General features: G+C 47.7%; 95 protein-coding genes, 1 tRNA gene and 1 pseudogene (1 of these 97 running past the window's edge). 36 read left to right on the forward strand and 61 right to left on the reverse strand.

Annotated elements, in window-relative coordinates; genetic code table 11:
• Positions 1–122: 122 nt before the first annotated feature.
• Both C9J03_RS05470 and C9J03_RS05475 read right to left on the reverse strand, forming a co-directional pair.
• On the reverse strand, positions 123–668 hold the full coding sequence (locus C9J03_RS05470; protein ID WP_044623433.1) for a DUF1254 domain-containing protein: 546 nt from the start codon (positions 666–668) through the stop codon (positions 123–125).
• Positions 669–744: 76 nt separating this feature from the next.
• Positions 745–2,238, reverse strand: a complete 1,494-nt coding sequence (locus C9J03_RS05475; protein ID WP_044623434.1) for a DUF1254 domain-containing protein — start codon at positions 2,236–2,238, stop codon at positions 745–747.
• 127 nt (positions 2,239–2,365) lie between these two features.
• Between C9J03_RS05475 and C9J03_RS05480 the strand changes: the two genes are divergently transcribed.
• Positions 2,366–3,295 carry a LysR family transcriptional regulator gene (locus C9J03_RS05480; RefSeq protein WP_044623435.1) on the forward strand — a complete coding sequence of 310 codons (930 nt, stop codon included), beginning with the start codon at positions 2,366–2,368 and terminating at the stop codon, positions 3,293–3,295.
• Between the two features lie 1,067 nt (positions 3,296–4,362).
• Positions 4,363–5,850, forward strand: coding sequence for an alanine/glycine:cation symporter family protein (locus tag C9J03_RS05485; protein ID WP_044623436.1), 1,488 nt, complete (start codon positions 4,363–4,365; stop codon positions 5,848–5,850).
• Positions 5,851–5,945: 95 nt separating this feature from the next.
• Here C9J03_RS05485 and pepT read toward each other — a convergent pair.
• The 3 genes and pseudogenes from pepT to C9J03_RS05500 form a co-directional block, all read right to left on the reverse strand.
• Positions 5,946–7,176 (reverse strand): annotated as a pseudogene (gene pepT, locus C9J03_RS05490) (peptidase T).
• Positions 7,177–7,253: 77 nt separating this feature from the next.
• A complete protein-coding gene (gene dcuC / locus C9J03_RS05495) occupies positions 7,254–8,615 on the reverse strand; it encodes a C4-dicarboxylate transporter DcuC (RefSeq protein WP_039464047.1) in 1,362 nt (453 codons plus the stop codon).
• A 183-nt stretch (positions 8,616–8,798) separates the two neighbouring features.
• Positions 8,799–9,659 (reverse strand): MurR/RpiR family transcriptional regulator, encoded by an 861-nt coding sequence (locus C9J03_RS05500; protein WP_044623437.1) that lies wholly within the window; start codon positions 9,657–9,659, stop codon positions 8,799–8,801.
• Positions 9,660–10,324: 665 nt separating this feature from the next.
• Here C9J03_RS05500 and C9J03_RS05505 point away from each other — a divergent pair.
• The 3 genes from C9J03_RS05505 to C9J03_RS05515 all read left to right on the forward strand — a co-directional run bounded on the left by C9J03_RS05505 (position 10,325) and on the right by C9J03_RS05515 (position 13,526).
• Positions 10,325–12,310: a bifunctional metallophosphatase/5'-nucleotidase gene (locus tag C9J03_RS05505; RefSeq protein WP_044623438.1), complete on the forward strand. Its 1,986-nt coding sequence runs from the start codon at positions 10,325–10,327 to the stop codon at positions 12,308–12,310.
• A gap of 245 nt (positions 12,311–12,555) precedes the next feature.
• The gene (locus C9J03_RS05510; RefSeq protein WP_044623439.1) at positions 12,556–13,095 is read left to right on the forward strand and encodes a DUF3332 family protein; all 540 of its coding nucleotides are present in this window, start codon (positions 12,556–12,558) and stop codon (positions 13,093–13,095) included.
• Positions 13,096–13,250: 155 nt separating this feature from the next.
• On the forward strand, positions 13,251–13,526 hold the full coding sequence (locus tag C9J03_RS05515) for a hypothetical protein (protein WP_044623440.1): 276 nt from the start codon (positions 13,251–13,253) through the stop codon (positions 13,524–13,526).
• Between the two features lie 7 nt (positions 13,527–13,533).
• Here C9J03_RS05515 and C9J03_RS05520 read toward each other — a convergent pair whose 3' ends face one another.
• The 3 genes from C9J03_RS05520 to C9J03_RS05530 form a co-directional block, all read right to left on the reverse strand.
• Positions 13,534–14,394 (reverse strand): DMT family transporter, encoded by an 861-nt coding sequence (locus C9J03_RS05520; RefSeq protein ID WP_338064688.1) that lies wholly within the window; start codon positions 14,392–14,394, stop codon positions 13,534–13,536.
• Between the two features lie 122 nt (positions 14,395–14,516).
• Positions 14,517–17,078: an ExeM/NucH family extracellular endonuclease gene (locus C9J03_RS05525; RefSeq protein WP_052829784.1), complete on the reverse strand. Its 2,562-nt coding sequence runs from the start codon at positions 17,076–17,078 to the stop codon at positions 14,517–14,519.
• Positions 17,079–17,511: 433 nt separating this feature from the next.
• Positions 17,512–18,072, reverse strand: coding sequence for a glutathione peroxidase (locus C9J03_RS05530; protein ID WP_249031106.1), 561 nt, complete (start codon positions 18,070–18,072; stop codon positions 17,512–17,514).
• A 220-nt stretch (positions 18,073–18,292) separates the two neighbouring features.
• On the opposite strand from C9J03_RS05530, the gene C9J03_RS05535 reads away from it, so the two are divergent.
• Positions 18,293–18,661 carry a hypothetical protein gene (locus C9J03_RS05535; RefSeq protein ID WP_039464035.1) on the forward strand — a complete coding sequence of 123 codons (369 nt, stop codon included), beginning with the start codon at positions 18,293–18,295 and terminating at the stop codon, positions 18,659–18,661.
• Positions 18,662–18,734: 73 nt separating this feature from the next.
• Here C9J03_RS05535 and C9J03_RS05540 read toward each other — a convergent pair whose 3' ends face one another.
• The 3 genes from C9J03_RS05540 to C9J03_RS05550 all read right to left on the reverse strand — a co-directional run bounded on the left by C9J03_RS05540 (position 18,735) and on the right by C9J03_RS05550 (position 21,686).
• Entirely contained in the window at positions 18,735–19,604 is an 870-nt protein-coding gene (locus C9J03_RS05540) for a lipase secretion chaperone (protein ID WP_052829785.1), read from the reverse strand.
• 3 nt (positions 19,605–19,607) lie between these two features.
• Complete coding sequence (locus C9J03_RS05545) at positions 19,608–20,546, reverse strand: esterase/lipase family protein (RefSeq protein WP_044623442.1); 939 nt, start codon at positions 20,544–20,546, stop codon at positions 19,608–19,610.
• Positions 20,547–20,783: 237 nt separating this feature from the next.
• Complete coding sequence (locus C9J03_RS05550; RefSeq protein ID WP_044624512.1) at positions 20,784–21,686, reverse strand: S1/P1 nuclease; 903 nt, start codon at positions 21,684–21,686, stop codon at positions 20,784–20,786.
• A 201-nt stretch (positions 21,687–21,887) separates the two neighbouring features.
• On the opposite strand from C9J03_RS05550, the gene C9J03_RS05555 reads away from it, so the two are divergent.
• Positions 21,888–22,100, forward strand: coding sequence for a helix-turn-helix domain-containing protein (locus C9J03_RS05555; protein WP_052829786.1), 213 nt, complete (start codon positions 21,888–21,890; stop codon positions 22,098–22,100).
• Positions 22,101–22,112: 12 nt separating this feature from the next.
• Positions 22,113–22,811, forward strand: a complete 699-nt coding sequence (locus C9J03_RS05560) for a LysR family transcriptional regulator substrate-binding protein (RefSeq protein WP_052829787.1) — start codon at positions 22,113–22,115, stop codon at positions 22,809–22,811.
• Positions 22,812–22,872: 61 nt separating this feature from the next.
• Here the strand turns inward: C9J03_RS05560 and C9J03_RS05565 are convergent, their stop codons facing one another.
• The 3 genes from C9J03_RS05565 to C9J03_RS05575 form a co-directional block, all read right to left on the reverse strand.
• Positions 22,873–24,042, reverse strand: coding sequence for a DUF3179 domain-containing (seleno)protein (locus tag C9J03_RS05565; protein ID WP_044623443.1), 1,170 nt, complete (start codon positions 24,040–24,042; stop codon positions 22,873–22,875).
• Positions 24,043–24,217: 175 nt separating this feature from the next.
• On the reverse strand, positions 24,218–25,024 hold the full coding sequence (locus C9J03_RS05570; protein ID WP_044623444.1) for a bifunctional 5,10-methylenetetrahydrofolate dehydrogenase/5,10-methenyltetrahydrofolate cyclohydrolase: 807 nt from the start codon (positions 25,022–25,024) through the stop codon (positions 24,218–24,220).
• Positions 25,025–25,138: 114 nt separating this feature from the next.
• A complete protein-coding gene (locus tag C9J03_RS05575; RefSeq protein ID WP_044623445.1) occupies positions 25,139–26,422 on the reverse strand; it encodes an L-lactate MFS transporter in 1,284 nt (427 codons plus the stop codon).
• Between the two features lie 486 nt (positions 26,423–26,908).
• Here C9J03_RS05575 and C9J03_RS05580 point away from each other — a divergent pair, with 486 nt between their 5' ends.
• Positions 26,909–27,106, forward strand: a complete 198-nt coding sequence (locus C9J03_RS05580; protein ID WP_044623446.1) for a hypothetical protein — start codon at positions 26,909–26,911, stop codon at positions 27,104–27,106.
• A 110-nt stretch (positions 27,107–27,216) separates the two neighbouring features.
• Positions 27,217–27,948, forward strand: a complete 732-nt coding sequence (gene pepE, locus C9J03_RS05585; protein WP_044624513.1) for a dipeptidase PepE — start codon at positions 27,217–27,219, stop codon at positions 27,946–27,948.
• Between the two features lie 90 nt (positions 27,949–28,038).
• Here the strand turns inward: pepE and C9J03_RS05590 are convergent, their stop codons facing one another.
• Positions 28,039–28,578: a putative ATP-dependent zinc protease gene (locus C9J03_RS05590; protein WP_052829788.1), complete on the reverse strand. Its 540-nt coding sequence runs from the start codon at positions 28,576–28,578 to the stop codon at positions 28,039–28,041.
• Positions 28,579–28,741: 163 nt separating this feature from the next.
• Complete coding sequence (locus tag C9J03_RS05595; RefSeq protein ID WP_420812998.1) at positions 28,742–30,127, reverse strand: PTS transporter subunit EIIC; 1,386 nt, start codon at positions 30,125–30,127, stop codon at positions 28,742–28,744.
• Between the two features lie 546 nt (positions 30,128–30,673).
• Here C9J03_RS05595 and C9J03_RS05600 point away from each other — a divergent pair.
• Positions 30,674–31,873 (forward strand): enolase C-terminal domain-like protein, encoded by a 1,200-nt coding sequence (locus C9J03_RS05600; RefSeq protein ID WP_044624515.1) that lies wholly within the window; start codon positions 30,674–30,676, stop codon positions 31,871–31,873.
• Between the two features lie 107 nt (positions 31,874–31,980).
• On the opposite strand, the gene C9J03_RS05605 is transcribed toward C9J03_RS05600, so the two are convergent.
• The 4 genes from C9J03_RS05605 to C9J03_RS05620 all read right to left on the reverse strand — a co-directional run bounded on the left by C9J03_RS05605 (position 31,981) and on the right by C9J03_RS05620 (position 37,247).
• The gene (locus C9J03_RS05605; RefSeq protein WP_044623448.1) at positions 31,981–32,691 is read right to left on the reverse strand and encodes a GntR family transcriptional regulator; all 711 of its coding nucleotides are present in this window, start codon (positions 32,689–32,691) and stop codon (positions 31,981–31,983) included.
• A 118-nt stretch (positions 32,692–32,809) separates the two neighbouring features.
• The gene (locus C9J03_RS05610; protein WP_044623449.1) at positions 32,810–34,387 is read right to left on the reverse strand and encodes a BCCT family transporter; all 1,578 of its coding nucleotides are present in this window, start codon (positions 34,385–34,387) and stop codon (positions 32,810–32,812) included.
• A gap of 503 nt (positions 34,388–34,890) precedes the next feature.
• Entirely contained in the window at positions 34,891–36,615 is a 1,725-nt protein-coding gene (locus tag C9J03_RS05615; RefSeq protein ID WP_044623450.1) for a class I SAM-dependent methyltransferase, read from the reverse strand.
• Between the two features lie 134 nt (positions 36,616–36,749).
• The gene (locus C9J03_RS05620; RefSeq protein ID WP_044623451.1) at positions 36,750–37,247 is read right to left on the reverse strand and encodes a hypothetical protein; all 498 of its coding nucleotides are present in this window, start codon (positions 37,245–37,247) and stop codon (positions 36,750–36,752) included.
• Positions 37,248–37,706: 459 nt separating this feature from the next.
• On the opposite strand from C9J03_RS05620, the gene C9J03_RS05625 reads away from it, so the two are divergent.
• The gene (locus tag C9J03_RS05625) at positions 37,707–38,633 is read left to right on the forward strand and encodes a WYL domain-containing protein (protein WP_052829789.1); all 927 of its coding nucleotides are present in this window, start codon (positions 37,707–37,709) and stop codon (positions 38,631–38,633) included.
• Between the two features lie 192 nt (positions 38,634–38,825).
• Positions 38,826–39,665, forward strand: a complete 840-nt coding sequence (locus tag C9J03_RS05630) for a pirin family protein (RefSeq protein WP_044623453.1) — start codon at positions 38,826–38,828, stop codon at positions 39,663–39,665.
• An 85-nt stretch (positions 39,666–39,750) separates the two neighbouring features.
• Here the strand turns inward: C9J03_RS05630 and C9J03_RS05635 are convergent, their stop codons facing one another.
• The 7 genes from C9J03_RS05635 to C9J03_RS05665 all read right to left on the reverse strand — a co-directional run bounded on the left by C9J03_RS05635 (position 39,751) and on the right by C9J03_RS05665 (position 47,595).
• On the reverse strand, positions 39,751–41,136 hold the full coding sequence (locus C9J03_RS05635) for an alanine/glycine:cation symporter family protein (RefSeq protein ID WP_044623454.1): 1,386 nt from the start codon (positions 41,134–41,136) through the stop codon (positions 39,751–39,753).
• Positions 41,137–41,330: 194 nt separating this feature from the next.
• On the reverse strand, positions 41,331–42,260 hold the full coding sequence (gene lpxL, locus C9J03_RS05640; RefSeq protein WP_044623455.1) for an LpxL/LpxP family Kdo(2)-lipid IV(A) lauroyl/palmitoleoyl acyltransferase: 930 nt from the start codon (positions 42,258–42,260) through the stop codon (positions 41,331–41,333).
• A gap of 307 nt (positions 42,261–42,567) precedes the next feature.
• Positions 42,568–43,530 carry an LpxL/LpxP family Kdo(2)-lipid IV(A) lauroyl/palmitoleoyl acyltransferase gene (lpxL, locus tag C9J03_RS05645; RefSeq protein ID WP_044623456.1) on the reverse strand — a complete coding sequence of 321 codons (963 nt, stop codon included), beginning with the start codon at positions 43,528–43,530 and terminating at the stop codon, positions 42,568–42,570.
• A gap of 305 nt (positions 43,531–43,835) precedes the next feature.
• Positions 43,836–44,417, reverse strand: a complete 582-nt coding sequence (locus tag C9J03_RS05650; RefSeq protein ID WP_039459606.1) for a NapC/NirT family cytochrome c — start codon at positions 44,415–44,417, stop codon at positions 43,836–43,838.
• Positions 44,418–44,429: 12 nt separating this feature from the next.
• Positions 44,430–44,888: a nitrate reductase cytochrome c-type subunit gene (locus C9J03_RS05655; RefSeq protein WP_044623457.1), complete on the reverse strand. Its 459-nt coding sequence runs from the start codon at positions 44,886–44,888 to the stop codon at positions 44,430–44,432.
• 10 nt (positions 44,889–44,898) lie between these two features.
• The gene (gene napA, locus C9J03_RS05660; protein WP_044623458.1) at positions 44,899–47,391 is read right to left on the reverse strand and encodes a nitrate reductase catalytic subunit NapA; all 2,493 of its coding nucleotides are present in this window, start codon (positions 47,389–47,391) and stop codon (positions 44,899–44,901) included.
• A 66-nt stretch (positions 47,392–47,457) separates the two neighbouring features.
• On the reverse strand, positions 47,458–47,595 hold the full coding sequence (locus C9J03_RS05665; RefSeq protein WP_082060627.1) for a periplasmic nitrate reductase, NapE protein: 138 nt from the start codon (positions 47,593–47,595) through the stop codon (positions 47,458–47,460).
• A 184-nt stretch (positions 47,596–47,779) separates the two neighbouring features.
• Here C9J03_RS05665 and C9J03_RS05670 point away from each other — a divergent pair, with 184 nt between their 5' ends.
• Entirely contained in the window at positions 47,780–48,073 is a 294-nt protein-coding gene (locus tag C9J03_RS05670) for a winged helix-turn-helix domain-containing protein (RefSeq protein ID WP_044623459.1), read from the forward strand.
• A gap of 21 nt (positions 48,074–48,094) precedes the next feature.
• On the opposite strand, the gene C9J03_RS05675 is transcribed toward C9J03_RS05670, so the two are convergent.
• On the reverse strand, positions 48,095–48,448 hold the full coding sequence (locus C9J03_RS05675; protein ID WP_044623460.1) for a YajD family HNH nuclease: 354 nt from the start codon (positions 48,446–48,448) through the stop codon (positions 48,095–48,097).
• Between the two features lie 346 nt (positions 48,449–48,794).
• Between C9J03_RS05675 and C9J03_RS05680 the strand changes: the two genes are divergently transcribed.
• The 4 genes from C9J03_RS05680 to C9J03_RS05695 all read left to right on the forward strand — a co-directional run bounded on the left by C9J03_RS05680 (position 48,795) and on the right by C9J03_RS05695 (position 54,614).
• The gene (locus tag C9J03_RS05680; protein WP_044623461.1) at positions 48,795–49,454 is read left to right on the forward strand and encodes a DUF2760 domain-containing protein; all 660 of its coding nucleotides are present in this window, start codon (positions 48,795–48,797) and stop codon (positions 49,452–49,454) included.
• Positions 49,454–51,289 carry an Hsp70 family protein gene (locus C9J03_RS05685; RefSeq protein ID WP_044623462.1) on the forward strand — a complete coding sequence of 612 codons (1,836 nt, stop codon included), beginning with the start codon at positions 49,454–49,456 and terminating at the stop codon, positions 51,287–51,289. Before C9J03_RS05680 ends, C9J03_RS05685 begins: the two co-directional genes overlap by 1 nt.
• Before the next feature lie 177 nt (positions 51,290–51,466).
• Positions 51,467–54,301 carry an Hsp70 family protein gene (locus tag C9J03_RS05690; protein WP_044623463.1) on the forward strand — a complete coding sequence of 945 codons (2,835 nt, stop codon included), beginning with the start codon at positions 51,467–51,469 and terminating at the stop codon, positions 54,299–54,301.
• Positions 54,302–54,410: 109 nt separating this feature from the next.
• Entirely contained in the window at positions 54,411–54,614 is a 204-nt protein-coding gene (locus tag C9J03_RS05695) for a helix-turn-helix domain-containing protein (RefSeq protein ID WP_039459624.1), read from the forward strand.
• Between the two features lie 87 nt (positions 54,615–54,701).
• On the opposite strand, the gene C9J03_RS05700 is transcribed toward C9J03_RS05695, so the two are convergent.
• The 3 genes from C9J03_RS05700 to C9J03_RS05710 all read right to left on the reverse strand — a co-directional run bounded on the left by C9J03_RS05700 (position 54,702) and on the right by C9J03_RS05710 (position 57,042).
• Positions 54,702–55,547: a hypothetical protein gene (locus C9J03_RS05700; protein ID WP_044623464.1), complete on the reverse strand. Its 846-nt coding sequence runs from the start codon at positions 55,545–55,547 to the stop codon at positions 54,702–54,704.
• Entirely contained in the window at positions 55,544–56,398 is an 855-nt protein-coding gene (locus tag C9J03_RS05705; RefSeq protein ID WP_044623465.1) for an ABC transporter ATP-binding protein, read from the reverse strand. Before C9J03_RS05705 ends, C9J03_RS05700 begins: the two co-directional genes overlap by 4 nt.
• Positions 56,399–56,715: 317 nt before the next feature.
• A complete protein-coding gene (locus C9J03_RS05710) occupies positions 56,716–57,042 on the reverse strand; it encodes a hypothetical protein (RefSeq protein ID WP_039459633.1) in 327 nt (108 codons plus the stop codon).
• A 465-nt stretch (positions 57,043–57,507) separates the two neighbouring features.
• Between C9J03_RS05710 and C9J03_RS05715 the strand changes: the two genes are divergently transcribed.
• The 4 genes from C9J03_RS05715 to C9J03_RS05730 all read left to right on the forward strand — a co-directional run bounded on the left by C9J03_RS05715 (position 57,508) and on the right by C9J03_RS05730 (position 61,680).
• Positions 57,508–58,476, forward strand: a complete 969-nt coding sequence (locus C9J03_RS05715; RefSeq protein ID WP_044623466.1) for a ribonuclease T2 family protein — start codon at positions 57,508–57,510, stop codon at positions 58,474–58,476.
• A gap of 145 nt (positions 58,477–58,621) precedes the next feature.
• A tRNA-Pro gene (locus tag C9J03_RS05720) sits at positions 58,622–58,698 on the forward strand.
• A 331-nt stretch (positions 58,699–59,029) separates the two neighbouring features.
• The gene (locus C9J03_RS05725; RefSeq protein WP_044623467.1) at positions 59,030–59,707 is read left to right on the forward strand and encodes a SanA/YdcF family protein; all 678 of its coding nucleotides are present in this window, start codon (positions 59,030–59,032) and stop codon (positions 59,705–59,707) included.
• A 602-nt stretch (positions 59,708–60,309) separates the two neighbouring features.
• Positions 60,310–61,680, forward strand: a complete 1,371-nt coding sequence (locus C9J03_RS05730; protein ID WP_044623468.1) for an SLC13 family permease — start codon at positions 60,310–60,312, stop codon at positions 61,678–61,680.
• Between the two features lie 63 nt (positions 61,681–61,743).
• Here the strand turns inward: C9J03_RS05730 and C9J03_RS05735 are convergent, their stop codons facing one another.
• Entirely contained in the window at positions 61,744–62,724 is a 981-nt protein-coding gene (locus tag C9J03_RS05735; RefSeq protein ID WP_044623469.1) for a Gfo/Idh/MocA family protein, read from the reverse strand.
• 155 nt (positions 62,725–62,879) lie between these two features.
• Here C9J03_RS05735 and C9J03_RS05740 point away from each other — a divergent pair, with 155 nt between their 5' ends.
• Positions 62,880–63,950, forward strand: a complete 1,071-nt coding sequence (locus C9J03_RS05740; protein ID WP_044623470.1) for a ketoacyl-ACP synthase III — start codon at positions 62,880–62,882, stop codon at positions 63,948–63,950.
• 75 nt (positions 63,951–64,025) lie between these two features.
• On the opposite strand, the gene C9J03_RS05745 is transcribed toward C9J03_RS05740, so the two are convergent.
• The 8 genes from C9J03_RS05745 to C9J03_RS05780 all read right to left on the reverse strand — a co-directional run bounded on the left by C9J03_RS05745 (position 64,026) and on the right by C9J03_RS05780 (position 73,709).
• Positions 64,026–65,324 (reverse strand): GGDEF domain-containing protein, encoded by a 1,299-nt coding sequence (locus tag C9J03_RS05745; protein WP_044623471.1) that lies wholly within the window; start codon positions 65,322–65,324, stop codon positions 64,026–64,028.
• A gap of 256 nt (positions 65,325–65,580) precedes the next feature.
• On the reverse strand, positions 65,581–66,831 hold the full coding sequence (locus C9J03_RS05750) for a DEAD/DEAH box helicase (protein ID WP_044623472.1): 1,251 nt from the start codon (positions 66,829–66,831) through the stop codon (positions 65,581–65,583).
• A gap of 159 nt (positions 66,832–66,990) precedes the next feature.
• Complete coding sequence (nagK, locus tag C9J03_RS05755) at positions 66,991–67,899, reverse strand: N-acetylglucosamine kinase (RefSeq protein WP_044623473.1); 909 nt, start codon at positions 67,897–67,899, stop codon at positions 66,991–66,993.
• A 189-nt stretch (positions 67,900–68,088) separates the two neighbouring features.
• Positions 68,089–68,811, reverse strand: a complete 723-nt coding sequence (locus tag C9J03_RS05760) for a tRNA-uridine aminocarboxypropyltransferase (RefSeq protein WP_044623474.1) — start codon at positions 68,809–68,811, stop codon at positions 68,089–68,091.
• 81 nt (positions 68,812–68,892) lie between these two features.
• The gene (locus C9J03_RS05765) at positions 68,893–70,932 is read right to left on the reverse strand and encodes a methyl-accepting chemotaxis protein (protein ID WP_044624516.1); all 2,040 of its coding nucleotides are present in this window, start codon (positions 70,930–70,932) and stop codon (positions 68,893–68,895) included.
• A 276-nt stretch (positions 70,933–71,208) separates the two neighbouring features.
• Positions 71,209–71,556, reverse strand: coding sequence for a DUF3802 family protein (locus tag C9J03_RS05770; protein ID WP_044623475.1), 348 nt, complete (start codon positions 71,554–71,556; stop codon positions 71,209–71,211).
• Between the two features lie 162 nt (positions 71,557–71,718).
• On the reverse strand, positions 71,719–72,711 hold the full coding sequence (locus tag C9J03_RS05775) for a sensor domain-containing diguanylate cyclase (RefSeq protein ID WP_044623476.1): 993 nt from the start codon (positions 72,709–72,711) through the stop codon (positions 71,719–71,721).
• On the reverse strand, positions 72,708–73,709 hold the full coding sequence (locus C9J03_RS05780) for a response regulator (RefSeq protein ID WP_082060628.1): 1,002 nt from the start codon (positions 73,707–73,709) through the stop codon (positions 72,708–72,710). Before C9J03_RS05780 ends, C9J03_RS05775 begins: the two co-directional genes overlap by 4 nt.
• Positions 73,710–73,963: 254 nt before the next feature.
• On the opposite strand from C9J03_RS05780, the gene C9J03_RS05785 reads away from it, so the two are divergent.
• From C9J03_RS05785 to C9J03_RS05795, 3 genes are all read left to right on the forward strand, one after another.
• Complete coding sequence (locus tag C9J03_RS05785) at positions 73,964–74,323, forward strand: glutathione S-transferase N-terminal domain-containing protein (RefSeq protein WP_044623478.1); 360 nt, start codon at positions 73,964–73,966, stop codon at positions 74,321–74,323.
• A gap of 146 nt (positions 74,324–74,469) precedes the next feature.
• Complete coding sequence (locus tag C9J03_RS05790) at positions 74,470–75,150, forward strand: DUF3334 family protein (protein ID WP_044623479.1); 681 nt, start codon at positions 74,470–74,472, stop codon at positions 75,148–75,150.
• Positions 75,151–75,280: 130 nt separating this feature from the next.
• Complete coding sequence (locus C9J03_RS05795) at positions 75,281–76,378, forward strand: ParB/Srx family N-terminal domain-containing protein (protein WP_044623480.1); 1,098 nt, start codon at positions 75,281–75,283, stop codon at positions 76,376–76,378.
• A 34-nt stretch (positions 76,379–76,412) separates the two neighbouring features.
• Here the strand turns inward: C9J03_RS05795 and C9J03_RS05800 are convergent, their stop codons facing one another.
• Both C9J03_RS05800 and C9J03_RS05805 read right to left on the reverse strand, forming a co-directional pair.
• On the reverse strand, positions 76,413–76,865 hold the full coding sequence (locus tag C9J03_RS05800; protein WP_044623481.1) for a YaiI/YqxD family protein: 453 nt from the start codon (positions 76,863–76,865) through the stop codon (positions 76,413–76,415).
• A 107-nt stretch (positions 76,866–76,972) separates the two neighbouring features.
• Positions 76,973–78,568, reverse strand: a complete 1,596-nt coding sequence (locus C9J03_RS05805; protein ID WP_044623482.1) for an ABC-F family ATPase — start codon at positions 78,566–78,568, stop codon at positions 76,973–76,975.
• 755 nt (positions 78,569–79,323) lie between these two features.
• On the opposite strand from C9J03_RS05805, the gene dcuC (C9J03_RS05810) reads away from it, so the two are divergent.
• The 3 genes from dcuC (C9J03_RS05810) (at position 79,324) to C9J03_RS05815 (ending at position 81,518) form a co-directional block, all read left to right on the forward strand.
• A complete protein-coding gene (gene dcuC / locus C9J03_RS05810; protein WP_044624517.1) occupies positions 79,324–80,685 on the forward strand; it encodes a C4-dicarboxylate transporter DcuC in 1,362 nt (453 codons plus the stop codon).
• Between the two features lie 190 nt (positions 80,686–80,875).
• Positions 80,876–81,028, forward strand: coding sequence for a hypothetical protein (locus tag C9J03_RS26645; protein WP_156149942.1), 153 nt, complete (start codon positions 80,876–80,878; stop codon positions 81,026–81,028).
• A 265-nt stretch (positions 81,029–81,293) separates the two neighbouring features.
• Entirely contained in the window at positions 81,294–81,518 is a 225-nt protein-coding gene (locus C9J03_RS05815) for a universal stress protein (RefSeq protein WP_276329425.1), read from the forward strand.
• A gap of 104 nt (positions 81,519–81,622) precedes the next feature.
• Here C9J03_RS05815 and tdh read toward each other — a convergent pair whose 3' ends face one another.
• On the reverse strand, positions 81,623–82,654 hold the full coding sequence (gene tdh / locus C9J03_RS05820; RefSeq protein WP_039463038.1) for an L-threonine 3-dehydrogenase: 1,032 nt from the start codon (positions 82,652–82,654) through the stop codon (positions 81,623–81,625).
• A gap of 81 nt (positions 82,655–82,735) precedes the next feature.
• The gene (locus tag C9J03_RS05825; protein ID WP_044623483.1) at positions 82,736–83,929 is read right to left on the reverse strand and encodes a glycine C-acetyltransferase; all 1,194 of its coding nucleotides are present in this window, start codon (positions 83,927–83,929) and stop codon (positions 82,736–82,738) included.
• 213 nt (positions 83,930–84,142) lie between these two features.
• Between C9J03_RS05825 and C9J03_RS05830 the strand changes: the two genes are divergently transcribed.
• From C9J03_RS05830 to malZ, 3 genes are all read left to right on the forward strand, one after another.
• Positions 84,143–85,066, forward strand: coding sequence for a LysR family transcriptional regulator (locus tag C9J03_RS05830; RefSeq protein WP_044623484.1), 924 nt, complete (start codon positions 84,143–84,145; stop codon positions 85,064–85,066).
• A gap of 241 nt (positions 85,067–85,307) precedes the next feature.
• Entirely contained in the window at positions 85,308–85,772 is a 465-nt protein-coding gene (locus C9J03_RS05835; protein ID WP_231580670.1) for a DUF4174 domain-containing protein, read from the forward strand.
• Between the two features lie 156 nt (positions 85,773–85,928).
• Positions 85,929–87,782, forward strand: a complete 1,854-nt coding sequence (gene malZ / locus C9J03_RS05840) for a maltodextrin glucosidase (protein ID WP_044624520.1) — start codon at positions 85,929–85,931, stop codon at positions 87,780–87,782.
• 48 nt (positions 87,783–87,830) lie between these two features.
• On the opposite strand, the gene C9J03_RS05845 is transcribed toward malZ, so the two are convergent.
• Both C9J03_RS05845 and C9J03_RS05850 read right to left on the reverse strand, forming a co-directional pair.
• A complete protein-coding gene (locus tag C9J03_RS05845) occupies positions 87,831–89,738 on the reverse strand; it encodes an ATP-binding protein (protein WP_044623485.1) in 1,908 nt (635 codons plus the stop codon).
• A 1-nt stretch (position 89,739) separates the two neighbouring features.
• Positions 89,740–90,591, reverse strand: a complete 852-nt coding sequence (locus tag C9J03_RS05850) for a sulfurtransferase (protein ID WP_044623486.1) — start codon at positions 90,589–90,591, stop codon at positions 89,740–89,742.
• Between the two features lie 394 nt (positions 90,592–90,985).
• Here C9J03_RS05850 and C9J03_RS05855 point away from each other — a divergent pair, with 394 nt between their 5' ends.
• The gene (locus C9J03_RS05855) at positions 90,986–92,425 is read left to right on the forward strand and encodes a glyceraldehyde-3-phosphate dehydrogenase (protein ID WP_044623487.1); all 1,440 of its coding nucleotides are present in this window, start codon (positions 90,986–90,988) and stop codon (positions 92,423–92,425) included.
• 233 nt (positions 92,426–92,658) lie between these two features.
• Here C9J03_RS05855 and C9J03_RS05860 read toward each other — a convergent pair whose 3' ends face one another.
• Positions 92,659–93,270 carry a CIA30 family protein gene (locus tag C9J03_RS05860; protein ID WP_044623488.1) on the reverse strand — a complete coding sequence of 204 codons (612 nt, stop codon included), beginning with the start codon at positions 93,268–93,270 and terminating at the stop codon, positions 92,659–92,661.
• Positions 93,271–93,664: 394 nt separating this feature from the next.
• The gene (ppsA, locus tag C9J03_RS05865) at positions 93,665–96,031 is read right to left on the reverse strand and encodes a phosphoenolpyruvate synthase (RefSeq protein ID WP_044624521.1); all 2,367 of its coding nucleotides are present in this window, start codon (positions 96,029–96,031) and stop codon (positions 93,665–93,667) included.
• Between the two features lie 756 nt (positions 96,032–96,787).
• Between ppsA and ppsR the strand changes: the two genes are divergently transcribed.
• On the forward strand, positions 96,788–97,621 hold the full coding sequence (gene ppsR, locus C9J03_RS05870; protein WP_044623489.1) for a posphoenolpyruvate synthetase regulatory kinase/phosphorylase PpsR: 834 nt from the start codon (positions 96,788–96,790) through the stop codon (positions 97,619–97,621).
• A gap of 241 nt (positions 97,622–97,862) precedes the next feature.
• Entirely contained in the window at positions 97,863–98,546 is a 684-nt protein-coding gene (locus tag C9J03_RS05875; RefSeq protein ID WP_146149066.1) for a hypothetical protein, read from the forward strand.
• A 255-nt stretch (positions 98,547–98,801) separates the two neighbouring features.
• On the opposite strand, the gene fruA is transcribed toward C9J03_RS05875, so the two are convergent.
• Genes fruA through fruB form a run of 3 tightly spaced genes read right to left on the reverse strand, consistent with a single transcriptional unit; the run spans position 98,802 to position 102,652 of the window.
• The gene (gene fruA / locus C9J03_RS05880; protein WP_044623491.1) at positions 98,802–100,544 is read right to left on the reverse strand and encodes a PTS fructose transporter subunit IIBC; all 1,743 of its coding nucleotides are present in this window, start codon (positions 100,542–100,544) and stop codon (positions 98,802–98,804) included.
• A gap of 21 nt (positions 100,545–100,565) precedes the next feature.
• Positions 100,566–101,531, reverse strand: a complete 966-nt coding sequence (pfkB, locus tag C9J03_RS05885) for a 1-phosphofructokinase (protein WP_044623492.1) — start codon at positions 101,529–101,531, stop codon at positions 100,566–100,568.
• A gap of 2 nt (positions 101,532–101,533) precedes the next feature.
• The gene (gene fruB / locus C9J03_RS05890) at positions 101,534–102,652 is read right to left on the reverse strand and encodes a fused PTS fructose transporter subunit IIA/HPr protein (protein ID WP_044623493.1); all 1,119 of its coding nucleotides are present in this window, start codon (positions 102,650–102,652) and stop codon (positions 101,534–101,536) included.
• 376 nt (positions 102,653–103,028) lie between these two features.
• Between fruB and cra the strand changes: the two genes are divergently transcribed.
• The gene (cra, locus tag C9J03_RS05895) at positions 103,029–104,027 is read left to right on the forward strand and encodes a catabolite repressor/activator (RefSeq protein WP_044623494.1); all 999 of its coding nucleotides are present in this window, start codon (positions 103,029–103,031) and stop codon (positions 104,025–104,027) included.
• 64 nt (positions 104,028–104,091) lie between these two features.
• Here cra and C9J03_RS05900 read toward each other — a convergent pair whose 3' ends face one another.
• From C9J03_RS05900 to C9J03_RS05945, 10 genes are all read right to left on the reverse strand, one after another.
• On the reverse strand, positions 104,092–105,627 hold the full coding sequence (locus C9J03_RS05900) for a GTPase family protein (RefSeq protein WP_044623495.1): 1,536 nt from the start codon (positions 105,625–105,627) through the stop codon (positions 104,092–104,094).
• On the reverse strand, positions 105,608–106,786 hold the full coding sequence (locus C9J03_RS05905; protein ID WP_044623496.1) for a YcjF family protein: 1,179 nt from the start codon (positions 106,784–106,786) through the stop codon (positions 105,608–105,610). The genes C9J03_RS05900 and C9J03_RS05905 overlap by 20 nt, the downstream gene beginning before the upstream one ends.
• 59 nt (positions 106,787–106,845) lie before the next feature.
• A complete protein-coding gene (locus C9J03_RS05910) occupies positions 106,846–107,640 on the reverse strand; it encodes a hypothetical protein (RefSeq protein WP_044623497.1) in 795 nt (264 codons plus the stop codon).
• Between the two features lie 23 nt (positions 107,641–107,663).
• On the reverse strand, positions 107,664–108,785 hold the full coding sequence (locus C9J03_RS05915; RefSeq protein ID WP_044623498.1) for an AI-2E family transporter: 1,122 nt from the start codon (positions 108,783–108,785) through the stop codon (positions 107,664–107,666).
• Positions 108,778–109,449, reverse strand: a complete 672-nt coding sequence (locus C9J03_RS05920; protein WP_044623499.1) for a potassium channel family protein — start codon at positions 109,447–109,449, stop codon at positions 108,778–108,780. Before C9J03_RS05920 ends, C9J03_RS05915 begins: the two co-directional genes overlap by 8 nt.
• Before the next feature lie 17 nt (positions 109,450–109,466).
• Positions 109,467–110,366 (reverse strand): HlyD family secretion protein, encoded by a 900-nt coding sequence (locus tag C9J03_RS05925; protein WP_044624522.1) that lies wholly within the window; start codon positions 110,364–110,366, stop codon positions 109,467–109,469.
• Between the two features lie 17 nt (positions 110,367–110,383).
• On the reverse strand, positions 110,384–110,587 hold the full coding sequence (locus C9J03_RS05930; protein WP_082008569.1) for a DUF1656 domain-containing protein: 204 nt from the start codon (positions 110,585–110,587) through the stop codon (positions 110,384–110,386).
• 6 nt (positions 110,588–110,593) lie between these two features.
• A complete protein-coding gene (locus C9J03_RS05935) occupies positions 110,594–112,243 on the reverse strand; it encodes a TolC family protein (RefSeq protein ID WP_044623500.1) in 1,650 nt (549 codons plus the stop codon).
• A 10-nt stretch (positions 112,244–112,253) separates the two neighbouring features.
• Positions 112,254–114,455 carry an FUSC family protein gene (locus C9J03_RS05940; protein ID WP_107291677.1) on the reverse strand — a complete coding sequence of 734 codons (2,202 nt, stop codon included), beginning with the start codon at positions 114,453–114,455 and terminating at the stop codon, positions 112,254–112,256.
• A 328-nt stretch (positions 114,456–114,783) separates the two neighbouring features.
• Positions 114,784–115,343, reverse strand: the final stretch of a protein-coding gene (locus tag C9J03_RS05945) for an amidohydrolase (RefSeq protein WP_044623502.1). It continues 778 nt past the right edge of the window; the window shows 560 of its 1,338 coding nt (coding positions 779–1,338); the start codon falls outside the window, past its right edge; it ends in the stop codon at positions 114,784–114,786.

A 115,343-nucleotide genomic window follows, 5' to 3' on the forward strand; every position in this document is an offset into this window, starting at 1 on the left:
GCGCGGCTTCAAGTTTAAACTCGGGGCTAAATGTTCTTCTACTGCGTTTTGTCATTGCGTCACCTGTTAACTTCTGAGGCGATGATATCACCTCTTATCAGGTGGCCAAATTAACTATGCCACTACACTTCGGCCTCCAAATCCGCTTTTGAAGGCGTACCTTCATAGTTTGGTGGCAAGAAGACATATTTTCCGCCTTTACCTTGGTCTGCGCCAGCAGGGCCAACATCCACAATAGGTTGCTCCCATTGGTTGACCACGGAGCCAAAGTAACTCACTTTGTCTGAAGCTGCCGGCACTTCAATAACGATAGGGCCATTGCGTGATGTAATGGTTCCCCAAGCATACGCGGTTACGTCATTGGCCGTTAAAAAGCCTTTGTTTGAAGCAAATGGCTTATTGATGTAAACCACGTCGTTATAGTCACCACCAAGATCGCGGCGCGTCGCTTTGAGAAAATCAACTTGAGTAACTGCTGGCATCGCCCAGATTGCGGTCTGAGTTGCTCTTTGCACCATGATCTTATATTCAAGATCCTCAATTTGAGATGCTCGAGCCAGTATATTGTCCGTATTGTCAAAAGATTGGTTTGTTGCAGATGCGTGCACGTGACCCGTCATAAGGGTCGTCGCGGCCAATAGGCTTAGAGCCAAAGATTTCAATTTCATAGTATGTACCTTTGAGAATGAGAAAACTGGCGATCACCTCGTCCTTGAGGTGATGCTGAACTGGATTTCGATGTCGTTACTCAGAACGAGTTACCTTCTGAAAATCTGATGGCTTCCAAGTGCCATCAAACCAAGCTTCTGTCGGTCCATACATGCGGAACAGTACGTTGAAGCCTTTACCTGGTATGGTTTGAACCCAATTTTGCTCATAACCTTTTGGCGCAACCGGTGCGAAGTGAATCGTAATCGAACCATCTTCATTTTTGCGAAGCCCCTTACTGAGCCCATCTATGCCTGCGCTTGCTTGATCGGTCTCGAGCATGGAGCGAGTTTGATTGTCGTAGACCATAAATGACCAAAACTTAGTGGCTGGCGCATTGGGTGGTAGCGTCACAGTGTAGTGCTCGGAACCATCCAGTAATTGATTGTCACTATCTCGATTGCCGACTCGGTAATCAGAACCCCGGCCGACTGTTTTGGTTACCATATCTGGCGTGATCCCCGTTGCCATGAAGTGGAACATCGCTCGATCATCGGCATTGATGACACCGTTTTCATCATGGAACTCATGGCCATTAATCAAAGGAGTAAACCAGTTGCTATCCTCGTAAGTAATGAGTGATTCATCAGGGTAGAAGTAATAACTCCTCGCTTCTGCTGTCGCAATTTTAGCGGCTTCCTCAAGAATGCCTTGCATACGGGCATCAGGCTGGAATGGCTTGCCTTTTTCAATACCAATTCTTTTCGCTAACGATAGCCATTCAGGATCAAATATTTCCTTCGGTTCATACTGAATCAGTGCATTGATTTCGTCATAGAACTCGTGGTTCATTGCATGTACGGTGTTGTACTTAATACCGGTAATATTCAAGAACTCCGTTTGGTTCTTTTGGCCATACGGATACAGCTTCATTGTTTCTTTCAGCTGGCTGACGTCATGTTCTAACGTGGAAGGCGTTGTGATAATACGAACTAGCAACCAATGTTGATAACCGTCGGTTTTGACGTGGATATAACCTTTTGGCAGCTCGCCTTGATAAGATGTGTGATAGAAGAAATATTTGCCACCCTTCCCTTGATCTTGAGGATGGGTAACACCTACTCGGGATGTGAACTTAAACGCAGCGTTATCAACCAAACCGAGTATTGGCGTACCGACCTCCAGCACCACGGGGCCATCTTTCACATCAATTTCTGACGAAACATATGGGGTTGTCGTATTTGCGGTCAACCAAATACTATTCGCATTTAGCATCCCTTCAGAGATGGCAATGGTTTTGTTGGGCTCCATACCAACACTTTCATGGCCGAGTAACAGCCCTTGTATAGACGCAACCGGTATACCAGATAGAAAAACACGAACGGCATCTGCAGTGTCAACAAAGTCAGACGCTTTTAGGTGTGTGTCCAGCGATGGGGCGCCATCTGTATAATTGAGTTCACCTAAATACTTAGATTCAACATGGTTAGGAGTAATAATAGAAGGCGGAACATCTGCTTCAAACGTCGCAGCTGTCGCTGAAGAAATAGTATTAACAAATACTAGGGTAGAGAGTAATTTATATTTCATATTCAACCTCTTTAATATATATTTCTAGTTGATGAGGTTGATACTAGTATTATTCTAAATTTGCATCTAACTACTTATAGTAATATGCTGACATTACCTAAGTGAATAATTATCTCATAGCCACCCGATGAATAAGCAGCTATCAAGAATCGACTTAAACTTGTTGATTACGTTAGATACTTTACTCAAAGAGAAAAACGTAACACGCACTGCAGAGGTCCTTTTTGTCTCCCAGCCCGCGGTAAGTAGAGCGCTCGGTCGGCTACGAGAAACATTCGACGATCCTCTGTTTACTCGGGTCTCCAATGGGTTAATTCCAACCGAAAAAGCCCTGCACATCGGCAAGCAACTTGAAGTCATCATCCCTCTTCTACAAGGTGTATTCCTATCCGAAGACTTTACCCCTGAGAAATGTGATTATAGCTTCTCAATTGCATTACCAGCCTTTCTTTCTAGTGTTCTCCTGCCCAAACTCGTGTTAGAAATAAATCGCGTTGCCCCCAAGGCTCGAATCACAGAACTGCCTGCAAAAGCAAACCCTTACCCTTTAATTGATCAGGGAAATCTAGATTTTTCGATCCATTACGCTCCCTCTCCTAACGAAAAATACCTTTCCACAGAAATCGGTATATTAAAGCCTCAACTTTTTGCTAGGAAAGCACACCCTCTATTCAAGAAAGAAGAGCTTAAGCTTGATGATACTTCCGACTACCCACTAATAGGGATGCTGGTAGAAGAGGACCAATATCAATCTTTTAGCGCACCAATCATGAATATATACCGAGATCTAATGCTAGATAAGAAACCAATGCTGAGAAGCTCTCAGACACAAGTTCTCGTTGACGTGATGAAGAACTCGGACTCCATTATGTTTGGTACTAACTGTGTAAGCGCCCTGAGTAGTTTCGGCAACGAATTCGACCTACTACTCTCACTCGATCATAAAGACGAACACCACGTACCTATTTATCTGGTTCAGCATACGAGAAACAGAAACAACCCCGCTCACCTATGGTTTTCTAGCCTTATCGTCAAAGAGATATGCAAGATAATCTAAAAAGCATCTCAACATGAAGGCTTGACCCATCACAAGTTCTCGCTCTGGACTTGTGATTAAAAGAGCGGCCTGTTGACGAGCCTTCTTCCATCTTCCCTCTATACAATCTTTTTTGTATATGCAAACTTACCTTAACCCGATCTTCTTTATTTTGGTGTTTCCTCTAAAAAATACATTAAGTTGATACTCAATAAATTACTCTACATTTACTATGGCTATGTGGTATGGCTTTTAGCCCGTTACTGTCTGTAGTTATAAATTTGAGGTATTGGAAACATATGCAGGATCTGCCAACTTGCTCTCAGTGCGGCCAAGATGAAGAATTTCTGGTTTCAGAAACAGGAGACTATGTATGTATCTGCGGTCACCAATTCAAAATGGTCACGCTTGATACTAGTAATGAAGCCCAGAGTATTGCCTATCAGGAGGATAAGCACTCCTCTTGTCAAATGCCGGATATAAGCAACTCCTCTTACTCCCTACTTCATTAACCTACGTTTTAAATTGTACATGACTGGTTAAAACCGCTTTTATAGAGCGGTTTTTGATTAACTTTATCATGAAATATTATTCATCAATCCATTCAAAAAGCTTTACAGCCATTCTCAAATGTTAAGAATAATCGAAATTCAACCAACACTTCACGGTTAAATATTCTGCATATTTTGGTTAATGCCGAGTAAAAACAAAAAATACCATCAATTATACGCCGTTCATTAAGCGCCGGTAAGAAACCCCGCAACACGAAGGTAAGATACTGTAATAATTGATATAATTATACAGAATGACACACTGCAAGCTTCATACCTGCAGATCTCATTGAAAAAACGTGATCAATATCACGCTGAATTAAGCGAATTTCGTGCTAACTTACAGCCCCGTCTACAGATGAAACACCTGATTCTATGTTTCACAATTGTAACTTCAACAAGTTACACATGGCTGGATTCTTCCAGTTAATAACAAATATAAATTCAGAATCATATTCATGAACTGTCATGTAAATGGACGTTTCAGTTTGCTCGACCAACTTCTCATCGGTTGAGTGTCATATACAGGAAATTAGTATGAGTGTTACAAACGAAACTTGGTTGACCTCGCTGAACGATGGCCTAGAAGCCGTCATCGGCGCAATTAACGATGTACTTTGGGGCCAACTCCTTGTTTACCTACTGGTAGCAGTCGGTATTTACTTCACTTTACGTCTCGGCTTTATCCAAATTCGCCAATTCCGCCATTCTGTTGATGTCCTTAAAAGCGGAAAAGATGTTGATAACGGTATCAGCTCCTACCAGGTGTTCTGTACATCAATGGCAGCCCGTGTAGGTACAGGTAACATGGCTGGTGTTGCTGTTGCTCTAACTGTCGGTGGTCCAGGTGCTATCTTCTGGATGTGGCTGATTGCCCTATTCGGTATGTCTACAGCCTTCATCGAGTCAACACTGGCACAGATCTACAAGACTAAAGATGTTGACGGTCAATACCGTGGTGGCCCAGCCTACTACATGGAAAAAGGTCTAGGTATGCGTTGGATGGGTTCACTGTTCTCAGTGTTCCTGATCATTGCATTCGGTCTTGTATTCAACGCCGTTCAAGCAAACACCATCACAGATGCGCTAAGCCACTCTTTCGGCTTTGACGAAACCATGATGGGTATTGTGATTGTTGCTTTCTCTGGCTTCTTCATCATGGGTGGCCTTCGTAAGATTGCAGCGGCTTCGGCGAAGATTGTTCCAGTTATGGCAATTGGCTACCTAGCTATCGCACTCATCATCGTGATCATGAACATCACTGAGCTTCCAGCTGTTCTAGCGCTAATCGTTAAGAGTGCTTTCGGCTGGCAGGAAGCAGCAGCCGGTGGTGTGGCTTACACTATTGCTCAGGCAATGCAAAGCGGTATCGCGCGTGGTCTATTCTCAAACGAAGCAGGTATGGGCTCTGCGGCTAACGTCGCAGCAAGTGCAACGCCAAACCCGAACCACCCAGCGTCACAGGGTTTCGTTCAGATGCTAGGTGTATTCGTTGATACTATCGTTATCTGTTCAGCATCTGCGGCAATGATTATGCTAAGCGGTGTAATGGATCAGCCAAACGCAGCAACCGGTATCAGCCTGCTTCAGCAAGCACTGACCAACGAGCTTGGTAGCTGGACAACCTACTTCATGGCTGCAGCGATTCTACTGTTCTGTTTCTCGTCTATCATCGCGAACTACAGCTACGCTGAAACCAACGTTATGTTCCTGAACGGTAACACCAAGAAAGGCCTATTCGCCTTCCGCGTATGTGTACTTATCATGGTAATGTTCGGCTCTGTTGCTTCACTACCAGTTGTTTGGAACCTGGCCGATGCCTCAATGGGTATGATGGCGCTGATCAACATCGTTGCTCTAGTTATGCTGTCTAAGCTGGCAATCAAGGTTATCAAGGACTACGAAACACAGCTGAAGGCTGGTAAGACACCTGAATTCGACCGCTCTAAGTTCCCTGAGCTGGACGATCTAGACGGCGCATGGCACCCAGAAGGCACTGAGCCTGTGGCTGCTACCAGCAAGTAATTCTATCTTAGAATCAAAAACAAAGAGCCAGCGTTCAGAAGCGCTGGCTCTTTTCTTTTATCAGTTAGCTAAGTCTGTGGTCCCCCACCTTGAGCTTACTTGGCAAACCTCTCGGCCGTAATGCGGATCACATCCACCACGACATCACTCGCCGCCTGCAATGAATTCACCGGCAAATATTCGTAGATCGAATGGAAGTTGTGCGCACCCGTAAAGATATTCGGGCATGGGAGGCCTTTTTGCGATAGCATAGCCCCCTCGCATTGGAGTCGCCCTCATCTCGATACCGTTGCGCTGATAGGCCTGTTTAGCGATATCGATAGGGAAGCCAGCCTCTCCCTCCAAACTATTGGCTACGTTCTCGTAACGGTCAGACAGCTCGATATCGATACGCCCCTCTCCCCATAGCGCTTGGCAGCTATCGGCAAGTTGCTGCAAGAATGCCATACGATGCGCATAACCCTGCTGGCTAAAGTCACGAATGTCCATCTTCAGCACTGTCTTAGCACTGTTACCCGCCATTTCTTTCACCCAATAATACCCTTCTCGCCCTTCGGTATACTCCGGTGCCTCGCCCGTTGGCAGCATGGCAATGAACTTATGCGCCATCAACAGCGAGTTCTTGAGCTTACCTTTCGCTGACATAGGGTGGGCAGATTGACCGGTGAAGGTTACAACCGCATTGCCGGCATTCCAGTTTTCATGGACAAACTCGCCAATACCGCAACAGTCGAGGGTATAGCCAAAGTCAGCACCAAAGCTTTCCACATCAAACGCCTTGGCACCACGCAACCCTTGCTCTTCATCAGGCAAAAACGCCACTTTCACCGTGCCGTGCTCGATCTTTGGATTGGCTTTTAATACTTGAAGCGCATGCATAATCGCAGCAATAGCTGCTTTATCATCAGCGCCCAGTAAACTGGTTCCATCCGTCACAATGATTTCCTGCCCTTGATATTGGGTGATTTCCGGAAACTCTGCTTCCTTGAGCACAATATCCAAAGCAGGATTCAATACGATGTCGCCCCCCTGGTAGGACACAATATTGGCCTTGGTGTCACTGGTTTGTTCGGCGCTGGTATCTAGGTGGGCAAAGAAAGAAACCGTTGGCAGATCTTTATTGGTATTTGCCGGCAGCGTAGCGGTGAGAATCGCCGTATCGCGCAACACGATATCTTCCATACCAAGCCCTGCTAGTTCGGTCTTGATCAGCGTTGCCAATTCCATCTGTCCCGGAGAGGAAGGCATGATACCAGCGGCACCTTTCTCACGACTTGTTGTGGTATTGATACGGGTATAATTGATAAATCTTTCGACAATATTCATTTTCAGCTCCGTTCTGAATCGACAATACGGCAGAGGTTCGCTCTGCCGTATGATTGTTATTCTTTTATGCTTATTGCTTACACAATCACTTGGGAGCAAATCATCACGGTAAGCAGGCCACCAAGCATTGGGATTGCTGTTCGCTTGGCCAGTTCAATCGGCGACACATTGGCAACAGCCGCACAGGCAATAACCACCCCGGCTACCGGTGAAGCTGAACGCATCAAGCCTGCTGACAACTGCATCGGAAGCGCGACATGCGCTGCAGCCGTACCCACCTGAGAAGCAACATCTGGTGCAAGGTTTGAGAAGCTAAAGAATGCCGCATTACCCGAGCCAGAAAGCATGGTGATAGTGATGATAATACCCACCAGCATCACAACCATGGCTGAATAGCCAAGACCCAGGTTAGCCGCAGAGTTAAGCAGCAGGTCGATAAAACCAATTGCGCTTAGGCCAACCACGAACACTTGCGCGGCAATAATCAGGGTTACTACACCCGCAAACACACCGCCCATGCCTTCCAGGTACACTTTCAGTGATGCCGCCACCGTTTTACCGTCTCGGGTATAGATGAAGTCACACACCATAGAAACAAACAAGGCAATGAACATCGCGGTGACCACATCCATCTTGATCGACGTAATGGCGAACTTACTGAAGGTCAACAGCAACATCAAAGGCAGGACAGGCAGGATAGCGAACCATTTTGGCGCTTCACGCTGCTCTTTAGAATCCAGGTTGAACTCATGGGTCACACCGTTTTCCTGATCCTTGCGGTCAAAGTAACGCTGACAGAAGAAGTGGAGCACAGCAATCACCGCCATAGCTGCCAGCGATACCGGTAGCTGGTAGCTCGCAAAGTAAGTGGCAACATCAATACCTGACACTTCTGCCGCTTTATTCGCCGCTGATGACGCAGGGCCAAGATCCAAACAGCCCGTGGTCGCGACAACAGCCGCCGCTGCCGCTGGGTTACAACCGACACCGACCAAAACCGGGTACATGGCCACCAATAGCAATAGCGCTAACCCTGTAGCACTTGGAATAAAGATATTAATCAGCTGGCCAATAATATAGGCCATCGCCAATACCACATATGGGTTTTTGACATAAGACAGCGGTTTGGTCGCGATTTGCACCATGGCATTGGCCGCCCCTATGTGTCCCATATATTTAGAGAAGCCACCAACAGCCATGATGATCAGACCCAGCTTGGCCAGCGTGGTCGATGAAATCACTTTGATCACTTCAAAAAAGTCGACAATAACCGAACCAGTATGTGCCCCGCCCTTTGGCATGAAATCGGTGTTACCGCTTATCACCCCTAGAGCAATCATTAGCAAGCCGGCCAAAAATAAGACAGCCTGTGTATTATATTTTTTGACGATAAAATATCCCACACCAAATATGGATGGAAGAGCAAGGTATGTAATCATTTATAACCCCTTCAATAGAGAAGCAATGGAATTGTATTTATTTCACAAATGGTTTTAATTTTATAAACACAACAGCGCAACAACGGATTAGCTCGGCTTCCTGCAGGGATATATTCCCACAACAAGAAGTAACGCGTAGCCTGCACTGCTGAATTAATTAAAATATTTTAAAGTGGAGAGTTGTTAGCTTTTAAATACACTGAACTCGTCGAATAATCCTTCTATTCGTTTAAATCGATTATCTTTTTCTTGATGCAGAGAAAGACCTTTAATAAACGCCTCAATCAATGCAAAGCCCGCTGCCCGATTATTGAAGAACCCCCTCCCTGCACTTTCAACAATAAACTGTACATCGCAATATGACACGAACGGGTTTACCGGTTGATCCGTCACCAATATGTTATGCCCACCGCACTCATGGAACCACCTCACCAGCTTGATCGTAATCGAGGAATAACGGTGGTATGAAATCGCTAACAGCACATCATCTTTACTCACATCGACCAATTGATGCGGCAGTGTTGAGATATCCGCTTTCAACAGCACTACATCTTTACGTAAGTATCTCGCCAATAAGTAGAAATATGTCGCCAGTGCTTCTGATGAGGCACTTCCCATGACATAGAGCTTGCCTGTTGTATGGCGCATCAGTTTCATGGCTGATTTAAAGTCTTGCTCCGATAATCCATTGAATGTCTTATCAACATTATCTATTGTTTCTTGATAATGGTTCGCAAGCAGACCTTCTATCGTATCCTGTGATGGTTCATGGGTATGATATTCATAGCGCTCGATAGGCGTTGTTAACGTCTGCGCCAAGTCATCAGAGACTTCTTTTTTAAATTGAATAAAACCGCTAAATCCTAACCGTTGCAGAAAGCGCCCTAATGTCGCCTTGCCTACCCCGATTTGTTTGCAGAGTTCATCGATTTTTGCAAACGGCAACATGGTGTAGTGGTCCATAAAATATGCCGCAATTCGTTTTTCTGCAGCTGTATATGAATCAAATTTATTGACCGCACTGATAAACTCTTGCTTATTCATGGGTTTTATTTCCCGTGATTTTCTTTATGTGGGAAATTTTTCCACTCAGGCGGAAAATAGGCAAGGGAATACGATTTTCCCAGCATAATTTTGTGATCACCCGCTTAAGCAATACACGACATCATCAAGCTTTAAACCTTTCTTGATTATCCCATCACAAAAAGTTAACAGCCAATGCTTATAGAGAATGTCATTTGGGCCCCAGCATAATGATATTTACTTATTTCTTTTGAAATACAGTAAAGAGCATTTAAAATACAGGTTATATTTTGAGTTAAATCAATTTAGATAATATGGGGGATTTTATTCACGGGATATTTTTCCCAATGCGGCCACCATGGTCAATTAAGCAACGCCATATTGCTCACATAAGCAGCAGCGCAATTTTCAGTACACTTCGTTACAAGTTTATACATCACCAAACAAAGCCAGATTTTTCGCCCCCTGTCCTTTACATTCAATAACCTGCAATCATCTAGCAAACGATAAGCACAAACGTTTGCTCTGGATTGAAAAACTGAGAAATTATGTCTCCGTTTTGTAATTGCCCCTCTGTTTTATCTCGTATATAGTTCGCAAGCCTTGCTTATTTAAGGCTTTTCTCAGGGATAAATCGCCACTCACTCCGATTTATCATCAACAGATAATTATAAATAGGTTGTCTAATGAACTTTTCTAAGCCTCTTATTGCGCTTTCTGTCGCCGCTGCACTGGCCGGTTGTGCTCAGTCCACTGTCGAGACAGGAGATTCTTTTACCCTGACCGTCGCGCATATCAACGATACGCATTCAAATTTCGACCCAGTCAAATCGAGTTTCAAGGCCAATGACACCCTAGTGTACAACGAGTTTGGTGGCTTCCCGCGATTACAGACCATGGCTGATGAATACAAGAAAGCAGCCGAAGATAATAACCAAAGCTTTCTTTTCCTTCACGGCGGTGACGCATGGCAAGGCAGTGCTTACTTCAAGTTAAACGAAGGTGCTATGAATGCCGAACTACTCAGCCGATTGGGGCTAGATGCAATGGCTCTGGGCAATCACGAGTTTGACCTGAACAACACAAAGCTCAACCAGTTCATCAGTGACATTAACTTCCCAGTTCTTGCAGCTAATATCGACACCAGCAACGATCCAGACCTCAAAGATCAAACCAACCTCAAGCCTTACATTGTTTTCGCCTTCGACGGTAATCAGAAAACAAAAATCACCGACCTAGATAACCTACCTGCAGACAAAGACCTTGTTGCGGTATTCGGTATCGCGCTAGACGACATGCCAAACATTGCACCTAACACGGGTAAGGTCGAATTCCACAACATGGTAGAATCCTCGCAGGCAACCGTTGACATGCTGCAAGCCAAAGGGATCAACAATATCATCGCGGTGACCCACATTGGTAACGCCGTTGATGTTGAGGTCGCCTCACAAGTAAACGGTATCGACCTGATCGTTGGTGGCCACTCCCACACCCTACTGGGTGACTTCACCAACCTTGGCCACAACCACGGTGGCGAATACGCCCAAATGGTTCAGAACCCGAATGGCCAAAGCCAAACCTGTGTAGTACAAGCAGGCCAGTATGCCCAAGCCATCGGTCAGCTAGACGTAACATTTGACGCTGACGGCCAAGTTACCAACTGTGCCGGCTTGAATGTACTTCTAAGTAACGATGAATACTTCCATTCCCCGATGCGTGAAGCTGGCAGTGAATTCAGCGCAACTGAAACAGCGTCTGTCGTTAGTTTCATCGAAGGTGAAGACAACATCACCATTACTGAAGAAGAAGCAGTAATGCGCCAAATCATCGACACTAAGTACAAGCCAGCTGTCGACGAAGCTTACGGTAAAGTGATTGCTCAAGTCCCAGAAGAAATCAACCATGAGCGTCGCCCTGGTGACGGAGGCACAGACGCGCACGGCTCTGATGTTGCCCCTATCCTGGCCGCTGGCCAATACTACTGGGCTAACTCTCCGGAAGTGGTTGCTGTTACTGGCATGAAAGTTGACTTCTCGTTGATTGGGGCCGGTGGTATTCGCACCAACATCGAAGCAGGAGAATACCGTGAGGGTAATGTATCGCTAGAGCTACTCCCTTTCTCTAACTTCATGTCTGTTGTTCCGGTGAAAGGCAAGTACATCAAAGAGCTGATCGACGGTACTGTCACTGCGACACTACCTGAAGGCTCTCACGCAGGTAAGTTCCCATACGGCGGCCACATCCGTTACCAGTACACCGAAACCACGCCTTACCAAAGCGGCAAACTGGATTACGTGGAAGTAATGACCGGCACCGCTGATGCGCCTATCTGGACACCAATTGAAGACAACAAGACCTACAACGTCGCTATCAACAACTACAATGCAACGGGTAACGATGGCTGGACTCCGCTCTTTACTGCCCAGCAGAAGTCTTCAGGCCGTGTCGACCTTGCCTATGTCGATGGCAAGCTAACAGGCTTCAAAGTGAAAAACATCGTAGAGGCCGGCGGCCGATTCAAGGTGAACTACCAAGGCGAAGCGCCGAACTGTAAGGCTGACAACGTCCGCTGCAATACCGATGCACAGGCTGTTATCGACTACATCGCTGACAACATGCCGACTCTTAAGCCGCTTGAGTACAATGTGGTGACATTGAATCGCGCAAACTAATATCAGTTAATTCACTATTACTGGTTAATACTAGATGAAGGGCCTTAGGGCCCTTCTTTTTTGTCTCCCACACCAGAAGAAAAAATTTCATTTAAATAAATCAATTACAACAACAAGTTAAAACAAACCTGCTTGCTAAAAAATACGATTAAATATAATTGGCGCAATTTGGTAAGAATCACCAATAAACATTAAATATACTCCCCGGCGCAAACAATAACTTATTATTTTGTACAGGAAGCAACATGAACAACATCGTATTAAAAGCGGTAGGAATAACATTATTTGCATCAGCACTGACCGGGTGTGTGGGAAGTAATGCGGTGACCGGAAAAGTAATGAAATTTAATCTTGAAGCTGTTGATAACCGCTATGCTCGTGCTGGTGTTAACTTTCTTCTCGCGCCTGTCTACGGCATTACCAGTGCGGCAGACTACGTCGTATTTAACTCTTTGGAGTTTTGGACCGGTAAAAACCCAATTACGGATTCTCCACATATCTTTGACAGTAAGGTTGAGACACATATCAAGGTTAATGACGATCTTGACCCAAGCCTGCAAGAGGCTCCTATTAGCCCTATTTCAAACAACCGACAGATTGATACCGGAGAGATGATTCAGGCTGACGAGAACTCTGTCAAAATGCATATTGTCTACAACAATGGCGAGACCGCTGTGCTTGAAGGATTCAAGAATGGTGAGAACGTCAGCTACTACATGGATGGCAAACTGGTCGCCCAAACCACCATTGCCAAGCTAGCAGCGCTCAACAGCCACGCAGTGTAAAACCCCCAACGAATCCTTTTGGGAAAGCTCCTGACATATGCTATTAGGAGCTTTCTTTCATACCACAACGACGTCAGCCTCTCTCCCCCAAGCCTAGCCTCCTATCACCAAGCACGCTACACTACCCCACTTTGAACACAGTCACTGATTCACCGATGAACAAAAACTCTTCATTATGGCAACGCCTCAAAACAGCCGCCGCAGACGTCCTTGATTTTCAATCACGCGTTTGGGTTGTCAATATTCGTAGCAGTACCTTTCAAGATGAGTCATTTGTGGTCAGCGAGGATAGTTTCAACCAGCCATTGCAGTGGATGAAGAAGAAGCAATTTGATGCTGAGATGCTAGAAAAGGTTGAAGCGATGAAAGTATCACAGGTATTGGTATTTCATATAGAGGACGTGAGATACCGGTTGCTTCGGGTGAAATAAACAAACATCACTGATTGCTTCTTGCCGCAAATACCAGTGCAATACCGCCTAGGATAAGCGTTGTCGCAATTGCTGTGGAGATGGTAATTTTCTCACTCAACACTATCCAGCCCGCGATACTGGCCAATGCCGGAACAGAGAGTTGGACAACTGACGCCTTCAATATCGACAACGCTGGCAATACCGCATACCAGATGGCGTAACCGATCCCGGAAGCCACCGCGCCAGAAGTCACGGCGAGTATTACTCCGCGATATGAAAGACTGGCAGCGGCCGCCAGATAAGGAAACGACACTGCCGCTATCAGCCCGCCAAGCAGTGTTGCCAGTGCAAAACTCATGCCCATGGTGACCATTGCGGGCCGTTCACTGAAACTCTTCCCCAAAATAGTAAAAGCCGCCCAGCATATTCCGGCTATGGCCATCAACGCCGCCGCGAGCAGGTCGGGCCGTGTGGCATGGGGAACAAGCAGATAACCAAACCCGCTCAGTGATAGCCCAAGCCCGATACACTCCCAAAACTGCAGTTTGTTGCCACTGAATAGGTGATACCCAATCATGGTGAATTGGACTGAAGCAAACAGAATTAATGCCCCTGTACCTGTTGTGATGTTGATATACGAGAAAGAAAAGGCTGCCGCATAACCAAGTAACATCAACGCACCCAGCAAGTCGGATTTATGCCAGTTCGACGGCGAATAAGAAGCCTTTGAGTACATGGCTAGCGTTAACAGCACTAGCGTGACAGCGCCGGACACCAATCGGATCAAAGTAAAACTACCCGCGTCAATAAAGCCTTCTGCTAACGCCAGTCGACATAATATGGAATTTCCGGCAAACGCCAGCATGGCGCAAGTGACAAGAAGCACAATTCTCAGCGGCGATTTATGCAATGTCGATGGCCTACGTTTTCAATACTCAATGAACATAATAGTGGCATAAATAAAACAACCGGCAGGGTGCCGGTTGTTTTGTTACTTTTCAAACGACGTTATTTTTTGCCGTTCTTGTGTTTGTACTCCAGTGTCACAATGATTGGGTCATGATCAGACGACGAATAAATATTGTCTGATTTTTCCAATTTGCCGGTGTACTTGCTGCTGTACTCAAACAGGTTACTTTCAGCTGCATTGATGTGCCACGCTTCTACTGCTGCCACCTTATTCACCAGTGATGGGCTGGCCAGTGCATGGTCGAGGCTACCGAGCTCACCCTCAAAGCTATAGCTGTAGTCGGTCTTGTGCTTGAGGTTAACTAAGCCATAGCCTTTTCTGACTAGCTGCCCTTCTTGCTCAAACACTTTACCGTCCAGGGTAGTATAAGAGGCGGTAAAGATTTTCCCACCACGGTCAGCTTCATCGAATGAAGTCAGCGTTAGAATTGGGTCTTCCATACCGTAAGAGTTCAAATCACCCATGACCAGCACGTCGCCCTTAAGATCCTGAACCGCCTCGCCGAGCACTTTGGCCGCAGAGACTCGGAAGTTATTACAGCTGCCCTGAACATCTTCCTCGTCACCGAAGATGAAATCGTCTTCCCAGCAGGTTGAACCTTTTGACTTGAAGTGGTTAACAATGACGGTCACATCATCCTTGGCCCCAGGGATATTAAACTTCTGCATCATGGCATGGCGCTGATAGGCGCTCTTCACCCCGCCTTCAGCAAGCGGCGCATGCTGCTCTGGCATCATGATCTGGCGAGCTTGGTTCTTGGCTTTCACTTTGTCATGACGGTAGATGATACCGACAGTGATGGCATCCGTACCGAAGTAGCCGATCTCCTCAAAGCCAGGTTCATCCTTGAATGTCAGATCGGACTTGTGCACTTTCACCGCACGGTAGTGATCTTTCTTGTTCGGCTGGGCATCATTAAGAGCATTGACCAAAGATTCCAGTGCGCTGTTCTCATCAAAACCGTTATTTTCCAGCTCCATCAAGGTAACGATATCAGCATCCATGGCCACAATCGCGTTGACTAGCTTGGCTTGCTGCAAGGCAAACTCCTCAACCGATGGCGCGCCGCGGTAACATTTAGCACCAGGTGTTACCGATGCGTCAGAGCACATGTAATTAGGATTGCCCGATTCCGCATACGAGGTAAAGTAGTTCAGCACATTGAAGCCAGCAACTTTAAGCCCCTCTTCAGTTGCTGTCACTGGCTCATCGGCCCTTTCATTTTCAGGCAGGCGCAGCAAGTCACCGCTGCCGATGGTGTTGGTCGTTACCAAACGGTATTCGCCATAGCTGTAACCGACCATTGCCGTCAATCCGGTTAGCTTATCCCCCATACGCATATAGCCATCGACCGGGTTGAAGTTATCGAACCATGGCACTTCCCCGTCTTTGGCCTTGTAATCAGATTCAACATATACACGGCTTATCGCATTTTCAGCAGCCACATTTTTAGCCGCGTCGGTTTCAGCCGCGTAAAGATGGGTTGGGTTATAAAGAGGGGCATTATGAGCCAGCATTAAATTATTGCGGTATGACGCATAGTCAAAACTGAAATTACGGGTGATCACCAGCGGGCTGTCCGCATCAAGCAGCACCTGCATGCCTTCATGCCGCTCTAGCGCCGTGTGCAGATCTTCCCCTTCTTTCACGCGGAAGCGTGTCGGCGCAGGAATCGGGTTATCGGTGCTCAATACTTTGAAGGCGCTATCGCGCACATCTAGCTGAGTATTGCCGTAGTATTCCTTAACAGTCGCCTCTAAGCACACCTCTGCACCCGGCTGAATGTCACTTGGTGTGGTACTACCACCCAAGAAGACAAAAACCCCATCCGAGGTATTCTCATTACCGTCGCCATACGGGTCTTGCAGGTAGAAGCCCTTATACAAGCTCTCGCCGCGAGCGGTGACAACGCCACGGACAAAGTATTTCTCCGGGCTTTCGAAGCTCCCCTCAGGCACCAGCGGACTACGGTCACCGTCACCTTGCACATCATAGATCGGGACGAGGTTATCGGTATCACACACGAACGGATTCGGTGGCGGAGTAGTACTATCACACGCCTCAAGGCCACTGCAGCCTAAGCCATCAAAGGTATCGGTTGGAAAAGTCACCCATTCGGCGTTGACGTCAAACTCACTATCTACATCTATTCTGCCTGAAGTCACAGCCGGCTCCCTGCGAAGCGTGACATCTTTCGCGAAGTCTTCACGTACGCCCAACTGGCCTAGGCTATCAATAAGCTCCTCGCCTTCGAACAGAGCAACCACATCATCGCCGTTGAAACCAAGGCTACCCGATGCTTGATCGCCGACATCCTTAATATCTTGTGCCGCTGAGCTGTGGTAAAGCACATAACTTTCGCCACCCGCTAGATTTACGTCGTTCAAGTTGATGGTAGTGCCAAATGAATCAGCCCCATTCATCGCAAGCTTAACGCTGTATTCTGAGAGGTTAATTCCAGAATCAGCCAAATTGGTGACTTCTATTGCTTTATTATAACTTTTACCCTCGACATACTCTGTTATTAATAGTTGTGCAGAAACAGACGAAGACATCAAGGCCAGTGCGATAGCACCAGATAATGCGTTTATTCGTGTCATGTGTAAACTCCGATATAAATAAAACCCAAGCACACCCTGCACTCAGGTTTTTCCAACTGATATTTTCATGCTCAGTGAATAATTATTTAATAAAGACAAATTTGATTTTAATTTCAAAAATATCATTATGAGCACGTCTATTTTTATATATCAGTGTTACAAATAACAATTTTAATGAAGTAAAAATGGAGTTTTTATTCAACTTCTGACTCAGGTGCACAAGGTTACACATCAATACAATTGAAGTTCACAAATAGAAAACCAATTATTTGATTTTGAAGGCTAACAATGCAAGCGAGCTTTTGCTTTAGATCTTTAATAGGCCGCATCGAAAAGTCACAGGGTAACTCAATCAACTTTATCTCCGGCAGCCTAGATAGATTAAGTAAGAACGTATTACTGACAAAGTGTTCAATGTTTTTATTGCAAATGCCTATAGCGCTTTCTCAATAGCATTAAGCATAGTAGCGTCCGTAGGTTTGGTCTGGCTAGAAAATACCGCGATCACTTCACCCTGTCGGTCAATAATATATTTATAAAAATTCCATTTTGGCTGTATTCCCGTTTGTTTCGCTAGGTGCTGAAATACAGGATTCGCCTTTTCACCTCTTATGTGGGTTCTTTCTAGCATGGGGAAAGTCACCCCGTAATCGAGATAACAGACCTTAGCAGAATTTTCTTCGCTGCCACGATCTTGGTTGAAGTCATTAGAAGGAAAACCTATGACAGAAAAGCCTTGTTCCTTGTAGTCCTGATATACCGCCTCAAGTTGTTCGAACTGAGGCGTAAAACCACACTGGCTCGCAGTATTCACCACCAGCAAGACCTGCCCGGCAAACTGCTCGCATAGACGGACTGTCTCAGTGGAATTGAGCTTGTTGAACTGCTGATCAAGCCAACTTTCACATTCCGGCTGAGATTGGACTCCTGCCGGACCAGCTAAAAGCGTTGCTATCAGGCCAGCATAAACCAGGAGGCGATGTGGCTTAGCCACTGACAACTCCCGCGATATTTGGCGAAGGCGCATTGTTGACTCCTACATAGCAAGAAGCTAAAAAGACTGTAAAACATATGATTGTGTACGCAATTTCACGATGTACTGATCACAACCTGCTCGTAAATTAAGCATATACCGCTTCTACCCTTTAACCCTATCGCCGGCTCTATTACACTTGCCCTGTTAAAACTTCTGATACCCCCGAAGGACAGTTCGAATGCCACAAGTAAACATTGTTCCAAACCCACAAATCGCCATCATTTTCAAAGGTTGGGCTGAAGACTGGGCCAAAGAAGGTCAGACTAACCAAAAAGACATGGCCAACAAGTTCCACACCGTGTACCGAATTGCGGCTGACATGTTTATCAAAGGGGGTGAAGTCGATATGGAGTTTCTGTCTGCTTTGTTTGAAGACTGTAAGCAAAAACTTGAAAATGCCCAGGCGATGAATGCTAAAGTCAAAGCGGCGCTGAGCGAGGATGACGAGCGCGCTGAGGCCATTATCAAGAAAATCACCCATGCAGCGCAAGATGCCGCCCATGTGGTTCGCTACCTGGGTGAGCTGCTTAAGCCAGCAACCCGCTAAACGAAAAACCTATCGATATAACAAAGCCCGGCTGTTAACCGGGCTTTGTATTTACGACCTAATAACTAATCCATTAGCTGCGCCTGTCATTGATGCGCTCAAGTGCAGCCACCCGCTTCCATTGTTTAGGTTCAAACGACTGCTGCCTCAGTTGCTCAATTTGGAGCTCCTTCATTTCTTCTCCAACCTGTTCATCAGCCAAAATTACGCTTCTTTGCGTCAGGTAATCTGCAAGCGACGCCTCAAAGGCTGCCCTTTCCACTTCAACCGCCTCCAAGCGCTGCGCTCCGGCCTCTCCGACCAAGGCTACATGGTGCAAGTAACGCTCCTGCTGAGACAATTGCTGGTCATTAGACAATGCTGCCATCAACTGGGCATTTTGCTCACTCCTTCGAATATACCCCGGCTGTTCGGCTAGCAGCGCCATCCATTGCTCCTCTGCGTCCTGGGCATCAAGCGCATTCTCCTCAATGCGTTTTTTCTCTATTGCCATCGAGCGCAGTCGATTTTCATCACCGAATAGCGCGGCAATTTGCTCCGGGGTGAAATACTGCTGCTGTAACGCCAGTAAACCAATATGCAGTTGCTCCATTTTGTCCAGCCCCATCGACTGCCCCATCGCCAGTTCTTCCAAGCCCATCAAGGCCTTCTTGTACCCGATAAACGCGGCAAGCAACGACTGATCCAATAACGACGTCCCTGAGTGCTCGATATAGGCCTCTACCCGTTGCTCAATATCCGGCAACGCAATTTCACCCTGGGCCGAGTAGGCATACTCCAGCAATTCTCGGCTCGATGACTCATCCACTTCGGTATCTTGCTGGGATGGTGCCTGTACCAGATTTGCCGACGCAGGCGTGCCTGTCTGTTGGATCCACTGGTAGCCAGCCCAACCAATGACAATCGCCAATACACCAACAATTACTTTTGACCGCTTAGCCATAACCTACAGTCCCTGCAGTTTGAGGCGGTTGGCGTGCTGGCGGTACAAGGTGACGGGATCAGTTTCGAACAAATGGTGAATGCCCAGCAGACCGTTAATTTCATCCAAGTGGTTCATTTTGTAGTCATCGCGGATCACTTTGCCCAAGTGGGTACTGCAGGTTCCCACCAAGCCATCACTAGGCCCATCGAACGCCAGCCCAAGCACCGTCATTGCTGCGTCGCTCGGATCAAGCAGATTGGTGAACGTTGATGAACCGGTCCATGAATAATAATAGACCCCGTTACTGGCCAGAAAATCACCATTGCCGCATTCTGTTGTAGGTACCCCTTCCGGGTAATGCTGGTTAAAGGCCAGAGAGCCTTCGGTCGTCAGGGCATCAAGCGAGGCCAGAGGATCTTGTTCCAGGTCACTTCCGCCAGAAAGTAGCCCTATCAAAGTAACCAAGCCTTCTGCCAGCTTCACTGACAATGCTTCTGCAGGCGATCCCGGCTCTACGGTATTGCGCACCAGATCAGCCACATCAGAGCCTTTATGTACGCCGCCGATACTGGTCACTGAAGCAATCAAATCAGGTCTGACCGAAGCAACATAGCGAACCGTCGGACCACCGTGACTGTGGCCAATCAAGTTCACCTTGCTGCTACCCGTTGCGGCCAATAGACGCTCAACTTGAGCCAGCAGCTGCTCGCCTCGCACCTCTGTACTATTTGTTGCCGAAACCTGTGCGACGTACACCGTCGCACCATCTTTGGTCAAAGACTGTGGAATACCATAGAAGTAATCTACCCCTGCCAATGTATCGAAACCAAACAAGCCATGTACCAGTACGATCGGATATTTCGTTTCGGTATACCCTGTACTGCCTAAATTCCCGCTACTGGTCGCCGCTGTAACGCCCAGACTGAAAACACATAAAACCACTGCCAACATTTTTTTCATTTTGTCTTTCCCTTTGACTTTTATAAGCAAAATAAAGCTAGCAGAGAAATAACAGGTCGGATCTGGCAATTACCAAGCAAAGTGTTTATTTGTGACTGGTTACCAACATTCAACAGGATGATTAAACTGTCAACAAGAGTAGAGCCAGCATGCCAACCTGAACAGGCAAGGCACTCACTAAAATTAAAACAAAAAAAGCGGCATATGAATGCCGCTTACGCTATCGGTTCAGAAGGCTTAGTGTGTGCCGAAAGCCGTATTTAGCTCGTCGGCCAAGCGGTAACCAGCCTGAGTCAATCGCTGTTTTACCAACTCAGTCCCCTTTTGGTAGTAGGCTTCAGATGGCGCGGTATCTTTCTCGACACTGTAACCAAAGTCAGCCAAAGCGAAGCTTTCCTTGACCCACAGATCCACGTCGGCAACTGGTCCAAGTTCCATGTTTCCCTTAGGGAAGTCTTGCTGTAGCGAAGCCGCGAAGGCATGAATGTTATGCGCTTTGTCCAACATACCCATGCCGCTATCCCATAGATGATGCAGATCTTTTTGCGGGACATCCAACGTATGCTTGTTTGCGCCAAGGTCTGTGACACATTCCGTTGCACTCAGGCTCTGCGAAATAGAATGCATTGGCTGGTGCGAGTCGCCAGCAACATGACTCATGAACATCAGGCTCGCGGCCTGCGGGTTGTGCTTGAAGTCTTCGTAGAGGTAACCCGCCACCAGCTTGATATTCGGGGTATGGACAAAGTCACACTGGCTGCTTGCCGGGTACGTTTGGTTAATGTAATGCCATGCACCTGTTTCTTTCTCGTCCCACTGATTCAGTGTCGCAGGGATTGTCTCTCCCATTTGCTGCCATACCTGCTCTGCCGGTGTTTTGCGGATCAGATCAGGTACCATAGCCATTTTCGCAAACTGGCTTGCGCCCTCAAAACTGTCCATTTTCTGCTGAACGTCGTGAGGCATCGACTGATAAGCTTTGTGCGCAAGTTCATCAACCTGCACTTTCACTGCTGGTTCCAAGTTCTGGTAGGCAATTTCCGCCACAGTGATATGCCCTTGGTAGTTCCATGCCAGCGCTGAAGTCGGTGCTAGCGCCAACGCTGCCATTGCCGAGGCTACAAGAGTAATTTTTTTCATACTTGACCACATTTACATTTTGTTACATTCAGCGCTACTTTGCGCCTCCTCACAGCCGTGGTCAAGAAAATATCCCTGATAAGCATTTAATTGAGCACGTAATCGATTAACAGCACCTAAAACGTTCATTTATCAAACAAAACGTTCTTGCTATCATCAACTAGGATTAAACCTACAAACAAAAATCATTGTAGGCAGAAGATGCAACTGGATAACTTCGATTTAAATTTACTCAAAGTGTTAGTCGTCCTGCTGCAAGAAAAGAATACTCGCAAGGCTGCCGAGCGCTTAGGGATCAGCCAACCGGCGGTCAGTCGTGCGTTGGTCAAAATCCGTAGCCATTTTGACGATCCACTGTTTATCCGCCAGCCCAGAGGCTTAAAGCTCACCCCGAAAGCGCAAGGGTTAGAGTAAGAACTTCCGAAAGTGTTGTCCCTTCTTGCCAGTACATTGCAAGGGGATGACTTCAATCCCAATGAACTGTCCGGCCAGTTCCGTATTGCGCTGCACAGTTACTTATCCGAAAGTCACGGCTATGCGCTATTCGAAGCCATAAGCCAACAGGCCCCGAACCTCGATATTGAAATCCACAATTACAGCGCGGCAACGGTCAGCCAATTAATCAATCAGGAGCTGGATGCCGGGATCAGCTTCTATCCGGTCGGTGTCCCCAAGGCATTGCGGCAAGTTCCTGTCGCACAAACCTTAATTGGAGGGGTCTGCAAAAGTTCGCACGAATTAGCCGGGCAAACCACCCCTATCGCCACCATCTTGAACTATCCCATCACTGGTTTGATTTTGCCGGATTTGAACAACCAGTACATGCTGATCCAGCAATTGTTTCCTGAAGGGACAGTGCTAAAACCCAAGCTTAGAAGCCAGTACCTGAGCAATGTACTCAGATATATCAGCGACAACAATGCGATTTGTATCTGCCCGAAGACATCTCTCGCCAACCTCTCACCCAGTGAATATGCATTCATCGAGTTTGCCGGCCTCGAGGACAAACTCACCATGCAGATTTGCCTAACCTTCAACAATAACCTGTTCCGCAGTGCCAAGCACCTTTGGCTCGAAGAATTGGTGCGAAAGGTCTTCGCCAGCGCCGATCAACAACAGTCATAAGCAACAAAAAAGGGAAGCGCCCTACACTTCCCCCTCAACCTCGGCACCTATCGCTTGTTACCTAGCTCATCAACTTCGTTTCTGGGAACCAGTGCGACCACACCATCCAAAATATACCGTTCTGGGTCGGCACTTGCTCCAAGCGCCCCCATTCCGAGTCTGTCTCGCCCTTGAAGTTTATTTCACCAAACGTTACTCGCAGCCCTTCTTTTTCCAGGCTGAAGAGGTTCACAATGTCGTACTCTTCACTGTAGACCAAGACATAGGGTTTCCCAGCCATTTCAAACTCATATACCGGGTTTTGCTTGGCAAACTCATGAGTAAAGGCGATCTGCTTTCCGTCGCTGTTCAGTCCCCATACCTGCTCTTTGGCGTTTAACCTTTCATCGGCCATATCCAAAGTCGGAAAGATAGCGCCACGCTCCGGATCGAACTGCTTCTCCATTGGCTTATCAAAAGCTTTGACTAACAGCTTGTCCATCCAACGGTCAAACGGGTAGATAAACACCTCGGCATCTGGATAGATCTCTTTGAATGCCTCCCATGTCATCATTGTATTTGGGTACTGCTTGATATCAGATTCACTAAACTCAGTTTCCATAGTGATTTGTTGAATAAGATCACCGGAGTTACGCTCGACCATCACTAAGTTATTGTGGGTTTGGATAAGTATACCAAGATCGGCTTTCTCACCGTGTCCAATATCTTGATCGATGACCACAGGCAGGTTGCTCAAACCACAAAACGTCATCGCCACCTCTTCGCCGCCTATAGTATCCCCGGCAATATGGGGGATCCCCAGATGCGAGCGCGGGAAGCCCCGTACATCACCATTGATTTCTACCGCATAAATAATTTCTTCTTTACGTAGTTGATTGTTGGCCTGGGCAACGGTCATGTAAATGGCATCGGTTTGTCTGGGCGGAAACAGCAAACTCAGTAAGAAATTAGCCGAAATAATACACACCAACACACCTTTGCTGGCCCACCGCATCCTGCGGTTCGTCCACAGCTTCGCCTTAGTATGCAAATACCAGAGGTAAGCCAGCAATGCCATGTTCAATGCAATAAAGTACTCACTGTAGTGATAGTACGCCACGGTCCAGCTACGTGGTAAATTCAAACTTTGACCGGGCTCGGTCATCACTACGGCTGAAAAGATGGAAAAGAAAGCCGTAACAATAGCAACAATATAGAAGTGGATTTTACGCACCTTTCGAGAATCACTCATATTCGCCTCCAACAGACTGAAGTGAAGTAATGGGTGCATTCTAAAAGAGCTGATAAAAGCAGCAATCACACCACCTGTATCGTTGATATACCAACTTTGTTATATCGCGATCTCTGATATAAAAAAAGCGCTACCTAGGTAGCGCTTTTCCAATAAATTGATAGGTTTAAAGCCTTTATTTAGACTGACAGAGCTTAACCGCATTGCCCAACACATTCAGGCAGGTCAGACGGCCAACGCCACCCGGCACCGGAGTAATAGCAGCCGCTGACAGATGACCATCCTGATGCTTGATATCGCCCACCAACTTACCGTCTATACGGTTGATACCGACATCTATAATCAGCTGGCCTTCAATAAACTGGGTGTTATCTAGTGTACCGTGGAAACCGGTTGCCACCACGATCACATCAAACTGGTTCCAATCGACCGCGGCAAGATCAGAGCGGCTGTTGAAGCTTGAAACCGTGCTCTGACGGTTGATCAGTTCAATCGCTAGCGGTTTGCCAACGATGTTACTGCGACCCAAAATGGCAACTTTCAAGCCAGGGAAGCTGTACTCACCACAGTGGGCCTCAACAATGTCAATCGCAGCCTGAACCGTACATGGCAAGACCGGATTCTGCCCGAGTACTAGCTGGCCCAGCGCCTCAGAGCCAAAGCCATCAACATCGACCGCGGCCGGCAGGTCTGGAGCTTCCAGTCCATTAGGTAGAGGCAGCTGGAATAAAATTGGATGATCCGCTTTCTCGGCCAAGCCATCAAGATCTGCCTGTGTTGTCCCTTCTTCAGGTAAGATAATGTGGTGACAAGGAAGCTCAAGCGCTTCAAACAGGCGCACCTTATTTCTCACATAGACCTTACTGGCAGGATCATCACCGACAGTAACAATAGTCAGTTGAACGGGAATGCTCTCTGCGTCGATTTTCTCTTTAAGCTCAGCCAATTTGGCTTCATAAAGTGTATTGATTACTGCTTTCATACTACTTACTGTTTGTGACGAATCTTTTGTTTATAACCAACTGATTCTACTTCAACATTGAGATAGGACAATTAAAATGTGTTTGTCATCACATAATTGCCCTATCTCTGTAGATTATGCAGTCATTGGCTGTGTTTCCACCGCACCTTGTGCTTTTGCACGCAAAACTTTTGCTACATGTGCTTTCATTACAATAGAAATCACCAAGGCTACTGACAAGATACCAACGAAGATATACATGGTCATGGTGTAGCTGCCTGTTAGGTTACGAACAAACGCCGCTAGAGAAGAGCCAGACAGACCCGCCAGTGCCCATGCGGTCAATACGTAACCGTGGATCGCACCAAGTTGCTTAGTACCGAACAAGTCACCAATGTAAGCAGGAAGTGTCGAGAATCCGCCGCCGTAACAAGTCATGATAACGAACACCACAATCTGGAATGCAATTGCGTTCGACAGTGAAGGCAGCATGAAGAAAGCCGCAATCTGGATAACAAAGAACAGCATAAAGGTGTTTGGACGCGTTAGGTAGTCAGATGCTGCAGACCACAGTAGGCGGCCCAGACCATTAAGAAGCCCCATCACACCCACCATGGTGGCCGCTTCCATTGCTGTTAGACCCGCGATTTCCTGAGCCATTGGTGACGCTGCAGAAATAATCGCGATACCACAAGTGATGTTGATGAAAATCATCACCCACAGACCCCAAAACGTTGGTGTACGTACTGCATCGTTTGCGCTTGATTGATTCAAGTCTGCCGCAGGTTTCTTAGCTGCCGCATTTTCGTTACTTTCAACCATAGACGCTGGCTTCCAACCTTCAGGCGGACGCTCTAGGTACAAAGATGCAGAAAGCATAACAACAAAGTAGGTCGCACCCATGATAAAGAACGTTGAAGACAGGCCAACCGCGCTAATCAGCGTTTGGATAACCGGGCTGGCAATCATAGAGGCAAAACCGAAGCCCATAATAGCAAGACCCGTTGCTAGACCACGGCGGTCAGGGAACCACTTGATAAGCGTTGATACCGGCGTTACATAACCCATACCCAGGCCGATACCCGCAAGAACACCGTAGCTAAAGTACAGCATGTACAAGCTTTCCATCGCAACGGCGATACCTGCGCCAGCAATACCTGCACCAAAGAAAGTCGCAGCAATCATACCGGTGAAACGTGGCCCTTTTTTCTCAACCACGTGACCCATAACGGCAGCCGAAGCGCCCAAGAAGAAAATAGCGATACCAAAGGTCAGGGAGATTTGCTGCAAATCCCAACCAAACGCCTCATGAAGTGGATTAGAAAATACACTCCACGCATAAACAGAACCAATTGAAATATGAATACCTACCGCAGATAGTGCAATTAGCCAGCGATTTTTCACTTGTGCTGTTTTCATTTTGAGTTACCTGAAATTCTAAGACAGGCATACCCTATATGAAATTAATTGTGAGAAAAATAAAGGCAAAATAACGCCACCATTACAAAAGGTTAATATTGAAATAAAGATTTTCAATGGCATACAAAATGAAATCAGGTGATTTTTTAAGAATATAGAAAATAGAAACCAGCCCCAGATAAACGACTGATAAAGCTTATATTTAATATTTGGTTATGATTTCACACACTTCCAAAAACTCGGTTAAACCGCAGTGTTATGTCGACCATACCTACATAGTGCAATCTAACTTTCCATTCTTGGTAAGTAAATCAAACACGAATAACCGCAAATTTGTCTAAATATTAATCAATAATATTTATCATGAAAAATCAAATTTAAAGATAAATTGATAGTAAATTGACAATACCCTGAAATTTTATCGCCAATTTACTGCTTAAATATATACAGCAACAGAATAATCAAAAGCAGAAAATTGAGGCTAACATGGATCAGGCAGAAGGTTTACGTAGCATATTTAAGCGCCAACAATGTATTCAAAAAGTTCGCGACTATCACCAGCAAATCAGGGAAGCGGTGGCCCACGGAAAAATCCAGAAAGTGAATCAATTGCTCAGCCTATTAGAAGCGGCTCAGCTTCAACTGGAAGCCACCTATGATCAATCATCAAAATGGGTACACTAACAAGTAAATAAATAGCCTGATGAGCAGAGACAAAATTGTGCTCTTGTTCACCTTAGCGGCTAACAGATTCATATATGATAGCTCTCTTTACCCAAACAAGAGAATATATGATGGATCTCTTACTATTAAGTAACGGCAAAATTGCCGGCAACACCAAGGTGATGGAATTCGCCCTTCCAGCTATCACAGAGTTATTGGCCCGAAAGCAAGTCAAAAATGTGCTAGTTATACCATACGCGGTAATTCGCAGCAGCCACGACGAGCGAACCGCAATGATTGCCGAGTCTCTAAGCCACCTTGATGTGAAAGTAAGCGGTCTTCACCGTGCAGAAGATCCCGTAGAAGCCGTACGCCAAGCAGACGCGATTATCTGCAGTGGCGGCAATACTTGGGTATTGAACAAAACCTTGCACGACCTTGGCTTAATCGGCCCTATCCAGCAGGCTGTCACCCAACGCGGTGTGCCGTATATTGGCTGGAGTGCCGGTGCCGTTATCAGCGCGCCGACTATCCGCACCACCAATGACATGTGTATTGTCTCGGCGGCTATCACCCCTTCACTTGGCTTTGTGCCTTTCCAGATCAACGCGCACTACATTGACGCCACTATTGAAGGCCATATGGGCGAAACTCGCGACGAGCGTATCGAAGAGTTCCTCGTGGTCAACCCGCATCAATCTGTAATCGGCATTCCTGAAGGCTCTTGGTTGGCAATATCCGGTGCTACCATGACCTACCAAGCCGCGAACGGCAAACCTCTCCACTGGTTCAAGCTCAACCAGGAGCGCAAATTGGTTGAAGCCGGCTCTGACGTCACAGATCTAATGGGCCTGGACGGTTAATACCTCTCTTGAGATAAAACACCGCTTCGCCACAGCAGCACCGAGAACACTAACAGGTAAACCCTAGCGAGTTTACCTGTTTGGTTAAGCTCATACCCCATAGGTGCTGTGTATAGACACATCTACCACATAATTGCAGGCCAGTAGGTTGCGCCCGATAAGCAGTTTGTCGGACATCAGGCTCCTGTCTTTGAGGTTAACCTCGACACGATAATCACGCTCGGCCAAGGTTAAATCCAGCTCGATACTGTATCGCATCTCGGATCCAAGCGAATTCTGTATCTGGCGCACATGAGTGATTTTCTCGCGCATGTGAACGGTCTCGCCATGTTCATTGGCCGTTATGAAATTGACCATTTTACCAATATTGTCACCCGCTTCGGGCGAGAAGTTTTCTATCTCTATATTGGTGGCATGCATGGATGTCCGGGTTGCACCCGTGTCAATTCGAAAGCGGAAAATGAGGTTTGCCGCCGGTGCATAAAAGCTTTCCTTCTGCCCGATGACGACTTTGTCCGCAGCTTCTACCCCGCATTCTTGGGCATAATCGCTTGCCGCGATAGTTGGCGAAGCAGCAAACAATAAAGCAAAAACCAATACGCCAACGCCGGATCTTTCATTTATCAACATAACGACTCCCTTCCGCGGTCTTTTATCATCCTCCATCCATCATTGCAAAGCCGTTTGCCAGCAACAAGTAGGAGAAAAGACCATTTACAATTTTTCCAACGCAAAAAGCCGCGGCTATTGCTAACCGCGGCTTTGAAGAAGAAGGCTGACTACTTGTTATGTATTACTCGTCATCCAGCTTTACGAACAGAGTCGTTAGGACAAATGACAATACAAACACACCACACACACCCATTACTGCCTGAATGAAGTTCTGTGTACCGGCTGACAGGTAAGCAGGCAAGCTGAACACCGATGACAGGATGTAGCTGGTCAGATGGGTATCCAGTGTGACAGAGATTGCACCGAACACGCCGGCTGCTAGGCTCGCGGTAAACATCGCTTTGGTGTACTTGGTCAGGACACCGAACAGGGCTGGCTCAGTAATGCCTAGGATTGCCGTTACACCAGAGCCGGCAGTGATTGAAGATTGCTCTTTCGATACACTCTTGCGCTGCTTGTACCAAATTGCCATTGTCGCACCCGCGATAGCCAGGTTACCCAGGCACATGATAGGCATCAGCAGGTCCTTGCCGTACAGCGCGAAGTTGTTCAAGCTGATTGGCGTCATGCTGTGGTGGATACCAAATACGATAGTGATTGGACGCGTCAGGCCGAACACAAAGCCTGTCAGCGTAGGGGAAATCTCAAGTAGCGAGCTCACCACCCAGCCAGCACCATTACTCAGCCACATGCCAAGCGGGCCTACCGCCGACAGGGTCGCCGTGGCAGTGACGGTAAAAGCAAGCAGCGGGGTAAATACCGGCTTGGCCACCGTAGGTACCATACTGTCAACCAGAGGGGTGACTTTGGAAAGCAACCACACAGCCAGGATAGCCGGAACGATAGCCCCGCCGTAGTTCATCAATTCAATGGGCACGACTCCCAGCACCGTCAGCTCTGCAGCATCACTGGCCGCCTTGAGCGCGGCGGCTTTATCCGCCAGCTGAGGCGACAGCATGGCCGCGGCAACAGCCAGCGCGATGTACTCATTGACGCGGAACATCTTGGCGGCCGAGAATGAAACCAGCATAGGGAGGAAGAAGAAAACAGCGACAGAAATTGAGCGGAAGAAGTATACCGTGTCGGAGGTTTCAGAAATCACATTGGTTGCAATAAGCCCTGATAGCAGGCCCATCAGCATACCGGCCCCGGCGATAGCAGGAACAACGGGGCCGAAGATACCGGCAACAACTCGCATGACGTTCTGGAACAACTTACCGTCATCTTTGTCTTTTGGCTTGTCTTCATCGCCCACCGCAGCGCCGCTACCCGCCATGATAGCTTGCAAGGCTTTGTGCCACTTCTCGACTTCAACACCAATAATGATTTGGATTTGCCCTTCTGCAAAGACAACGCCCTGAACCCCTTTGATAGATTTCAAGGTCTCTTCCGATGCCTTTGACTGATCGGCAATCTTCAGCCTCAGTCTGGTCATACAGTGTGTTGCATCACTAATATTGCCAATGCCACCCAACGCATCAATCATTAGCGAAAGCTTTTCTGTCATCGCATTTTGCTTAGATGCGGATGCCTTTTTTCCAAAACCACCCATCGACTCACTAATTTGCATATTTAAATAACTCTCTTTAAGAAAAGAAATCTAGTGGAATAGCGACCTTTTGTAAAAAGGTATTTTCCCAATCGGCTTGGTATATTCACACTTAAGATATGTCTTATTCATGATTTCATTTAATTTGAGTAAAAAACTCAGTTAAAACATTCACGCCGTTCTCATTTATTTTCTTTTCCTTCTGGCCCTGAGACAGTGCATCGACTTGCACAATTGAAGCGCTGTTCAACACCTGAAGTTCCATTTGATGAAACAAATGATATCGAACCAATCTAAAAAACCAACGGACGAAATTGAGAGTTAAATCACGAAAATCAGGCCATTTAATACCAAAACAATGAATTTTCTATGATTGGTCTGTTTTTTTGCCTCCTTTTACTCTGTTACCGTACCAATTAAATTTAATGAAAAAATAGGCTTGAAATAACACTTTTCCAATTGGTATATATAAAAAAAGATTCCGGCTCAGATGAGAAATTCATTGTGAAAAAAACTTTAATCACAGATGTTGAATGCATTATTACTAAACCAGATCGTCACAATTTAATTACTGTTATCGTCCATACCAACCAAGACGTTACAGGCTATGGCTGCGCCACTTTCCAGCAGCGTCCACTCGCCGTTAAAACCATGGTGGATGAATACCTTAAACCACTGCTTGTTGGCAAAGATGCAAATAACATTGAAGATTTATGGCAGATGATGATGGTCAATGCGTACTGGCGCAATGGGCCGGTGATCAACAATGCGGTGTCGGGTGTTGATATGGCGTTGTGGGACATCAAGGCAAAACTGGCCAAAATGCCTTTGCACCAGCTGTTTGGCGGTAAATCGCGAGATGCAATTCCGGTTTATACCCACGCAACAAGCGACACGATGGAAGGGATCTATGAGCTTGTTGATGGCTTCCTGGCGCAAGGATACAAACATATCCGTTGCCAGCTAGGCTTCTACGGTGGTGTGCCAGAAAACATCCACACCACCGAAAGCCCGACCGAAGGCTCCTACTTCGACCAGGACCAGTACACCGAGAACACCCTGACCATGTTCAAGTTGCTTCGTGAAAAATATGGCAACCAATTCCATATTCTTCATGATGTTCACGAACGTTTGTTCCCGAATCAGGCGGTTCAGTTCGCCAAAGAAGTCGAGCAATACAAGCCGTACTTTATTGAAGACATTCTGCCACCCAGCCAGACAGAATGGCTCGATAATATCCGTAGCCAAACCTCTGTATCACTGGGCCTGGGTGAGCTATTCAACAACCCGGAAGAGTGGAAGCAGCTTATCATCAACCGTCGGATTGATTTCATCCGTTGCCATGTCTCGCAAATCGGCGGGATCACCCCTGCCCTTAAGCTGGGCCACCTATGCCAGACATTCGGCGTCCGTCTTGCCTGGCACTGCCCGCCGGACATGACCCCGATTGGCGCCGCAGTGAACACCCATATGAACGTTCACCTGCATAACGCTGCGATTCAGGAGCACGTGGAGTACAAAGAGAACACCCAACGTGTTTTCCCTAATGCCCAGGAGCCACGCAATGGTTACCTGTACGCATCAGAGGAAATCGGCATCGGCGTCGAGATGGATGTGCAAGCAGCGAGAGACTTCCCGGTGACCTACCGCCCCCACGAGTGGACGCAGAGCCGCCTGCCCGATGGCACTATTCATACGCCGTAATCGGGCTCGGGGCTCGGGGCTCGGGGCTAAAAGTGTAAAATCCTAGGACCCAGAATTCAGAATCTATCCGTAAAAATAGCTGCGTTATTTCTTCCTGAAATAACCAGCTATTCTTTTTTACCCCTAAACTTAATATTTTCACTATTAAACGGGATCACATAGGTACACTGATAATCGATATCAATCACCTCACTGACAATAAACACCTCACCGGTAGACAAAAAGCCCCGATTAGTGATCTTCATTGCCGCAATACCTTTTTTACACCCCAATAGCTCTGCTTCTTCCTTCGATATATTGATCGCCTTATAGCTAGTTAAATACCTGTCGATTTGCAGGCCAAGATCCAATGTATGATTTTGCAAAGAGCTTTCGATAATTTCATCATTCATTTTCGGGAATAACTTCACCGGCAGCTTGGTACTTTCCAACTGCACAACTTTCCCATTAACCAAACGCAATCGCTTGATACACCAGATATAATCATTTTCATCAATCAAGAATGAATTTTTATCGTGAGAGTCTGTGATCTTCTTATGCAAGCTGACTTTTTTATACGATATCTCCTCGAAGCTATTTTCTGTAATCGAGTTATAAACCAAAGGGTTGTTACGATTAGAGTCTTTGACAAAATGCCCGGCCCCTTGCCTGACAAATACAGCGCCAATGGCTTCAAGCTTGTTAAGTGCTTTACGAACGGTAAAACGTGACACCGAATAGTTTTCTGCCAACTCCCGCTCGGCGGGCAGTTTATCGGTGATCACACCTTGGTAAATTTTACTTAAGAGATCTTGAACAACAAATTCAAACTTCTTCATAGGGGGAAATAAATAACAGGAGCTATGTGACTATTTTATTAAAAGCCCGGGGAGTATTCAAACAAACAAAACGGCCCCAAACACAGTTTGGAGCCGTTGTCGTCATAGCCGAGTGAACCTAGTAAATGCTTCGTTCGGTCCTCAGCCCTTTCACCAAACTCACGCACATGAGCAACAGCACAAAGCTAAACGGCAAAGCAGTCGCCACCACGCCGGACTGGAAAGCTTGCAGCGCTTCCTGACCACCAATCCACAGCATCACTGCCGCAATCGCCCCTTCCACCGTCGCCCAGAAAATACGTTGGGGAACCGGCGCATCCACTTTACCGCCGGCAGTAATACTGTCGATCACCAGCGAGCCCGAGTCAGACGAGGTAATGAAGAAGATCAGCACCAAGCCGATAGACAATACTGAAATCACCGAGCTAAATGGCAGTGCATCGTAGACATGGAACAAGGTCAGCGAGATATCATTCAGGCCATTGGCACCTAGTTCACCAACTTTGTTCACCACCTGATCAATCGCAATCCCGCCGAAAATCGACATCCAGATAATCGTCATCAGCGTTGGTACGAAGATCACCGCGAACAAGAACTCGCGCACCGTTCGGCCATTAGAAACACGGGCAATAAACATACCGACAAATGGCGACCATGAAATCCACCACGCCCAGTAGAATACCGTCCAGCCTTGCATCCAGGTGGTATCATCGCGACCATGCGGGTTACTCAGCTCAACAATGTTACCAAAGTAAGCCATGATGGTTTCAGGCAGTGCAACCGTCACCACATCGAAACCGACGAAAGCAACAAACACCAACAGCGCAAAGGCGAACGCCATATTGATGTTACTGAGCAGTTTCACCCCGCCATCAATACCGCGAATAACCGAGAAAATCGCAATGGCTGTGACAAAGGCGATAACCCCCATCTGCATGCCGATCCCGCCCTCGGTGCCGAACACATAGTTGATACCGCTGGTTGCCTGCTGCGCCCCCAAGCCTAGTGATGTTGCCAAGCCAAACAGTGTCGCCAACACCGCCAAGATATCGATAACATGCCCCAACCAGCCCCAGGCCCTATCGCCAAATACCGGATAGAACACCGAGCGAATGGAAAGCGGCAGCCCCTTGTTGAACGCAAAGAATGCCAGCGACAAGCCTACAATGGCGTAAATCGCCCAGCCATGGATACCCCAGTGGAAAATGGTCGCGCCCATTGCCAGCGCTTTGGCCTCCTCGGTATACGGCTCGACATTGAACGGCGTGCCCCACCAGTTGGTAAAGTACGCCGTCGGCTCGGCCACTCCCCAAAACAACAGGCCGATTCCCATCCCTGCCGCAAACAGCATGGCCAACCAAGACACTCTAGAGTGCTCCGGCTTAGCATTCTTGCCTCCGATACGGATTTTACCCAACGGTGAAAACATCAGCACCAATGAGAAAAACAGGAAGAAGTTGGTGATCCACATGAAGAACACATCAAAGTCATTGAGGATGCCGTTCTTCAGGCTGTTCAAGCCTTGCTTGGCGGTTTCCGGATCAATAAAAAGAAGGGCGGCGAGAAACAGAATAATCAGTCCTGCACTGGTGCCGAATACAGGGTTATGTATATCAAAACCCCATTTTTGAATGTTGTCCTGACCCACCTGATAGTCGGTCGTCTCGATACTATATTTCTTTAGTACACTATCCATAATACTCTTTAAACGCTTTGTCATTGATGCTTTCCCATCCAAGAAAAGCACCTTTCAATTGCTGGTGATGAAAATTTAATTTAGACCACTAAACAATTTAAAATGTCGACACAGGGTAACAGCTCCTAAAAGATAATTCAAACACAGCAATATGTTGGTTTTTTGTGCTAAGACTTGCAAAACAGGTGGGATTTATTGGTGCGGGCACTAAACAACACCCCACAAAGCATCGCACCAACCAATTGTTTAGCGGTCGAAAGGTTTTATGATTTGAGATATTTTTACGCGGAAAGATTCCTCTTTGCCCATATCGCAAAGCGGCAAAACTCAATGGACTGCATTGAATAGAATTTAGCTTTTTTGCCTAACGATTTTGTTGAAAAAAACATATCGCTAAGTTTTGAAAAGGTACAACACTGCTGCCCCCGATAATCATTTAGTCATTAGGGGCTACAAGTTGATTTAGAGGGTGTTTTAAAGTCTGAAGTGAAACAGGAGAGCTCTCACCACTCCCCCACCAGCAAGCGGCTTTTAACGCCTTTGATTTGCAATCCCATTGCCTCGAACACGTCTTCGAAGTTACGGCACTGCGGCGGCAAGTTTGGCAGGGAGAGTACGGCTTCATCGAAGAAGCGGGTTTGCTCTTGTTCGGTTTGCCAGGCGGCCTGCCACCAATCCAAGATTCGGTCTTTCGAACTGGTCAAGCGCTTGGATTTTGGCACCCTGTCTTTTTTATTGAGGTTTTCTGCTGTGGTCGTTGGCAGCAAGTTCCAGCGGTCATTGTTCGGCCAATAGGCAAATGGCAGGCAGTGATCGACATGGTACTGCTCGCGCAGTTTAGTGCCGCTCCAAACACTCTGGATTTCGGTGCCACACTGGCGGAGCGCATCGACTTTCTTGCGCACTTCTCGGGTATCGTGATCTTTATCGACCCAAATCAAGCAATCGTAATAGGTTTGGAGATTAATGTTTCTCAACCTATTGTTTTCAAATCGCTTCATCTCTGTGACCCACTGATTAACCACCAATGGCTCAATCCAGCTGCTATAGAGTCGCAGGCAGTCCCACAAGCTTTCATCCAGCACAAAAGTACCAAAACTTGCCAAGAACTCACTGTCAATGAACAGAGAACTCAATGACTTCCGTTTCTGAGTCGGCGCAACCATTTCAAACAAATGATTATCTTTCGGGCCTTGGTAAATAAACTTAACCGGACCACTCTTAATGGTTGCAAGCGTGGCTGATAGTGTTTTCTGAAGCGCTTTTGCATCTTCACCGGTAAACAATACACCGACAGCGAGATCATCTGCGGATAGATGACGGAGCTTATGCCAGCCGTCTTCTTTGACAAAACCCAACCCTTTGCTGGTATTGCTGTTTTGTTGGATACCTTGAATACCATCGATTTCAATATCGATAAGGCGTTTGAATTGGCGGATCCAATATAGCGCAACCAGACCTTGAGGCAAGGCAACCTTACCATCGGTACGGTCCAACACTGCTCCGGGGTGGGCATCAGCAATACGAAGAAGTGTCCTGAGTAAAGCCAGCTTATACGTTGCTGATTTACTGTCATTAACGATGATATGGCGTACCTTGGTTAAATCCCCCGAGCCATCATCAGGAAGGTTAAGCACCACCGTCTGCCACTGAACGCTACTGCGTCCCATCGCATCACTACTGAGCTCGGTTTTCAAGCAAACATGCAGGGCTCGCTCTTTAGCAAACTGCTCAATCTCTTCTGCCGATACACCATGATTTTTCCTGCCATCGTCAAAGTCGCCATGGCGGAGTGTAATGATCAGCTTGCCATTTGGCGCAAGAAGGTTACTGAGCTTTCGGAATGTGCGTTCACGCTCTGAAGGTGGTATATGCATCCATACTGCTGAGAGCAGGATATAATCGAAGCGGATACCCAAAGAGATGACTTTTTTCAGTTCAGGAAGGCTATCGTCAAGCCAGATAACTTCCTTTGCTTGGGTATGCCGCTTGCCAATACCACGCAGCGCTTCTGCTGGCTCAACGGCATAGACTTCACACCCGTTTTCAGCAAACCACAAAGCATCACGGCCGCTGCCGGCTCCTACATCCAAAACACATAGTGGCTTGGCCGTGTCTTCAGCAACGGGCCAAAAACGCTTCCAACTAGCGTGCACGTTTTCAAAAACAAGTTTCTGGTAGTCGCTGGCAAGGCGCGAAGCATTGTTATGGTAAAAGCTATTTTGCATTGAAGTGGTGGTATGGAATTGGCTTACAGATGATTAATCATCACTTTACCTAACATTTTAGTAAGTTAAAGTGATGATTATCATTATTGGGTTAGTTAATTTCTGAAGGATCCATGCTTACAGGCCTGTAAAATTCAGGCGCAGTATCGATGTTCACTTTGTCGATATTGATAGTCATGAAACTGAGCCACAACTCCCGCCGGTACACACTCCCCTGCCGAGTAATCATCAAGCGCTGACAGCTCGCTGATCACCAGCAGCAAGATTTCCATGGCGATGGTGAAATCGTTTGCCGAAAAGTTCGCCAGGGTTTTCCAGCGCCGGACTGACTGGCCATTTGGCTGCGAGACCAGTTCGCACACTTTGAGGCTGATTGGCTTGAAATTGTCTTCCTCACATGGCCTAGCATTGAGCCCGAAAAAGTCAATCGGCATCAACGACCCCATACGTACCTTGGCACTGACTTTGGTCAATGTGTCAAGGCTCAGGTAACTATCTCGCTCGATCCCTTCACTGATCATCAATCCTTCGACATAGACCAACACACCTTGAGCTAAGTGATCGTCCAAGCATACCGCCCCATTTTTCAACGATAGATAAGCTTGCTTCAATTGATGTCTCGTCAAGTTCACGGTTGATCACCTATTTATTGATATTGTCAGAACTAGCCATTCAGCTTGTTTTGCAGGTCGCTGAAACTTTATTTACCTGCAAAATTATGTTTCGCCGCAGTATTGTCCACATTAACAGCAAAATTTCACCATTAATGTTTTGTGGACTTTAGAGTAAACACGTGTTCGCTTTTTATCCCTTTAAAGCAAAGCGCTTTTGCGCATTCAGTTAATGCTTTATACCATTAACTGGCTAAGTACCACAAATGAATACACCTACTCAAAACAAGTACAATCACTTTACCTACTCATAATGATTATGTAAACCTGACAATTTAACCAGTGCAGTACTGATTGTGATTATACCGTTGATTTAATTAACTTAAATCACTTCAATACGCTGTTATCTTTATAAATAGCCTTGCTTCTACTGATTTTCGGTATATATTAGTGGCAAGCCAAAGTACTGGATAAATACACATGACTTCATACAACAACGCTGGACTATCACACATGGATGTCGAGGCCAAACTCAATGCCGTTGGCTCGGCACAACGAGAGCGATTAGCCTTTATTGACTTTGCCCTTTACTTTTTGGGGGAGGTAACAAGGAAAGATTTGATAGATCGTTTTGCGGTTGGTCATGCGGCCACTACTCGGGATTTCGCGCTGTATAAAGAAATAGCGCCGGATAACCTCAAGCTGGATATGCGCTCCAAGAAGTACTACAAGCAGCCGGAGTTTTGCCCTGTATTTAATCTGGACTTGAAAAAGACCCTGGCGACCATCTCGCTCGGTTATGGCGATGGCTTCTCTGGCCATCAGGATTTTCCCATCCAGTGTGAGTCCCCGACATCGCTTACCGTGCCGCGTACACCAATCATGGCGGCGCTGTGCGAAGGGATCTACCGTAACAAATTACTGCAGATTGAATACATCTCCACATCCAGTGGTAAAGGCCAACGTGTGATCGCCCCCCACAGCCTTGTCGATTCCGGTAACCGCTGGCACGTGCGCTCCTTTGACCGCAAGAATAACCAGTTCATGGATGTAGTCTGCAACCGGGTGATCTCGGTGACGATCCTTGACGAGGAGCCTACCGCCGAAGAGCGTATCGAGGCTGATCGCCAGTGGCAGAAATACATAGAAGTCGAGCTGATCCCTCACCCGCGGCAGGGCAACCCAGAAGCTATCGAGCTGGATTACGAAATGAAAGACGGCAAGCTTGTGATTGAGGTTCGCGCAGCCCTCGCCGGCTACCTGTTGAGAAAATGGGAAGTCGATTGCAGCGAAGACGGCCGACTACACGAATATGTCGGTTACCAGTTGGCATTGGCGAATCCTCAGTCGCTCTACCAGGTTAACAGTGCCACTCTTGCCCCAGGCTACCGCTCGAATGAGCGCTAACCGTCGCTGAGCAAGCCCTCACGAAACCAAAGAAACCGTCCGGCTGGACGGTTTTTTATTCCCTTCGCCCTCTGTTTTACTGCCGTCCACAGCCTCTATTCGATTTTTTAAAACAACATGTTCGCCTATGCCTACTGTTGGTCATATTAAAGCCAACATACACTTAAACCATAAGCAGATCAGGAGGCATTTATGGCTATTCGACAAATACAGTCCCTCATACCCGCCCACCCTTCTTCTGATGGTGACGGGGTGCGTATTCAACGCGTCCACGGGTTTAACAACGCTCAGTTCTCACCATTCCTGATGATCGATGAGCTTAAGTCTGATAATTCTGCTGATTACATCGGTGGGTTTCCTCCCCATCCGCATCGCGGGATAGAAACTTTGACCTATATGCTAAAAGGCCACTTCCAGCATAAAGATCATATGGGCAATGTAGGCGAGCTCACTGATGGTGGTGCGCAGTGGATGTCTGCCGGTAAAGGCGTTATCCATAGCGAGATGCCAATCATGACAGACGGCGAGCTCCATGGCTTCCAGATTTGGATCAACCTGCCGGCCGCGAAAAAAATGCAGCCGGCGGATTATCATGATTTCCAGTCAGACGTCATTACGCAATACCGACAAGATGACGGCAGCCTTGTCCGGGTTATTGCCGGCGATCTCACTATCAAGGGAACAACGCTCGCCGGCCCGCTTCAGCAAACCGGCGTACCTGTGACTGTCGCCGACTGGCAAGCTGACAATCCCGCTCGCTTTAATAGTTGCCTCAACCCGGATTTTCAGGCCTTGCTCTACGTATATCGTGGCGAAATAGACGTTGAGGGCACCACCGTCAAAGCAGGTACGCTGGCCATCCTCGGCAACGGTGAAGGCTTGGCCCTATCAGCAAATGAGCAAGCTGGTGTATTGCTGCTATCAGGCCTCCCCATTGATGAGCCCGTTGTCCATTACGGCCCGTTTGTGATGAATAGCATGGAAGAAGTTGAGCAAGCGATTGCAGACTACCAACAGGGCACACTGGCATAAGGCGACAACGAGAAGTGTGAAACAGCCTTGGACAACAAAATACGGCTTACACCGACATTATGGTGTAAGCCGCACCTTCAAGCAGCTACTCGGGTTTATCCGTCCCTTTCGTTTTCTCCTGCGCAAGATCTGCAAAGTATTCCTTCGTCAACTTAAACACCACCGGGCTCAGGAGTAATAGCGCAATCAAGTTCGGGATCGCCATCATGGCATTGAGCGTATCAGCAAGTAACCAGATAAACTCCAAAGAGCTGGTTGCGCCAATTGGTACTGCAACGACCCACAACACCCGAAACGGGACGATGGCCTTTACACCCAGTAGATATTGAACACATTTTTCACTGTAAAAACTCCAGCCCAATATTGTTGTAAACGCAAAAATAGACAAAGCTATCGCGACGACATAATTACCAATCCCTGGCAATGCCGAAGCAAAAGCAAGCGATGTTAACGCCGATCCCGTCTCACCGCTCAGCCAGGCACCGGATACAACAATCGCAAACCCTGTAATGCTACAAACCACAATGGTATCGATAAACGTACCCAGCATTGCGACTAACCCTTGAGCGACCGGATTCTTGGTTTGGGCAGCGGCATGGGCAATAGGCGCACTTCCAAGCCCAGCTTCATTAGAAAAAATCCCCCGCGCCACACCAAATCGAATTGCTGCCCACACGGCAGCCCCCGCAAAACCGCCCTGCGCAGCCACCGGCGTAAACGCACTACTAATAATCAAACCGAAGGCAGCCGGGATCGCGGAAATGTTCATGATCAGAACGATCAAGCCAGAGGTAATGTAAAAAACCGCCATCAAGGGTACCAACTTACCGGCGACATCCGCAATTCGCTTGATCCCCCCCATCAACACCAATCCGACAAGTACCATCATGACCAAGCCGGATATAGCCGGAGAAAGCCCGAAGCTCGATTCAACCGCGGCAGCAACAGAGTTCGCCTGTACCGTATTACCAATACCGAACCCGGCAAATGCGCCAAAAAAAGCAAACGCCGTTCCCAGCCATGCCCACTTACTGCTAAGACCATTTTTAATGTAGTACATCGGGCCACCTACATGGTTACCCTTGGCATCCGTTTCTCGGTACCTCACTGCGCATACCGCTTCGGCAAATTTTGTTGCCATGCCAACGAGTGCCGTGCACCACATCCAAAATAAGGCGCCCGGCCCCCCTAAAAATATCGCCGTCGCCACACCAGCAATATTACCGGTCCCGATAGTGGCCGACAGCGAAGTCATTAGCGCATTAAACGGACTTATTTCCCCCTTTATCTCTTCTTCTTTCTCAGGGATCCTTCCTGTCCAGAGTAACCTGAAGCCGGCACCTATTTTTACAATCGGCATTAATTTCAAGCCAAGTGTCAGGTAAATGCCCACCCCGAGGATGAGCACCAGCATGGGTAATCCCCAGACAAAACCGTTTATGGCTGCGACAAAGTTTGCTATTGAATCCATCCTTGCGCTCTCTTTTTATATTTGCATATCAAAAAAACATAGGAGTCCTTGACTATAAGTTCAACTTTGAAATGAATAACGCCACCAATAACAAGGTAAGACAATACAAATAAAACGGTGCTGGCTAATTTGAATACTGCAGATATAAAAAAAGCTTCACGAGGAAGCTTTTTTATCATTCACCGGAAAGACGGTTACTCATACAATGAGGATTCGCCTTCAGGACGAGTCTTAAAGCGGCGGTGCAACCACATATATTGCTCGGGCGCTTCCATAATAGAGCGCTCTACAGCTTTATTCACATAAGCGGCAGCCGCATCGGGATCATTATGCGGGAACGCATCCAATGGCGGAAAGACCTTGAGCGTATAACGGCCCGAGTCGGTATTGCGAACCATAGCAAACGGCACGACGGCACAGTGAGAAGCATCCACCAACAGGCTGGTGCCTGTGGTTGTACAGGCCTTTTCTACCGCAAACAAAGGCGCGAACGTCGAGCGTCGCTTGCCATAATCATGATCGGGGGCATACCATACCCGCTCGCCGTTACGGAGCGCACGCAGCATGCCTTTGACATCCTTGCGATCAATCATGTATTTGTTCGAGCGGATACGCCCCTTGAACTGAAAGTAGTCAAAACAAGGATTCTTATTTGGTCGGTAGACACCTACACCCGGTGTTTTCATACCAAATGCACGCGCACCTAGCTCAAGGTTCAATGAGTGAACCGCGACCAGCAGCACGCCTTTGCCTTCAGCCTCTAGCTTATGGATATGCTCGAGGCCCTCGTAACTGACATGGCGCTCGACTCGAATATCCGGCCAGAACCAAGCCATACCGGTTTCGAACATCGCCAAGCCGGTGTTATCAATATTCTTCTTCATCAATATATCGCGCTCTGCTTGCGACATATCTGGAAAACAAAGTTCTAGGTTACGGGCTATGGTTTTCTTGCGCTTTTTAATAATGCGCATCGCCAAGCGCCCAAGCCCCTGCCCCAACCTGAACTGGATAAAATACGGCAGCCAACTGATAAGGTACATCACTCCAACCATCAGCAGGGTTAGCCAATACCGCGGGTGTAATAGCGACTTGGTAAAAGTAGGCGCTGTAAATTTACTCATAAGCTAGGGGATCCCTTTATTATTGTAATTCCGCCTTCATATTTTATTTAGGCCTATCCGGCCCCAAGTAAAATCCATGGGCAGAATTTATATCGAACACTGCATTCTATTGCGTGGCGATCGGCTATGCAAGAGGATGAAGTTTTGTACTGATATTTTTCAGCTTAGATTAAGTGAGTGGATAGAGATGAAGCAATTGTTGGCGCAATAATAAACATTACTGGGGATAAGGAGTGAGAGAAGAGGAATGCATGGTGGCCAGATGAGGCAGCCACCAGCAATAAACAGAGAAGGTATCAAAGCGCCGTTAAGCTACCGGTGAATACCGCAGATCCTCTGCTTTACGGTACAAGCACGGCTCCCCCTCGGGACGGGTTTTAAAACGGCGGTGCAACCACATGTATTGGCACGGCGCCGCGAGGATGGCATTTTCGACCGCTTTGTTAATGACCACCGCGGCCTGCTCAGGTGCGTTGCGTGGGAACGCCTCGTGAAGCGGGGCAAGCGTAATGACATAATCGCCGCTATTAGTCTCGCGCACCATTCTAAATGTCATCACTTCACAACCACTGTTGTCCACCAGCAAACTGGTGCCGGTTGTGGTACATGCTTGCTCAACGGCAAACAGAGGCGCAAATGCCGAACGACGGCGCCCGTAGTCATGGTCTGGGGCATACCACACCCGCTCCCCCGTGCTTAGTGCCTTCAACATCCCTTTGACATCTTTTCGGTCTATCAAGGTTCGGTTAGAACGGGCTCGCCCCCGGTACTGAACAAAGTCGAAGCAAGGATTATTGTTAGGACGGTATACGCCCATTCCTGACTTATGAATACCAAACGCCCGGGCCGCCAGCTCTAAGTTCAATGAATGTACGGCAATGAACAGCGCGCCTTTGCCTTCACGCTCTAGCTGTTCGATATATTCCATCCCCTCGATACGGACGTGGCGTTTCACCCGCGCATCAGACCAAAACCAGGCCATCCCAGTCTCAAACAAGGCCAGGCCCGTATTGTCAATATTGGCTCTGACTAGCTTTTTTCTTTCCTCCGCTGGCATGTCAGGGAAACAAAGCTCAAGGTTACGTTCAATGGTAAAACGGCGCTTCTTCATAACCGCCAAAGCCAAACGGCCAATCCCCTGCCCTAGTCGACGCTGTACAACATAAGGCAGCCAACTCAGCAAATACATGATGAGTATCAATAGTATTGTTGGCCAGTAGCGTGGCCCCAACAACTTTAGGGTGAAGCGAGGTGCAGCAAATTTGCTCATAAGTAATCATCAACAAGTAAGAACCAAGATCCAATCAAGGCTGTTAAAGCCATAAATTGCAGGCAAATCATACGCTGCCAAGCTCTAAAAACACAACTTTTTAATAATTAACATTCGATTTAATAAGCACACCGCCCAAAAAAAACAACACAGATGCCTAATACAATGAAATTGAAAGATGTTTTTTATAGATATGGCGAAATAAAAAAACGACCAAAAAACCGCATGCCTTAAGCAACATATCAGATTTTGGTCGTCTTGCTCGCATTATGCCCTTTAGGCTTTATTTAGATGCCACTTATGCACTAAAAGCCCTCAACCCCTTTCATATCAGGAAGGCGGTGAGCAATACCTTTATGACAATCAATACAGGTTTTAGAGCCATCCGCCAGAGAGCTCGAATGCTGGACCGATGCGCGCTGGGACTGCTGCGTGAAGTCCATATAGCTGAATTCATGGCAGTTGCGGCACTCTAACGAGTCATTTTTCTTCATCCGAGTCCATTCTCGCTCCGCCATGTGCAGGCGGCGGGCATCAAACTTTTCCGGGGTTGATATAGCTCCGGTGATCCAAGCCCAGACCTCTTTGGAAGCCTGCATCTTGCGGGCCATTTTATCCGTCCAGTCATGCGGAACATGGCAATCTGAACAAATCGCCCTAACACCGGTCCGGTTGGTAAAGTGAATAGTCCCCTGTATTTCCTGATACACATTATCTTCATGGCAACTAACACAGAATGGCTCCGAGTTAGTAAATTCCATCCCTGTATTGAAGGCCCCCCAGAAAATCACACCAGCAATGAATCCGCCTAATGTTAAAAACCCAAGGCTGAAGTACTTTGCTGGCGAGCGAATGAGAGCCCACCATTTTTTTAACCATTGCCACATACGCTTCCTCCCTTACTTCTCTTGCTCGAGCAGCGTATCGAGATCAGTAAATGAAGTGCCAACCAATGGCTTGGCATCGGTTTGTACCACATGACACTGCTGGCAGAAATATCGCCGTGGCGACAATTCCGCCAGGAAGTTACCGTCTCTATCCATATAGTGAGTGACACTGATCATTCTCGCCTGTGTATCTTCTACCCGGCTACGCGCATGACAGGACATACACTTGTTCACATTCAAATCGACTTGATAGTTATCAATCTTGTGAGGGATCACCGGCGGTTGCATTGGGTAGTTCCGCTTAGGGATCCTGTCATTGTTGATAGTTTTGTTCATCGCTGGCGGTTGGGGCTCCCCGCTCAAGGCGTATTGCCGGGTTGTCGCCAGCTCATCCCCCTTTATCGCCTCCGTTGCTGCAATGACAACTCCGGTTGTAAATACCAAGAAAAGCACAGCAAGTAGTTTGTTCATGGTGATACTCCTATGCCTTTACCACTTTGACAGCACATTTCTTGAAATCTGTCTGTTTGGAGAGCGGATCGGTGGCATCAAGTGTCACCTTATTGATCAGCTGGCTTGAATCAAACCATGGCACATAGACCAACCCTTTCGGCGGTTTATTTCTCCCTCTGGTTTCAACCCGGGTTATGATCTCGCCCCTACGCGAAATCACTTTCACCGCATCGCCACGCCGCATCCCTCTTTCCTTAGCATCGTCTGGATGCATGAAAACTTGGGCGTTAGGGTATGACTTGTGCAGCTCCGGTACACGGCGTGTCATCGAGCCTGAATGCCAATGCTCCAGCACCCGGCCTGTCGACAACCAAAGATCATACTCTTCATCCGGGCTCTCAGCCGGTGGCTCATACGGCAAGGCGAAAATAATGGCTCTTCCATCTGGCTTGCCATAGAACTCAAAATCACTGCCGGGCTTGACGTATGGATCATAGCCTTCTTTGTAGCGCCATAGCGTTTCCTTCCCATCGACCACTGGCCAGCGCAGGCCTCGCACCTCATGGTAAACATCAAACGGGGCTAAATCATGACCATGGCCGCGGCCGAACTGGGCGTACTCTTCGAACAGCCCTTTTTGCAGGTAGAAACCATATTCCGTCGACTCGTCGTTACTGTGTCCTTCCGAGATGTCTTCGAGTGGGAACTGATTCACTTGTCCGTTGGCGAACAGCACCTCATACAAGGTTTTGTCCTTGTAATCAGGGTTGGCGTCGAGCAGCTCCTGCGGCCAGACCTCATCGGTCTTGAAGCGTTTTGAGAACTCGACCAGCTGCCACAGATCAGACTTAGACTCACCTGGCGCATTGACCATCTTATGCCACAGCTGAGTCCGGCGCTCTGCGTTACCGTAGCCGCCTTCCTTTTCTACCCACATCGCCGTGGGCAAGATCAAATCTGCCGCCTGAGCCGTCGCTGTCGGATAGGCATCCGACACCACGATAAAGTTATCCGGATTACGGTAACCCGGCAGGATTTCCTCGTTGATATTAGGCCCGGCCTGCAGGTTATTATTTACTTGTATCCAGTAGGCATTGATTTTACTGTCTTTCAACATTCGGCTTTGCAACACCGCATGGGCACCGACCTTGCCGGGTATAGTGCCATCAGGCAGTTTCCAGATTTTCTCCGCGATTTTGCGGTGCTCTGGGTTGTTCACCACCATATCGGCTGGCAGGCGGTGGGCAAATGTACCGACTTCACGGGCGGTACCGCAGGCAGATGGCTGGCCGGTCAGTGAAAATGGACTGTTACCGGGGGTCGAAATTTTACCGGTGAGCAAATGAATATTGTAAACCAGGTTATTACACCACACGCCGCGGGTATGCTGGTTAAAACCCATGGTCCAAAATGACATCACTTTGGTATCGAGATCGGCGTAAAGCTCGGCTAACTCGATAAGGCGCTCCGGTTTCACCCCGGACATTTCACTGACTTTTTCAACCGTGTACTCGGACACAAACGCCTTGAACTCATCGAAGGTCATCGGTTCAGAGTCACCGCTGTCTGGATTTTTCGCCTGTTGCTGGAGCGGATTTTCTGGTCGCAGCCCATAGCCGATATCGGTTGCCCCACGACGGAAATTAACATGCTTGCCAATAAAGTCCTGATTGACTTTGTCATTGGTAATAATGTAATTGGCGATAAAGTTGAGGATGGCAAGATCGGTTTGGGGTTCGAAGACGATCGGAATATCGGCCAGTTCAAAGCTGCGGTGCTCAAACGTAGAAAGCACAGACACTTTGACCTTTGGATTGGACAACCGACGGTCCGTTACCCTTGTCCAGAGTATCGGGTGCATCTCCGCCATGTTGGAGCCCCACAGCACGAACGCGTCCGCCGCTTCGATATCGTCGTAACACCCCATGGGCTCGTCGACACCAAAAGTACGCATAAAACCCACGACCGCCGAGGCCATGCAGTGCCGCGCATTGGGATCGATATTGTTAGAGCGGAAGCCGGCCTTCATCAACTTCGCGGCCGCATAGCCCTCATAGATCGTCCATTGCCCCGAGCCGAACATACCAATGGCTTCGGGCCCTTTCTCTTTGAGCACCGCCTTCCATTTTTCGGTCATGATATCGAAGGCCTGATCCCAGCTTATCGGCGTGAAATCGCCCTCTTTATCGAACTTGCCATCCTTCATTCTGAGAAGTGGCTGGGTCAGACGATCGTCGCCATACATGATCTTCGAGAGAAAATAGCCTTTTACACAGTTAAGGCCACGGTTTACCGGTGACTTGATATCACCATGGGTCGCGACAACCTTGTTGTCCTTAACCCCTACATTCACCGAGCACCCCACCCCACAAAATCTACAGGGAGCTTTCTCCCAACTGATTTGGGTTTTCGATGCATCTGTAACAACATTACTTGCTACCACAGGGATCGAGATCCCTGCCGCAGCGGCAGCACTGGCCGCGGCCTGTGCTTTGATAAACTTACGCCGGGAACATTTCATTGCTTTCTCACTCAACTATTGCTTCACGGTAAAGACAATCTCACAGGCTATTGTTTTTAATTATTACTAGCCTGCTAGTACCTGTAAAAACCACACGAAAAACCCATAGCCTCCGACAACGGCAACAGCAAGAATGGGAAACAGTATGATGGTAATAAACAGAAAAGCCTTCAGCTCAGAACGGTGCCGGTTAGCATCACTCATTACTTTCTCCAATTTAGTTGGATACTTATAACTCTAGTAAGCTTCGTCGAAATTGATAACTTGATAAACTTAAAAAGATCGCCGGACATGCATCAAACCAAAGGTATTTAGCAACACTGGTATAAAATCCCGGGCAATGATGCTAGGGTGTTAGCTAAGTAGTTGTTTGAAAAAGGGTCAGGGAATGGCTATCAGCAAAACCAAATCCAGTTTTTACCGACGGCTTTATGTCGCTCACCTGATTGAATCAGGTATCGCTAGCGTGCCGGATATTTTGGAATATACCGGCATGCCGCGGCGTACCGCACAGGACACTATAAAGAGCCTGGCAGATCTCGATATTGTTTGTATTTTCAAGCAAACACAAGGAGAGCGAAATCGCAGTGGAAAGTACGAGATTAAAGATTGGGGGGCGATCAACAAAACGTGGATCGCCGATAATATCGCAGAAATTAAACAGGTATTGAATTACCCTTAACTCTGGCCAGCGGGTAATAGACTACTTTTTCTTTTCCATCATAGCTTTGAGATCAGCGAATGGATTGAATGTCGCCGCCTGATGATCATCTTCGCCCGCTTTCACCACACTGCCCATTTGATTGTCGTGCTCAGTGTATTTTTCGTGCTCATGATCATGGCAGAACAAGCACAGTAATTCCCAGTTGCTGCCATCTTCAGGGTTATTGGTGTGGTCATGGTCAACATGGTGGACCGTCAACTCCCTCAGGTTCGAATACACAAACTCACGGGCACAGCGGCCACATACCCAAGGGTATAGTTTCAGCGCTTTCTCGCGGTAGCCCTGCTCTTTGCGGGCATAGGCGGCACTGGTTCCATAAAAATCAGAAGACATTCTCTTACCTAGGATTGATTGATTACGGCGCTAGTGTACCGAATTCCTCCGTTTAGTGCTGCTACTGAATAGTAAATTCATGAATAGCCTCACTGAACGGAACATTTTGCGCTAAAAATGAAAGATATGATTGTTCAAAACACCAGGTGAAAGCAGTGTATCATTTTATAAACGACCAAATGACAGAACAATGTAAACCTTATTTGGTGTTAAATTAATCGACAAGGCGTCTAAATGCTTAATAGAGGGCAAAAAAATACCCCCCTTAGGTGTAATGCACCTTGATTATGATAATATTCGCCCTAATTTGTGAATTAAACTCTCACTCATATAGAGAAGACGACATATGGCTTTTGATTTTTCTGAATTAACTGTGGACTTATCGGCAATGCCGACAACGATTGATATGGGACATGCTTGGCTAGGCGGTTTGGTCCTCGTCATGCTGGTACTTTATATCTCCAAAAAAGGTAAACCTGTCGAAGTCGAGAAAGTTGTTGAGAAAGAAGTCGAGAAAATCGTTGAGGTTGAAAAACCTGTCGAGAAAATCGTCGAGGTCGAGAAAGTTGTTGAAGTTGAAAAAATCATCGAGAAGATTGTTGAAGTTGAGCCTAAGCTAAAAACCTCAACACCCGACGCAGCACTGCAACTGCTTTCCCTGCTTCAGCAAGAAGCACGCTTTATTGACTTCATGCAAGAAGATCTAAAAGGCTTCAGCGATGCCGAAATCGGTGCCGCTGCCCGCGTTATTCATGAAGGCGGCCAAAAAGTACTGACCGAATACTTCAGCTTTGCCCCTGTACGTGACGAAGAAGAAGAAACACGTATTACATTACCTAAAGGCTTCAACGCTTCTGAAGTTCGCCTAACAGGTAATGTTGTTGGCGAAGCGCCATTTACCGGAACCCTAATCCACCGCGGCTGGAAAGTGACTGACATTAAACTGCCTAAACTGGCTGAAGGTCACGACGCAAAAATTGTTGCCGCCGCTGAGGTAGAACTGTGATGCAAGAAATTCAAGAACACCGTTACAGTGTTGGTATCGACCTTGGTACCACCCACTGCGTATTATCTTATGTTGATCTGCAAGACGAAGACGCCAGCGTCAATGTCATGCCTATTGCCCAGCTAACCACGCCGGGCAATGTAGAAGAAAAGAGCCAACTTCCTTCTTTCATGTATCAGGCACATGAGTCTGAGCTAGCTGAAGGTGATACTGCCCTACCATGGTCTGCCAAGCCTAACGCAATTGTTGGTGCCATGGCCCGTAACCTCGGTAGCAAAACTCCAATTCGTTTGATTGCGAGTGCAAAAAGCTGGCTGTGCCACGGTGGTGTGAACCGTCGTGATGCCTTCCTGCCATTGAACAGCCCAGAAGAAGTGACCAAGGCATCGCCATTAGAAGCGACTCGCCAATACCTTGCTCACCTGGCAGAAGCTTGGAACAACCAGCACCCAGAAACGCCGTTGTTCGAGCAGGATGTGACAATTACGGTTCCTGCCTCATTCGACCCAGCAGCACGTGATCTAACCGCTGAAGCAGCTCGCGAAGTGGGCTTCAAGCACATGACGCTACTCGAAGAGCCACAAGCGGCCGTATATAGCTGGCTGAAAAACAACGATGATACCTGGCGCGACCAAGTCTCTGTCGGTGATGTCATTCTGGTGGTTGATATCGGTGGTGGTACGACTGACTTGTCCTTGGTTGCGGTCACCGAAGATGACGGCAACCTAACCCTAAATCGTGTTGCCGTTGGCGATCATATCCTACTGGGCGGCGATAACATGGACCTTGCCCTCGCCTACCGCCTGAAGATGAAACTGGCGCAGGAAGGCAAACAACTTCAACCATGGCAGATTCAGGCCATTACCCACGCCTGTCGCGATGCCAAAGAAGCCCTGCTGAGCGACACCGAACTTCAGGCTGTGCCGATTGTGGTTCCAAGCCGTGGCTCTAAGTTGCTGGGCGGCACACTGCAAACTGAACTGACCCAGGAAGAAGTGCAGCAGACGCTGGTTGAAGGCTTCTTCCCTCGCAACACCATCGAGCAGCATCCGGTAGAAATGCAGCGTGGTGCATTGACCCAGATGGGCCTGCCGTACGCGCAAGATGCAGCGGTATCACGCCATGTTGCGGGTTTCCTAAGCCGCCAGTCCTCTGCGGTTGACGAGCTGTTCGAGAAATACGATCAACTGCACGAAGGCTTCATCCGCCCTACCGCTATCCTGTTCAACGGTGGTGTGCTGAAATCTGATCTGCTTTCCGAGCGCCTGCTGTCAATTATCAACAACTGGCTGACGACGGCCGGTAGCCCAGAAGCCAAACTGCTTGAAGGCCTAGACCTCGACCTTGCGGTTGCGAGCGGTGCGTCATACTACGGCTCGGTACGCAAAGGCAAAGGCGTTCGTATCCGCGGTGGTATCGCGAGCAGCTACTATGTCGGTATCGAAAGTGCTATGCCAGCTATCCCTGGTATGGAGCCGCCTCTGGAAGCACTTTGTGTTGCGCCATTCGGTATGGAAGAAGGTACTCATGCCGATGTACCTAGCCGCGAGTTCGGCCTGGTGATTGGCCAGCCGGTACAATTCAAGTTCTTTGGTTCAACGGTTCGCCGTGATGACCCTGCTGGCACCCACCTAGATTGGTGGCAACCAGAAGAGCTCGAAGAGCTGCCAGCAATTCAGGTTACCCTTCCGGTTTCTGAAGGCCGTAGCGCAGGTGAAATTGTACCGGTTCGCCTGGCTTCTCGTGTTACTGAGCTTGGCACCCTTTGCCTTGAAGCGATCCCGACCGACGGCGGCCAGAAATGGCAGGTCGAATTCGACGTTCGCGAAAAATAACATACAGTTATTACAAACGGCGCCTCAGGGCGCCGTTTTTTTTATCCATTTAATTTTATTTTATTGAAATCAAAGATTTAATCTTGAAGATAAAGTCTTCATTAATGCACTCAACGGCTTTTTGGGATACTATCGAAAGCCTTAAAAAGTATTAAAACAACACGTCTGGAGTAATGAATGACTTCTCCTCGCTACCTTGTCGGTATTGATCTCGGGACAACCCACACCGTTGTCGCTTACACACCGATTTCAGACAACCTAGAATCGAGTCCGATTGAGATTTTCGAAATAGACCAACTTATCGCTCCAGGCGAGGTCGCCCGAAAACCACTTCTCCCTTCTTTCCGCTACCACCCTGCCGCAGGTGAAATCGACCCATCCCTGATGGTCTTGCCATGGGATATCGAGCCTGTCGAGGGTGACATTGAGCACGCTATCATCGGTGAGCTTGCCAGAGAGATGGGAGCCAAAGTGGAAGGCCGCCAGGTGGTGAGTGCCAAAAGCTGGTTATCACATACTGGTGTCGACAGAACCGAGGCTATTCTGCCTTGGTCGTCCAACAATAATGTCGCAAAAGTCTCTCCTGTTATCGCCAGCGCCAGTTATCTCAACCATGTTCGCCAGGCGTGGGATTACCACCATCCAGGTGACAAGCTCAAAGATCAGGAAGTCGTGATCACCGTACCGGCTTCATTTGATGAAGGCGCGCGGGCTCTGACCCTCGAAGCGGCTAAATTGGCTGGTTTCGGCGATATTCTGCTACTTGAAGAGCCTCAGGCTGTTTGTTATGACTGGTACGCGAAGCACAAAGATCACGCAGAGGAAATCCTCAAAGATATTCCACTGTTAATGGTCTGCGATGTCGGCGGCGGTACTACAGACTTAAGCTTGATTAAAGTCGGCACCAAAGACGACAAGCTGACGCTGGATCGTATTGGGGTTGGTGACCACCTTATGCTAGGCGGTGACAACATTGACCTTGCCCTCGCCCATTTGGCCGAACAGCGCTTGCATGGTGGCAGCAAGAAGCTAAGTGCGTCTGGCCTGTCAAAGCTGATCCAGCAGACTCGCAAAGTCAAAGAGCAGCTCCTTTCCGGCAATGCCCCCGATACCGCGAAAGTTACTATGTTGGGCAGTGGCTCCCGCTTGATTGGCGGCGCCAAGAGCATCGATATGACACGCGAAGAAGTTCATCAAATCGCGCTCGATGGTTTCTTCCCCCGTACCGATTTCAGCGATCAGCCAAGCCACCGCCAAGCGGCAGTGATCGAGTTCGGTTTGCCCTATGCCGCGGATCCGGCGATCAGCAAGCATCTGGCCCAATTCATCGCCCTGCATGATTCCGTTTGCCGAGAATCCCTGGCAGATAGCGCCCAGGCACCAAGTGCCGGCCAACCCGCCATTCCGGTTGCAGTATTGCTCAATGGCGGGGTGTTCAACAGTCCATTGTTATCCAGCCGAGTACTGGACACATTCTCGCACTGGAAAGGTGACAGCGTCACCCACCTTGATAATCCACACCCAGATCTTGCCGTTGCCTATGGAGCCGTTGCTTATGCCAAAGCTCGCCATGGTGCCCAGCTCAAGATTGGTGGTGGCTCTGCCCGCTCCTTCTTCTTGGTGCTGGAAAATAAGAAGCGCGCAAAACAGGGGTTGTGCCTGCTACCAAAAGGCATTGACGAAAGTACCGAAATCCGCCTGAAGGATCGCAAGTTCGCCCTAACCTTGGGCGAGCCGGTACGCTTTAACTTGGTTTCCTCAACCGACGACAGCCACACCCAAGCCGGTGAGATCTTTACCGTGGATGAAGAGAGCTTCGTCTCACTGCCGCCTTTCATTGCTACCCTTGACAGTGATCGCGATCGGGCAGAGCTTGCCGCCAACCAGAAAGATCGGGAAGAGGTCACCCTCGCCTGTCAGCTAACGGAAGTCGGTACCCTGCAGTTGGAGTGTGTCAGCATTCATGATGACACCAAGCGCTGGAAAGTCGAGTTTGCCATCCGCAAGGATCTGGCCAAACTCCATCGTGATGGCGATGAATCTACCCTTGCCCAATCGGCTTTGCCTGCTCGCATGGACGATGCCATTGCCCTTGTCAAACAAGCCTATGGCGGCAGTACCAAAAACAATGATCCCAAGACCATTAAGACGCTACGCAGTCAATTGGAAAAAACGCTGGGCAAACGCGACAGCTGGGAAACGCCATGCCTAAGGGAACTGGCAAATGCGCTGCTTGAAAGCAAGAAGAGACGCCGTCGCTCCGATCTCCATGAAAGGAACTGGCTGAAACTGACAGGCTTTGCAATGCGCCCAGGTTTCGGTTACCCATCCGATGAATGGCGCATGGAGCAAGTCTGGCAACTTTACCAACACGGTGTCCAAGCAGGGAGTAGTGCGCAAACATGGAGTGACTGGTGGACATTCTGGCGCCGTATCGCCGGAGGCCTGAGTCAGGAGCAACAATTGGTCATCTACAAGGACATTGCGAAATACATTAACCCTACAGCGAGCCGTAACAGCAAACTGGCTAAGGAAATGCAAGAACGTAGCTATGAAGATATGGTACGGCTGGCTGCTAGTTTAGAAAACTTGCCTTTCGACAAGAAACTTCAGCTCATTGAGTGGATCTTCGGCAGGCTGCAAAAACCGCTGTATTCCCAGGCCCATTGGTGGGCGATTGGGCGTATCGCAACCCGCAGTCCTTTCTATGGCAGTGCACATAATTTGCTCACCCCTCAGCACGTTGCCTACTGCTTACCGGAGCTGATGGATTTCGACTGGCGCAAGGATCCAAACATCGCTTTTGCGGCAGTAATGATGTGTCGCATGACTGGCGACCGCACTTTGGACATCGACGAAAATAACCGAAATGACGTTATTTTGAAGCTAAAATCCAGCAAAGCGCCAGAAAGTTGGGTGGAAATGGTATCGACCGTCAAGGTATTGACAGAAAGTGAAACTAAGCGCGTATTCGGTGATGCACTACCAACAGGATTACGCTTAATCGATTAAGGTTCTGTTAGGGTTCAGCTGGTAATCTCATCAACCATAAATGAGAACTAACTTTTCTTCCTTAGAGATTTTCTCTGGGAATGTTTTTTGCCTAGCGAGTACACATCACATGAACCGTTCACAATATAAAGTTATCGCACAGCGGATTTTTAAATCTGAGAATCAACGCATTGCTGTTGAAGCTGTGATCTTCGAAGGCCTATCTAGCTACGAAGCAGAGAAGCGCTTTGATGTACCTAAAGGAACCCTTTCGCGCAATGTACGCAAGTACAAGCGTGAGGTGGAATACCTAAACAATGTTGTAGCGGCTTAGTATTTAGCCAGCTTAATAAAAAAAACGGAGAATGGTTACATTCTCCGTTTTTTTTGTGCGTCGCTATTGAGACGAAACACCCTAAGGCTACATCATACGCAACATGTCATCACGCCCTCTCAGCCAACAGCTCAACCAATACAGCGCCACGCCGACCACCAGCATGATGAGATGAGAAAAATAACCGAACTCGGAAAATACCGTATATGCCGACGAGCTCGTCAGGATAGAAAACGGCAACCCATAAATCTCAGATAACACAGCTCCAGCCTCACCCGACCCCGTTGCTTGGAACATCGCAATTTTAAATAATATAACCGTCAGTATCGCAGCAAGAAGCGGGTACCTGGTCAACTGGGATAGCGCCATCAGTCCTGCGCCAAGAGGAAACAGCGCAATACTCATTAGTCCCAACCGAGCAAGGAACTCAAACCAATGGGAAATTAAATTGGCAAAAGAAATCCCCCAGCTCACCATCACCTCTTGAGGTAACCAAAGGATTGCCATTATCCACACGATAAAGTCGGCAGCTAGCATCAAGGCAGAGGCAATCAATGGAATAACGGCTAGCGCAAATATCAATTTCGCGGCTACAGCCTGGAAGTCAGAGACAGGCATTGAGCGCCAAAATAGTAAGCTGCCTTCCTGTTTCTCTTTACGAACTGTTTTAGGAACGTAAATAAAGAAAAGCACCAGGTAGACAATGCCGGCAACCACTTCGTTAAGCTTACCGACCAATCCGGCAAACGTACCCTGGGCTACCCCCCAATCGATCATTCCCTGCCCGCTTGACTGTATTGAAAGGGCAACATTATCGCCCTGCATCACAAAGATAAAATTAATGATCGCGAAGACTAGCAGCAAAAGCGGCAACCGAATGACGATGCGGTGCTCAATCAACTCTTTTTCAAGCAGCGTTAACCAAGCTCTCATGCTTCCTCCTGCTGCAGGGCAATAAAGACCTCTGACAAGGATGGTTCACAGACCTCCCCAAATACCGATAGCTTTTCAGCTTTACCGTTTTCGAAAATACACATGGACTCTTTTATCCCATGTTGGATATGAATAGGCCTCGCCGCTTCGGCTTGACGCTTATTTTCTTCTTTAACAATGACCTTCTGGAAGCGCCCTTGGATTTCATCGACAGAACCACTCGTTACCGCTTTGCCTTTTTTTAGGATCAGCAGCTCAGTTAGCAAATGAGACACCTCATCAACTTCATGACTCGCAATAATCATGGCGCGCTCACCCTGTTTAAGCCACTCAACAAGTTGATTATAAAATCGTTCCCTAAACATGAGATCCAGACCTAGTGTGGGCTCATCCAAAATAAGTAGCCTCACATCCGCTGACATAACCAGGGCTAAATGCAATTGCACCTTCATCCCTTTCGACAGACGCCCGATCTTGGTTGATAGCGGAATTTCCGTTTGCGATAAATACTGTTGGGCAAGCTCAAGGCTAAAGTTAGGATGCACGCCCGCGCTGTATTTCACAATTTGCTTCACTGTCATCCACTCGGGAAGCACAGCGACATCCGACAGGTAGGCCAAATCCCGTACAATGTTAACACGATCATTTCTTGGTTCCATCCCGAACACACTCAATGTCCCATCATAATCGTAGGCACCAAGTAAGCATTTGATTAGTGAAGATTTCCCGGCACCATTATGGCCCAATATCCCTAACACCTGGCCAGGTTTAATTGTAAAATTAATCCCCATCAGCGCTCGGAACCTGCCGTAGCTTTTTCCCAGCTGATGTGCTTCTACCAATGTATCCACTATTTAACCTTTTAGTTAATATTTAATTCCCACATAAGCATACTATCAGGAATGCCACAGCCCTAATACTAATAGCCTAGATACAGATATATGAATTAATTTACACTCTGGCAAAGAGGAAACCACGTGCATATGGAATAAAGAAAGATGTGCCAATCTAATTTGATTGACACATTCAAGAGGCATATGAAAGGTTACTCTAAATAAATAGAGTAAAGTTTCTGAAACATCTATATGTTCAGAGAGTCATTGAATTAACCCTGAGCATTCATACGAATACGGGCTAATGTCGGCAGTCGTTAAGCTGAAGCTTGGTTTTATTCTTCGATTTTTTCAACAAGTTCTTCTGGGTCAACACCATCTTTTTGCATGAGAGCGAGAATTTCCATCATACGTACCTGACGGGCTTCTTCTTTAAACTCATGGAGAACGGCAATTAGGTTGTTAATTTTGTGTAGAGGCATACGCTTAATCACCGCCTTCTGGCGTCCCGGTACTTCATCAGCAAAATCGATGAGTACCTGGCGGTAATCAACACGCTCTTCTTTAATAACACCGGTTTTAGTATCAACTTTTACAGTTTTAGCTTCAACACTATTAAGCATCGCTGATAACGCTTTCTCAGCAGCTGCAAAGTTATCCATCAATATTACCTCTTAAACTGAATATCATGCACTGAAATCGCCGACTAAAATGGGCAATTCAAGCGACGTCATGATGATATGCTAATAACATTCAAAAATATTTTGTCTTGCATCGATGGCAAGATAATTCTTTTCATATTGAACCACATTCGATGCAGCACATAAGTTGTTAGAAGCAAAGAGTGGCAATAGTTAGGGACTACAAAGGGTAGATACGCTGATAATACCTCTTGTTAGAATCCTTGTGAACATAAATTTAAGGAAATTATCAATTATTCAGAAATCAGCAGGGTTTAGCTGCATATAGTGAGTGTGGACTAGGGTGTACACTTTAGCAAATAGATTCGCATACGCGTATTACATCTGCCAACTTTTTCTCTACTTTGAACACCATGCACCAACCCGCACCAACTAGATGCACTTCGATATATACTCTTACTTATGGCATGAACCACATCTTTTATCATGGTTTGGATATTAAAGCGATTAATTCAAATACCCGTAATTTTGGGTTTTGCTGCAATATCATTTGCATCAATCAAAGTAGAAGGGGTATTTGAAGCAACAATGCCCTGCTCTGTGTTTCAATCTTTTCGCCAAGATACCAACCCAGGTGATATCAAGGTGATACCACGACAGCAATACACTGTTTACGCCCGCAACAAAACCAATGGAGAGTGGTTGCAAATTATCGTGCCCGAAGCCTCTCCTTCTTTGCGTTGGGTTAACCTCTCATGCGGTCAATCCGATTTATCCTCCCTCATACAGTTAAAGGGAAGCAATCACCAGTGCCAAACCAAAGGCCAATATGACTCATACTTGCTTGCAGTTAGCTGGCAGCATGGTTTCTGCCAACATGCGACTGGGGTCGCTTCAAAGCCCGAGTGCACCGCTATCAACCAACAGCAGCTCTCTATTTACAACCTCACCCTACATGGTTTGTGGCCCACCCGGCAATCTTGCGGTATTCACTATGGCTACTGTGAGCCCGATAAGAAAATGGATCTCACACCGAGCACTATCAGCACCCTTGCCCCCTGGATGCCCAATTTTTATTATCAAACCGAATTTGGCGCATACCAATGGAAAAAGCACGGCAGCTGCCAATACCGAGAGGATGATGACTATTTTCTCTTAGCAACGTCACTGGTCCGCCAAGTTGATACCTCATTAATAGGACGATACATCAAGCAACATGTAGGAAAACAGATGTCCACTGCCCAGTTCAAACAGGTGCTTACCGATAATTTTGGCTTACATGCAGTCAAACGTATCCAGCTATCATGTATAAATAAACGCTACCTTCAGGAAATAAGATTAAGTTTGGGCAAGGATTTTGAACAACATGGCACTCTGGTCGGCAAACTCATATCGGGCCCTGCATTGCCGTCTTTTGCAGGAAACTGTGCACCCACCATAGAGGTTGAAAATTGATTACTTTTAAATCATATAGATAGATTTAAAGTAAATAATGAGAGACAGGTAGTATTTTCACATATTTACCCTATTGCATTCTCACCTTGGTATTGTAAAATTCATACCGTTCATTAGCTAAAGTAATGAATATAAAGCCTTTTGGCGGACATTAGCGCAGTTTGGTAGCGCACTACTCTGGGGGAGTAGGGGTCGCTGGTTCAAATCCAGTATGTCCGACCAAAGGGCTTTTTTATTTCCTGCCAACACGCTGTCCGACGTAGAGTCCATATCCATTGCATTTGACGGTTATTTAACACAACGGATCTGTTCGATTGGGTTAAACTACTGAAGTGTATCGTTATTGGAGCCTAACCTCCTGACAAATAGCTTGCTCCACTGCATTGATTTTTTATATCAAGCCGAGGTATCTTCACACGTTAGCGATACAGTTTCACTGTGTTTGGCACGACTTGCATCACAAGGGACTTTAGAAACACATGCTTTTTAACAATAGCCAGAGATATGCACTTTCTCTGGCCGGATCAACAGCTCAACCACCATACAGGACGTTATGAAGTTAACCGATATCATACGTTACAGTGCCGTTGGCTGTATTTTACTTATTTCCTTTATCCTATTGATCGACAGATGGTTCTCCGATCAAGCCTCATCTCGAATCTTTGAAAGTACTCAAGCCACCCCTACCCGCTCGATCGGTTTAGTACTGGGTACCAGCAAATATATCGCTCGATCGCTAAACCCTTATTATCAATTCCGAATTGATGCTGCCAAGCAATTGTACAAAGAAGGTAAAGTCGATATTTTGCTACTGAGTGGCGATAACGCTCACCGCTCTTACAACGAACCCTGGACGATGAAGCGCGATTTACTTAAATCCGGTATACCCGAGCAGGACATCGTGTTGGATTACGCCGGGTTCAGAACCTTAGACTCGGTAGTTAGGGCCAAGAGCGTTTTCGATGCCAACCATTTCGTTATTATTACCCAACGCTTTCACTGTGAGCGGGCTTTATTTATTGCTGACAGGAATCAAATTGATGCGATATGCCTTGCCGTCCCAGAGCCCAAGGGGTGGGCAGGCCTAAAAATACGGACGCGTGAAGTCTTGGCAAGGATTAAGGCCCTTATTGACGTGTATATTCTCGATATGAAACCAAAATTTGCCGGCCCCAAAGAGCCTATCGAAACTGAGCCCCTGGAACTGGAAGGCCCTCACCGACCAAGTTGACTAGCTTTGGCCTAACGTATCTCCCAGCCTGGCAGTACCAGCTGTTCGCTGGGAGATACGCTAGTATCGTGTGATAGGTGGTTACTTAATCGAAGCATTGCCCGTCGATAATGCCGGCCCCCCTTTATACAACGCATTGAATGACTTTATAAATTTAGCCCTAACATTACGGACATGCACTTGTGCATCCTGCCTAATACGCTTTCGAGTCCCTTGCTGCTTCATGCTTCCTGCCAACAATCAATTCACAAAACTATCTTATCGATAGCTATGATACCCATCGCATAACAACTGTAAAATAGCCTAAAACCAGCAACCCTGATCATTGAGAGTAATATCACATCCCGTAACGACAATATTCATTCATGTTCTTTGAGCCGCGAATATCCGCCTTGCCACAGAAAACATCATCCTCAGAAATGGGTATTTTTCTACACATTCCTTCTTTATAACCTCACACTTCAATCAATCCACCCATCAAACGACCAACAATTAAGCGCAAGCATATTAACAAAACAAAAACAGTTGGTAACATTTGCAGCAAGTCACCTAAGTGCACGTGATTGCACTTGATAACTATAATCAGATGAAAGGAAACTACTATGACAGCCTTGACGATGACATTACGCAAGTGGCTGTTTGACCGGAACAGTATTATTCTGCTGGCAGACATCGCCCTCTTTACCTTACTCTTAAATACCTTACCTTTTGACAGAGAGGTGGTTGTTGGCCTCAGTATTCTTGCTTTCGTCGCAGTACTCTGGCTGACCGAAGCCCTTCATGTCAGCATCACTGCGATTTTGGTTCCCATCCTTGCCGTCAGCTTCGATATTTTCCCGACGCCTGCGGCTTTGAGTAATTTTGCCAACCCTATCATCTTCTTGTTCTTGGGTGGGTTTGCCCTCGCAGCAGCATTACACAAACAAGAATTGGATAAGGCAATTGCCGATAAGGTATTGCTGATCGCCCAGGGACGTATGTCGGTGGCCGTGTTCATGCTCTTTGGCGTTTCTGCTGCACTGTCAATGTGGATCAGTAATACGGCCACTACCGCAATGATGCTACCGCTAGTACTGGGGGTCCTTAACAAAGTGAACGCCAAGAGCGAGCGCAGTACCTATGTATTTGTTCTTCTTGGTATTGCCTACTGTGCAAGTATTGGTGGTATTGCCACTGTTGTCGGTAGCCCGCCTAACGCCATCGCTGCTGCCGAAGTTGGCTTGAGCTTTACAGAATGGATGGCATTCGGCCTACCGGTATCAATTGTTTTGCTACCCGTTACGGTTGCCCTGCTTTACTTTATGCTGAAACCTAACTTGAACCATACCTTTGAGCTAGACCATAAGCCGGTTGAGTGGAACAACGGCAAGCTGGCGACCTTGGCCATTTTTGCTATTACAGTCCTGCTATGGATTTTCAGCAAGCCTATCAACGGGATGCTTGGCGGCTTCAAGAGCTTTGACACACTGGTTGCCCTTGCCGCTATCGTTATGCTTGGAGCATCACGGGTGGTCCAGTGGAAAGATATCGAGAAGTCTACCGATTGGGGCGTGTTGCTACTATTTGGTGGCGGTATCTGCCTGAGTAATGTACTCAAGGCCACTGGCACCAGTGTCTTCCTGGCCCATAGCTTGAGTGGGTTCCTGGAGCAAGCAGGCTTGTTCTTCACCATCTTGGTTGTGGCGGGCTTCGTTGTGTTCCTCACTGAGTTTGCCAGTAATACCGCAAGTGCCGCGCTTCTCGTCCCGGTATTTGCCACTGTCGCCGAAGCGTTGGGTGTATCCCCGGTTATCCTGTCAGCTCTGATAGCCGTTGCCGCGTCGTGCGCATTCATGCTGCCAGTAGCAACACCACCAAACGCCATTGTATTTGGCTCAGGCCATATCAAGCAGTCGGATATGATGAAAGTCGGGATTTACCTAAATATCTTGTGTATCGCGGTACTTTCGGCGCTTGCCTACCTGTTCTGGTAATCCAAAGAGACATTTTAGAGACCACAAGGAGGGGCAATTGCCCCTCCTTGCTTTACAGACGCCTCACAGTTCATCGGCCGGATAGCGAACACCCAAGATCGCTCTTGCCTGCGTCGTAATTGCACTGACTATTTGGCTGCGAACAAGCCCTTCGTGGTTGACAGTGCCTGAGTTCAACAAGCGGGCAAACTCCTCGGCTTCATAGCGCATCGCGTTCTCATCTTGCTCTACGGTTAATTCAACCGCCGGTTCATCACGTCGACAAAGCTTAACGCCGTGGCATTCTGATATAAAATCAACTAACAAGGTCCCCTGCTCACCCTGGATTTCGCTCGGGATAAAGCCATCGCTGACTTTTGAGTGCGCAATAGTGACATCAAAATCCGCGTAATGTAGCACCAGTGTGCCATGGGCATCCACCCCGGAGTCAAGTAGGCTTCCCTGCGCCGTCATGCTGTTTGGCTCACCAAACAAGGCAATGGCACTGCTCAATGGGTAGACCCCGATATCCATCAACGAACCATTAGAAAAAGCAGGGTTAAATGTATTGGGATTCTCACCATTTAGGTATTTCTGATAACGCGAGGAATATTGGCAGTAGGAGAAATACACTTTTCGAATACGGCCAAGCTTAGGTAAGGCTTTTTTTATCACCTCAAAGTTAGGGACATAAGTTGCCTTCATGGCTTCAAATAGCACCACTTGCTTGTCGGTAGCCAGTTCAACCAACTCTTGCACTTCTGTAATATTCGACGCCATGGGCTTTTCACCAATGACATGCTTACCGGCATTGATAAACACTTTGGCTTGCGGTGCATGGAGTGAATTAGGGCTGGCAATATACACCGCATCGATCACATCAGTGTTTGCAAGATCATCCAACGAGTCATAACATTCTACTTGACCATACTTACAGGCAAACTCCTTGGCTGTTTCCAGGGTTCTTGAATAGACCGCCGTCAATTGATACTGACCCGTCGAGAGTGCAGCACTGATAAAGCGATCCGTGATCCAGTTTGTCCCGATTACACCCAAACGAATCATTGGTTATTTCCTTGTGGTTATTAGCTGTGTCCAGTGTAACAAATACCGACTTCTGACATAACCTCAAGTTCTGTATAGAAAACAATCATAATCCTTGTGTTAACAGTCAGTTATGGTTTACTTTGGTTGTGCCAAACAAAAATACGAGTGACGTTATGTACTACGCAGATATTACCGGATGGGGCAAGTGCCTCCCTCCGACTGAGCTGAGTAATGATGAGCTCAGTCAATTTGTTGATACTTCGGACGAATGGATAAGAACTCGTACGGGTATCGAGTCTAGACGAATCAGCCATGTCAACACCTCTGAGCTGGCTCATATTGCCGGTGCCCGTGCGCTGGCGGCTGCCGGCGTAGACGCTTCAGAATTAGATCTCATCATAGTCGCGACTTGTTCTCCCGATACCCTTGTCCCCAACATTGCCTCAAAAGTGCAGCTCGATCTAGGCGCGAACAAAGCTGCCGCCTTTGATATGAATGCCGCTTGTACGGGGTTCCTGTATGGTCTGGAAACTGCAAGCAAAATGATTCAGGCCGGAAATTACCAGCATGTATTGGTTATCGGAGCCGAACGCCTGTCATGGTATCTCGACTGGAGCCAGCGTGATACGGCAGTACTGTTTGGTGACGGCGCAGGCGCTGCTGTTCTGAGCCGCTCAACCCAGCTCTCTGGCCTGCTCGATGCCCAATTGGGCTGCGATCCAGAAGGAAGAGATGTGCTGGCCATCCCAGAATTCGGCACAGCCATGGATCGCTTCAACCCAGATGCCGGACATTTTGCCTTCAACTTTGTTGGCCGAGAAATCTTCCGACGTGCCGTGCGGGGAATGGGAACAGCTGCTAACACTGTATTGCGAAGGGCCAACCTAACACAGGGGGATATTGATGTGGTGATCCCCCACCAAGCTAACCAGCGTATAATCGAAGCCCTGTGCGACCATGCCGGCATTCCTCAGGACAAAGCTTTCGTTAATATTCACCAGTATGGCAATACGTCAGCGGCTACCGTGCCTATTGCGCTATGCGAAGCGGTGGAGCAAGGCCGGGTCAAACCCGGTGACACTATTCTGTCAGCGGCATTTGGTGCGGGGCTGACCTGGGGTGCCGCCGTCATCAAATGGGGGCAGCGTGTCACACCGGTTAACGCCTCCGATGCCGAACTACCAGAATGTCACCAGACGGCGACGGAACTGCTGGAAAATGCAATTCGCCACTGCACCAAGTAACATTGGTAATATCAGCCTCCATAAATAAAACCAGCACGGGTGTGCTGGTTTTTTATTGACCTACAGAGCGAGACGTTAAAGCACCTCAACCCGGTTACGTCCCTGCTGCTTTGCTCTATACAGCGCGTTATCCGCTCGGTGAATAAATGCTTCTATCTCCTCACCGGGCCGATGCTCTGCCACACCGACGCTACAGGTGATACGGAGCCCATTTGTCCATTGGTAACTCTCGACAATTTCCCGCACCATTTCAGCAAACTCCTTTGCACCACGAAGGTTGGTGGCAGGACAAAAAATAATGAACTCCTCACCGCCCCAACGTACGACTACATCCGTTTTTCGCGCTCGCAGATTCAGCACCCGGCCAAACTCCTTAAGTACTTCGTCACCGCCGTGATGCCCCAATGAATCATTGATTCGCTTGAAATAATCGATATCGATATACACCATCGACAAGGCATGGCAATTTCGCTGGGAAAAATCGACGATATCCCTCAACCAGCGATCTACTGCATTCCGGTTTTGCGTCCCCGTCAGATTATCAGTAAACGCAAGTGCTTCGAGCGCCAGCGACTGTTGATAAAGTTGCTTATTTGCTTGCTTAAGATAATCCGCCTGCGCCCCCATTTGCCTAACCCGTTCAGCCAGACGTCGCCGCTCTGCCACCAAAAAATAAATAGCAGCCAGTACCCACATCAAAATATTGGTCCTCAGAAGGGCGGATTCAGAAAGCCAGTGGCCATAGAAAACCAATCGGTTCAGTTTAATCGAATAATGCGCCGGCCTGATATGGCTACCTGTCGCGATTTCAATTTGCACTATGTTATCGAACTTAGGGCCGGAGTGTTCAATCGGCACTTGGTAATCAGCAATCCACCAAGAAAGCACCTGGAAGGCTTTCAAAGGAATCACTTTCATGCCGTTGCCTAGACCTGGAGAAAACTCTATCGCATTGAATTTATAGGAAACCGGATCGTCGGCGGTGGAATAAACAGAATCGAAATTGCGTAGATAAACCCTGAGGCGTTCACCGTCCATAAGACTGTAATAGTCAACATCGATGCCAATAGAATGAAACGAGGACAGGTCAAGGCCACCCATTGTGCCAGCCAGGTCAATCGATATCTCGCAAAAAGGCCACTTACCCTGGGTACCTATATCACAGTTCAACTTAACCGCTTTGCCATTAAAGTCGATATCGGACTGAGTATCCCCCCCCTGGCTACTGTCATCGATACTGGAATAAACGGCATTCCTGGCATCAATTGTCAGTTCTTTTTCAAATCCCCCTAAGATATGAAACAACGTTGTTAACGATGAAAACGTTAGCAGGATATAAGCCGCTAGTCGTACACGTCGCCCTAAATTGTCCATGAATACCTATGAAAAATAATAAGAATAGTAAGTAAATAGGGTAATAATTTCTTTGATTAACAGTAAGATATAAACAGATTATCAGAAGCATTGGCCATCACCAAGCTTCTAATTTTTTATTGGAAAATAAGAGGCTAAACTACATCTCTGATCACGTATTTCTACTCTAGCAGCTTAATCAGCCGCATTTTTGACCCAAAAGCACCACCATGGCGGTGCTCTATGGCCGAATGATAATTAGGCAGATTTTGATCGGCTACTTACGCGAACGATAACGGCCTCTATTTTTGTGTATTTGCGATTTTGCTTTAGCACGTCGTTTATCACTAGAGCGTCCACGTCGACGGTTTTCTGGTGGTTCAATCGTCGGATCCGGTTCATAACCTTCGAGCCACTGCTGCGGTAAACGTTTATCCAGCAATTCCTCAATTGCCCGCAATGCCCACTCTTCATCCAGGCTCATCAATGAAATAGCATGGCCAGCCTGACCCGCTCGACCAGTGCGACCAATACGGTGGACATAATCTTCAGCTTTAAATGGCATCTCGTAGTTAACAACATATTCCAACTGTTCGATATCCAGCCCTCGCGCAGCCACATCAGTGGCAACCAAGACCCTTGCCTTGCCCGACTTGAAATCATCGAGTGCACGCTGGCGCGCACCTTGGCTTTTATCCCCATTGATAGAGACCGCCTTGATCCCATCCTTGCCAAGCTCTTTGGCAAGTTCATCCGACCCTTGTTTGGTTTTGGTAAACACCAGAACCTGCTGCCAATTTTTCGAACCGATTAAATACGCCAGCAACTCACTCTTACGATGCTTATCAACTGGGTACACCATCTGCTCCACCGTGACAGCCGTGCTGTTGCTTGGCGTCACTTCGATCAGCTTAGGATCATCCAAAATATCATACGCGAGCTTCTTGACCTGCTTGCCAAAAGTCGCCGAAAAGAAAGCAGTCTGGCGCTCAACATGCATGCGCTTGAGAATACGCTTGATGTCATCAATAAAACCCATATCCAACATACGGTCGGCTTCATCCAATACCAAGTAACTGATCTTGCTAAGATCAACCGTACGCACATGCGCATGATCAAGCAGACGGCCTGGCGTGGCAACCAGCACATCCACGCCTGACTCGAGTGCCTTTACCTGCACCTTCATACTCGTGCCACCGTAGGCCACTGCAACTTTCAGTTCGGTATCTTTCGCATACCCGCTCAAGCTATCGAACACTTGCTGGGCCAGCTCGCGGGTCGGTGTCAGGATCAAGGCTTTGACCTGTTTTGCTTCCGTCACAGTGCCATTGCCTTCCAATAGACGATGCAGCAGAGGCAAACCAAACGCGGCTGTCTTTCCCGTACCGGTCTGGGCACCGGCCAAAACATCATGGCCTGCTAATATTTCAGGAATAGCCTGCTGCTGCACCGGTGTTGGCTGCTCGAAACCGAGAGAAGAAACATTTTCAACAAGTTGGCTATTTAGCCCCAGCGATTGGAAAGACATGCAAAATACCGACAATTTTCAAAAGAGGCCGGATTCTAGCAAAAAAGCTGGGCAAGTGTGAGTGTTGGCGGGAAGTTTCCGGTTTTTAGTCGCCACAAAGTAAAAAGCACCGCAAAGCGGTGCTTGAATGATATCGAATAGTGACAGCTGAATCGTAAATTATTTAATATTCAGGAATGCAGCACCACGAACGCCGCCTGAATCACCATGTTTTGCTTTGATGATCTTCGGACATTTTGCAACAGAAAGCAGGTACTTCGGAATGCGCTTTGGCATCTCTTCGTAAATCAGCTCGAAGTTTGACAGGCCGCCACCCAGCGCAACCACGTGTGGATCCGTAGCTGTGAATAGGTTTGCAAAACAGATCGCCAATAGTTCCATGAAGCGTTCTACGTGCTCAACCGCCTTGGCTTCACCTTCAGCATGCGCCTTGATGATGTCGATCGCTTTCTTCTCTTCACCGTAGTAATGGGCGTAAAGCAGTTCGAAACCACGGCCAGACAAATAACTGTCCAGGCAGCCTTTCTTATCGCAGCCACAGCCTAGCAGCGGTGCATTTTCACCCAAGTGGAACCATGCATCGATAGGCAGTCGGGTATGACCGACTTCGCCAGCAACGTGATTGCGGCCCGAGAAAACTTTACCTTCATAGATAAAGCCGCCACCAAAACCAGTCCCCAGGATCAAACCCAGCACTGAAGGCTCATCTTGTAGCTCCTCGTCCCACGCTTCAGAAAGCGCAAAACAGTTCGCATCGTTTTCAATTTTTACCGAACGACCAATTTTTGCTTCAAGATCTTTACGTAGCGGCTTACCTTTTGCCGCAGGTACGTTAACGGTCAGAACAGTGCCATCATCAGCATCTTCCATGCCCGGCAAACCCAAACCAATCGAGCCTTCACAACCAAACTGTGCATCGTATTTATTTACCAAGCCGGCGATAGTCTCGACCAACAGATCATAATTATCTGTCGGGGTTGGCACTCGCTCGGTGGCGACACGCTCAAGTTTTTCGTTAAACGCGCCAAACTCAATCTTGGTTCCACCCACATCAAAGCCGTAGTACATCCTGCACTCCAAAAAAATAAGAAAAAAACAAAACTGAAAAAATTATCCACATATCTACACCTACAGACTGTGACGAGCTGCAGATTTAGCAGGGCTGCATGGTGCTTGTTGTCGCGATTGCTGAAAGAAACATCAAAATGTTGCATAATTTAAATGCACTTCAGCAATGCCTAAGCCTAATACCCCTGCTTAGGCATAACTTGCCATGTATTCGCGCAGCTGGATGATTGCGTTATCATCAGGAAGCACCCGGTTCATCTTACCGGTGAGGTAGTTTTCGCGGAAAACATCAAACCACAAATCCAATACATCGGCATTTCTTGACTCACCGAAAAGATCGATAATTCGCGCGGCGACTTCAGCGGTACCCAATTGGTTTTCTTTTGAGGCTTCGCGCACTTTGTACCGTGAAGGCTTTTCTGGATTGATGGACAGAACAGGGAACTGATTCAAGTAAGGGCTCTTGCGGAACATTTTCTTCGCTTCCGCCCAGCTGCCATCAAGCATAATAAACAATGGTCGCTTACCCGGCTCCATCTCTACTCGGTCGGCAACACGTTCCGGGGCCGAATATTCCGCTGGGAACACGACAAACGGCTGCCATTGTGGGTCCTCGAGTAGCGCCAGCATCTCAGGATTTGGCTCGGTACGCGACCAGATATAGGCATAGGTATCTTCAAACAAATCGGCGATCAGACGGCCGGTATTGCTAGGCTTGAGGATCTCATCATCATACATCACCAACAAGAAAGCGGCATCCGATGTGATTTCCGGCTTGCTGGAGCAAATACACAAATGTTTACGCAACATACAGAATAAGCAGCGCTCTACTTTACAGCCACGGGCAAGAAACGGACGAGTAGAACGAGCAAGGCGCTCATCATATAACTTATGAACAGCATGAATACGCATAACGGTTTACCTAACAACAAAAAACGCCAGCATTCTACTGGCGTTTGTATACCCATGCTAGCTCAAAATGCACAATCGTCGCTAAAGCTGCAAGCGATATGTCGACAGTAAATCCTGCTGCTGGTGGGCGATATCTGATACCATTCCGGCCTGCTCCACCAGCGTCTTCAACTCTCGGCTGTTAGTTTGCGCTTTCAGGGAGACCCGCTCAACACTTTGCCCGACATCGATCGAGGCATTTTCCTGTTGCTGGGTTGCCGCTGCAATGGCAATCACCTTGTCATTGATCGTGGCAATCATTGATTTGATCTGGTGAATTGATGCCTGCACCTCACTACTCAAGTCAATCGAGGATGTCATCTCCTCCCGACTGACCACCATCGCTTGATTGACATCCCTTGCAGCCCGGTGCAGCTCATCAATCGTGGTACGAATCGACGCTGTTTGCATATTAGTTTCGCTGGCTAACTTGCGAACCTCATCGGCTACAACGGCAAACCCCCTGCCCTGCTCGCCCGCACGAGCGGCTTCAATGGCGGCATTGAGTGCCAGCAGGTTGGTGTTATCGGCAATCGTACTGATCAATTCCACCACCTGGGTGATTTTATCGACGTGGCTATCGAGCTCTTTCATGCGGGTTTCATTAACCGCAAAGCGCTCATCCAATTGGCGTAACCGCAATGTACTCTGTTCGATAATATCAACCCCTTGCTGAGCCATATTATTAGCCTGCATGGCTTCTTGCTCTGACTCGTAAGTACTGGCAACAATCTCTTTAATCGAGATTTCAAGCTGCGAAATAGCCGTTGCAATAGCTGTTAATTCATCACTTTGCTCTTTGATGGCAATCCGCGACTGCGAGGCCGCTTTCTGACTGGTTTCCGCAGCCATGCTCAACTGGTGGCTGTTTGCCACTAGCTGGCCGAGTGTCTGGCTATTGTTGAAGTTTGATTGATTAAGTAAACCGCCTAACACGGCAAACTCTTTCGGTGCATCCTGAGTGGCCTTAACGGTTAGATCACCATTGCTCGTCGCCTTGACGACACGGTCTATTTTCTGCAGCGAGCGTTTTACTGAATGGCTGATCCAGCCACTGGCAAAAATGGCAACCACCAGGCCAACAATACTAAAGGTAATGAACAATGCCATCGCATTTTCACTCGCCGCTATAACCCCGGCCTCGCCTTGCTCAACCAACCTATTGGCACCATCGGTAAGCGTATTAATCTGGGTAGCCATGGACGCGATTTGCTGATGGGCTTCTCGCACCTTGGCTGCCTGATCCCCCTGCAGTGCCAGTGTCTGAAGCTGCAGCGCAACAATGCCATTATCCTCGAACAGTGCTTTCACCATAGAGAACGGCACCGTAACACTGGTGTAGTCCGCAAGTCTCGGGTCGAGGCGATGCATTTCCCGCCAAGCATATTCCATACCCGACAGGTTGGTGCTTTGCAGGCTACGTACCAACCCTCGTGCTTTCGATAAATCATGCTCGAGCATCAATGCCATCAGATGACTTGCCATTTCCAACGAGTGATTCACAAAATTTGTAACGTGGTTAATGCCAGCTAAATTATTGGCAAACACTTCGGTACCAACACGGCTCATTTCGGCGCGAACTGAAGAAACCGCATAATTCATCATCGCTTTGTCGGTTTCGATTTTATCCTGGTTAATCAATATCTCTTGCTGAGACTGGTATAGCGTTGCAGCCGTTGTGCCCACGTCATCAGCCAGGCTAATTAGCGCATGAATATCATTAGTCAACCAACCTAGTTGGTTTTTATCCGCAAGACGCTGTAGTTCACCGAGTGCCGCTGCCATTGTTTTCTGCTCGCTGACGAAAGCTTGATGTGCAATATCAAGCTCTTCAACAGACGAGCTGTTGATCAGCTCACCGAGATGCTGGGCAGATTGCAATGACGCCCTGACAATCACACTGCTGTTCATAGTAACCGGCAGCGCCTGATGACTGAGAACGTCAAATTCCCGCGTAATATTTTTCAGTCCATTATTACCGAAAAAAGAAAGTAACCCACCGGTCACGACCAGTAATACAAAAACAATTTGAATGGCGGCTACAATGGAGAGACGGGGTTTACCCCGCAACTGGTTTTTCATGCTGATCATATCCCTGATTAAGTTCAGCCAGTATCGTGATGTGACACATCCTCTCCCCAAGAACAGAAACGAAATAGTTTTATGTCTCTATTTCAGCTAGCGGGACAGGACATCTTGGAGGCAAACTTACTCAATAAATATGACAATTAGATTTCAGTTAACTATGTCATCCTTGGTATCAATAGCAAAAACAATTTATCCGGACAAAAGTGGAGAAATAACGAAGCGAAACCGGAAGTCTGCTGAAATAAAAAAAGCAGCTAACTGCTGCTTTTATTATCTAGTACTTTGGCTTATCGCGCTATCAAATAGGTTTTTTACCAACCCGACATAGTCTTCTAAAAAGCAAACCTGCTCATTGGTTGGGCAGCGACTCCACGCTCCGGCAAGCACTTCGTTCAAATCTTCCATAACCGCATCAGCTTCCTGCATCAACTTAAAACGGAAGTCAGCTTCCAGATCCGGATTTTGCGCAAAAACAGTCATCAAATTGGTTGCGATCATATCTGTCACTACATCTTCAACCGTTTCCTCGCATCCATTAGCTTCTGCATTTTCAAACAGGGAAAGGTGCTCAGTAAAGTACTCTATGAGCGCATGATAGCCTTCAGATTCTACAACCATAATCCAATCTACTCTTCCAATGATTCTTGTCTTACGTTACTGCTAATATTCAGGCTATTAGCAATTGCAAACAACAAGATAGCCTAAATAAGAATGAACGTATTATTCTATGTCAAATCAATCCAATGATATAGGCAAAAACTATATTTTTCGCTTTTATACCTATGACACCCCAGACATATCAGAACAATGTTCCACTGTAGATTGATAAAGCGTGCATTGATTGCGGCCCGCCCTCTTGGATTGGTACAGGGCGCTATCGGCACATTCTAACCATTGCTCATAAGACGTCATCCAAGACGCCCACTCGCAGAGCCCCAAGCTAATCGTGACCCGAATATCACGGATGTCCATTTTCACCAATGATTCTTCGACCCGCTTGCGCAATCGCTCCGTGAAATACTGGGCTAACTCTGAGCTGGTGCCCGGCAGGATCACCCCGAACTCCTCGCCACCGTATCGGCCCGCAATATCAGATTGACGCTTGGCCTTTTTTAGCAGACTGGAAATGGACTTAATCACCGCATCGCCAGCAATGTGGCCAAAGGTGTCATTCACTTTCTTGAAATGATCAATATCGAACATGACCAGGCTCGACACGGTTTGATAGTGACGGCATTGGTCAAACTCGGCAGATAAACAAGACTCCCAATGACCTCGGTTATAAAGCTGTGTCAGCCGGTCGGTGATACTTAAGTGGGTCAGCTGCGCATTACTCTCTCTTAGGTGGATCTTGCTTTTCGCGATGTCCGATACATCGGTAACAGTAAGGCAAATATGTCGGTATTCACCATCTAGCGCTTTTAACGGGGTTAAAGTCATGTTCTGAAACATACTCGTCATACCGCCGCTAACTGGGCTAAAGTTGGTAAAATTAAAAATAAAAGGCCGGTCTTCCCAACTGCTGAAGGAGCGAGTCCCAAGCTTAAAGGTCGACTGGATTTTATTTCTCAGCCACTCTTCCGGCAAGTCAGGTACTGCCTCGAATAAGTTTTGCCCCATAATTTGCTCGACGCTGATACCACTGTAAGCTTGCATGAAAGTGTTCCAAATCATGACTCTGTGCTTGCTATCAAGCATCACGACACCAGCATCAATATTGTCGATAACCTGCGCGGCAAGATGGAATTCAGATAAACTGTCAGGGTAAGTCACTGCAATGTCTCCATAAAACGTCTGATCACTTGTGTAGAGTCATGATCCATCATGAGTAAAACATCACAGGCCATATCCATTTTTTCAGACTGGTAGCTGTATTCGATGGTAAACAGCTCACAATTCATCGCTTCACTTCCTCCCCTGATCATATATTCCTCGAGGCATATGGGTTGCCGGATAGAAAAAGGAATATTCATTTGTTCAGACAAGGAAACCAAAAACGAGGACACCATTAAGTTGGCTATATCGATAATCACTTCACTCTTTTTATCACCGAATGTGCTAAACCCCAAACGTTCGCCAAATAGCCCAATATCACTTCCATATAGGCAGACCAGGGCTTCGCCGTGAATGCCTCCGCCGACAAAACGCTGGGCAATCGCAGTGGAGTCCGGACGATGAGTGAGGTTGCTGATCATCATATCCAGCTCGCCACAACCTAACATCGCAACATTCGGTAATGGCATGGTAATAAATTCACGGCAATGGTCGGAAATAATTGCTGAACCCCTTCCTAGTGCAATATTAGCAATCTCCTGAAATTGATATAAATAATCATTTCCATAGAGCGCTTGAGAAGGGATGAAATTATTTTCTGGTGGTATATCTCTACTTTTTCGGATTAGTGAGAAGCCCAATTTTTTCAACGTTGAATAAATTTGGGAGCGAGAAAAAGGTTTGGCTAAAAAGTAATTCGCCCCGGCATCAACACAACGCTCTACGGCCCGTTGCTGTACATCGGCTGACAACACAATAATTTTGGTCGGATAAGTACTCACAGGCAATTGCTGTAACACACCAAAACCATCCAACACCGGCATCGTCAGATCAAGAAACATCACATCGACATCATGCATCGCTAGGCACTCCAGGGCTTGTGTGCCATTTTCAGCGAAATACAGGGTTATGCCTGTAAATTCGCTGAAAAACTTTTGCATTGCCCGGTGTACCAACCGCGAATCATCACAAATTAATATAGTTTTGTCATGTGACACTAAGATATGACCCAAATTGCTTACCAACTTTGATTATGATAACGGCTTTATATCTTTTTTATATTTTTAGCTGTATTAAATTTTCCACAGAGTGACATGGATCGACTTTTGTCCAGCATTACTCACTTATTAATAATTCAACAACTTAGGCTTAACACGGCATTCGTTAATTACACGTAGTTTTACTGTGGTTTTTTGGTTATGAATAAACAGGTATGATAAAAAAGCACTATTTCAAAAGGACATTATTACAAATGAAAGTTATTCGCCTTATTCTTGGAAAGCTCATTTTATTGCTCAATGCCGTTTTCTCTCCCAAGCCACAGCAGCGCAGCGATGAAGAGCAACAGCGTATCAACAAAGAGCTTGAATCGATGACCCTTTACCAGTTCGAGTCCTGTCCATTCTGTGTCAAAGTTCGTCGCGCTGCGAAAAAAATGAACCTTCCACTTGATACCCTTGATGCCAAACAGCCTAGCAATGAGCAAGCCTTGATCAACGGTGGAGGCAAGCGCAAGGTGCCTTGCCTACGTATCGAGCAGGCTTCCGGTGAAGTCACATGGATGTATGAGTCTAGCGATATTATCCGGTACCTAGAGCAGCGTTTCCCATAATCCTGAAAAAGTGCCGCCAAACGGAAATACCCGCATGGTTTACTGGCAAAAAGGTGAACCACGTCAAGCCACTAAACCATGCGTTGTGCAATTCTCTGCTTTTAATGTCACACTTTCACCCCTTACCTATCAACACTTCAAGCTCAATGAAAAAAAACAAAGTCATCACTACCGACGATATCTTGCTCAAATTGTGCCAGTCATTTTCTGGCGTGCTTTCAGCGGCCACGGACAGTCCTGTGAGCTACTCGGCGATGGTGCAGAAGATAAATAAAACCAGCCTTAAACCAGACATTGGTTGTTTCGTACTTTTTGATGGTGGCTTTACCGGACTCGTCGTCACTAATTTCTCTCACCAGGCCGCATTAGAACTCTACCAAAGCTATATGCTCAAGATGGGCATGTCAGCCGAAGAGCTCGCTATCCACCATTCGTCCGATGAGGTTGCCGATGTTCTCGGCGAACTAATGAACCAGGTTGTTGGAGACTTCACCGGCAAAATCCGCCGCGAGTTGCAAGTATCGATTACCCAGAACCAGCCCAAGATGCTTGCCCTGAACAAGCAGGTACTACTATCGGTCGATACCAATCTCGACCGGCCGCAGGCTCGTCGCGTCAGCTTCACGACCGAGAAGAACAATATTTTCTACCTCGAGCTGGCCATGGATAGAACCGAATTCATCCAACTCGAAGAATTTGATCAGCATGAAGAATGTGATCCCGACCAGATCATTGCGGCGGCACAGAGCCATTCTCACCCCCCCAAAAAGAACACCACAGCACCTGTCGAGGTAGACCTAGATCTTCTCGACGAGCTCGGCATCTGACAACTTAGCCCGTCTTGCTCTTTCTGCACTGCAGGCTATTTGCCTGCAGTGGCCAAGCCACTCACTGATGAAACAAATTGTTCGGCTCAGCTTTGCTAGACTGTTGTAAAAAATGGTGTGAGGCCGGGTTATGTATCATCATCGTTTATGCTCCCTTATTATTGGTGCGTTCTTTTGTACCCCTTTTCTTTGCTATGCTGAAAAGGTTAACTATAGCGAGCTAGAGAACGGTGACACCATTACCGTTACATTGGATCAGCTACTGCCGACCCAAGCGGTTCTGGATTACGACCAAATATTTGCCAATCTGCAGCGCTATAAAGCGGATTTGAAAAACATGTATCGGGATCTGTGTCGGGTAAACGGTGCCAAAGGTGTTAAAAAATGGGATGAGAACTCCCTCCCTACCGATCCGGAAACCTATCAATGCTCTGGCAAAGTCGGCCAGAATGCGGATGCACTAACCACTGTGGTTGTGGGCCCTGAAGAAGGTGTCCTATACCTAACAGAAGGATTAACCCTACTCTCGACCTTCTGGGATATGCCCAATGGCGGCACCAGCGTTCCAATTACCCTCAAAGTTAGTCATAACCTCTTGGGCTCTGGTGATGATTTCTGGGCCGAAATGAGCAATGACAACGAAGTGTGGCTGGTCAACGAAAAAGGCAAAAAGATCAAGCCCGATAACCTGCCTGAATACATAGGCATGAAACAGCTCAAGCATGACAAATACCTTTCCTTGGTCAACTTTCTCAACGGCATTAGTTACATCCCGCCAGAGCCAAATGGCAAAGACAACAACACAGCCTCCATTCCCTATCTTGCTTTGAACTGGGCGCTTGAAGTTCGTCAGCACATGAAAATTTCTGACTACGACCTCAATGATCCCGAAGAATACGCCACCGCCCTCACCGAAGCCGCCACCATTATGGTTGATCTGCCTGACGATGAAGTGATCGGCAAATCTAAGCGGACCGCCAGTGAGATGGGGCAGCTCGATCAGGTCGACAGCAAGGCTTTGGAAAAACTGGTCACCGACGAGACATCCCCGTTCGGCTTGGCGCTGGCCTACCGGCTAGCCAAGAAAGAAAAGTCGACACCTAAGGTGGTACTGGAAGAGCAAGAAGCCCAAAAGGAAAAAGAGGAGCAGGAAGAAAAGGAAAAGAGCGAAAAGGGCAACAATGAAGAAGACGCACAATCCGAAGATAGCAGTGAGGCGAAAGAGTAACCTCACTACTGAAATATTTGCAGAGCAAGGCCTGCTACTTACGGTGATTTTTCGCTAGAAATGCATCGAGTTTATTGCCGAAGTTCTGTCGGTCCGCTTGGCTCAGTGGTGCGGGGCCACCGGTTTGCACGCCAGAGCTGCGCATGGTTTCCATGAAATCACGCATTTGCAGGCGCTGCTTGATAGTATCTTTGGTATACATCTCACCTCGCGGGTTTAATGCATGGGCACCTTTGGTGATCACTTCATCAGCCAGTGGAATATCAGCGGTAATCACCAAGTCGCCCGGCTCTGCTTGCTGGACAATATAGTTATCAGCAACGTCAAACCCCGGCTCAACCTGTATCGACTTGATATGCGGCGAGGGCGGCACCCGGATAAACTGGTTCGCCACCAAGGTGACAGCAACCCCTACCCGATTCGCGGCACGGAACAATATTTCCTTAACGACATTCGGACAAGCGTCGGCGTCTACCCAAATCTTCATACAATCATCTCCTAAACAAAAGCCGCCCTGTATAACTCTGTATTTACAGGTATACGTGGCGGCTTTCAAAAATTTATCTGCCGAAAAGGCAACTCAACACAAGGCTATTAACCTTCAAGGCCTTTCTTAGCAAGGTATTCATCGTAAGTGCCGTGGAAGTCTTCCACGCCATCTTTGGTGATTTCGATGATACGCGTTGCAATCGATGATACAAACTGGCGGTCGTGGGAAACGAACATCAGGGTACCCTTGTAGTTTTCCAGCGCCAGGTTCAACGACTCGATAGATTCCATATCCATATGGTTGGTTGGCTCATCCATCAATAGGATGTTTGGTTTTTGCATGATCAGCTTACCAAACAGCATGCGACCCTGCTCACCACCAGACAAGACCTTCACAGACTTCTTGATATCATTCTGTGAGAACAGCATACGCCCGAGGATGCCGCGAACCACCTGCTCGTCGTCACCTTCGTTCTTCCACTGCCCCATCCAGTCAATAAGGTTCATGTCGCTCTCAAAGTCAGCACTGTGATCCTGGGCGTAGAAACCAATATTGTTGTTTTCCGACCACTTGATCATGCCATCCATCGGCTCCATTACACCGGCAAGGGTGTTCAGGAAGGTAGATTTACCGATACCGTTCTCACCGATGATCGCGATACGTTCGCCCACTTCCACCAGCAACTTCACGCCGTTGATCAGGATGTTATCACCGTAGCCCTGCTTCAGGCCTTCGACTTCAAGCGCGTTACGGAACAGCTCTTTCTCCTGCTCGAAACGGATGAATGGGTTCTGGCGGCTCGATGCTTTCACTTCTTCAAGCTGGATCTTGTCGATTTGCTTCTGACGTGATGTAGCCTGTTTAGCCTTCGATGCGTTGGCAGAGAAACGGCTAACGAAAGTATTCAGCTCGGCAATCTGTGCTTTTTTCTTGGCATTGTCGGCCAATAGGCGCTCACGAGCTTGAGTCGCGGCTACCATGTACTCGTCGTAGTTACCGTGGAACATACGTAGCTCACCGTAGTCAAGGTCAGCCATGTGCGTACATACGCTGTTCAGGAAGTGACGGTCGTGCGAGATGATGATCATGGTGCAGTTGCGCTCAAGAAGAATACGCTCCAGCCATGCAATGGTGTGAATGTCAAGGTTGTTGGTTGGTTCGTCAAGCAACATGATGTCTGGGTCAGCAAATAGTACCTGAGCAAGCAACACTCGTACTTTCAGGCCAGGAGCAACCGCGCTCATCAAGCCAAAGTGCAGCTCTTCTGGAATACCAAGACCAAGAAGCAACTCACCAGCACGAGCCTCTGCAGAATAGCCGTCCATTTCAGCAAATTCTACTTCAAGATCAGCAACGCGCATGCCGTCTTCTTCAGACATTTCAGGCATTGCATAAATACGGTCACGCTCTTCTTTGACTTTCCACAGGTCCTTGTGACCCATGATCACAGTGTCAACAACACTGTACTCTTCGAAAGCAAACTGATCCTGACCCAGTTTAGCCATGCGCTCGTTAGGATCTTTAGAGACAGTACCTGCAGAAGGCTCAAGCTCTCCGCCCAAAATTTTCATGAACGTTGACTTACCACAACCGTTCGCACCAATCAGGCCGTAACGGTTACCTTCACCAAACTTAACGGAGATATTCTCAAACAGAGGCTTGTCGCCAAACTGCATTGTGATATTAGCTGTTGAAATCAATGTACTGTTCCAATAATGATGTCTATCAAGCAATAAAAAAGTCGCCATTAAAGACGACTTTCTCACCATGTTGCTGCAGTATAACAGCTTTTGTGAACTTCATCACGGGTTGATTTTCAAACCGAGGTTCGATGGGTTACCCCGTCACTTAAGAATCAATGATATGTCTCACAAAGCCATCAAAGCATAACAATTAATTGAGTATTCCCTTTCTTAATTTGGGTTATAATTGTCACAATAAACAATTGTGATGAAATCGTTCATTACGTAAAAATCAATAACAATGCAAAAATAAATCACACACAAAAAAGATTATCTGTCATTGTTTTGTGTTTATTTTATTTGCATTCGTTCAAAGATATTCACTGACATTTCAATATTCATTTTGAGACATCTTTTGTTACAGACCTCAATATGACCTAGGTCGCAACAAACATAGAGTGTCCATTATTTCAATACCCATTTTCAGTAAAATTCGTGTCAGGCATTCGATATTATTGAGTAGTAACCACTACTTTCGTTTGTCTATTTCCAATAGATTATCACCGTTCACATCTTAATTTTTCAGTTAAACCAGATGACCGGTGCCGATTAGGAAATTACGGGTCTACAAGTTGCAGGAGCAACATTTGATACAGGGATGTTAAATAGATTCAAGGTTGTTGATGATTTTAATTTTTAAGCTTTATACACACAAAAATATAATTAACCATCAACATACTGTACCTATTAATACTATGTGAGATTACAAAATGATCATCCCATTGCTATCGCTCCCTATCATATTTGGTGCGGGTTATTTGATTGTTAAGAAATACAACACTCAAGCCGCGCTATTTGCAGCCGGCCTGCTAATGATCCTAATCGGCGTTGCTGCCGGCAATACCGATTTTCTGCCTTCTGGTACTAATTCATCTGGTGCCATTGTTTTCGATTTCTTCCTGGTTATTAAGGCACTTTCTTCATCCACGGTTGCCAACCTTGGTTTGATCATCATGAGTGTGGCAGGCTTCTCTAGCTACATGAACCACATCGGTGCCGCCAATGCCATGGTACAAGTTTCGACTAAACCGCTTTCCCTGATCAAGAGCCCATATGTCGTTCTTGCCCTAACCTACGTGCTTGGCCAAATCATTAACATCTTCATCCCATCCGCGGTTGGCCTGGCAATGCTACTACTTGTTGCTATGTACCCTGTACTGGTTCGCATTGGCTGTACGCCAGCTTCTACAGCGGCTGTACTGGCGACAACGGCTTGTTTGGATCTTGGTCCTGCCTCAGGTAACTCGCTTAAAGCTGCAGAAGTTATCGGTATCGATGCCGCAACGTATTTTGTTAACCACCAGATCATTGTAGCTCCTGTGATCATGGCTGTTATTGCCGTGCTTCATTTCTTCTGTCAGCGCTGGTTCGACAAGAAAGATGCGGAAAACGGTGTGATCCATGAACTGAAAGAAGTCGAGCAAGACACCGTCGACGCGCCGAAATGGTTTGCGATTCTTCCTATCCTACCGCTATTGATGCTACTCACATTCAGTAACTTCGCTATCTCGTGGATTAAAGTCGATGTCGTTACCGCAATGTTCACCAGCTTGTTCATCGCGATGGTATGTGACTTCATCGTTAACCGTGACGGTAAACAAGTTGCCGCATCGCTGAAAGTCTTCCTCGATGGGATGGGCAAAGCATTCGCCAGCGTCGTATCGCTAATCATCGCAGCCCAAACCTTCGTAGTTGGTTTGAGCACCATTGGTTTCATCAGCATGCTGCTAGGCGCGACATCCACTGCCGGTCTGGGCTACCTACCGATGATTATCGTTATGGTGAGCATCATTGGCGCAACAGCCCTGCTGTCAGGCTCGGGCAACGCTCCATTCTTCAGCTTCTCTGATCTGGCGCCGCAAATTGCCTCTACACTTGGCGTTTCCACGGCCGCATTTGCTCTGCCAATGCAGCTGTCCTCAGGCATCTTCCGTTCGTTCTCACCGGTTGCCGGTGTAGTCATCGCTTGTGCCGGTGTGGCAGGTATCTCGCCGATTGAGCTGGTAAAACGCACCGCCATTCCAATGATGGGCGGCTTGGTTGCCCTCGTTGCAATGAGTGCTATGCTGGGCTAAGCCTCCGCTCCATAGCATCTAACTACTAATAAACGGGCCTTTAGGCCCGTTTTTTTCACCTGTGCTCACTTTCTGTGCCTCCCCCTCCCGCTCACACCAAGTTAAGACAGACTGAACTCCCATTAATTTTTATTTAGTTTAACTTAACCAATGGTGGCGTTATGCTGTGTTCATCGCTCAGGAGGTGGCTATGCATGAATTAGACGAATATTGCGAGAAAATTGAATTCACACTCAGTCAAGCCGATGCAAAAGCGTTGGGACTAAATCAGCGTTCTGACCATTCAAAGCCCCCTATCGCAACCATCTTGATATTTGCCTTATTAGTCATTTTCTTTTGTTGAGGTACAAATGGAAGAACAAATCATTAAACGCCTAACGGTGCTGTGGTCATCTTACTTTGTAGGTTTACTGATAATTTATATGGGTATTTTAATCTATATTGCATGAACTTAGCTATTAACCAAAACATCAATAAATTATTTTACTTCTACTGCGTCTTAGGCGTTATTGCTTTCGTACTCTGGGTTTAAGTATTTCTAAACAGGATATGGAGTTCATCATGACTATCGATCTCACCGACTACGAAAAAAAGAACGTAGCGCCTCAATTCAAGCCATGAAAGAACAGCTCCAAAACATGGAGGTGGCTGTCGATAAGTACCTGGTTTGCTGCGGTGTGATTGAAAACGAAATTCGCCACAGCATCAAAGAGCACAATATTGATCTTTTGATCATGGGGCATCACAAAACCAATGCACTAACTCAAATCTTTTCTGAAGCTGCCGCACTTGTCCGCAATATGCCATGTGATCTGCTACTGGTGAAAATTTAGTGTGCCATACCAGTTCTCTTGTGGGTCGCGAACAGGTCGTCACTAAATTGCTAAATATAAAAAAAACGGGCTCGAGAGCCCGTTTTTCTTTTATCCGGTCGGGATTATTCCCAATCCAAGATAACCTTGCCTGACATTCCAGAGCGCATAATATCGAAGCCTTGCTGGAAATCATCAATCTTGTAGTGGTGAGTGATGATAGGCGTTAGGTCCAGACCAGACTGGATCAAGCTCGCCATCTTGTACCAGGTTTCAAACATTTCACGACCGTAGATACCCTTGATGATCAGCCCTTTGAAGATCACCTGGTTCCAGTCGATACCCATGTCTGATGGTGGAATACCCAGCAGGGCAATCTTACCACCGTGGTTCATGCAGGTTAGCATGCTGTTGAATGCTGATGGGACCCCAGACATTTCTAGGCCAACATCGAAACCTTCCGTCATGCCAAGCTCAGCCATAACGTCTTCCAGTTTCTCTTCAGCCACGTTCACGGCACGGGTAACACCCATTTTACGAGCAAGATCTAGACGGTATTCGTTAACGTCAGTGATCACAACGTGGCGTGCACCTACGTGCTTAGCAACAGCTGCCGCCATGATACCGATTGGGCCAGCGCCAGTGATCAGGACATCTTCACCGACAAGGTCGAAAGACAACGCAGTGTGAACAGCGTTACCGAACGGGTCAAAGATAGAGGCTAGGTCATCAGAGATACCTTCAGGGATCTTGAATGCATTGAATGCAGGGATCACTAGGTATTCAGCAAAGGCACCTTCACGGTTTACACCAACACCTGTGGTATTACGGCAAAGGTGAGTACGACCGCCACGGCAGTTACGGCAGTGACCACAAGTAATATGGCCTTCACCCGATACGCGGTCACCAATCTCAAAGCCACGGACTTCCTGGCCGATGCCTACAACTTCACCCACATACTCGTGACCGACAACCATAGGTACAGGGATTGTCTTTTGTGACCACTCATCCCAGTTGTAGATGTGTACGTCTGTACCACAGATAGCCGTTTTCTTGATGCGGATAAGCAGATCGTTATGGCCAAGCTCAGGCTTGTCCACTTCGGTCATCCAAATACCTTCTTCAGGCTTTAGTTTAGAAAGTGCTTTGATTTTCATTATTTGTTCCTACTGCAGGGTAGAATTGCAAGGGCTGATACATTGCCAGCCCTTAGCCCTTGAACTATTGGGAAGATGAGCTTAAATAATGCCCATGTCCTTGCCCACTTCGATGAAGGCGTCGATCGCTTTGTCTAGCTGCTCCGGTGTGTGAGCCGCTGACATTTGGGTACGGATACGTGCTTGGCCTTTTGGTACTACAGGGAAAGAGAAGCCAATAACGTAGATACCTTTTTCTAGGGCTCGCTCAGCAAACTCAGCCGCTACTTTCGCATCACCCAGCATGATTGGGATAATCGCGTGGTCAGCACCGCCCATTGTGAAGCCTGCAGCTTCCATACGGGTACGGAAATGCTCGGCGTTTGACCATAGGCGGTCACGCAGGTCGCCACTTTCTTTTAGCAAGTCAATAACACGGATAGACGCGTTAACAATAGCCGGAGCAACAGAGTTAGAGAACAGGTATGGACGCGAGCGCTGACGTAGCCAGTCAATCACTTCTTTCTTACCAGAGGTGTAACCGCCTGATGCGCCACCCATTGCTTTACCTAGGGTACCGGTGATGATGTCGATGCGATCTACCACATCGTGGAACTCGTGCGTGCCAGCACCGGTTTTACCCATAAAGCCAACAGCGTGAGAGTCATCAACCATCACCAGTGCATTGTACTTATCAGCAAGGTCGCAGATTGCTGGCAGGTTAGCAACCACACCGTCCATTGAGAATACACCGTCAGTCACGATAAGCTTGTGACGAGCGCCGGCTTCATCTGCGGCAATTAGCTGCTGCTCAAGTTCTTCCATGTTGTTGTTCGAGTAACGGAAGCGCATTGCTTTACATAGGCGAACACCGTCAATGATAGAAGCGTGATTCAATGCATCAGAGATGATTGCATCTTCTTTGTCTAGAATAGTTTCGAAAAGACCCGCGTTTGCATCAAAGCATGAAGTGTAAAGAATCGTGTCTTCTTTACCCAAGAATTCAGATAGTTTCTGCTCTAGTTCTTTGTGGATGTCTTGCGTACCACAGATAAAGCGAACAGATGCCATACCGAAGCCGTGTTTTTCCATACCTTCTTGACCTGCTTTGATCAATTCAGGGTGGTTGGCAAGGCCTAGGTAGTTGTTGGCACAGAAGTTAAGAACTTCTTCGCCCGAACTAATTTTAACAGCAGCTTGTTGCTGAGAAGTAATAATACGCTCAGATTTGTACAGACCTTCAGCTTTTACTTCTTCTATTTGCTGTTTGATTTGATCATAGAATGCGGCAGACATGATGTTCCTCACAATAATATCGTTTACCAGTCACCACCGATTGACAACTGGCACAAATATGCGTGCAAAACGCTTATTTGAGCAATATTTCCATTATAGATTAGGTGATTTACCTGCAATTATTGCAATTTCACAGGATCTTTGAACTCTAGCCATTCTAATCAAAGAGTAATCAGACTATTATCCCCTCTCGTGGAAAAGGTCTCGTGAATTATGGACACAAATAAACTAATTGCTTTAATGCCTGAACTGGCAGTCTTTAAAATTGTGGTTGATGAAGGCAGTTTTACCGCTGCAGCCAGAAAGCTCGGCGTTACGCCTTCAGCGTTGAGTAAACAACTTTCCCGATTGGAACAGACCCTCTCGACCAAGCTGCTTGAACGGACCACCCGTAAGCTGGTTATCACCCAGTCAGGTAAAGGCATTTACGATCAATGCTGCGCACTGTTAGAAGCAACCAAGCAAGTGGTCGAGTTCACGAGCTCTGAGCACGAAACCCCTTCCGGCTCAGTGACAGTGGCTGCTCCGAAAGCATTCTTAAGCATCGTTTTGCAACCGATGGTCCTGCCCTTCTTGACCCAATATCCTGATATTGAGCTCAAGCTTAAAGCTCGAGACGGTGATATAGACCTGATCTCCGAAGGTATAGATATTGTTTTCCGCCTAACGGAAAAGCCAACCGAGGGCTTGGTGTTAAAACAACTCGGCAAGGTTAGCCTTAGCTTGTGTGCCAGCCCGGATTATCTTGCGCTGCGAGGGACCCCCACCCACCCGACCGAATTGGTGAACCACGACTGCCTTTACCTAGGCGAGACAACCACCGATCATATCTGGGATTTCGTCAAAGACGGCGAGATGCATACCGTTGCGGTATCTGGCCGCTATGCGGTGAACCATTCGCAGATGCGCTTGCGCGGTGTCATGGATGGCTTGGGGATCGGTATTTTCCCAGACTTTGTCATTAAGAAAGCCCTTGCTGAAGGCGAAGTGAAACCGGTGCTGGAAGATTGGACCATCAAAGGCAACTACCAAGGGGACATCGCGCTGCAGTTTGCCCAAACCAAGTTCATGCCAGCCCGACTGCGCGTCTTTATCGACTATGTTGCCGAGCACATGGCAAAGTACACCGTCTCCTAGCCTTTTCCCGCTTGCCTCTAAAAACAGTACGCTCCCTGGCAGACATCACTCAAGGGAGCGCCTATCTCGCTCTCCGCAAATGCCCCTCAACGCTTGGTATATACTAAAAGCACAACAATGAGACAATATTCGCACCTTTGATCCAATCCGACATGAATGTCGTTAGTTATTGGCAGCAGCGCTGAAATTTACAGAGCGCCATCACCGGCTTTCCCCTGTACCATTTGGAAGGAAGACGACAATGAGCAAGCTGTTAACGAACCGATTTGCAAAAATGCTAGTTGCGATGATTCTAATTAGCTTTAGTGTATCCGCCCTCTCCTACCCAATGGATTCAATGCACTGGAACCACCGCAGCATCCTCTATTTCGCCCCTGAAAAAGATCAGCATGTTAAGACTTTCATCAAGGAGTCCCTCATGCATGACTGCATGTTGCAAGAGCGGGATATTGTCGTAGTGGTCATGACCAAAGACGGCTTCAACAAACCTGCCGATATTTTTAGCCCTGAGGATATAGTCCGACTGGAAAAGCTCTACAATATTTCCCGCAATTCACACACCGCAATATTGATCGGTAAAGACGGGCTTGAGAAACACCGCTGGAGTGAGCCAACCAACTGGCAGCATATCACTCAGCTAGTCGACAGCATGCCAATGCGCAAAAAAGAGATTGCCTACTCGCCAAACAGCCGGTGTTCGATATAACAAATATCTGCACAGTTAATCTCCGCGGCCGCTGGCCGCTCCAGTTCTCTCTACGCCCCCGCCTACGCCCGATTTTTTTGAATCAGGAGGATTCATTTTTGTTCCAAAACCATTATGGTAGGGGGAACATCGACTTCTGAGGGCGGGATAACAATGATGACTAAGCCTTTTTTTTACCACGGACAGGACAAACAGTGGGTATCGGTTTCGGACCATTCCTTGGACCTGACGCTTGTTAGTGAAGCAGACACACTCATTTCCACTATCTTCATTCGCTGCGAGCCTGACAATGAAGAAATGCTCATTGATATGGAAAAGGGGAAAACTGACGGCAGACTCCAGTACTGGCACGGCCAAATTCCGTTAAATCAAGACAAGCCGTTAACTCATTACTGCTTCAAAGTGATGCAGAACAGCCGCCAGTGGTGGCTGGACAGTAAAGGGATAGGCCCTCGGATGCCTGGCAGGGAGTCACATTTCAAATACAACGCCCAGCACCAGCCACCACAGTGGATCAAGAGCCAGGTGTTCTACCAAATTTTCCCTGACCGATTTAACAATGGTGACCCATCCATCAGCGTGGTCGATAATGAATACTGCCTCAAGGGCGATGAACGGCCAACAATTGCCAAAAAGTGGGGCGAGCCGGTCTCAGACTCACACGACAGCAATGGGCCGAATGAATTTTTCGGCGGCGATCTAAAGGGCATCGAAGATAAGCTCGACTACCTGCAGGCGCTGGGGATCACCGCACTGTATCTCAACCCTATCTTCGAGGCGCCAAGTAACCACAAGTACGATACGACTGACTATACCCGTATCGACCCCCACCTCGGGACCAATGAGCAGTTTGGCCATATGGTCAATAATCTTCATGGTCGCGACATGAAGATTGTGCTGGATGCCGTGTATAACCACACCTCGGTCAACCACCCATGGTTTAACCGTTACCAAAAGCCGCAGGAAACCGCAGGCGCATTCGGCAACCCTGACTCACCTTACCGCGATTATTATCAATTCGACGGTGATAGCAGCAGCTACGTTGGCTGGAAAGGGATTGAGACCCTGCCAAAGCTCAACTTCTCTAACCCAGAGGTCCAGAACTATATCTATGCTGGAGAAGATGCCGTTATCAAACAGTGGCTTCGCCCACCATACAAAATCGACGGCTGGCGGTTTGATGTTATCCATATGCTAGGTGAAGGCGTCGGTGCCACCAACAACGCCCATTATGTGAAAGCATTCCGTCAGGCCGCCAAGTCGGTCAACCCTGACTGCTATGTCTTGGGTGAGCACTTCTTCGAGGCCACCAGCTGGCTAGAAGGCGATCAGGAAGACGGGGCCATGAACTATTACGGCTTTGCCCACCCAGTGCGCGCCTTCTTTGCCAATAAAGATATTGCCTACCATAACTGTCAGATAGATGCGGCCGAGTTTGCCGCTTGGCTGGAAGAGGTGCGCGGTAAAGTACCATGGCATAACCAACTGGCCCAGCTGAACCAACTTGACAGCCACGATACCATGCGTTTCCTGACAACTTTGGATGGTGATCAAGAAACCATGAAGTTGGCCCTGCTGATGCTGTTCACCTATGTCGGTACCCCATGTATTTATTACGGTACTGAAGTAGCGTTAGAAGGAGGCCATGATCCAGATAACCGCCGCTGTTTTCCGTGGGAGCGCACTGAACACCCTAACCCAACCTATGATTTCGTCAGCAAGCTGATCGACGTACGTAAACACTACCTTGCCCTTCAGGAAGGCAGCCTGCATTGGCTCCATGCTGAGCAGCAGCAGTTGGCCTACGCGCGCACTCTCGAAGGTGAAACCGTGATCACATTGATCAACAACAGCCACTCTTCCAAGGCACTGACCTTGCCGATTTGGCAATTAGGCGCAACTCCTAATGCCGTATTGAAAGAATTGCTGACTGGGGATGAGTGGGAGTGCAAGGACGGCATTCTTAGCATTACACTGGCCGGAAAAGAGGGGCTGCTATTGACCCTATAGCAATCCAGCTTCCGTCCCTGCGATAAGCCTCGATTGGAGGCTTATCGCCTAGCTGACTGAATTGGTATTGAGTATGGTTAACAGAGTACTGAAGAGGTTAATTTTAATTATGGGTTTGGCTAAATACGCATCCATACCCACATCGAAACACTGCTGTTTTTCACTTTCCATAACATTCGCTGTCAGGGCGATAATTGGGATCTGGCTACCATTGGGCAGGCGCCGAATCTTCTGCGTCGCTTCCAACCCTCCCATCTCTGGCATTTGGCAATCCATCAATACAACATCTGGTTGAGTGCTTTTCATATAATCAACAGCTTGAAGACCATTATCGACAATATCGATGTTGGTTAATCCCATCGACTTTAAAAAGGCAATTACCAATTGCTGGTTAATATGGCTATCTTCAGCGATTAGAATACGGGTATTGGCAAATTGGGATAAGTCGCAATTCAAGCACTCGTTAAGCTGTAACGTATTATTTTCTGGAACTGCCTGCGCTTTTTTCACCGTCAGACGAAACGAAAACTCAGTCCCTTTGCCTTCTTGGCTGATCACCCCCAACTGGGTCCCCATCAATTCACATAACTGTTTTGAAATCGTCAGCCCAAGGCCTGTCCCCCCGTAGCGCCTTGAAATCGAACCATCGGCTTGCGTATAGGATTCAAATATACTGTCAATTTTATCTGCCGATATACCGATACCACTATCGGAAACCCGAATGCATAACTCAGCTTCGAGCTCTTTTTCCTGCAATAGGTCTACCGATACATTAACAAAGCCTTTGGCCGTGAATTTAACCGCATTCCCCAATAAATTAGTCAGAACCTGGCGCAGATGCTGCTCATCACCATGGAAATAGCAACGCTTTTCAGGTGGCAGGCTAATATTCACCTCAAGATTTTTAGCCCTCGCTTCTGAGTGAACCGTTTTCACGCATGAATTAATTAGTCGCCACATATTGAAATCATTTTCTGTGACTTTCACTTTTCCGCTTTCAAGTTTTGAGTAGTTCAAAATCTCATTGATAAGAACCAACAAAGACAAAGCGGATTCTTTGATGTATTCAACCTGCTGGGTCGATTCATGATCTAGGTTCTTTTGCTGCAGACACTGTATGAAACCTATGATGCCGTTCATTGGCGTTCTGATTTCATGGCTCATATTGGCCATAAATTCTGTCTTCACTTTCACAGCCCGATCTAGTTGCTCGGTTTTTGTTTTCAACGTTTGGTTAAGCTCTATGAGTTTCTTGTTTCTAAAAAACAACTTGGCATCTGAAGCTTGAATTTTTCGCGCCAAGCACCCAACTTCGGTATCTGACTCCATAAATTCATCCAAGCTGACCTGGCCTTTGCCCACCAACGAAAGCTGTTCAGTAATGGCATAAATAGGTTTTGTTACTCGGGTATAGACGTAATACAACATGAAGCACAACATCAAAATAAATGGCAGCGCAAGTTGTATTAGGGCAAACAACAAATCTTTTACGGTATATTCGCTTCTATAGTAAACCTCATATTGCGCAATTACTTTGCCATCAAATAGAATCTCATTGACGATGTTAAAGTGAAAGCCTGAACTGAGGTTACCCACAGGCTTGAAGCCAATATACGAGAAACTATTTTTTGCCCGGCTCTGATAGGCATGGAGCAATTTTCCCTCCAGATCAAAGATATTGACGGCAGAGATTTCTTCATAATTTGCAAAGAATCGGTTCAATTCTACTGAGCCTTCTAAATCCGTACTCAAAAAAACATCAATTACCAAAGGCGAAGAGATATTCATGAGCATTTCCACATCTTTTGTCACACGGTTGACATTCTGTTTATAGGTAAACAGCAGCGAAAAAAAGATAGAAGCCAGCATTATCAAGCCGATCACCGTAAAAAGTCGCCGGGCCAATACACCTTTCGTGAACATTGCCACCTGTGATGTCATTCGCTCGCCTAACATCCTATTGGCCCTTTTCCTGCTCTACCGGCAATTTTTTCATCGACCAGTCGATCCAGGAGCCGTCATATAAAGCAACATCGAAACCTGCTCTTTTCAGTACATAAAAGCTCAATGTTGAGTTTTTTCCTAAGTTGCAATAGGTAATATATTTTTTATTTCGCTCTAACTGACTGATGACAGGTGTAAGCTCCCTATTACTTTTTAATACTGGCTGTCCCGACTTTTCACTGATCAACGCAGATACCGGAAAATGCAAAGAGGATGGTATTCTGCCATAAGTGCTACTCATCGATTTATTACCCCGATATTCATCCAATGACCTAGCATCCAAGATCGTGTAGTTTTTTGAGTAAGTCGCCAATTTGACCAAGGTGGTACTGGCATAAACCGATGCATCAAAATTAGGTGCAAAGTGGCTGGACGCGACCTTAGATTCCTGACGTTCACTTGGCTGGGCCTTAATCCATGAGTTATAGCCGGACTCAAAAACAGTCACGTCATCATGCCCATACAGGGTTAGAATCCAATACAGGCGAGCCGCACTTATGAGGTCGCCATCATCGTATAAAATAACGCGCTTTTCTCTCTCGAGGCCTTTCTCTCTTAACAGGGACGTAATTTGCGTCCGCCCTTTGATATACAGCGCTTTGCCTTTGTTGTAGTAAGCTTGTTCGAATGGAAAACTGATGGCACCGGGTATATGACCGGCGTCATAGTCGGCCTTACTGCGGCTGTCGTAAATGATCAGGTCATTACGGCCTAACTGACTGGCGAGTTGCTCAACCGTCATCGCAGAGACGGTTAAAGGCAATATGAGTAATGTGACTATCAACGAGAGGAAAGGCATTTTCATGATTACTCCAAGTTTATCTGGCAAACACTCTATCAATTGCTTTACAAGCAAAAAAAGCACCAAGTCACCAGCCTTATAACTTATTGTTTTATAGACCGTATTTATCTCACCGCTAGCAACAGAGCGAAACTATCCATTTTGAGAGTCAAATTGCTAATAGCATTTGTTAACGTTCAAAAATAAGTAACGGCATTTTTTATGGGCTACAAAACCGTGGCAGCAAAAAACTTGCGTTACATCACTGTTTCAGCATGCTTCAGATCACATTTACAACTCGTTAATTTTACTAGGACAAAAACCACACAAACGTTAAACTCTCCGCCATAAAATCCATAACAAAACATTACAAACCGCTCTGCGGTCTCTTCCCTAACGTGAAAGGTCCTAACTAACGATGAGTCCAGAAAAATACCTTCTAGACTGGCAAACAAGCCAAACCAATGCTGAATCTATTTCCCCGCTGCTGGGTCAGCTGTACCGACAAAAAGGCGTCGAAGTCCTGATGTTCGGCAAGCAAATCGTAAATACATCAGTTATCGATATCGTTAAATCCCACCGTCTTTCCCGCCGCTACACCGGCTCTGAATTGTCACCATCCCAGACATTGCCACTAATCCAAACATTGGCAACGCTCAATCTCTCGCCTTGCCGAGTCGATATTGGCCAACTGGCACACAGCTACTGGTCTAACAATGAAGATGAAGGCAATATCAGCGATTTCCTGCAGACCGCACTGCAAGAATCACTTAACAGCACCCAGTCTGTAGAAACACGTGATGTTGTGCTGTACGGCTTTGGTCGTATCGGTCGTCTGCTAGCCCGACTGCTCGTAGAAAAAAGTGGTCAAGGTTACCCGCTACGTCTCAAAGCCATTGTGGTTCGTGGCGGCAAAGATGGCGACTTGGAAAAACGAGCTAGCCTGCTTCGCCGTGACTCGGTACACGGCCCGTTCAACGGCAGCATTACCGTCGACGAAAACCGCAAAGCGATCATCGTCAACGGTAACTACATCCAAGTGATTTATGCCAATAGCCCAGCCGACGTCGATTACACTGCCTATGGTATTCATAACGCACTAGTTGTTGATAACACGGGGATGTGGCGCGATCGTAAAGGGCTGAGCAAACACTTGAACTGCAACGGGTCCGAAAAGGTCTTGCTTACCGCACCGGGCAAAGGTGACTTAAAGAATGTGGTATTCGGGGTCAATGAGTCGGCAATTCAAGAAGATGATACCATCATCTCCGCAGCAAGCTGCACCACCAACGCCATTACCCCTATTCTCAAAGCAATCAACGACAAATACGGCATTGATTCAGGTCATATCGAAACGGTCCACTCATTTACCAATGATCAGAACCTGATTGATAACTTCCACAACGGAGAGCGCCGTGGCCGTTCTGCCTCGCTGAACATGGTACTGACCTCTACCGGTGCGGCCAAAGCTGTTGCCAAGGCGCTACCTGAGCTTTCAGGCAAGCTAACCGGCAATGCGATACGTGTCCCTACCCCTAACGTCTCAATGGCCGTTGCCAACCTGAACCTAAACAGCGTTGCAGCCAAAGACGAACTGAATGCCTACCTACGTGATATGGCATTGAACTCGCCGCTTTCAGGCCAAATTGACTACACCGAATCAACCGAAATCGTCTCCAGCGATATTGTGGGCTCCCGCCATGCCGGTGTTGTCGATGGTGCAGCCACTATCGCCCAAGACAAACGATGCGTGCTTTATATCTGGTACGACAACGAGTTCGGCTACAGCTGCCAGGTTGTCCACTGTATGGAACAAATGATGGGCGTACGCTACAAGACTTACCCTGAAGTGAAATAGATTTAGCCAAATCCCCCCCAGCTATTGATGCTAGGTAAGCAATAGTTGGGGTTTATTTCCCTTCCACCACAACAACAATAATATCTCTAGCACTTTTGCCGCCATGTTTCATGGCGGCATTCTTTTTTACTAAGCAGATTCATCACCGCAACATCAGTATTCACTGCACAAGGTAACTGTTGTCTATAAGTGGATTATATTTACTGTGAAGCAAACATTAATAATTCGTTTGCTCATTCGGTTTCCTGCGAGGTTTTAAATTTAAGCTGTATTAGATTTAACGCAAAGGGGCCAGGCTGCTTATCGGCAATCAACACCCCGACTTGTTTTACATCCCGAGCAGCCAGTACAGGAGCCCCATCGATTAGCCGTCCTCTAAACACTGCTTGAAAATCACTCAGCTCAAACACGTGCTTTTGGCGTTGCCCTTCTATGGACGAAAAATCGTGCTTATAGGTTATTCGATTGCCATTTTTCCATGTCGCAAGCCTCAATTGGTAAAGGCGTCCATCACCAATAAACACCAGTTCGACTTGATCCACATCGGCAGACAGTGATTCTAGAGGTCGGCTGATCGAACTAAAGCCGCCATTGTTGGCCAGTGACAACTCCCCCCAAAACCGACTCGACTGTCCATCAAAAGTAAGCTGACCTTGAGAAATGCCTCCCATCACGTTGTCGTTGGTTACTTGCCACTGCTGATGTTCGCTGGGTCGTGTTAGATCGATCATAATAGTCCCTGATGCAAAGACTGAATTTGAGAGTGTGATGGCAGCAAACAGAATAAACCAGAGTGAGGTTGTCCATTTAAAAGTGGGATTAAAGTGAATGAACAAACAAATCATGCTGGTACCCTATCACTCTACGCATTGACTATCGCATTCAGACTAGGTAATTATTTCGCCGAGGGCAAATACTAAGCTTGCTGTGAATAAATTAATGATCGTTTTCGAACTTACTTGCGTTTTAGGGAGACCTTTGTTTGTGAGAGTCGACCATGAATCAGAACGCGGTCATTAAGATTATTAATCTCAGGCTGAGAACCTACATCTCACCAACCCTGCTCTAGTTTAACCCCGAAGATGATGAAGCTTACAATTTGACGGTGGGCGTCATTTGAAATAACGATATCACGATTGGTGATTATCGATAAAGTCGCAATATCAGCTAAATCTGTCATTCTAGAGATAGAAAAAAGCTCGCCTTATCAGCGAGCTTTTTTACCAATGAAGCAATACCTTATGATTGCTTACCCAGATGCAACCAGGTCTCGACCACGGTATCCGGATTCAGAGACACCGAGTCGATCCCCTGCTCCATGAGCCATTGGGCTAAGTCGTCATGATCCGATGGCCCCTGGCCACAGATCCCTACGTATTTTCCGGCATTATTTGCGGCTTTTATCGCCATCGCCAACATAACCTTGACCGCATCATTGCGCTCGTCGAACATGTGGGCAATTTCACCAGAATCCCTGTCTAACCCCAGCGTCAGCTGAGTCATATCGTTGGACCCGATAGAGAACCCATCAAAGTATTTGAGGAAATCATCAGCCAGAATTGCATTGGAGGGCAACTCGCACATCATGATCACTTTCAGGCCATTCTCACCGCGACGAAGATCAAACTTCGCCAGCAAGTCAATCACCGAAGCCGCTTCGCTAACTGTCCGGACGAACGGGATCATAATTTCGACATTCTTCAGCCCCATGGTTTCACGAACGCGCTTGATTGCCTCACATTCAAGAGCAAAACAATCTTGGAACTGCTCGGAAACATAACGTGAGGCTCCGCGGAAACCGATCATCGGGTTTTCTTCCGTCGGCTCGAAATTCACACCGCCAACTAAATTACGGTATTCGTTCGACTTGAAATCCGACATGCGCACGATGACGCGTTTTGGCCAGAAAGCCGCAGCAAGTGTTGAAATCCCTTCAGTCAGTTTCTGAATGTAGAACTCGACCGGATCAGGGTAACCGATGATGCGCTGATCAATCTCGGCTTTCAGCTCCTCAGACTGCTGCTCGTAATTGAGCAAAGCTTTCGGGTGAATACCGATCATCTTGTTAATGATAAACTCCAGTCTTGCCAAGCCTACACCTTCGTTCGGAATACAGGCAAAGTCGAACGCCCTATCAGGGTTACCGACGTTCATCATCACTTTAAGCGGCAAATCAGGAAGATCATCGACAGCAGAGCGGCGTACTTCAAAGTCCAGCTCTCCTTCGTAGATGTAGCCCGTCTCCCCTTGAGCACAGGATACGGTGACTCGCTGACCGGTTCGCAATAACTCAGTCGCATTGCCACAGCCGACGACCGCCGGTATGCCTAGCTCGCGGGCAATAATGGCTGCGTGGCAAGTACGGCCGCCACGGTTTGTCACGATCGCCGCCGCTTTTTTCATGACCGGCTCCCAGTCTGGGTCGGTCATGTCAGCCACCAGCACATCACCGGCTTGGACCTGATCCATCTGAGACAAATCGGAGACGACACGCACCTCGCCGCTACCAATACGTTGGCCAATCGCTCGCCCTTCAGTCAGGGCATGGCCTGTCCCATTGAGGTGGAAGCGCTCCATCACATTGGCATCATCGCGCGAGCGCACGGTTTCGGGACGGGCCTGGACAATCAGTAGTTCCCCTGTGATCCCGTCTTTGGCCCACTCGATATCCATTGGTCGCCCATAGTGCTGTTCGATGATCAGCGCTTGCTTGGCCAATGATTCAATTTCTTGGTCAGTTAAGGAGAACTGGTTTTGCTCTTGTTGGGTGGTATCGAGGATCTCAACCTGCTTACCCAGTGAAGTATCCTCGGTATAAACCATCTTTAGCAGTTTAGAGCCGATAGTACGACGAACAACGGCAGGGTTACCCGCCTGCAGGGTTGGTTTATGAACGTAGAATTCATCAGGGTTGACGGCCCCCTGTACGACCATCTCTCCAAGGCCCCAGGATGAAGTGATGAATACCACTTGGTCAAAACCTGACTCGGTATCCAAAGTAAACATGACACCTGAAGAGGCTTTGTCTGAGCGCACCATGCGCTGGATACCCGCAGATAGCGCAACACCTTTGTGGTCAAACCCTTGGTGGACACGGTATGAGATTGCACGGTCATTGAACAGCGATGCAAAAACGTGTTTGACCGCTTCGATTACCGCATCGATCCCACGGACATTGAGGAAGGTTTCTTGTTGGCCTGCAAAGGAGGCATCAGGTAGGTCTTCTGCTGTTGCCGATGAGCGGACAGCCACAGAAAGCATCTCGTCACCTTGGGCAAGCTCATGGTAGCTCTCGCGAATATCCTGCTCGAGATCCAGCGGAAGCGGTGCCTCTAGAACCCAATTACGGATAGTCTCGCCAGCTTGCTGCAAGGCATTTACATCTTCAACATCCAGCTCGTCAAGCAGCTGATAGATCCGCTCATTGAGCGAATTGGCTTCCAGGAACTGATTAAAGGCATGAGAGGTGGTGGCATAGCCATTGGGAACTTTCACTCCCGCATTCGCCAAATTCGCCACCATCTCGCCAAGAGATGCATTCTTACCACCGACCTTGTCAACATCGTTCATTGACAAAGCATCGTACCAGACAACATTCTGTTGCACGGCAATTCTCCTTATTGGATTCAACAGTTTAAAGCAGGTAACCCATAAGTAAACGATTGCCTTTCGCTGCAAAAAAAAAGCAAAAAATGTCAATTTCCAGAGCAAAAAGTCAACCATCTCTCCTTATGCGCACTTCAAGACGAAAATTCTTATCGCTAAAGTACAGTTACCTGTAAGGTATTGTTATAAATATAATTGCTAAAATTCTGTCAAATCTTTTCCATTTTCAATCACTTGAAAACGTATATCTATATGCGATATTAAATGATATGCACATATACATAGACATTTTCATATACACCCCTGTGCATCCCGGTAGCTTTGCTATGCCTTAGTAGCACCGAACTGTCTGTAGTCAGTTTTTCATCTCTTATAAAAATTATCTAGCAAGTTATCAAAAAAATTTGAAGCGCATCAGGTTTTTGATCTAGCTCAACTTTGGTATGCCGACACCAGCCCCCCTCATTAAATCCACATTTATCTTTAATTATCAGCACTTTAAATATAGTTTCATATCAAAAAGAACAATTAATATGACGGCATCGTATCTCATAGCGGATATATCAAATATTAAGCAACATCACCAAACCGAACATTATCGCCCACAGTTGTAACCCCCCTGTGAGTGGATGTAAAAAAAACAAAGCCAGGATCGCACCAAAGTGTGATACGGCATCTGGAAACTTGCCTTTCAGGTGATTATATTGAGTGCAGCCACGATGTTGGCTAAAAATATTTTCAAGGATTAAACTTTTTATGCAATCCAAATCCAATTTTCGTGATGTGTTCTTCGTTTCTGACGGTACGGCCATTACTTCTGAAACCCTAGGTCACGCCGTACTCGGCCAATTTGACATCACAACACGTCAAACAACGCTTCCCTTTGTTGAAAGCATCGAACGTGCCAATAGTGTGAAGCTACAGATCAATCAAGCTTACGAGAAAACAGGGACAGTGCCGCTGGTGTTCTACTCCATCGTACTGCCGGAAGTAAAGGCAGTGATCGAGCAAAGCCATGCCCATTTTTACGATGTGCTCAATGCCCTAGTGGCACCATTGAGTGAAGATCTTCAAATGGCACCGCAACCGCAGTTACAACGCTCCCACAGCATTGCCAAGGATGCTGCTAGCTACCAAGATCGTATCGCGGCTATCGAATATACTCTTGCCCACGACGACGGCGTCTCTCTCAACAACCTTGACCAAGCTGATATTATTTTGCTTGGTGTCTCTCGCTGTGGCAAAACGCCAACCTGCCTCTATCTCGCAATGCAATTTGGCATTCGGGCCGTCAACTACCCTTTCATTGCCGAGGACATGAGTAAGTTGCGCCTGCCTAAAGCAATAGAGCCCTACCGTTACAAAACCTATGGCCTGACAATCGATACTGAGCGGTTGGTTGAAATTCGCCATGAGCGCTATGCCAACAGCCATTATGCCAGTGTCGAACAATGTGAGGCAGAACTAGGAAAAGTTGAAGCCATGTTCCGTCGCGAAGCCATTCCTTATCTCAATACCAGTCGCCTATCAGTGGAAGAAATAGCCACTCGCCTGCTGGATATTAGCGGCTTGAAACGTCGGATGTGCTGAGCCAAAGCACTCCATTGTCTCACAGTCTTTTTATCGGCGAGTATTCTGTTTTTTACTACTCGCCTTCGTTCTTAAGGAGGATTATCACTATCTCACCGCAAAATCTCAATATTGAGAGCTAGAAATCACTATATATTCAATCACTTATTAATTTCTTATTTTTCTCCCTGTTATTCATCAAAAAATTATCAATTATTGAAATATGCTTATTCTGAGCTTCAAAAAATAATAACGAGGTTCCATGATGATTAGGGTTGCGCTTACAGCATTATCAACATTTATTTTATTTGCTTGCGGTGGTGGTTCATCGAGTGATTCATCCGAGCCGTCCGGTGTTACTATGGATGAGATCAGTGTCAGAACTCTGGGAATAGATCTTGTTAATATATCAGGCGCGTCGGCTGATTTCTTTGTAAAAGAGTCGAGTGGTGCTAGCTCGTTATTCGATGAAGATAACAAAGTATTTTCAGTGACCAATTTCAGTTCGTATTATCATTCTATTAGCTGGACATCAGCGACACCACTGGAGGTTGATATCGGCACGCAAGATACCAACAGCCAAACCACTCATGCCCTTCAAGAAGATATTCTCATGAATAATAAAGAAAAATTATGGGCAATAGCGTGGAATGATGAAGGCTCGCTGACACTATCGACCAATATTCAAAACCCATCCCCAGTAGAGGACAAATACCGGTTGAGAATATTTGCTGTAGAAGATGTAACAATAACTGTAAATTCAACTGCGTTTTCAGTTACTAATCTATCAAAAGGTAATTTTTCAAACCAAATATTACTTGATAACTGTAATAAAGAACTCATTCTTGGGGCAAATCAAAAAGATGTATGTGATTTAGAAGTCGGTAAATCTTATTTATTAATTGTTAATGGGGAAGATGTGCTGTTAGCAGCAGAAGAAAAATAAAAACTATAAATTATAACTATAACTTTGGGTTAATATTAAAATAAAATTGCGCTTTTATTTATTCGCAAGGAATGTCTACATAATATATTCGTCTGTCGAAACAGAGATAATATAATAACATTCTTTCATGGAAAGATAACTCTGTTGACCTTTGTGAGGTTTTAGGGCAAACAAAAAAATACCGTAGGCAGCGGTGGCATAAGCCCCGGCATAATTGCCGGGGCTTTCTTTATTTAATGAGTCCCGTCTAGACGTTTATTTTGCTTCCGCAACCGCCATTTGCTCTTCGTCAGATTTCTTCAAGAATGCATAGGTCACACCAGTCACAACCGTACCGGCCGCAATCGCCACAAGGTACATCAATACTGGGGTAATCGCATTCGGGATGAACAGTACGAACAGACCACCGTGAGGAGCCATCAATTTGGCACCAAACAGCATTGATAGTGCGCCGGTTAGGGCACCGCCGGCCATACAGCTTGGAATTACACGCATTGGATCGCGGGCTGCAAACGGAATCGCCCCCTCAGAAATGAAGCACAGACCCAGTACAAAGGAAGCTTTACCCGCCTCTGCCTCACTGGCATTGAACTTACGTTTCGCCAAGAATGTGGCCAAGCCCATACCTAGCGCAGGAACCATACCCGCAGCCATCACTGCAGCCATTGGTGCATAAGTCTGGGAGGCCAGCAAGCCAACGCCAAAGGTATATGCCGCTTTGTTAACCGGGCCACCCAAATCGAAACACATCATACAGCCGAGGATAATACCCAGTAAGACCGCATTTGCAGATCCCATATTGTTCAGGAAGTCGGTAAGGCTGGTCATTGCCGCGGATACCGGGCCGCCCACCACATAAATCATGATAAGGCCAGTAACCAAGCTTGATAGCAAAGGAATAATCAAGATTGGTTTCAGCGCTTCCATTGATTGCGGCAATTTAACGTGGTCTGCCACAAGTTTGGCACTGTAACCAGCCAGGAAACCTGCAACGATACCACCAAGGAAACCAGCGCCAGTCGAACTTGCCAGCATACCGCCAATCAAACCCGGAGCCAGGCCCGGACGGTCAGCAATTGAGAAAGCAATGAAGCCAGCCAGCACAGGAACCATCAAAGCAAACGCTGAACCACCACCGATAGTCATCAGCGCCGCGGCCAACGTCCCTTCTTGTTCAAAGGCCGTAATACCGAATACAAATGACAACGCAATCGAAAGACCACCCGCAACAACCAGTGGCAACATGTGGGATACACCTGTCATCAAGTGCTTATAAGCCCCTGTTTTTTCTTGCTTAGCTTCACCTACAGCTGCAGAGCCCGCCTGGTGCTGATAAGGGGTTGCCGTGGCAAACGCTTTCTCAAACTCTTGCGTTGTCTTCTTCAGTGCTGCTCCCGTGCTGGTTTTGTACAGTTTCTTGCCAGCAAAGCGAGAAAGATCCACTTCGATATCCGCAGCAATGATAACCAAGTCAGCGGCAGCAATTTCTTCCTCCGTTAGCTGGTTCTTCGCTCCAACTGAGCCTCTGGTCTCAACTTTGATCTGATGGCCCTGGCGCTTACCTTCTTCCTCCAAGGCCTCGGCCGCCATGAAGGTGTGTGCAACACCGGTTGGACATGCCGTAATCGCAACAATTTTCTTGCTGGCTGAATCGCCTGCCGTATCTGCAACAACAGCCGTAACGTCTGTAAGTACCGTCGCTTGGCTAATTGCTTGAGAAAGAGCGGCTTTCGGATCAGCCAGTACATCTTCAATAGCGATTTGGCATAGCTTCTTACCCTTGAAGCGTGTCGTATCTACTGCGGTGTTCGCTGCAACAACGATACAGTCAGCCTCATCAATGACACTCTGGCTTAACGCTTTCACCGGTACTACTGATGACTGACACTCAACGGCCGCCGTCCATTTGAGCTCTGCTGCTGCCTTTTCAATCAAGCCAGCGGCAATAATGCTATTTGCAATACCACTCGGGCATGCTGTTATAACTGCAATTTTCATTTCAACACCCTCTGATCCGAATCAGCTTTTCACGTTATTTACTTGGACATTTTCTTTTACTTTTAGCACCTGGTTGATATCTTCAACGCCTACGCCTACCTGGCTGACTGCCAATGCAGACAATGCTGTGGCAAAGCCCAATGTCTCTTCTTTATCCCACTGGTTTAGCTGTCCCCAGCACAAACCAGCAACCAATGTATCCCCTGCACCTACGGTGCTTACCACATTCATCTTAGGCGGCTGGGAACGCAGCCAACCTTCGCTGTTGAGCCACATTACGCCTTCGGCTCCCAGCGACACCACCACATTGGCGATCCCCTTGGCTGAAAGCTGCTCGGCCGTTTCCAACATAGCCTGCTCTGAACCAAGTTCACGGCCCGCCCAATCGGCAAGCTCTTCATCGTTGGGTTTAACCAGCCATGGCGATGCCTCCAGGCCAGCCGATAATGCAGCTTTGCTGCTGTCAAAGAACACCTGCTTGCCGTTATCGTGCAGCCACTGGATCCAAGCCGCGCATTGCTCTGGTGCAATACCGCGCGGCAGGCTTCCCGCGATGACAAACACGTCATGGCTTTCAGCCAAGTTTTTCAATGTTGTGTCGAAGGCCTTGAGGTCCTCTTCACCAACCTCTACACCAGGGAAGTTGAAGTCACTGACTCGGCCATTTTGCTCGACCAGCTTAACGTTGATACGGCTGGCACCTTTTACCCGTACAAAGGCATCTTTGGCTCCCAACTCGTCAAACAGCTGGCAAAACGGTTCTTGGTTATCGGCACCAAGCAGGCCGGTGACGGTAACATCAGCCCCGAGCTCGGCCAGTACCTTGGCCACATTCACCCCTTTACCGGCTGGGTGTAATGACCCGGCATTGACAAGGTTCACCGAGCCAGGACTCAGGGCATCGAGGCTACCGGTCAGATCCAGCGCCGGATTCAACGTTACCGTGACAACTTTCAGTGCGCGGCTAATCGCTTGAGATTGCGTCATGACTATTTACCCTCGCCCAGGCCATCGGCAATAGCTTGTCCGATGGCAACCAGTGCCGCATCCGCGTCGTCGCCCTGGGCAGTAAACTGCAGCTCATGGCCTTGCTTCACACCCAAGGCAATCACTTTCATCAGGCTCTTGGCATTCACGGCTTTGCCTTCTCCGTTCAGGTTGGCCACCAGAATGTTGCTACTGAATTTCTTGGCAACACTAACCAGCATGGCACCCGGACGGGCATGCAAACCATGCGGGTTGCGAATTTTGAAGACTTCGGTGTTACCTTCCAGCGCTTCCTCTGTTAGCAGAGTCACTACCTGATCAGCCGCTGCGTTGAACAGCTTGCCTACTTGGTTCTTGAAAAGTAGCTGTGCCAAGTAGTTCATGTTATTGACATGGGCACCATTACACGCGGCGACAAACAAAAGACCTTTTACTGAAGTGCCTGCTTCTTCAAAAGATTCCGCTGGTGTAACAAATGACAAAGCCGTACGGCTCACGCCTTTATTACTTTTTGCCAACCATAGCCCTTGCCCAAGATGGGTCGCGCCGGAGGCAATCGCATCAGCCACCATGTCGTTGCTTGCTGATTGGTGATTTTTCACCAAGCCAGCAGTTACCGCAGTCAATTGGACAAGGTCTGTGGCAGGAAAAGCAAGCTGTACATAACTTTCATCAAAGTCGGCTTCTAACTGCGCTTCTCCGTTTAAAATAGCGATCAGCCCCTCTGCACTGTCACTCGTCTTAAGCTTCTCCTCGACGCCATCGGCAGACAGCACTTTTGTCAGTTGCTTAAGGATACCCAGGTGCTCATCTGACTTCGCAGCAATACCAATCGCAAGGTAAACTGTTTTGCCATCGCCCCAGTTAACCCCCTGTGGGAAGTGATGAACCCGCACACCAGTCTCTTTCACCAAGTCCCGGGTGTCCGTGGTACCGTGTGGGATGGCTATACCATTACCGAGGAATGTTGAGTTTTGAGCCTCTCGGTCCAGCATGCCGTTAACATAGCCGGTTTCAACCAGACCTTGTTGTTCCAGACCAGCCGCAATTGCCTTGATTGCTTCTTGCTTATCCGTTGCTGATTGTTTGAGCTGAATATCTTTTGTTGAGAGTGACAGCATGTGTTTACTCCAGTTTCGTTAAACCTGGTGAAGGCCGTTGACCTTCTCTCCCCGTCTACACAAATATAAACCTGAATGACCAAGAGCTGACTGAATCGATTCAGCATTTGATCAAAAATTAAATTTCAGCACAATCTAGTTCAAAATTATATCGCTGCTGAAACCATTCAGCTGACATGCTGAATGGTTTCAGCTAATATTGCAAACATGCCGGGGAGATCATGCTTGAATTTTTGATCCGCCGCACAAAACACCACTGGTGTACCCAAGCTATTTGGGTATACCGACTTAGTATTCAGCGTATCAGCCTCTTTCTGTTCCGAATGCGAAGCAGTAGAATGGAAGGTGCCTGCCAACAGAAAATACAAGAAGCAGAATGAAGCTAGATGAAATAGCAAAACTTGCCGGTGTATCCCGCACCACAGCCAGTTACGTGATAAACGGTAAAGCTCAAAAATACCGGATCAGCGAGAAAACCCAGCAAAAAGTCATGGCTGTTGTCAATGAGCACAACTTCCGCCCCGATCATGCAGCCACCTCTCTTCGGGCAGGAAGCAGCCGCTCCTTTGGCTTGATCATTCCTGATCTCGAAAACAGCAGCTATGCCAAGCTAGCCAAGCTTCTTGAAAGCAATGTGCGTAAAGCGGGTTACCAGCTGATCATCTCCTGCTCGGATGATGACGCAGAGACGGAAATGAAAGTGGCCGAAACGCTGCTGAGCCGCCGTATCGATGCCTTGATAGTGGCCAGTACCCTGCCCACCGATAATGACTTCTACCAACGGATTCAAAAAGGTGGAGTACCGGTGATCGCCATAGACCGAGCCATGAACGATGAAATGTTTGCCAGTGTAATCAGCGAAGATCTCGAAGGAGCATTTGATCTTACCCTTAGCCTTTTGGATAAAGGAGTAAGCAGTATCGGCCTGGTGGGTGCGGTGCCTGAACTCGGCGTCTCCAAAGAGCGTGAACAAGGTTTTTTGTCCGCAATTCGCTCCTACAGCAGTCAAACGCAAAAGCCGGAAGCCAAAACGTTAATTGCCAACGGTGATCATTTTAGCCAGCAGCAAGGTCAGCAGCAGGTACAGAATTGGATCGATAATGACTGCATGCCGGACGCCATCCTTGCGACCTCCTATACCCTGTTTGAGGGGGTGCTCGATTGCCTGCTCGCCAACCCGGAGTTGATGCAAAAGACCCATCTCGCTACTTTTGGTGATAATCGCCTGCTCGATTTCTTGCCCATCAAAATTCAGTCGCTGCCGCAGCAGTTTGAACTTATCGCTGATAATGCTCTTGAACTGGCCCTGAATGCTATCGCAGGCCGGTACAGAACCGGAGTGGAAGTGATCCCACGAAAAATCAAGCGCCGCTAGTCAGCGGCCCGTTGATCTCGTCAGCCCAACCCAACGGGGTTGGGCAACTTTCCCATCGCAGGCGCTACGCCATATAGCGTTTCACCGCCACCTTACCGAGACGATACAAACGCTTTGCCTGCTTGTTGAACGCATCACGCCGATGCTCCATCCTGCGCCGATTGAGCTGGGTATTTACTCCTTCTTCGAAGGTACTCAACAAGGCTTCAGCCAAACTGTCCATGTTATAGGGTTGCTCGTTGGGCGGCATCGCAACCACAACTGCATCATCCGGTGCCAATTGCATATTGTTAAATTCAAGCGCTGCCTTAATGGTCGTCGCCTTCGGTGACACAGGGGTTGATAAATCGTAGGGCGGCTGCCACTCCTGCACTGGTTGCAGGCGATCAACCTGATTGAGCACCATGATTATTTTGGGCTTTTTACGGCTGCGATTATCAGCCTGCTGATAATATTCATCAAATTGCTTACGCAATATCACATCGCTCTTTCTCGCGGGCTGGTTGGCTTTAAGTACCCACAGTACAATGTCACTTTGCACCATCTGATTGAGCAATTGCCTGTTGGTGGCCTCATGGCCATCAATACCCGGTAAATCAACAAGGTGAATGATGTCAATTCCATCAACATAGCACCGGTGGATGACCATACTGTCCGTTGACGGAATCGCGCTTACCTCAGCCACCATGCTGCCGACAAATGTATTGATCAGTGAAGATTTCCCTGCGCTTACCTGGCCGACGACTGCGACCCGAAGCGGCTCGAGCTCCTCGGCAAAATGCGCATCATCAGGTTCATGGCCCTTGAGCTCACCGTCTGCCACCTTGTACCGGCCGCTGTACAAGTCTATTGCCACCGACAAGACTTCCTGTAGCAGTACTTTTTTCAGGGTGAACTGGACCTCTGCGCTAACTTCATCGAATAGGCGTCCCAGCAGTTGCCCTCTGGCCTCAGCAATCAGTCCTGCCGGGGTCATGGCCCTGAATACCCGATAAACATCATAAACCTTTTTCGCTGCCCCCAGTTTGTCTTTGTGGTGGTAGCCTTGCTGGAAATAAGACAGTTTTAGCGTCTCGGCAAAGGGCACGTGGTTGAGCAAAAAGTGGCGATAACGGTGGCTCACCTTTTCCAGCATCAAGAGGAACTCTGGCGCGGTAAATGACAATGCCTTGATATCGCGTTCAGGGTAATACTGGCTGGCAACGGCCTGCGACAACGCGAGGGCATACCCCCTTAACGCAGGCCAGCTATCATCCTGTTCGAGATATTGGCCGATAGCCGGGCTGAGTGCGTTCCAAACCTCGCGGTCAAACTCCCCCCACTCTCCCGACGGGGCAACGTCATAATCACTCTCCAGCTGTATGGCCTCTTCAGAGCCATTACGCCGAAGCCGGCGCAACCAAACAGCGCCGGCAATAACGAAGCCTGACGAGGAAGCAATCAAAATAGATAAAAACAACCATTGGTCATCCTGGATGATCTTAAACAGCCCCCACCCGGCTAACACAAGCACCGGAATGATCATCGCGGCGAAAGCTAAAGGGGCCACCCCCACCGAAAAGCGATTAAGCAGGCTGACACTATTGATTGTTTTTTTCATGATCTTGGCGGTTATCCATGTTGTCTGCCGTCGCCCTGCCCGCTTGGCTGGACTTTGCCTGTTTTAATGCCTGTTCAAACACCTGGCGAATATCTGTCTCATCAACCGTTTCTCCTCGGCTGATATGATATAAATACTTGCAGCCAGCACGGCCAATGGCGTATGTCAGGGCGAAGCTGATGGCAACCGCGACCGCACTGCCGACTGTCTGTCCATAAACCGGTATAAACTTTGCCAACTGCCTAAGCCCCAGCTTGGTGGCATATTTCAGGGCAAAACTGCTGCCAAGCAGGCCGGCAAACTCGCTAAAGTGTTTTCGGTTCCACTCAACACCGTACTGCCGTGCCAAACTGTGCAGCATTTTTCCCTGAAGGGCCGGAACAGATACCATGCCGACACCGGGCAGTGCATCCGTTGCCGCGGCACTGCCGGCATACCACATGACTTCTTGCTGCAGCTTGAGAAAGTTACTGTGCTCAGCATCAAGGTGCCGCTGCGCCTGCTGCATTAGGTGGATTATCGGCAACATATCGGCAAGTTGCTGATTCAGGGCCGATAACCCAAACGGCTCGCGACCGTGCGCCGCAACCATTCCTGCCGCATAAGCCTGGAAATCGACATTGACCGACATCAGGGTGGTTCCCCACACTTTCTCTACCTGATCCTGGTTATAGCGAATCGCCTGCAGACGCTGCTCCGGGTCGACAATCGACAAGCAAGCGGTATGAACGACCAGGACACTATCAATCCGGCCATCTTTTCGGATTTTCTTCAACGCCGACAGCACATCGCTCTGTTCGGGCTCTTCGGCCTTCATGACCACCAGAAGAGCATGGCTCTGGGCCTGACAGGCAGAGATATCCTCGGCAGGATCATAATCAGCTTCCGATAGCCCGCGGGTATCGAGAAAGCGCAAAACAGGGTTATCGGCTGGGAACGAATATTCCACGGCGGTTTGAGTGCAAGGCTGAAAACCATTGCCAACCTCGACCAGTTCATTGCCTGTTACTGTCGCGACCAAAGTCGACTTGCCCGCTCCGGTCTTACCCAGCAACCACAGCGTTGGCAGGGAGGATTCCCAGAGCTGGTTTGCGGCTTGCAGGCCGGGATCCTTGTCTGGATTAATGTACTGGTAGATATTCTTAAAAAACTGCTGCATGCCTCAGCCATAGCCTATTCATTGTCGCTCAATCAGGCCAATGGCAAGCAGTGGCATGCCTATCGCCCTGTCAAAAATTTCATGCCGGAACCGAGAATGTTTTTAATATTCACCGGTATAATGGTGACAATACCATATCCTTCTGAAAAGTTCGGATTTATAGACAAGTAATATTGAATATCCCTTTTGGTGCTGCGCTGAAACGAGGCAATCTCCTGCTCGCCATAGTCGACCGAACGTTGGACATAACAGAGGTGGGGGTGCCAGTCCGGCTCTCTGATCATCACAGTTTGTTGTAAGTAATCGAGGATCCGAGAAGCTGGCTCGGTCAATTGTGTATTCGCCTTGGGATACAGTTCGGGCAGGAACTTGGCCATCACGCGGTACATAGCAGGACTAATCATGGTATCGGCATAATATACCGGGGTCAGTGGATGACGCATATAACACTTCGCCGCCTCAAGCAGAGAAAATGTCACGGTTTGGTTGCCATGACGCTGATCGGGAAGAAAGCCAGCGGATGCCCCTATGATGATCGTTTCCTTGCCTTCGACATCAGTTTTTTGGAAGGTCAGCAAACAATATCCCACCAACCTCACTTTGCCATTATCGTCTTCATTGCCAATGACCCCGTTGCTTTTGTGGCGGGCTATATCCGGAAATGGCTGGTAGAACAGCTTGAGTTTTCGCTCATAGGCGTCGGTTCCCAAGAAATACTTGTTGAAATAAGCATTGGGTTCAACCCCTTTGAAGCAATGGGCAATCAGGCCCAACAGCTGAGCCTCTTGCTCTTCAGACAGCCAGTTATGGCTTTGGGTTAATGTCAGCGTACTCAGCGGTTTGACTTGTGTCATTTCAGCATCCTTGCTTTAATCCATTAGTCCTTCAAAGACTTCTCTTGCGATGGGTCTGAAGACGGCTCATCGCTTTGTTGAGGCATTTTCATCCAGGTCATAAATAGCTCATACCAAATTGCCAAAATCACGGCCCCGATGAACAACCCGATAATACCCGCTGAGATCATCCCGCCAATCGCACCAATCAGGATGACGGGCATTGGGATCTCCACTCCCCGCCCCATCAACATAGGTTTGAGGAGGTTATCGGACAACCCGGCCAATAATACCCAAACAGTGAAAATTGTAGCAGGTGTCGTGTCCATATATGAGAATACATAGACAATAACCGGCAGTACTATCAACAAGGCCGGCAGTTGAGCAATGGCCAAAATGAACACAGCAAAGGTGATCAGCCCTGCCGCGGGGATCTGGAACACGAACATCGCCGCGCCAATCAGGATCGACTGAATGAAGGCAACCCCCACCACCCCGAGCAACACACTACGTATAGTCGCGGCAATCAAACCGGCCCACTCTTCACCATGCTTACCGACAACCCGTACCGAAACCTGCTTCACCGCTTTCGCCATTGCTTCGGAATGGGCCATAAAACCAGCCGCAATAAGCAAGGAGATAATAAACATCACCACGGTGGCTAAGCCACTACCCAGCGCTCCCGCGAACGCGCTGACCCCCGCTTTAATTTCCTCGCCGTAGCGCACCAATGCCTGCTCCATATTGGTGGCAAACAATGACCAGGTACTGTGGAGCTTGCCACCGATCAATGGAATTTCAGCGACTCTTGCAGATGGACCCGGCAGCTTGACCGATTCGTTCTGTAGAAACTCGGTTAAACTGACAATGCCATCAAAAATTGATCCCATCACAATCACCAATGGCACTACCAAAATGGCAATACCGATAAGTGCTAATACAGTTGCCGACAAACCGCGCCGACCTTTCATCACCCCTTCAAGTTTAAGCGTCAGCGGCATCAAGGCCACGGCAATAATCGCCCCCCAGAGAACTGGGATAATGAAGGGCTTGATAATCCCTAAAGTCCACCCGATCAGGATAATTAACAGCCCAATCCGAATAGCAGACTCCAGCATGTTATTGATAAATATTTTGCTTTTGTACTTTTCTAATTGTTTATCCATCGTTGTTTTCCTGATTGTTTTGGCTGGCACCGACCAGGCTGGCTACAACAATTGCCATATAGAACACACCAGCAATCGCTTCTAGATACACAATAACCTGAGCAACGGGGGTAACGGGGCTGATATCGCCGTAGCCCAAAGTGGTAAGGGTGACAAAACTAAAGTAGGCCGCATTGGACAAGTTATCGCCCCAATCTTTGGCTTCGAGCCCGGTGAAGGAGCCCGGAGAAAATTCCAAGATCAACAGGTAGGCAATAGCCCACATCAAGCCGAGGAGTAGAAACAGAGCCAGGGAACCGACGACCTTATTGTTGTCGATCGTGCCAGTAAACAATATCTGGCGCATAATCGACTTAAACGTGCCGAAAAAAAAGCACAGCATCAGGACCAACATGGCAATATCGATCTGCCTGAAACCGAACAGCTCTTTGATAACCACCAGCACTACCCAGGCGATCAGCAAGCTCATCAAAAAACGGAACCAGCCCGAGTCAAATCGCAAGCTCATCAAACAGACCACAAAAGTCAACAAGGTGATAGCTTGCAGGATCTTATCTAACCAAGTGATTTGCAGTACTTGATCAAGCGACGAACTGACCAACAGAATAATCAACGCGATCGTGAGGTAATAAAAATTATTCTTTTCGGTGATCTTCTTACCCATTTTGCCTCCTCATCCGCCTATTGTGTCTGCTGTGAACCCGAATCCTGCTGCTCTTCCATCACCATGATGGATGCCGTCATGCCAAATCGTAAGTTCACCCCTTCAGGTAAGGCGGCCAATGTGATTTTCACGGGGATACGCTGCGCCAGGCGGATCCATTGAAAAACAGGGTTTACACTCGGCAACAAGTTATAGCCCACGGCACCATTTTGTGGTGCTATCCCCCACCCGACTGAATCGACCACCGCTTCGATCGGCTGCTCGGGATAGGCCATCAAGGTCACTTTGGCCTCGTCGCCAATCCTGATATTGGCCAGTTGGTTCTCCCGGAAATAACCGAATACCCAGAAACTGTTCACATCGACCACGGCAAGCAAAGGCTGATTGGCCACCGCTTGCGTCCCCTCACGTATGTCCAAGTTAGACACATAGCCATCGACCGAAGCAAACACCTGGGTAAACTCCATATTCAGCTTTGCTGCGCGTAAATTTTGCTCGGCCACTTTGATTTGAATCAGCGACTCCTCGTAGGAAATTTGCCGGCGGGTAATGTCCTTAAGCGAGACCGCACCTCGGTCTTTGCGTTGGATATCAAGCAACCGGTCAAGCTCAATCTTTTTGCCCTTGGAACTTATTTTCGCCCGCTCTAACGAGGCCTCTGCCTGCGACAAGGCAACGTCATAGGTCGTGGGGTCAATTTGAAACAGCAACTCACCTTTGCGCACAAACTGATTATCAACGACAGCCACGTAGACAACGGGTCCGGATACTCTAGGTGCCACTTTAATGATATTGGCTCTGACCTGACCGTTTCGTGTCCAGGGATTTTCAAAATATTCTTGATATTTCTGGTAGCCCAAATAGATAGCACCACCAAAAATGATGAGGTTCAGCGCAATAACGAATAGCTTTTTTATACTCTTCATATGCACACCTAAAATTGAATAAAATAAGCATCAATAGCAACGGTGTAGAGCACCGTTATTGCCAGAAATGTCATCGATGGATAAGCAATTAACCGGGACAACCGAGTTTTATTGAGGATCACAACCGTTATCCAAGTCGCTATCACAGACAAGATGATGACCAGCAAAAAGGGTGAGTAATACACGTCTCCCCAGGACATTTCATGCGGCATTTCCATCTATGGACCTCCTGGGTATTGCTGCTTGGCCGGATCTATCGGCTCACCAAAGGGAGAGACCGCCTTCGGCACTTCACCGGGCGACAGCACCGGCAATTGGGTGTCGTCTAGCATTTCGCCCCAGTCTGTCCGGCTTTCCATTTGGGATCGCAGTGCATCACTAAGATATGAACGGCCGGTTTCTGCCTCCCAGCCACCGCCCAATGACTTGTAGAGCGCAACGACCTGATTGGCAACATTCCCCTTAACGATCGCATAGGCATCTTCACTGCGGGTCATTTTCTCCAGTGAATTTAGCAGGCGCTCGAAACTGATTTGGCCATTTTCGTACTGAGTCAGGGAGATATTGTAGGCGCGAACGGATGCATCAACAGAGCGGAAAGCAAGATCCTTCTGAACCTGGTTGAGCTGGTAAGACTCCAAAGCATTGGTTACTTCCTGTACCGCCAGCAAGACCTGCTTGTTGTAGTTGGTTAGCGTCTCTTGGAAGCGGGCATCTTGGGCTCGGATCGCACTCTCTACCCGGCCATACTGGAAAATATTCCAGGAAAAAGCAGGGCCAAGAGAAAGATTAAGCGAATCGCTGAAACTAAAGTCATTCCCTGCCGGAACGGTACTGTTGATGCCAATCACACCGAACAAGGAAAACTGCGGATAGAGATCGGCTTCTGCAATACCGATTTGGCTGCTCTGGGCATGGGCCTGCAACTCGGCCAATTGGAGATCGGGCCGGCGCAGCACCAAGTCGGCTTCGACCTGCGTATGGATAGGTGATGTTGCGGGGATCAGCGAAAACTGATCATAATCACTCGTCAGCCTACGGCTTCGGGTCGCGGCGTATTTACTATCAAATGCCGCGACTTTGGCATTCACCCAAGAGCTGTCTAGCAGCTCCATGGCTTGCTCCGGAAGGATCCCCAGCAATACCGCAATGGCATTGCGTGACTGCATCATACCGATTTTCAAACTTGGCAGTGCCGATTCGGTGTTGTATAGCTGGGTCCTTGCTTGCTGAACATCGAGCTCAGTAACATTACCCGACTCATACTGAATCTCGGTGATCCTTTCCACCCGGCGCTGAATGTCAATATTGCGCTCAGATAACAACACCCGCTCCTGAAAGGTGCGGTAGTTGATGTAGTTCCTGGCAACTTCAGCCGTGATGGTAACCAAAATATCGTGATAGGAAGCGATTGAGGCATACAAGGTTGCCTCTGCTGACTCGACACCGAGTGCGTAGCGCCCCCAGACATCCAGCTCCCAGGCGGCATCGAAACTCAACGAGGCATTGTCGAAGGTATTTTCATTCTGGTAGATTTTCGCCACGCTTCCCGACACATTCTGGCGCTGTGGATACTGAAAAGATTCCGCCACGCCAAGTGCTGCGCGGGCCTGTAAGATCCGAAGCCCTGCCGCCTCCAAATCCAGGTTTTGCTGGCTGGCCTTGTCGACCAGGGCATTAAGCACAGGATCATTGAACTGCTGCCACCAACGCGCAGTCACCGTCTTACTGTACGCCAGGTCCTGTGTTGACCACGATGTCGGCAATGTCGCGGGGGCCACCCCCTCAAATTTCGGCCCCAGCACCGTACAGCCTGACGTCACCAGCAGGGAAATCACTGTTAAGCAAACGCTGATCTTACCTACCAAGTTATGCCCCCTAAAACCGCTTCATCTGCAGCTCATCCCAAGCAATCTCATCACTTGCCTGCTTGCAGTTGAGCAACGACTGGAAAATATTTTTTTTCAAGTTTAGGAAGATATAAAAACCGGCGATGTCTGAATTCGAATACTTCTCCAATTCGAGATGCGAAAAATACTCATCCAGCCGCTCCTCCAACCGCTTATAGTCTTGCAGGAGATGATCGACATCCAACTTAGCCGCGTTCAATGAGTCTGCCTTCCACAAGGCGACAGCCAATGCGGGAATGACGGTGTCCCTGTGGCCTTGCTTGGCCTCCACCAGCAGCGGGCTTTCATCTAACTGCTTACGTGCTTTGATGAAGGTCATCAGGTGGTGGTGGAATACATCGCATTGGGCAATGTACTGAGTGAGTTGCTCGGCTGTCAGCGACGGGTATGGGGCGGTGTTAAATTTCGCTCCCCACACCTGTAATTTTTTCAGCGCCACCACCATAGTGGCAATGCGCCAAACCAGCTGCAGTTTCTGCCAAACCGACAGCTGGTCGACCTGCAGTAAGTGGATCACCCCTGCAGCATGGCGGAAAAATCGCTCACGAAACACCAACACTAAATGTTCGGGGCGGCTTGAGAAAGGCAAGTAATAGGAAATCACGACTGACAGCACCGTCATATAGAACAGAGTAACAATCGTGAGGGTGATCCCGAAGTGATACACCATGTTGTTGTCAATACCGAGGGTAAACATCCCCAGTAGAAAGAAGATAGTGATGGGCCCCTTGAAAATATAAAACCCGACAAAAGTATATATGAAGATAAACAATGCCAGTTCCGAGCCGAGAGTCAGTTGCGGCAGCAAAAACACATAGGCAGGCACGGAGAACACAAACCCAAGAGTAAACAGAACAAAAAGCATCACTGGATGGAAAGGCAAAAAAGACAGGATAGAGACAAATAACGTACTGAAAATAACAAAGTTATAGCCACCAGGCGGGTTGAAATGGATCCAAAATGCCCCCGCCAGCCAATAGGTGACAAAAACCTTTACCGCAGACTTGGCATTCTCGGCATCCCACCAATTAAAGTTGGGTTTGGCCTTTAACGCTGGCAATTCGAATTCCACCGTCCCGGTCAACGAGTCGATACTGCTGATACAGCTCTCCAGTTTGGCGAGGCGCTCCCGCAGCTGATTCAACAGATAACCTGAGGATATCGCTTCCCCGCGGTATAAGTGCCCGGCCTGCTTCAGCCTTTCCCCATCATATTCTACGGCCGCCAGTGACTGCGGAGGATGGGCTTCCTGCTTCTCCCAGGCATCCGGCAACCTGTCGAATAGCCCAATCACCTCGGCACGCATTTCCTCAAAGTCACGGAGATAGTCCACCGGGTGTCCGCCTGAGCGTGAATGGTCCTTCGCGGCAAATAAGAGCAGTTCGGAAATCTGGCTGTATAACGCAACCGTGCCGTCCCACTCTTTTTTGTAGGCGGAAATCTCGCTGCATTCACTGTTAAGGGTTTGGTACCGAGCTTCGAAGGCTTGCTGGGCTGCAAATACCGTTTTACTGAGCTCAGCCACCGTGGGAGGAACATCTTCCACCTTGGCTACCGCTGATTCGTCACCCGACGGCGGTGAGCCGAGTTCTTGCCCGTCAGGGGGACTCTCTGACTCTACTTGGTGCGGCGGCTGGCTTATGGCCTCAAACAACGCTTTTTGTGCGGCGCTCAGTTCATCACCAAGGTGACGGAGATTCTGCTCTACCCTGGGGGGAAAGAGGAACACCCCGACAATGGTGTAAACGACCACACCAAATATCGTCATGAAGGTGCGATCAAGCCCATAAATAAAAGCACCTTCAGCATCTCCGCCATTGTACATCATCAGGATCATCACACCCGTCAGCATGAATAAGGTCGGATCGTTGAGATATGCTGAGCGAATATAGAAAACAACCACAACAACCAGGGAAACGGCAACCATGTAGAGCAGCCTGTCCTGAGTAAAAAAACCGACGAGGATTAGCCCGATAATCCCTCCGGCAATAGTACCAAGTACCCGCAGCGTGCCTTTGGCCAGTGATTCGCGGCGGCTCCCCGTCGATGCAATCAACATTACGGTTGTTGCCGCGGTCGAAGGCTGAGACCAGCCCAAAGCCATGGGGATCAAGTAGGCCAGCGTCAGGCTGACAGCAACACGGAAGGCAAACTTGAACTTATCGCTCAAGCAAAAAGGCAATAACCAGTTACCCAACTGGAAAACCGACAATCTTTGTTTAATACGGAGTAATTGAGTGTTGGCTTTACTCACGCGATACCCTTTTAATAATACGCTGCTTAATAAGGCTAGGTTATTTTGGGTAAAGCACAGAAAAAAATTGTCTTATTTATCGAACTGTTAGATTACTTGAACAGCAATTGAAGGACTGAGAATCCCTTCAGATATGGCGTAACTATTGGCAGGAAGGATGCAAAAAGCCCCAGTTTTCACCGGGGCCTGTGACAAAAAGGATAATATCCTAGTTGGCAGGGTGACTGCCTTGTTTGCGATTAAATCAATTGCTGGTTATCGACGGTTCACTGGCCGACTCTGCTCGCAACAGTGGTTGCTGAAGGGCATTGACAGCATTGAGCAGCAGCTTAACCGCGGGCAGCATACGGCTTTCATCGATATCAAAATCACCATTGTGATGGCCTGCCGTTAAGTCCGAGCCAACCAGACAATATATCGCCTTACCACCGCGGGACTGCACGCGGTCAACCAAATAGCCGGCATCTTCACTGGCACCGAAATCTTTTTCTCTGAGTACGTCAGTAAATCCACTCTCCGGGCCAACAGACTCCAGCAATTCGACGAGCTCAAGATCATTTTCAAGACCTATCGCCTCGCCTTGCGCGCAGAGTTTAACTTTCACCCCATGCATCATCGCCGCAGCCTCGGCAATGTTTTCCACCTGCTGGAACATATAGGAATTCAAGGCACGGTTCTCACCACGCGTTTCCCCCAGCAGTACCGCACTGGCTGGAATGACATTACGTCCATCGCCGGCATGCATTTGCCCGATGTTGATCCGAGTCATACCATCACGGTGGCGTGGAATAGCCAGCATCTGGC

Origin of the sequence: Photobacterium gaetbulicola (assembly GCF_003025515.1) — a bacterium.
Classification (GTDB): Bacteria; Pseudomonadota; Gammaproteobacteria; order Enterobacterales; family Vibrionaceae; genus Photobacterium; species Photobacterium gaetbulicola.

Coding starts and splice junctions, on each gene's coding strand:
- C9J03_RS05665 (WP_082060627.1), bottom strand. CDS start 47,595: ATGAGTGATGCTAACCGGCACCGTTCTGAGCTGAAGGCTTTTCTGTTT.
- C9J03_RS05760 (WP_044623474.1), bottom strand. CDS start 68,811: ATGCGTATTCATGCTGTTCATAAGTTATATGATGAGCGCCTTGCTCGT.
- C9J03_RS05920 (WP_044623499.1), bottom strand. CDS start 109,449: ATGGGTAAGAAGATCACCGAAAAGAATAATTTTTATTACCTCACGATC.
- C9J03_RS05800 (WP_044623481.1), bottom strand. CDS start 76,865: ATGAAGATTTGGGTAGACGCCGACGCTTGTCCGAATGTCGTTAAGGAA.
- C9J03_RS05610 (WP_044623449.1), bottom strand. CDS start 34,387: ATGGATAGTGTACTAAAGAAATATAGTATCGAGACGACCGACTATCAG.
- tdh (WP_039463038.1), bottom strand. CDS start 82,654: ATGAAAATCAAAGCACTTTCTAAACTAAAGCCTGAAGAAGGTATTTGG.
- C9J03_RS05570 (WP_044623444.1), bottom strand. CDS start 25,024: ATGAAAGCAGTAATCAATACACTTTATGAAGCCAAATTGGCTGAGCTT.
- C9J03_RS05825 (WP_044623483.1), bottom strand. CDS start 83,929: ATGTCTGCCGCATTCTATGATCAAATCAAACAGCAAATAGAAGAAGTA.
- C9J03_RS05535 (WP_039464035.1), top strand. CDS start 18,293: ATGCCACAAGTAAACATTGTTCCAAACCCACAAATCGCCATCATTTTC.
- C9J03_RS05695 (WP_039459624.1), top strand. CDS start 54,411: ATGAACCGTTCACAATATAAAGTTATCGCACAGCGGATTTTTAAATCT.
- C9J03_RS05830 (WP_044623484.1), top strand. CDS start 84,143: ATGGACACAAATAAACTAATTGCTTTAATGCCTGAACTGGCAGTCTTT.
- C9J03_RS05500 (WP_044623437.1), bottom strand. CDS start 9,659: ATGAATAAGCAAGAGTTTATCAGTGCGGTCAATAAATTTGATTCATAT.
- C9J03_RS05510 (WP_044623439.1), top strand. CDS start 12,556: ATGAACAACATCGTATTAAAAGCGGTAGGAATAACATTATTTGCATCA.
- C9J03_RS05700 (WP_044623464.1), bottom strand. CDS start 55,547: ATGAGAGCTTGGTTAACGCTGCTTGAAAAAGAGTTGATTGAGCACCGC.
- C9J03_RS05710 (WP_039459633.1), bottom strand. CDS start 57,042: ATGGATAACTTTGCAGCTGCTGAGAAAGCGTTATCAGCGATGCTTAAT.
- C9J03_RS05630 (WP_044623453.1), top strand. CDS start 38,826: ATGGCTATTCGACAAATACAGTCCCTCATACCCGCCCACCCTTCTTCT.
- C9J03_RS05515 (WP_044623440.1), top strand. CDS start 13,251: ATGAACAAAAACTCTTCATTATGGCAACGCCTCAAAACAGCCGCCGCA.
- C9J03_RS05740 (WP_044623470.1), top strand. CDS start 62,880: ATGTACTACGCAGATATTACCGGATGGGGCAAGTGCCTCCCTCCGACT.
- C9J03_RS05850 (WP_044623486.1), bottom strand. CDS start 90,591: ATGAAAATGCCTTTCCTCTCGTTGATAGTCACATTACTCATATTGCCT.
- C9J03_RS05930 (WP_082008569.1), bottom strand. CDS start 110,587: ATGCCGCATGAAATGTCCTGGGGAGACGTGTATTACTCACCCTTTTTG.
- C9J03_RS05900 (WP_044623495.1), bottom strand. CDS start 105,627: ATGAAAAAAACAATCAATAGTGTCAGCCTGCTTAATCGCTTTTCGGTG.
- C9J03_RS05480 (WP_044623435.1), top strand. CDS start 2,366: ATGAATAAGCAGCTATCAAGAATCGACTTAAACTTGTTGATTACGTTA.
- C9J03_RS05905 (WP_044623496.1), bottom strand. CDS start 106,786: ATGCAGCAGTTTTTTAAGAATATCTACCAGTACATTAATCCAGACAAG.
- C9J03_RS05525 (WP_052829784.1), bottom strand. CDS start 17,078: ATGACACGAATAAACGCATTATCTGGTGCTATCGCACTGGCCTTGATG.
- C9J03_RS05635 (WP_044623454.1), bottom strand. CDS start 41,136: ATGGATTCAATAGCAAACTTTGTCGCAGCCATAAACGGTTTTGTCTGG.
- cra (WP_044623494.1), top strand. CDS start 103,029: ATGAAGCTAGATGAAATAGCAAAACTTGCCGGTGTATCCCGCACCACA.
- C9J03_RS05910 (WP_044623497.1), bottom strand. CDS start 107,640: ATGACACAAGTCAAACCGCTGAGTACGCTGACATTAACCCAAAGCCAT.
- pepE (WP_044624513.1), top strand. CDS start 27,217: ATGGATCTCTTACTATTAAGTAACGGCAAAATTGCCGGCAACACCAAG.
- C9J03_RS05745 (WP_044623471.1), bottom strand. CDS start 65,324: ATGGACAATTTAGGGCGACGTGTACGACTAGCGGCTTATATCCTGCTA.
- ppsR (WP_044623489.1), top strand. CDS start 96,788: ATGCAATCCAAATCCAATTTTCGTGATGTGTTCTTCGTTTCTGACGGT.
- pfkB (WP_044623492.1), bottom strand. CDS start 101,531: ATGACGCAATCTCAAGCGATTAGCCGCGCACTGAAAGTTGTCACGGTA.
- C9J03_RS05845 (WP_044623485.1), bottom strand. CDS start 89,738: ATGTTAGGCGAGCGAATGACATCACAGGTGGCAATGTTCACGAAAGGT.
- C9J03_RS05730 (WP_044623468.1), top strand. CDS start 60,310: ATGACAGCCTTGACGATGACATTACGCAAGTGGCTGTTTGACCGGAAC.
- C9J03_RS05765 (WP_044624516.1), bottom strand. CDS start 70,932: ATGAAAAACCAGTTGCGGGGTAAACCCCGTCTCTCCATTGTAGCCGCC.
- C9J03_RS05590 (WP_052829788.1), bottom strand. CDS start 28,578: ATGTTGATAAATGAAAGATCCGGCGTTGGCGTATTGGTTTTTGCTTTA.
- C9J03_RS05605 (WP_044623448.1), bottom strand. CDS start 32,691: ATGAAGAAGTTTGAATTTGTTGTTCAAGATCTCTTAAGTAAAATTTAC.
- fruB (WP_044623493.1), bottom strand. CDS start 102,652: ATGCTGTCACTCTCAACAAAAGATATTCAGCTCAAACAATCAGCAACG.
- C9J03_RS05655 (WP_044623457.1), bottom strand. CDS start 44,888: ATGAACAAACTACTTGCTGTGCTTTTCTTGGTATTTACAACCGGAGTT.
- malZ (WP_044624520.1), top strand. CDS start 85,929: ATGACTAAGCCTTTTTTTTACCACGGACAGGACAAACAGTGGGTATCG.
- C9J03_RS05685 (WP_044623462.1), top strand. CDS start 49,454: ATGCAAGAAATTCAAGAACACCGTTACAGTGTTGGTATCGACCTTGGT.
- C9J03_RS05475 (WP_044623434.1), bottom strand. CDS start 2,238: ATGAAATATAAATTACTCTCTACCCTAGTATTTGTTAATACTATTTCT.
- dcuC (WP_039464047.1), bottom strand. CDS start 8,615: ATGATTACATACCTTGCTCTTCCATCCATATTTGGTGTGGGATATTTT.
- C9J03_RS05715 (WP_044623466.1), top strand. CDS start 57,508: ATGGTTTGGATATTAAAGCGATTAATTCAAATACCCGTAATTTTGGGT.
- C9J03_RS05485 (WP_044623436.1), top strand. CDS start 4,363: ATGAGTGTTACAAACGAAACTTGGTTGACCTCGCTGAACGATGGCCTA.
- C9J03_RS05580 (WP_044623446.1), top strand. CDS start 26,909: ATGGATCAGGCAGAAGGTTTACGTAGCATATTTAAGCGCCAACAATGT.
- C9J03_RS05575 (WP_044623445.1), bottom strand. CDS start 26,422: ATGAAAACAGCACAAGTGAAAAATCGCTGGCTAATTGCACTATCTGCG.
- fruA (WP_044623491.1), bottom strand. CDS start 100,544: ATGAAAATTGCAGTTATAACAGCATGCCCGAGTGGTATTGCAAATAGC.
- C9J03_RS05785 (WP_044623478.1), top strand. CDS start 73,964: ATGAAAGTTATTCGCCTTATTCTTGGAAAGCTCATTTTATTGCTCAAT.
- C9J03_RS05675 (WP_044623460.1), bottom strand. CDS start 48,448: ATGTCTTCTGATTTTTATGGAACCAGTGCCGCCTATGCCCGCAAAGAG.
- nagK (WP_044623473.1), bottom strand. CDS start 67,899: ATGTACTACGGCTTTGATGTGGGTGGAACCAAGATTGAGTTTGGCGCG.
- C9J03_RS05795 (WP_044623480.1), top strand. CDS start 75,281: ATGTATCATCATCGTTTATGCTCCCTTATTATTGGTGCGTTCTTTTGT.
- C9J03_RS05625 (WP_052829789.1), top strand. CDS start 37,707: ATGACTTCATACAACAACGCTGGACTATCACACATGGATGTCGAGGCC.
- C9J03_RS05690 (WP_044623463.1), top strand. CDS start 51,467: ATGACTTCTCCTCGCTACCTTGTCGGTATTGATCTCGGGACAACCCAC.
- C9J03_RS05725 (WP_044623467.1), top strand. CDS start 59,030: ATGAAGTTAACCGATATCATACGTTACAGTGCCGTTGGCTGTATTTTA.
- C9J03_RS05915 (WP_044623498.1), bottom strand. CDS start 108,785: ATGGATAAACAATTAGAAAAGTACAAAAGCAAAATATTTATCAATAAC.
- C9J03_RS05735 (WP_044623469.1), bottom strand. CDS start 62,724: ATGATTCGTTTGGGTGTAATCGGGACAAACTGGATCACGGATCGCTTT.
- C9J03_RS05855 (WP_044623487.1), top strand. CDS start 90,986: ATGAGTCCAGAAAAATACCTTCTAGACTGGCAAACAAGCCAAACCAAT.
- C9J03_RS05545 (WP_044623442.1), bottom strand. CDS start 20,546: ATGAAAAAAATGTTGGCAGTGGTTTTATGTGTTTTCAGTCTGGGCGTT.
- C9J03_RS05565 (WP_044623443.1), bottom strand. CDS start 24,042: ATGAGTGATTCTCGAAAGGTGCGTAAAATCCACTTCTATATTGTTGCT.
- C9J03_RS05550 (WP_044624512.1), bottom strand. CDS start 21,686: ATGAAAAAAATTACTCTTGTAGCCTCGGCAATGGCAGCGTTGGCGCTA.
- C9J03_RS05470 (WP_044623433.1), bottom strand. CDS start 668: ATGAAATTGAAATCTTTGGCTCTAAGCCTATTGGCCGCGACGACCCTT.
- C9J03_RS26645 (WP_156149942.1), top strand. CDS start 80,876: ATGCATGAATTAGACGAATATTGCGAGAAAATTGAATTCACACTCAGT.
- C9J03_RS05555 (WP_052829786.1), top strand. CDS start 21,888: ATGCAACTGGATAACTTCGATTTAAATTTACTCAAAGTGTTAGTCGTC.
- napA (WP_044623458.1), bottom strand. CDS start 47,391: ATGAAATGTTCCCGGCGTAAGTTTATCAAAGCACAGGCCGCGGCCAGT.
- lpxL (WP_044623455.1), bottom strand. CDS start 42,260: ATGAGTAAATTTACAGCGCCTACTTTTACCAAGTCGCTATTACACCCG.
- C9J03_RS05595 (WP_420812998.1), bottom strand. CDS start 30,127: ATGACAGAAAAGCTTTCGCTAATGATTGATGCGTTGGGTGGCATTGGC.
- C9J03_RS05770 (WP_044623475.1), bottom strand. CDS start 71,556: ATGGTTGTAGAATCTGAAGGCTATCATGCGCTCATAGAGTACTTTACT.
- C9J03_RS05790 (WP_044623479.1), top strand. CDS start 74,470: ATGAAAAAAAACAAAGTCATCACTACCGACGATATCTTGCTCAAATTG.
- C9J03_RS05540 (WP_052829785.1), bottom strand. CDS start 19,604: ATGGCTAAGCGGTCAAAAGTAATTGTTGGTGTATTGGCGATTGTCATT.
- C9J03_RS05750 (WP_044623472.1), bottom strand. CDS start 66,831: ATGTCTTTCCAATCGCTGGGGCTAAATAGCCAACTTGTTGAAAATGTT.
- C9J03_RS05670 (WP_044623459.1), top strand. CDS start 47,780: ATGGCTATCAGCAAAACCAAATCCAGTTTTTACCGACGGCTTTATGTC.
- C9J03_RS05650 (WP_039459606.1), bottom strand. CDS start 44,417: ATGTGGCAATGGTTAAAAAAATGGTGGGCTCTCATTCGCTCGCCAGCA.
- lpxL (WP_044623456.1), bottom strand. CDS start 43,530: ATGAGCAAATTTGCTGCACCTCGCTTCACCCTAAAGTTGTTGGGGCCA.
- C9J03_RS05835 (WP_231580670.1), top strand. CDS start 85,308: ATGAGCAAGCTGTTAACGAACCGATTTGCAAAAATGCTAGTTGCGATG.
- C9J03_RS05615 (WP_044623450.1), bottom strand. CDS start 36,615: ATGCAAAATAGCTTTTACCATAACAATGCTTCGCGCCTTGCCAGCGAC.
- C9J03_RS05680 (WP_044623461.1), top strand. CDS start 48,795: ATGGCTTTTGATTTTTCTGAATTAACTGTGGACTTATCGGCAATGCCG.
- C9J03_RS05505 (WP_044623438.1), top strand. CDS start 10,325: ATGAACTTTTCTAAGCCTCTTATTGCGCTTTCTGTCGCCGCTGCACTG.
- C9J03_RS05860 (WP_044623488.1), bottom strand. CDS start 93,270: ATGATTTGTTTGTTCATTCACTTTAATCCCACTTTTAAATGGACAACC.
- C9J03_RS05875 (WP_146149066.1), top strand. CDS start 97,863: ATGATGATTAGGGTTGCGCTTACAGCATTATCAACATTTATTTTATTT.